The organism is Thermomicrobium sp., from assembly GCF_053493975.1.
Genome location: NZ_JBRBZA010000008.1, coordinates 1 through 114,635, shown reverse-complemented (window position 1 = coordinate 114,635; position 114,635 = coordinate 1). Strand labels below are relative to the sequence as shown.

The window sequence follows — 114,635 nt, the reverse complement described above, 5'->3', positions numbered from 1 at the left end:
GGCTCGTCGAACGACGAGCAACTGGTCAGGTTCATGCTCTCGTGATCGGTGTCTGGAGCCCAGAAGCACCGGCACAACTGGAGCAACTCGCCGATCTACTCGTGCCTGGCGTCGATGCATTCGCTGCTGTGTTGGACGAGGTCGCTCATCGACTCGCTGGTTTTCAGTAGGCATCGAGCGGCCAGGCGGGTCGCATCACCGATCGATAGGAGAAGAAGCCGAGGTCGGGTGTGGTGATGCCCGGAGTGACGGCCTGCAGCACTTTCGCCGGTCGCACGGGCGGGGTGGAGAGTTCGCTCTGGTGACACCAGGCCAGAGCCTCGACTGCGGACTTGAGGATGATGATCCGCTTGGTTTCAACAGCGATGCCGAGAGCACGCGCCAGCCCGAGTTCATCGAAAGGAACCGGCCGAGTCGTCACGATGACATCGAGACGGCTTTCGTAGCGCCCCTCGATCTCGAGCCACGCGGAAGGGCCAGCGTCGAGCAGCTCGCCTCCCGCAAGTGGGGACCAGCGACGATACTGACCGCGACTGATTCGTCGAACGATGCCGCGAACCGGGATCGGATAGCCGTGACGGTGATCGGTTTTTCCACCCAGTTCGAGTTCGATAGGCGTTCCTACTCCGTGGCGGAGAATGATCTCGATCGCTTCAGGATCGACGATGGCCGACAGCAAGGCTTGTCGGGCCCCGAGATCCAGAGCGGCCCACAGCGCGGCGGTTCCCTCGCCGGGAGCCCCGGCCTCGGTTGCATCGCCGGCGTCGAGGATGAGATGGGGACCGGTACTTTCGTTTTGCATGGCTTGATGGAGCGTTTCTTCGATGGTGAGGGTGGGCCACGCGATTTCCTCGCGGCGGTCCCAGACGAAGTCGGCCAACTGTCGAGCAGTTGCTTTGCCGAGTTCTGCGGCTGTATCGGTCACCACCACGACCGTCATGCCGGCTTGCGCGACGTCAGCGTACGGGAAGCCAGGAAAGATGGTGACGGCGAGAATGGATGGATCCTGTTCCACAGCGGCGAGGAGTTGCGGAAGTCTATCGAATGGCGGACAGTCGGTGCGCTGTATCGCTAGTGGAAGGAGCACGGTGCGACGCTCGAGCGTGGCGACTGGTGTGATCTCTCGGCGTATCCAGCGAGCGAGCAATCGGACGAGAAGGGCGAGCCGTTGCGCGCGATCGATGGCCGGCCAGTGATGCGGTCCGAGCACGAGTGGGGTGAGACCAAAGACGGCTTCCGGTAGTTGTGCGACTTGATCAGCCAAAATGCCGACGAAGAGGGAGGGAAAACGCTCGACGAGTCGGCGGAGCAGGAGCAGCTCGCCACTGTGTCCCTCGACGAGGAGTGTACCGGATACTTCGAGGATGAGCCCGTCGAGCGAGTCCTGCTGTGCCAGGACTGTCTCGAGCTCAGCGAGCAACGTCGAGAAGGCCGCGAACCCGATCGGTCCACCTGCTGAGTGAACGGGCATGACGAGCGGGACGAGTTCGATGCCGTCGGACTCGACTCCGGGCAGGATGGAGTTCGCGTCTCCGTCCTGCCTGTGGTTGTCGTGCGGCCAAGGAGAAAGGACCAGAGACGCGTGGTGGCGGGCGAACGTGTTGGATCGGTGCCGTATGGAAACAAAACCGATACGCATGAATCCCTCCGATCGCTGGGGCGGCAAGGGAGGAGCTTCTGCCCGATGGGCTATGATAATCGCGTTGTCGTGGCTTGCCGAACCGGGGGATCGGGTACACCGGAAGGTGAGGAAAGATGCTTGGAAAAGGCGCGAGTGAGTCGCTCGAGTCGCGACCTGTTGCGTGTCCGCGTTGCGCAGCGGATTTGACCGAAGATGATGCCTACCGGCGATATCGTGTTTGCGGACAGTGTGGGCACCATTTCACGCTTTCGGCTGACGAGCGGATCCGGCTGCTCGTCGATCCCGAGAGTTTCGAGGAATTCAACCGGCATCTCGTGTCAGTCGATCCACTGGTCTTTTCCGATCGTTTGCCGTATCGAAAGCGAATTCTCCAAGCGAGGGAAGAAACCGGACTGCGTGAAGCAGTCGTGACTGGTATCGGGCGTATTCGTGGTCACGAAGTCGTGCTCGCTGTCCTGGACTTCCGTTTCTTGGGCGGAAGCATGGGATCGGTCGTGGGTGAAAAGATCACGCTGGCGTTCGAGCGGGCAGCTGAGCGCCATCTGCCGATCGTGACGGTTTCTGCCTCAGGTGGAGCACGGATGCAAGAAGGCATTCTCAGCCTCGTTCAGATGGCGAAGACCACTGCGGCAGCGAAGCGTGCGCACGACTCCAACGTCCCCTACATATCCGTACTGACTCATCCGACGACCGGTGGAATCTATGCCTCCTTTGCCAACCAGGGCGACATCATTCTCGCGGAACCGGGGGCATTGATCGGCTTCGCGGGGCCGCGCGTGGTGAAGGAGACCGCTGGACATGAGCCGCTGCGCTCGCACTCGGCCGAATTCCTGTGGGAGCACGGCTTCGTCGACCAAGTCGTCGATCGCCGACGCTTGCGGGATACGATCGGATTGATTCTCAGGCTCGTGTCCGCTCATGGGACAATCAGTGGCCGATCAGTTTTGCGTCGTAACCATTCGGTCGAGGTGTCGAGGCGACGGGCGTGGGACATCGTCGAGCTGGCGCGTCATCCGGAGCGTCCGACGACGGTCGACTTGATCCGCCGGATCAGCCCACAATTCATCGAACTGCACGGCGACCGCCTCTTCGGCGACGATCCGGCTATCGTGGGTGGGATCGGTGAGATTGCCGGACGTGGTGTCATCATCATCGGACACGAACGCGGACATGGCGATCCGAGGAGGCGGAATGGTCAGGCATTGCCGGAGGGGTATCGCAAAGCGTTGCGGCTGATGGAATTGGCAGCACGTTTGCGCATGCCGGTGATTACCTTGATCGATACGCCGGGAGTCTATCTCGGCGAAGGGGCAGAGGAACGAGGAATCGCGTCGGCGCTGAGCCAATGCATCGCGGCGATGAGCGTCTTACCGGTTCCCACAGTTGCGGTGATCATCGGTGAAGGGGGGAGCGGTGGTGCCCTCGCCCTCGCGGTTGCGGACCGCGTTCTCATGCTGGAAAACGCGATCTACAGCGTCATCTCACCGGAGGGTGCAGCGGCGATTCTCTATCGCGATGCGTCGCGGGCACCGGAGGTGGCTGAATCGCTCAAGATCACCGCACCGGATCTCCTGCGGCTCGACGTGATCGATGGTATCGTGCCTGAACCGGAGGGTGGGGCGCACCGCGATCCAGATTATGCCGCTGTTCTAGTCCTGGACGCCGTCGTCGAGGCGCTCAACGAGATCGTCGACATTCCTCCCGACAAGCTGGTACGTGAGCGGTACCGGAAGTTCCGGCGCATGGGCCAGACCAATACCTACATTCGCGAACTGGTGGCACAAGAGGTGGCTGAGCTGAGCGCGACGATCGGGCGAACGCTGGAAAGCTTGCGCGACCGCTTCCCCTTCAGCAAAGACGAGGAAGCGGTCGAAGCAGCGCCGACAGCTCGCCAAGAATGAGTCCAAGATGTTGGGCTCTTGCTCGAGCTGAGGGCGTACGATCGGCCGTGCGTGATCGTTGACGGCCGATCCTCCTTCGTCTAACCTACAGGTGTCTATCACGCCGTGCCGGCGCCTTCAGATGCATCGAGAAGCGAGATCCTGCGGTGAGCTGCGTCATTGTGCACTTTTCGGCCAAGAAGGTAGGCGATCTGTCGAGGTGGATGGTGACATGATGGCTGCGATCAAATCGATACCCGCGTCGGGCGCGGAAGCTGATCTCGGGGCGCGGCTCCAGCTGATCGAACTGACCAAGGTCTACGGGGACGTCGTTGCGGCTGATCGAGTCACACTCGACATCGCTCCCGGTGAGTTCATCACCTTGCTCGGTCCATCGGGATCCGGGAAGACAACGACGCTCATGATGGTCGCGGGCTTCGTGATTCCTACGTCTGGGCAGATCCTCGTCAACGGTGAGGATATTGCGTTCCGACCGCCCCATAAGCGCAATATCGGTATGGTTTTCCAGAATTATGCGCTCTTCCCCCATATGACTGTCGCGGAGAATATTGCTTTCCCATTGAAGATGCGAAAATGGCCGCGCGATCGCATCGAACAGGCTGTGAAAGAAGCTTTGCAACTGGTGCGTCTTCCCGGCTTCGAGCAGCGTTATCCTCGGCAACTTTCCGGCGGTCAGCAGCAACGTGTCGCTCTCGCTCGGGCTTTGGTCTTTCGTCCACCAGTGCTGCTCATGGATGAGCCTTTGGGGGCGCTGGACAAGAAACTTCGTGAAGAGATGCAACTGGAGATCAAGCATATTCAAGAATCGCTGAATATCACCACGATCTATGTCACCCATGACCAGGAAGAAGCGTTGACGATGTCCGATCGTATCGCCGTCATGCGTGATGGGCGTATCGAGCAGATCGGAACGCCGCGCGAGTTGTACGAGCGGCCGGTCAGCGAGTTCGTGGCCAGCTTCATCGGGGAATCCAACTTTCTTATGGGGCGACTGGAGCGACGTGATGGGCGCGCTTATCTGGTCACGGAAGACGGTTGGAGAGTGGCCATTCCTGATGCAGAGGATCTGCCTGCCGGTGAGCAGGTGACGGTTGCTTTGCGACCAGAGCGGATCGTCCTCGAAGAGCGGCGTGGTGAGAACCACGCCGAGGCGACCATCGAGGAGATCATTTACGTGGGTGAAGCGACCAAATTCCGCGTTCGTCTCCTCGGCGATCGGCTTTTGACCGTGAAGCAACCGAGCAGGTTGGAGACGATGCGCTGGCAGCGCGGGGAACAGGTCCTTCTCAGCTGGCGAGCCGAGGATGCGGTCCTCTTGCGCGGACGACATTGAGGGGAAGCGCTCGATGACTGTTCCGAGTCATGCTGATGCTGTCGTCATCGGTACGGGTGCCTTCGGCCTTTCCGTCACGTTGCAATTGGCTCGAGTGGGGTTACGCAGCGTCGTCGCCTTGGATCGATATCCGATCGCTTCCCAGACGTCGCCGCGCGCTGCTGGTCTCTTCAAGCTCGTGCAAGCGGACGAACTGCGGACGCGCCTAGCCGGTCTGGCTGTCGAGACGGTCATGAACTTCGAACGTGACTTCGGTGTGAAGCTTCCCTATGTCCGGTCGGGAAGTCTCATGGTCGCGCGGACCGAACGCCATGCTCGCGTCATCGAGCGGGAAGCGAGCGATGCCCAACGTTGGGGTGCTGAAGTTCATCTCGTGTCGGCGCGCGAGGCACGAGCGGTGGCACCGTTCCTGCAGGCCGAGCCGATTCTTCGTGCAGCCTATGTGCCGGGCGATATCTACATCGAGGAACCGGCGAGCCTCTTGCACGCCTTTCGTGAGGCTGCCGAGCTTCTCGGTGCACGCATCATCGGAAACGTGCCGGTCATCGGTATCGATGTACGCGATTCGGCGGTTCGAGCTGTGCACACGCCCGAGGGAACGATCCAGACCGACATCGTCATCGATGCAGCTGGAGCGTGGGTACGTGCGGTTGCTCGCCTCGCTGGTGCCGACTTGGCTGTCCAACCGATGCGGCACCAACTGGCTATCACACAGCCGATCAGTGGCACGCGGAGCGAGCAGGCGATCGTGCGGATCTTCGATGCTGCGGTGTATATCCGGCCGTGTCGAGGTGGTCTCATGTGGGGTGGGTTCGAGGCGAACCCGCTCCCGTTCGATCCCACCGCGCGCGGCGACGACTTTCGTATCGAGATGACTCCACTCGATTTCGGAATTCTGCAACAGTGCGCGGAAAGTGTGCGTAACCTGGTTCCGGTACTGCACGATGTGCCTGTCCAGGAGCATCGCGGTGGACTGTTTACGATGACACCGGATGGTCGCTTCATCGTCGGACCGGTTCCAGGGGTCAAAGGGTTGTGGGTGCTGAGCGGCTGCAACGGGAGCGGTTTCTCGTTTTCACCGGCGCTCGGGCGTTTGCTCGCCGAATGGATCGTTCAGGGCCAGCCGTCAGTCGATCTGGCTGCGTTTGCGCCTGAACGACTGGCTGGAGCGATCGACGAAGCCTCACTGCGCGAAGCCGCGATCTTCCAATACACGCACTACTACGAGCCTCTCGAAGAGTGACGGCAACGAGGCGTCGGGGAAGCCCGCGGACGGAGGGACGCGATGACGGCAGCACTCACGGAGGCGAAGCGCACGGCATTCCGCTGGATCGACGACAATGCACCGTGGTTGTCCGCCTTCGATCTGGAAATCTGGCGCTATGCCGAACCGGCGTGGCGTGAATACAAGTCGGCTCGCGCTTATGTGGATCTCCTCCAGCGTCATGGCTTTGCCGTCGAGGTCGGCTCGGGCGGCATGCCGACCGCTTTCGTCGCGAGTTGGGGCGAGGGTCGCCCGATCCTCGGAGCCTATGCTGAATACGACGCGGTACCTGGCAATTCCCAGGAACCAGTTCCGTACCGGAAGCCGCGCGAGGGCGTGCATCCGTGGGCAGCGGGTCACACGGATCCACATTCCATGCTCGGTGTGGCGGCACTCACCGGCGTGTTGGCTGCGCGATACGCGATGGAGCGACATCGGCTCGAGGGAACGCTCCGCTTCTTCGGTGAGCCAGCCGAGAAGGTGTGCGGCTCAAAACCGATCCACGCTGCGAAGGGGTACTATGACGGATTCGATGCCTTCATCGCCTATCACCCGTCGTATTACCCGAAGGGCACCAATACGGTTGCTTGGGAGACGCACTGCGGCTCGTACTGGAGCTGCGTGTTCTCCTTCGAGTGTGTGGAGCCGGAGCGTTGGATCGACCGGAGCTTGTTTCCAGACGTCGGTGGAGCCCACGCAGCAGCGCGGTGCCCGGGAGCCATCGACGCACTCTGCCTGATGTACACGATGACCAAATACACCAAAGAGGCGATGTTTCCGCATACCGGTTCCTGGACGCTGAACGAGTTCATCATGGTCGCGGGGGACGCGACTGCTGACAACCTGCCACCTCGGTTGGCCCAGATCCAATATGCGTGGCGTTCACCGAGCCTGGGAATCCAGGAGCAGATTTACCGTGTCCTCGCCAACAATGCCAGACGTGCGGCTCAGGTGACTGGCTGTCGCGTTTCGGTACGTTGGGTCAGCAAGACACGTGTTGGACTACCGAATTTGACGCTCGCGCAATTGACCTACGACAACTTGGAATTGGTCGGTCCTCCTCGTTACAGTGAGGAAGCGCGTGCGTTCGCACGCGAGATCCAGCGAAATCTCGGCCTCGAGCCGATGGTCGATCCGTTCGTCGACGATGTCGAGCGGGTGATTCCTCCACAAGAGTACGAAGCTCGCCTGCGATCAGCCTTGCCGGAATGGCAGCGAAACTTTACTTCTGATGACTATGTGGAGTACACCTGGCATGCTCCGACGGTGCGCTTGTACACGGCTCGACCGCGTTTGCGCCCGCCGACGCCCGATTACGCGTACCCAGCCTGGGCGGACAACGCGCTGGGTGGACGTCCCGAGATCGTCGATCCAGGGATGTTCGTGGCCGGTAAGGTCATCGCGGCAACACTGCTGGATCTGGTGACATACCCCGAGGTACTGGAACGTGCTTGGAACGAGTTTCGCGAACGCACCGGGGGCGGTGTCGGTGGCAGTCAGTGGTTGGCACCCCTCTTGCCGCGCGATTTCGTACCCCCGATCGACTTGCGCTGGCCAGAGTACATCACGACGGTTCGCGGTGAAGAATGGTGGATTCCCACGCCGAACCAAGCTGCTTTCAGCGAGCTCGAGGACTGATCGTGGCATACTGTGTGCGGGTCGTTGACGCGTGAGGAAGGAGGGTTGCGATGAGTCGAGATTGGGAGCGACTACTCAAGGACCTGGAGCGAGCCAGTCGCGTCCAGCGCCGCCAGTTTCTCCGAGCTCTGCTGGCGTCCGGTGCGACACTGGCGGGGGTGAGCGCACTGGCCGCCTGTCGCCAAGAGGCGACTCCGACAGCGGCTCCCGCTGGTCAGACGCCGGCTGCGGCGCCGACACAAGCGCCAGAGGGTGGTCTCCTCAAGGTCGCTGGATACGACGATCCCAACAAGTGGAAAGGGAAGACACTCGTTTTCGCGGGGTTCGGCGGTGCGATGCAGGACGCCCAGCGCAAGGCGGTGCTGGAGCCGTTCATGCGGCTCACCGGTGCGACCATCGTCGAAGATACGACCGACATCGGGAAATTGAAGGCGATGGTCGACGCCAAGGCGGTCGAGTGGACGGTGGCACAGCAGGGAACCTTCGAAAGCCGGGTGCTCGGCCAGCAAGGGTACTTGGAACCGATCGATTACTCCCTGGTCGATAAAACGAACTTTTTCGAGGATATTGCCGGTGAGTTCGATGTCGGAGTCATTTATTGGGCGCTCATCCTGGCCTATCGAACAGACAAATTCGGTAATAATCCCCCACAAGGTTGGAAGGACTTCTGGGATGTGCAAAACTTCCCCGGTCCGCGTGCCATGGACAAGGTCGATGGACCGGTTGGTAACCTCGAGTTCGCTCTGATGGCCGATGGGGTGCCGAAAGAACAAGTGTATCAGGTCATGCGCACCGCTGAGGGGATCGAGCGAGCCTTCAAGAAGATGGACGAGATCAAGCCACACGTGACGGTCTGGTGGGAAGCGGGTGCGCAACCGGCCCAGTTGCTCACCGACGGTGAGGTCGATATGGCCAATGCCTGGAACGGGCGAATCGACGCTGCGCAGCGGCAGGGGGCACCGATCGCGATCCAGTGGAACCAGGGACTGCTCCGCACTGACTCCTTCATCGTTCCCAAGGGGGTGAAGGAGAAGGAGTTGGCGATGGACTTCATCAACTTCGCGACGCGACCAGAAGTCCAGGCCGAGTTGTCCAAGTACATTCCCTACAGCCCGACGAACGCGAAAGCCTTTGACCTGCTTCCCGAAGACCTCAAGGCTCGCTTGCCGAGTGCGCCCGCACAGAAAGAGAAGATGCTCTTTGCAGACGCTGAATTCTGGCTCCCTAACCTGGATAAGCTCACCGAACGCTTCAACGACTGGCTGACCAAGTGATGCATCGTAGAGGTAGGCTACCGGGGGAGCGCCCGCTCCCCCAGTAGCGTGTCATCGCATCGATGTGTACAGTAATGTCGAGAAAGTTCCAGTCGAGTGGTTCGGGGAGCGTCGACGATGACGACGAGTGATGCGCTAGTCCGCGCAGCGTATCAGGGAAGTGCGCTGAGTCGTCGGTTGGAACTACGCCGCCAACTTGGCTATCTGGCGCTCTTGCTCCCAGCTTTGATCCTGCTTCTCGTGCTCTTCGTGTATCCGATCCTCCGACTTCTCGTCACGAGCGTGTTCGACGGGGGCCAACTGACGCTCGAACATTATCGACGGATCATCGAGGTCGATCTTTATCTTCGAGTCTTGCGAACGACTTTCACGATCGCACTACAGGTGACGCTCCTCTGCCTGGCATTGGGTTACCCTCTGGCATATTTTCTGGCGACACTCCGTGCCAGAACAGCCAGGCTGCTCATGATCCTGGTGCTGATACCGTTTTGGACGAGTATCCTGGTGCGCACCTACGCGTGGATGGTCCTGCTGCAACGCCAGGGTGTCTTCAATCGGTGGCTCTTGGAACTCGGGTTGATCGACGAACCGCTCCGTATGATGTACAACCGCATCGGCGTGCTCGTCGGCATGACGCACGTGCTCTTGCCGTTCATGGTGTTGCCGACCTATGCCGTCATGCGGGGAATCGATCGCAATCTCCTGCGAGCAGCAGCGAATCTGGGAGCCTCGCCGCTCCAGTCGTTCCTGCGTGTGTTCTTTCCCTTGAGTCTGCCCGGGGTCGCAGCTGGAAGTCTGCTCGTCTTCATACTGGCGCTTGGTTTCTTCATTACTCCAGCTTTGATGGGCGGTCGGAATGACATGATGATCGCCCAGCTCATCGAGACGCAAATTCGGACTCAGCTGAACTTCGCATTCGCAGCTGCTCTCGCGACGGTCCTCCTCGTGGTGACGTTGATCATCTTTGCCATCTATAATCGGTTACTCGGACTCGATAAGATGTTCGGGGGTGGCGTCTAATGGCCGAAGCAGCGACTCCACTCGAACGGCTCGAGGTGGCAGTACGGCCGAGGCGAGGCGGGCGCACGATACCGTGGGCGCGTCTCGCCCTTGGGGTATTCAGTGCACTGGTGCTCTTGTATCTCGTCGCCCCGGTGCTCATCGTCATCCCGATGTCGTTCAGCGCGGCCAAGTATCTCTCCTTTCCACCCCCGGGGCTCTCCCTTCAGTGGTACGAGAACTTCTTCGCACGCGCCGACTGGACATCGGCGACCATTCAAAGCATTCGGGTCGCTTTCATGGTCATGGTGCTTTCGACCGTCCTCGGGGTAGCGGCCTCGCTAGCACTCGTTCGTGCGTCGTTTCCGGGTAAGGAGATCGTCAACCTGATCATAGTCTCGCCACTCGTGGTACCGGCTATCATCGTCGCGATCGCGATTTATGGTCTGTATGTGCAATTTCGTTTAGTTCAGACGTTTTGGGGACTCGTCCTGGCGCATACGGTGCTGGCGATTCCCTACGTTATCGTGAACGTGTCCGCGACCTTACGGGGTTTCGATATCCGCTTGGAGCAGGCGGCTCGGAGCCTCGGGGCGAATGGATGGCAAACGTTTCGGCACGTGACCTTGCCGCTGATCAGCCCGGGCATCTTCGCCGGGGCAGTTTTCGCCTTCATCGCTTCGTTCGACGAACTCATCGTTGCTCTCTTCATCGCAGGAGCCCGGGGCCGCACGTTGCCGATGCGCATGTTCGAGGGACTGCGCATGGAGATCGATCCGACGATCGCTGCAGTATCCTCGATGCTGATCACTTTTTCAGTCCTCGTCTTGGCATCGGCGGAATTGGTGCGGCGGCGTAGCCAGGTCGATTAACCCGTGGTCGTGGGGAAGTCGCCTCCAGTACAGGCCAGTACCGTGCGGGTGTCGCAGTCGGCGGCCAAGCGTTGGCTGCGCCGCGGGCTGGTACTGCTCGCTCTCGGTACTGTCTTCTGGATCCTGTGGACGGTGCGAGGAGCACTCGTTCCGTTCTTCATCGGTGCGATTTTTGTGTACATTCTCGCCCCGCTGGTCATGCTCTACGAGCGACTGCTGCCGTTCCACCGGCGCATGCCAGGGCTCGCTCGCACGGTCGCCATCCTCGCGACCTATCTCACGGCCGCCGCTGTGCTCGTCGGTATCGGGCTGCTTTTCGTGCCTCCCCTGATTCGGCAAACAACCGAGTTCGTCCAGGCCACTCCCGGCTATTGGCAGACGATCAATGAGCAAGTCGATGACCTCCTGGCGCAATACGAGGCCAATGTTCCGGCGACGATACGCACGCAAATCGAGTCAGCCCTCGGAAACCTGTGGTCGATGGTGCTGCAGGCGGTGCAGCGTGCTATGCGCCTAACCTTCGGGGCAGTGACCGCGGCGATCGGCTTCTTCTCGGCACTCGTCCTCGTTCCGTTCTGGATGTACTACGTACTGAAAGACAGCGAACGAGCCCTCCAGTGGTTTTATGGGCTCTGGCCAGCAGATTGGCGGCAGGATGTCCGTGCTCTCGTGAGGATCGTCGACCGAACGTTGGCGGCATATATCCGCGGCCAGCTATTCTTGGGGCTCGTCATCGGTGTTGCCGTCGGGGTCACTATGTGGGCAATCGGCATGACACAGCCGATCGTCCTCGGGCTGATCGCTGGCGTCTTGGAACTCGTGCCAATTCTGGGTCCGATCCTTACGTTCGTGGTGATCGCGCTCGTCGCGCTGGCCACTGATCCCGGTAAGCTTCTTTGGGTAGGACTTGCCTTTATCGTTATTCAGCAACTGGAGAACAATCTCCTGGTTCCGCGAGTGCACGGCTATGTGGTTGAAATGAACCCAGCAGTTGTGATGGTTCTGGTCGTCACCGGTGGAGCACTCTGGGGACTGCCGGGAATGGTCATCATGGTCCCGCTCGCGGCTGTCTTGCGGGATGTATTCCGCTACCTGTATCGGCGTTGGAGCGACCTCGATACTGCTGCTCAGCCGGGATCGCCTTCGGGTGACACGTTGCCGGTCGAGACCGATGGTTGAAACCCGGGCACCAGTTCGAGGTACGGCTGTAAGTCTTCGACTAGTCCCAGGGGTTGCGGTTTGGTGCGAAGCTGTGGGAACAGGATGACTTCGCGGATCGTCGGCCGATTCGTGAAGAGCATAACCAGCCGGTCGATGCCGAGCCCGAATCCTCCAGTCGGTGGCATTCCGTACATCAAAGCGTTGATGAAGTCCTCGTCGATCGGCATCGCTTCCTCGTCTCCTTTCGCGCGGTCGCGTGCTTGCTCGAGGAAACGGTACAACTGATCGAGTGGATCGTTCAACTCGGTGTATGCGTTCGCGAGTTCCAACCCGCCAACGAAGAGTTGGAAACGCTCGACGAGGCGGGGATCCTCCGACTTGCGTTTGGCGAGCGGTGACAGAGCCACGGGGTAATCGTAGATGAAAGTCGGTTGGACGAGGCGCGGCCGAACGAAGGTCTTGAGGAGTTCGTCGAGAATGCGAGGCCAGACTGTAGTGGGCTCCACGTCGGCTCCGAGAGCGCGGGCGCGCGCATAGAGTGTCGGCTGGTCCGTGACTTCCAGAAAATCGATTCCGGTGAAACGGAGCAGTGCCTCGCGCAAGCTCATGCGGGCCCACGGTGGTGTCAAGTCGATAACCGTGTCTCCCCACTGGAAAGTCAAGGTGCCGAGGGCCTCGCGTGCTGCGAAAACGATCAATTCCTCGCACATCTGCATGATATCGAGGTAATCGGTATACGCTGCGTAAAACTCGAGCATGGTGAATTCAGGGTTATGCCGAGCATCGATCCCTTCGTTTCGAAAGTCCTTACAGATCTCGTAGACGCGCTCGTAGCCACCGACGAGAAGCCGCTTGAGATAAAGTTCGTCGGAAATACGCAAATAGAAGGTCTGATCGAGAGCATGGTAGTAGGTGGTGAAGGGACGAGCTGCGGCACCGCCATAGATCGGTTGGAGGGTGGGTGTCTCGACTTCGAGAAAGCCGCGTTCGTCCAGGTACTGACGGATCGCTCGAATGACGCGAGCCCGTGTCACGAAGATTTGACGCGTGTCCGGGTTGGTCATGAGGTCGACATAGCGTTGGCGGTAACGCGTTTCGACGTCGGTCAGCCCGTGCCATTTATCTGGTGGAGGATTGAGCGCCTTGCTCAACAGTCGGAGCGCGTGCACCTCGAGAGAAACTTCACCAGTCCGTGTGCGGAAGAGATGGCCTTCGGCTTCGACGAAATCGTTCAGATCGATGTAGCGCTTGAACCATGCCAGTTGGTCATCGCCGACGAACTCGCGGCGCAAGAAAAGTTGAATCGCTCCTGACCCGTCGCGGATATGACTGAAGACGGTCCGTCCCATGTCGCGAATGGAGACGACGCGGCCAGCGAGTGTGACCGGTTCGGGATCAGGCTGGCCACCGAGGTGCGGCTCTCGCTCGGCGAAGAGAGCGTGTGCCTGTGCTGCAGTCAAGTTGCGATGCGAACGAGCCGGATATGGGTCGATGCCCTGTCGACGGAGTTCGCGGAGCTTTTCGAGCCGTGCACGCTGCTGATCGTTGAGCGGCATATCCCCTCTTTCCGGTTATCGTCTCGGCAGACAGCGTTGCCCAGAAGCAATCGAAGTCGCAAGGGGATTTCGGCACGATCACTCGATGCGTTGAATAGTGAAGCGCATCTCTCCTCCCGGAGCACGCACCGTTACAGTGGTGCCGACGCGCTTGCCGAGGAGCGCTGCTCCCACCGGGGACTCGATGGAAATGCGTCCCTGCGCAGCATTCGCCTCTTCGGGGCTGACGATGACCCAGGTTTCGATGCTTCCTTCTTCGTCGATGACGGTCACGCGCGAACCCAAGCGCACTTCGTCCTGGGGGCCAGCCTGAGTGATCGTCTGCGCTCGACGCAGAATATGCTCGATCTCGCGGATGCGTGCCTCTGTGAGGACGAGTTCTTCTTTCGTGTCTTCGTACTCGCTGTTGTCAGAAATGTCGCCCTCATTGCTGAGTTGCTGCAGTCGCTCGAGCAACACGGGTAACTTGTGTTGGCGCAGGTGCTCGAGTTCTTGTTCGAGCGCTGCCTTCCCTTCGGGCGTCAACACGATCGGGCGCTCACGCACCATCTTGGGCACCTCTCTGTTTCACTCTGCTGCGTCCAGTGGATACGGCCGGTGAATCATGACCCCGGAGGCTCATCTGCCGAGCCGATTCGTGGCGGTCTCGTGATACGCGAGCGGTCCTGCCGTATACGCAACACAACAGTGGCAGCGGCTGTGCGCCGCGCCACCGTCGTGACTCCCGTACTCCGCCAGTGGGTGAGAAGGGACTCGAACCCCTGACCTCGCGGATGTGAACCGCGCGCTCTAACCGGCTGAGCTACTCACCCGTTTCACACCGACAGTATAACAAAGGCGGAGACGGTGCCGCAAGCCGCTTCTTAGTCCACGACAGCGATGCAGTCGATTTCCACCAACGCACCGGCCGGCAGGCGCGCAGCTTGCACCGTTGTCCGCGGCGGTGGATTTTCGCCGAAATACTTGGCATAAATCCGGTTGAAGGCAGCGAAGTCTTCCAAGTTCACCAAAAAGCATGTTGTCCGAACGACACGTGAGAGGGAACTCCCAGCAGCTTCCAAGATGGCCTTGAGGTTCTCCAAAACACGCTCCGTCTGCTCTTCGATGCCTCCCTCGACCATGCGGCCACTTGCTGGGTCCAGAGGAATCTGGCCGGCAGTGAAGACGAACTGACCGACACGTACGGCCTGAACATAGGGCCCGATCGGTCGGGGAGCTCCATCGGTGTGAATGACTTCGCGTTCCATACCACTCGCTCCTCTCGTTGGCTCTCGTTTCTTTCTCGCCGACGCTATCATGCGGTGGGCCGTCGCGCAATGGGGAGCGTGGGAGGCAAAGGTCATCTCTGGTACACTCATGCTGGTTCGGTGTCCGGACACTCTCGGCAGGGGGACTCGTGAGTATCGCCGAAGTCGTCCGCGAAGTGGTCACAACCCGTATGGTAGGTGAGCGGCTTCGGCGTGTCGTCGCTGGAGCGAGCACCATCGTCACGGGAATCTTGCTCGTGAGTGTGGCCGTTGTTCTCGCTTATGGCTCGCTCCAGGGCGATCGGATCTATCCAGGCATACGGGTTGCCGGCGTGGATGTCGGTGGTCTCACCGTCGACGAAGCTGCCCAGCGGGTGACGAACGCGTTGGCGACACTGACGAATCAAGAGATCGTGCTGTCTTTCCAGGGAACTGAGTTAGTCCTTCCCATTGGTGAGTTGGAGCCGAAATGGCATCCGCAAGTAGCGGTGGACCAAGCTCATCGCGTGGGGCGTAGTGGCAATTTGTGGCGTGATTCGGCTAGTTGGATCGCAGCGCGACTTGGTCTCCAGGTGATCCCGGTCCCGGTCACCTATCGAGTGGATCGTCTCGAGGCGGCGGTTCGCATCCTGGCTCAACAGGCGGCGCGCCCGCCGCAGGACGCGTTTTTCACTGTCGACGCTGACGGATCGTTGCACGTCGCTCCGGCTCGCGAGGGCATAGGCATCGATCTCGGAGTCGCCCGACAGGCTGTCGAAGAGGCACTCGCTTCGGGAAGAGTCGGAAGAATCGAACTCGCTCCAGTTGCCCTGCCTCCGACTTATACGGAGCGCGATCTCGAGCCATTGAAGCCCCGCGTGCAAGCCTTGGTCGGTAGCCCGATCGTGCTCACCCTCGATGGCGAGTCACGCTGGATGATTTCTCCTCCTGATCTGGCTCGATTGTTGACTCTGACGAGCCATGATGGGGCGCTTCAGGCGTCTTTCGACCGTGCTAAGCTCCAGGAGTACTTGAGCCAGATTGCGGGATTGGTCGTCGCACCGGCTCAAGATTCTCACGTACGCTGGAACGGATCAGCCTTTGAGGTCGTTCCCGCTCGGCCTGGAGCGGTACTCGATGTGGTGGCCACGGTCGACGAGTTTCTGGCTCGAGTCGAGCGTGGGGAGCGTACGATACCCGTTCAGGCACGTCCTGCATCTCCACTCGTCACGGAGGCGATGGCAGATGAGGCGCGTGCGCGAGCGCAAGCGCTCGTTGATCGTGGTTTGACATTGCGATGGCCGAATGGCATGCGAACCGTTCGCGGTGGGGAACTCGCTGCGCTGCTGACGTTCGAACAGCGTCGCCAGGGGGAGATCGTTGTCGGTCTGGACGTCAGTATCGACAGGTCGACGGTATACTCCCTTTTGGAGGCAATCGCACCACAAATCCAGCAGGACGCTCGCGACGCGGAGCTCCGCTATCGAGATGGAAAAGTGGTGGTCGTTACCCCCGAGCGAACCGGTCAACGGCTCGATATCGAGGGATCGCTGATCGCGTTCGAGCGAGCGGTCCGGTCGGGTCGATCGGACGTCGATCTCGTCGTTGCGACTGTCGAGCCTCGTGTCACTTCGGCGATGGCGAGTCAAATCCGAATCCGTGAACGAATCTCGGCAGGGGCAACCTATTACGGCGATTCGGCACCGAATCGTCGACACAATGTAGAGCTGGCAGTGCAGCGGGTCAATGGGGCGCTCGTACCGCCAGGTGAAGTGTTCTCGTTCACCGGAACGGTGGGGGCGATCAACCTCGAGAACGGATACAAGGTCGGTTACGGCATCGTCGCAACCAATGGGCGCGTCCAGACGGTTCCCTCCGTCGGGGGTGGGGTGTGCCAAGTCTCGACCACGGTCTTTCACGCTGCCTTCTGGGGCGGTTTTCCCATCGTCGAGCGAAACTGGCATCTGTATTGGATTCCGCTCTACGGTCAGCCGCCGAGTGGTTTGATCGGGTTGGATGCGACGGTCGATACCGATTATGGCCTCGATTTCAAATTCCGGAACACGACGAGCGACTGGATCGCGGTCGTGGCCTGGGCAGATGGTTCTTGGGTGCATGTCGAAATTTGGGGCACGAAACCGAATTGGCGTGTGGTGGTGGATGACCCTGTCGTGACGAATGTCGTGAAGGCGGATCCTACTCCAGTGACTCGGGAAGACCCGTCGCTGGCTCCTGGGGAGCAAGTCGTCGTCGAGCGTGCACGTGATGGATTCAGCGTGGCGATACGACGGCGTGTCTATGAGGGCGATCGCCTGATCGACGAGGTCACCTTGCGCAGCACCTATCAGCCGTCCCAAAACGTGACCCTGGTCGGTCCGCAACCGTCGCCGAGCCCGACGGAAACCCCGGAAGAAGGAAGTCCGCAACCCACCGAGGCCACGACCCCTGTTCCGGCGGCGACGCCGACGCCGGAACCGTAGCGCGAGGAGTCCGATCATGAACCAGCGTTCAGCACAGACTCTGGGGCTTGTGGTGGGACTCTCGGTCGGGCGATGGATCGGACAACTGACGCGTGACCGCATGATGGTCCTCGAACCTCCTCGCCTCGTCGACTGGGAGCGAGCGAGGGAGATCGCGTTACGCCTCTCCGGTGGAGTGCGCTTGAGTGCACTGGAGCGAGAGGAGGCAACCGATCGTTATCGCAGACTCGTCACGGAGCTCGCGCCGGCCATCGCTGACTTTGTTGGCTCCCCGATTCCCAGCGGAATACATCGCGTCTACGCCTTCGATCGGATCGATTGGATCGATGCGAATCTGGAAGGCTTCGCAGAGGTCCTGCGTCCCTTGGAGTCAGTCATCCACGTACCGGAACGTCCACTCACTCGGGCTGCGGCCGTCCTCTGGGCGCACGCTGGTCGGTCCGCTGCGACAGCGGAAGTAGGGATGGCACTCGGCTTCCTCTCGCGGCGGGTTTTGGGCCAGTATGACATCGCTGTACTCGGTGGGGAGCCGACCGCGGCTGGAAAACTGTACTTCGTCGAGCCGAACATACGCTGGTTGATCAGGAACTGGCGACTTCCCGAGCACGACTTTTATCGTTGGCTGGTCCTGCACGAGGTCACGCATGCCTTTGAGTTCGAAACCAGTCCTTGGTTGCGCGATCATGTCAATTGGCTCTTGCGCGAGTGGGTCGAAGCGCTGCGACATGACGGGAAGCTCTTGCATCGAGTCATCGAGATTCTGCGCACCGCTCGGCGAGGGGACTGGACGGCCGATATGACGTGGATGGAGCTGCTCATGTCTACCGAGCAGCGACGCCTTTTCCGGCAGTTGCAGGCGGTCATGGCTGTCATCGAAGGGTACAGTAATTATGTAATGCGTGAAGTCGGGCGTGAAATTGTCGAATCGTATCCGCTGATCGAGCGTCGTTTCGAGGAGCGTGAGCGTGCTCGCACACCAGCGGAGCGTTTGCTCCTGCGCTTGAGCGGATTGGACATGAAACTCGAGCAATATCGGCGCGGCGAGGCGTTCTGCCGAGCGATCGCCGATCGAATGGGGCACGAGGCCTTCGCTGTTTTGTGGCGAGGTCCAGAGTGGTTGCCGACGTACGAGGAACTCGCTGAACCGCATAGCTGGATCAGGCGCGTGACGAGTGGTCCGTCAGGATGACGCTCGACATCCTCAAGGTCGCTGGTGAGCTTCGGGCAGCGGTCGAGACAGTGATCGAAAAGGAGCGCAGTGGACGACCTGCGCTTCTCGAGCTCTTGCGGGTGTTCGACGACGCGGAGATCACGCGCTGCGTGGCAAGCGCGCGCACCTCCTGGCTTCTGGGCTTGCCGTTGGGACGCTATTTCGAACGGGTCGCTGTTCCCTCGCGGGCGCGTGCGGGATACAGCTGCGTGGCCACTGATGCATCGCTCGTGGTGAGCGATCGTCACGGTCCAGTGCAGTACGTGGTCATCAATGTCGGCTTCTGTGTCCTGGAATACGGTGAGGAGCCAGCGGCTCAACTCGGTTCGGACCCGATCGTCTTGTGGAGAGAGGAAGAACTCTCGATCCCCGATGGGAGTCGCCGAATACCGATAACCGGTAACGTGCTCGCGATGCGTCGGATGATCGCCGAACTCGAAGCGGCGTTGCGTCTGACTCAGCATGTTCACGCGCCGGTTCTCGCTCTCCAGGATGGAACGCTGATCCCTTGGGTATTGGAGGGGCAGACCTCTAGCCTGGTGCAGTGGGGAATCGAGGGGTACGCGCGGACTCTGGAGGAGTTCCGCCGCCGAAGAACACCAGTGGCCGGGGTCATCAGTTATCCTGGTTCGCGTGACATCGTCAACGTCCTGCGGGTAGCAGCTTGCGACTATCCCCGACTCGGCCAGATCGTGAACTGCGATGATTGTCTCCGTCGTGTCGCAAGAGGGGAACGCGAGCAGGCCTGCGCCATCGTCCCCGACGTCACTGACCGCTGGCTCTTCGCGACGCTCGATGACGTTCGCCTGGAGCCGGGGGAGCGATCTACATGCTTTCGGAGCCAATCGTCCATTCTGGATCAGCTGCCTGCGGACGACCGCATCGTGTTCTTTTATCTTCATACCGGAACGGAAGTCGCTCGCGTCGAACTCCCGTATTGGGTCGCTGTGGATCGAGATCTCCTCGATTTCGTCCATGCAGTCGTGTGGGATCAGGGCACTCGGGCACGAGGATACCCTTTGGCACTCCAAGAGGCACACGAGCAGGCAGTCGTGCATCGTGAAGAGCGCCTGCAGCTTTCCGCCTTGATCGAGCAGTTCTTCGCCCGCAATGGTTTCCTGGAGCAGCGTTCGGCGAAGGAACGGAGCAAGCGGGTGCGATATGCATGAACGACGAATCGGCGAAGTTGTCGAGACTTCGACCGTGCAGTTCGTAGTCGAGTGCGATGAGTTGGACCGTCTTCCCGAATTGGGCTCGTTCGTGCGTGTCGCAGGAACGGATGTCGAGGCGATCTACGGCATCGTGGCTTATGCCGAAACGACGGCTGTCGACCCTGGCCGACGCGTCGTTCGACGCGGTTCAGGAGAAATCCAGGATCGGGCTCTGTACGAGGCAAACCCAGAACTTCGGTTCGTTCTCCGTTCGCTGTTCGTTGCGGTCGCGGTCGCTCACGAACGGAGCGGCCGCCTGTTCTTTCTCTTGCCGCCGTGCCCTCCACCGTTGCATTACAGCGTCGAGCTGGTCCCCCCTGAAGAGGTCTGGCGATTGACTGATTCGTGTCGTTACTTTTCCCTCATGCTTGCGGTGCATGGAGAGGTTCCGGCTGAGCAACTCTTGGCGGCCCATTTGAGTTACGTATTCCGTGCCCGTAGTAACGACGAGAGATGGCTCGAAGGCGCAGCGCAAGAGCTCGCACGGCTGCTCAAGCGCGACTACGATCGCCTCCGTCAAGTGTTGGAGGCCGTCGAGCCACTGATCGACTCCCTTCCGCATTAGTGCCGAAAGTGACGTTCCCCAGTGAACACCATGGCGATCCCAGCCCGCTCCGCGGCCTCGACGACTTCGCGATCACGCTTGGAGCCTCCAGGCTGAACGATCGCAGTGATTCCTGCAGCGGCAGCGAGTTCGACACTGTCCGGAAACGGGAAAAATGCATCGCTCGCGAGAACGGCGTGCCGAGCTCGGTCGCCGGCTCGCCACAAAGCGAGCCGGACCGCATCGACACGATTGGGTTGGCCACCGCCGATCCCCACCGTTTGTGCGTGTCGCGCGATGACGACTCCGTTGGAGAGGACGAACGGCACCACAGTCCAAGCGAAGGCAAGGTCGTGCCATTCGGTTTCGGTTGGCTGGCGACTCGTCACGACTTGCCAGGTCTCGGGCAGGCGGAGCGGTCGATCTGCTGACTGGATGAGAACAGCATCCCCCACGCTGCGGAAAACGAGGCCAGGATCGGTCCAGGGGGGAGCGATGATCAAGCGCAACGACTTGCGTCGTGCAAGGAGTGTCTCCACTCCCGGTTGCTTGTCTGGGACGATCAGGAGATCGAAGAAATGTTGGGTAACGGCAAGAGCAGCCTCGGCGTCCAGTGTGCGATTCAGGGCAACGATGCCCCCGAAGGAAGAGACCGGATCAGCCTCAAAAGCGCGCAGGAAGGCTTCATGCGGAGTCGCTGCAACGGCGACACCACAGGGTGCGGCGTGCTTCACAATGACAGCGGCTGGTTGGGTAAAACGCTGAACGAGTTGCCAAGCGGCTACAGCATCGAGCACGTTGTTGTAGGAAAGCGCAGCCTCACCAACGACCTGCCATCGACTCACTTGGGGAGTGGTGTCGAGAATCTGGTAGATAGCGGCGCGTTGGTGAGGATTTTCGCCATAGCGGAGCGTGTGCAGCTTCCTGAGTGGGAGCGGGAGAAGTTCAGGAAACTCTTCCGTGCGCAGATAGCTCGCAATCTGGGCATCGTACGTCGCCAAATGGGCGAAGGCTTTGGCGGCGAGCGCCCGTCGAGTCTCGTGATCGATTCCGGTGATGCCAAACTGGGCGAGCTTGTCGGCAATCGGTTCGTAATCACGCGGATCACAGATCGGGAGGACCCAGGGAAAGTTCTTGGCGGCAGCTCGCAACAGTGCTGGCCCGCCGACGTCGATCAGTTCGAGAGCGACATCCTCGGGTGTCTCCGGTGTGACGTGTCGATCGAAGGGGTACAAGTTGACAGCGACCAGCTGGATCGGGACGATAGCGTGCTCTGCTAATTGTTCCAGGTCAGTAGGGCGATCGTGCCGAGCCAGTATGCCAGCGTGCACGGCGGGGTGAAGCGTTTTCACTCGTCCTTGGAGCAGCTCGGGAAAACCAGTCAGCTCCGAGATCTCGCGCACGGGCATCCCGTGTTCTCGAAGCACACGAGCGGTACCGCCGGTGGCGAACACTTCCCAACCGAGGTCGAGCAAGCGTTGGGCGAATACCGCGACACCTGTTTTGTCCGCGACGGAAAGCAAGGCGCGCATGGTTCCTCCACGTCTCAGGGCAGTCGAGCCCAGCGAACGATGACCTGTTTACCGAAGACCTTTCGGAACAAGCCGCTTCGTGCCTGCGCCTTTTCGATCTCCAGGGTCGGGTAGATTTCGGACTGGACCGAAATGGTTACCGAATCATCGGTGAGATCGACGGTTAGGTCTCTCACGCAACGCTGGTGACTGGCGTCGAGTCCCTCGGCAATGCGGAGAAGCGCGGCGAGTTGCTCCACGAGATGCCGCTCTCGCGGTGGGAGACGTTTGAACTGTGGGTGAGCGAGTGATGGTTCAGCTGCACGATGGTACCGTGCGATGGTTGCGATCATGAGCTGTTGCGCACGATCAAAACCGCGGAGCGGCAGAGCCATGATGCGATCGAACGAATGCCGATGGTGGTCGGTGAGCGAGCGGAACTGTCCACAGTCATGCCACAATGCCGCAGCCGCAAGGAGATCGCGTCCTTCGGGCGGTAGAGCGAGAGGCTCGCGGAGCTGGTCAAAGAGCCGAAGGGCTAGGAACGCAACGTGTTCTGCATGATCTGGGTCGGGGGTTTCGATCGATGCTGCTGCGCGTGCCCGCTCGATGGAAAGGTCCGTGTCCCGCATCGCGAAGCGACTCCTTCGGGCGCAAGTATGCCCTAAGCCGGTCTCACAGGCGATCGATCACGATTTTGACGATCGCGCGGAGGGTTTCGATGACCCCGATCGATCGGACGGCGATAGCGGGGAAGCGCGGGGCGCGCATCGGATTGAGATAGCTGTCCAGAACAGGAAGAGGGAGCGCATTCGCGAGGTCCATTTTGTTGTATTGCAAGACCAGCGGAAAGTCGGTAAAGCGCTTTCCTTGCCGAATCAGGTTCTGTGCCAGTTCGCGCAGACTTTGCAAATTGTCAGCGAGGCGCTCGCGCTGCGCATCAGCAACGAAGACGACGCCGTCGGCTCCGCTCAAGACCGCGAGACGCGTCTGTCTATACAAGTTTTGCCCTGGGACAGTATAGAGTTGGAGACGGAGTCGATAACCGTGCACGGTACCGACGTCGAGCGGAAGAAAGTCAAAGAACAGCGTTCGCTCAGCTTCCGTGTCGATGGAAACGAGCTGACTCTTCACGTGCTCCGGTAACGAGGCATGTACGACCTGAAGATTGGTTGTCTTGCCCGAGAGTCCCGGGCCGTAATAGACGATCTTGGCGTGGATCTCGCGTGCTGCGACGTCGATCAGTGCCATCGCTGGTCGCTATCACGCTGGTTTACCGATCTCGCACGCCAATGGTGCAGCGACCTGGTTGGCATGCTCAGACCGACTCGCTGTCGGTCAGCATCTGTGTACCTAACATCCCACCATGAACGATGACGCGCGATCGCTCGGCTCGCACGACATGACCGATGATCCAACCCTCGCCCAAGGCGTTCCGCAATTCGTCGATGAACGAGGGTGTCCCGATGACAGCGAAGCCGATTCCCATGTTGAACACGCGGAACATTTCAGTTGGAGAGATACTTCCTCGCCGGCGTATTTCCTGAAATAACGGTGGAACTGGCCAGCTGCTGGCATCGATCTCGATCCGGCAGCCGTCAGGGACGATCCGTGCCAAATTCCCTGTTAGACCTCCGCCAGTAATATGGGCCAGACCGTGGAGCCGCGAGTCGCGGAGCCAGGTGCGCAAGAGGGGAACGTAACAGCGATGTGGTTGCAGTAACAGGTCACCGAGCGAACGATCGGACCACGGTGGTACATCTGCCAGAAGCGGCCGATCATGTTGTGGGTCCCCGGTCAACCCGAGCACTGCTCGTACCAGTGAGTAGCCGTTCGTATGGAGCCCGTCGCTGGGAAGCCCGAGGACGAGGTCACCTGGCTCGATGGCACGGCCGTCGATGATTCCTTCGACGGGCACGACGCCGACCATGCAACCAGCGAGATCGTAGGCTCCGGGAGTGTAGATGCCAGGAAGCTGCGCTGTTTCTCCGCCGATGAGCGAGCAACCGAGCGCAGCACACGCCCGTGTCATCCCCCGGACCAGAGCCTCGAGTACCGTCTCATCCAACTGGGCCGTAGCGAAGTAATCCAGGAAAAAGAGTGGTTCGGCACCACACGCCAAAAGATCGTTCGCGCTGTGATGGACGAGGTCGATGCCGATCCCCTCGTGGCGATTGAGGACCGACGCGATGATGACCTTGGTCCCGACACTGTCGATAGTCGCGACGAGCGCGAGGGTGCCGTTCGTTCCGGGGGCCGCGATGATGCCACCGAAGAGTCCGAGCGGTCGGAGCACACCAGGGCTGAAGGTCTCTCGGACGTACTGTGCAATTCGGCGCTTGATCGAATCAGCTCGTGCCAGGTCAACACCGCTGTCCGCGTACGTTCGTGACTCCATGCCGTGCCTCTCGTCAGCTGCCCTGCTCGCTGATCACCTGCTGGAGCAGGGGGGTGAAACGCCGAACAGCCAAGCGAAGACGACCCAGATTGGTCGCACCGGAGGCTAGGAGGACGAGCGCGGTGTCGGAGTCTAGGGGGGCGACGAGTACGAGATGTCGATCGAACTCCACGATGGCTTGGCGCGGCGTACTGGCCAGTTCCTGCCCGAGAGCTTCCAGCATGAGTAGACCACTGACTGCCTGCGCGGCGACCGCTTCACAGTCGATCTCGCTCGTGCCTTGTGCTGCCTCCACCACTAACCCGTCGGTGGTGGCTATGAGCGCTGCGTCCAACCCAAATTCGCGTTGAAGCCGCTGAACGAGTTCACTGGTCGTCACGAGTCTACTCCTCGCCGTTCACTCATTCCCGAACCCGTTTCATTATCGGGCATATTCGCGAGCTGTCACGCGGGAACTTCGTCCCACTTACTCTCATGCGTCGTCGACAGACGGCGACAGAAACGGTTCCAAACGGGGGAGGAGTGCGTTCGGTATGCGGGCTCGAACGAGAATACCCTCTGCCAGATAGCGACGCTCGTTGATGATGCCATGCTCCTCGAGTGTCGCGATGAGGCGCTGCTCACGATACGGTATCAGGAGCTGCACAGCACGCGGCGCGGCGACGTCACGTAATGTACGTGCGATCCGTGCACGCAATGTTTCCAGCCCGTAGCCAGTTGTTGCTGAAACGAAGACAGCGCTGGTAGGAACGTCGAGTTCTCGAGCCAGGCGATCCGGGTCGATCGTAGGCTCCAATCGATCGATCTTGTTCAGCACGGTGATGGTGGGATAGCGATCCGCTCCGAGTTCCCGGAGAACCTGACGAACGGCAGCAGCCTGCTCAGCTGCCTTCGGGTGAGTGATATCCACGACATGGAGAAGAAGGTGAGCTTCTAAAATCTCCTCCAGAGTAGCCCGGAAGGCTGCTACCAATGTTGTGGGCAGTTTGTGAATGAAGCCGACTGTATCAGTGAGCAAGGCGACCTGACCATCCGACAGCCTCAGGCGGCGTGTAGTCGGATCGAGTGTCGCGAACAGTTTATCCGCTGCGAGCACGTCTGCACCGGTCAGCGCATTGAGCAGTGTGGACTTGCCGGCGTTGGTATAACCCACGAGGGCGATGACTGGAAGGTGGTTCTGCCGCCGACGCTGGCGATACCGCGCGCGATGCTCTCGCACCTCTTCGAGTTGGCGTCGTATCCAGGCGATTCGTTCCCGGGCTCGGCGGCGATCGATTTCGAGCTGCGTCTCACCTGGTCCCCGAAGACCGACCCCACCGACTGCTTGACGGGAGAGGTGCGTCCACATACGAGTCAGACGCGGCAAGCGATATTCCAGTTGGGCTAACTCGACCTGAAGGCGTCCTTCCCGTGTTCGTGCATGCCTCGCGAAGATGTCGAGAATGAGAGCCGTGCGATCCAGCACCTTGACCTGCAAGGCATCCTCGAGGTGCCGCAATTGAGCGGGGGAGAGTTCATCGTCGGCGAGTAACAGGGTGTAGCCGAGTCGATCGCGCAATGTCTGAAGCTCGCGCAACTTTCCAGGGCCGACGTAATGCTGCGGATGTGGATGGGGCAGCCGCTGGGTGACGGTTCCCACGACTTCCACGCCGGCAGTCCGCGCGAGTTGAGCGAGTTCTTCGAGGGAGGCATCCGCCTCCCAACCGTCGCGTCGCCACTCGACGCAGACGAGGAGAGCACGCTCCACACGAGGCACCCACGATTGTGCTGACGCGGGTACCGGGTCGGGAAGTTCGACTCGCTCGTGATCTCGTCTCGTCAGGCTGAATCCTCGACTCACAATGTACTGATGGAAACGCCACCGTCGGACAGACGGTGGCGAATCGGCTGGGGAGTAGGGATTCGAACCCCAACTAGCTGATCCAGAGTCAGCCGTCCTACCGTTAGACGACTCCCCAACGCCCATAACCCATTCTAGCCGACACGCCACGATCGTGTCAAGGCTTGCATGGAGCGAGTTGGTGCGTTAGTGTTGGATGGAGGTTCGAGCAGGATGGGAGGTGAGGCCATGCGCGTCGGGTACGATCGGCCACTGTACATCCTGGCCTTCGATCACCGGAGTTCCTTCGAGGAGCTCGCGGCGAAAGCCGGTGTGCCAGAGAACGAGCGGGCAGCCAAGATCAGTGAAGCGAAGCGCGTCATCTTCGAGGGTTTCGTGAGAGCGGTTGAACGTGGGGCTCCACGTGATGCAGCTGGGATTCTCGTCGACGAGCAGTACGGGGCCGACGTCGCGCGAACCGCACGAGAACGCGGCTACATTCTCGCGATGCCGGTCGAAAAGAGCGGTCAGAAGGTGTTCGATTTCGAATATGGCGACCAATTCGGTGAGCACATCCTCGCGTTCGATCCGACCTTCAGTAAAGTTCTAGTCCGCTATAACCCCAATGACTCGTCAGAAACGAAACACATTCAGCTGGAGCGGCTCAAGCGACTCCACGATTGGCTGCGTGAACGCGAACGCCGCTTCTTGCTCGAGTTACTGGTTCCAGCGACGAAAGAACAGCTGGAAGCCGTCGGTGGTGACAGTGAACGATACGATCGCGAAGTGCGACCAGAACTCACGCTGCAGGCGATCGACGAGTTTTATGCGGCGGATATCGTTCCTGACATTTGGAAGATCGAAGGACTCGATCGCCGAGAAGACTGTGAACGAATGGGTGCGAAGGTTCGAAGTGGTGGCCGCGATGCGGTGAGCTGCGTGGTGCTCGGTCGCGGGGCTGATGCCGCGCGCGTCGACCATTGGTTGCGCATGGCAGCGGGGGTTCCCGGATACGTGGGTTTCGCGATCGGTCGCACGCTCTGGTGGGACGGTGTCCAAGGGTACCTGAATGGCACGCTGACGCGCGAGGCTGCTGCAGAAAAGGTCGCAGCGAATTATCTGCGAGCGATCGACCTCTACGTGTCAGCAGCGCGCGCTCCCGTCGCGTGATCATTTCCCTCACGATCGAGAAGGGGCGCGAAGGAAGAGGGGCCGATACGATCGAGAGGTTGAGGCCCCTCTTCTGGTGAGATAGAAAAAGCCGGCTCATCTGAGCCGGTCACCGAAACAGTGCCGAGGGGCGGGATCGAACCGCCGACACCGTGATTTTCAGTCACGTGCTCTACCAACTGAGCTACCTCGGCTCATCGTGCGAGGCGACATTCGTGGGCGATAGAGGACTCGAACCTCTGACTTCCACGGTGTAAACGTGGCGCTCTACCAACTGAGCTAATCGCCCGCGAAATGGTGCCGAGGAAGGGATTTGAACCCCCACGCCCTTTCGGGCACTACCCCCTCAAGGTAGCGCGTCTGCCTATTCCGCCACCTCGGCACGTCCCTGCCGCCTCGGCAGCACCATTGAGTATAGTCAGTGGTGCCTCGCCTTGTCAAGGCTGGCTTCTCGATGCGAGCGTTCGCGGTCGACGGTAACAGCGAATCCAGCATATTTGTTCTCGGTTCTGACCACCATGTCCGACCGTGCACGAAGCCTCTCGGAAAACTCGGATTCGGGAATGTCACGCGGAAGATCGGGCGGCAAAGCGCGCTGCGGTCATGCGCGCCGTCCTTTGCCCGCATGGCGCCACAGGGGCCACTACCGATCGTCCGATTACTCTTGACAGCGTCTCATCCGTTATGCTACTTTGGACGATGTCTAATGAGGTGCGTCGGATGACGAGGCGAATTGGTCATGAGACGGACCACCGTCAGTCCCTTTTGGTCGAGCGGTTGCGGCGCGCTGGGTTACGGGCAACGAGGCCGCGGCTCATCATTCTCGACGTGCTCGAGCGAGCCAGCGGTCACCGATCGATCGATGAACTCATGGACTTACTGCGCGCTCGGGGTGTTCGCTTACCGCGAGCGACGGTTTACAACGTCATTCGTTCGCTCGTCGTAAATGGTCTCGTCATGGTGGCCGACACTGGACCAGGACGTATGCTCGTGGAGCCAGCGCAGAGCTGGCATCACCATTTCGTTTGCCGACAATGCGGTGCCGTACTCGACGTTGCTTGTGTCGTTGGAGCGAAGCCGTGCCTCCAACCCGATCTTCCCGGTGCCGAAGTCGATGAGGCACAGGTGATCTGGCGTGGACGCTGTCCACGTTGTGTGGAGAAGTCACGACTGGAAGGGGGCCAGCATGACCCCGGGGCAGATCGTGGTGCGCGGCCCTCCGGTGACCGCACGAACAGAGGTCACTCAGACCGTTCTGACCGGCCTTGAAGGGGGATGAGGAGGGAGAACTACGTACCTGCGCATCGATCGCTTGCAGATCGAGTTGCCGCAACCAAAGGAAGCTGACGCGAACGCAGCCGCAGCGGTACAGGAGCTTCTCGGTGGGCGATTCGGCGAAATGTCCACGCCGATGAATTATGCCTACCAGTCCTTCAATTTCCGGGGATGCGACAAGCTGCGACCCTACTACGATCTCATCGCGAATATCGCTACCGAAGAGCTGGGGCATATCGAGCTCGTGGCGGCAACGGTGAATTTGATGTTGACCGGGACGACGAAGCCGGGCGATCCGGAATCTGCGCCACTCTCTCCTGCGGTCAATCTTCGGAATACGCATCACTTTATTGGAACTGCGCAGACTGCATTTGTCGGTAACTCGATGGGTGCATTCTGGCACGGTGATTATGTGTTCTCCAGCGGAAATCTCGTCCTCGATCTCTTGCATAATTTCTTCCTCGAATGCGGTGCACGATTACACAAGATTCGTGTGTACGAAATGACGACCAACCCAGTCGCACGCGAAATGATCGGCTACTTGCTCGTCCGAGGCGGGGTGCACGCGACAGCATATGCCAAGGCGCTCGAGACGCTCACTGGCGTGCAAGTGACCAAACTGTTGCCCATCCCGAACATCGAGAACAGTAAGTTTCCGGAAGCTCGCAAGTACGAGGCGATGGGCGTTCATCGACGGCTCTATCGCTTCAGCCCAGAGGACTACCGTGAAATCGCCAAGATCTGGCGTGGCCCCGCTCCAGCGGGCGATGGGGACTTGGAAGTGGTGGACGGACCGCCAGCGGGTGGACCGGTCCCTGATCTCCCTGAGGTGCCGGAGGAGTTCGCACCAGGATTGGCGCCGGAGGAGATCGCGGAAATCGCGAAGAAGCTCGCTGCTAGCTGACGACGCATATTCCTCGCTGCTCACCACGGTCGAAGGGGCCGGTCCAATGACCGGCCCCTTCGACCGTGCCCGCCCCCGAGGATCAAGCGAGCGCGTTCGTCGCCTCGTCTTCCGGATAGACGACCCGGAGATGGAGTTCGCGCAGTTGTCGCTCATCGAGCGGTGACGGTGCTCCGAGCATGAGATCCTGTGCTCGCTGGTTCTTGGGAAACGCGATGACCTCACGCAAGGACGATTCCCCAGCTAAGATCATGATCGTTCGGTCCAGGCCAGGTGCCATGCCTCCGTGCGGTGGCGCGCCGTACTCGAACGCCCGCAGGAGATGCCCGAAGCGTCGCTCGATCTCGTTGTCATCGTAGCCCATGATGTTAAAAATCTTGTTCTGGACTTCGCGCCGATGAATCCGGATGCTTCCGGTACCGAGTTCGAACCCGTCTGCGACGAGGTCATAGGCTTTCGCCCGCACCTTGCTCGGATCACTGTCGAGAAGCGGAAGATCCTCGTCCCGCGGGCTGGTAAACGGATGATGCATCGCTTCCCATCGCTGTTCCTCCTCGTTCCACTCGAACAACGGTGGATCGATCACCCAGCAGAAGGCATGGACACTTTCGTCAATGAGCTTGCGTTCCCGGCCGACGTGCAGACGAAGACGTCCGAGTATCGTGGCAGCGGTGTCTTCAGCATCGGCAACCAAGAGCACGAGATCGCCCGGCCCTGCCTGCAAACGCTGGGCGAGAGCTGCGATCTCGTCTTCGCTCAAGAACTTGGCGATGGGAGAACGTGCGGTGAGATGGCCACTGTCCTGCTGGAGAGCGAGCCAAACGAGTCCCTTGGCTCCGAAGGAGCGAGCGATCTCGGTAAGCTGATCGAGTTGTGAGCGAGTTGCGTCGGAGAAACCAGGAACAGCGAAACCCCGGATGACACCCCCCTGAGCGAGAACGCTTCGAAAGACGCCGAAACTGGTGTCGTGAAAGACCGACGAAACGTCCCGGATTTCCAGACCGAAGCGAAGATCAGGCTTGTCGCTGCCGTACCGTCGCATCGCCTCCTCATAGGTCAGGCGTGGAAACGGTTTCGCTTGCAGGGGTTTGCTGGCGAAGCGCTCGAACATCTCCGTGTACAACCCCTCGATCAATTCGAGGACGTCTTCGACATCGACGAAAGACATTTCGAGATCGATTTGGGTGAACTCAGGTTGTCGGTCGGCTCGCAGATCCTCGTCGCGCATGCAGCGAGCGATCTGGTAATAGCGGTCGAAACCGGCTACCATCAAAAGCTGTTTCAACTGTTGTGGCGATTGCGGTAGTGCGTAGAAGTGGCCGGGAAAGATTCGGCTGGGAACGACGTAGTCCCGAGCTCCTTCTGGCGTACTCTTGATCAGCATCGGCGTCTCGACTTCGACGAAATCCCGCTCTTCCAAGTATTGCCGGATAAAGCGAACTACCTGGTGCCGAAGCAGAAGATTGCGCTGGAGACGGGCGCGCCGCAGGTCGAGATACCGGTACTCGAGCCGGAGCGACTCGTCGACGTCCGTTTCCTCGGCGATGGGGAACGGCGGCGTTTTTGCCGGATTGATGATTTCGATCTGGTCAGCGAGTACTTCGATTTCGCCGGTGGAGAGAGCGGGGTTGACGGTTCCCTCCGGACGGGCGACGACTTGGCCGGTAACTGCCAGGACGTATTCAGCGCGCACATGTTCGGCCACCTCATGAGCAGCACTCGAGTGCGCGGGATTCGCGACGACCTGGGTTATCCCGTAGCGGTCTCGTAAATCGAGGAAAATGAGTCGACCATGGTCGCGCCGACGATGAACCCAGCCCTTGAGTGTGACCGTGCGTCCGATGTGCTGGCGGCGGAGTTCACCACAGGTCGTGTAGCGACGAACTGCGCGCGATTCGGTGGAAAGGATCCTCTCTGCCATCGATCACTCCCTTCATCGTGCACCTCACGCTTCATTCAGGCCTGATGGGCCTCGTTCTCGGTGAGGAGTTCCTCTTCCAGTTCGAAAGTCCAACGACGAAGCACCGACTCCGCATCGATTCCGGCTTCTGAGGCCTGGATCACTGCGTGAACGAGGGAGGCGAGGACTCTCTTCTCCTGCCCCTCTGTAAGCTGACGCACGATTCGCTCACGCAGGTCAGCGTAATAGATCGGTCTGGTACGCGATAATCGCGCGAGGAGCTGCTGCGCGCGGACGAGTGCTGGCATAGTGCGAGGGTAAAGGGGTTTCGTCCGAGCCCGTTCGCCGCGTTCAGCGGCCTTGATCTCCTCCCACCGGGCGAGGACGGCGTTCGCTGATTCTGCACGAGCTTGCCCGAAAACATGCGGGTGACGTCGAACCAGTTTTTCGATCACCGAACTGACAATATCCTCGTAGACGAAGGCTCCTCGCTCCTCGGCGATTTGCGCATGCATGATGACTTGGAGAAGCACGTCACCGAGCTCTTCGCGCAGTGCCTCGTCATCGTCCTCTTCTATGGCGTCGAGCGCCTCGTACGTCTCTTCGAGTAGGTAGCGGCGCAGGCTGTGATGGGTCTGCTCGCGATCCCACGGACATCCCGTCGGAGAGCGCAGACGAGCCACGACCTGCTGCAGCGCTTCGGTCACCCGCGCGTCGAGCACATCGATGGCCGGCAGAAAGATAGTAGTTGCTGCATCGTAGGGGTAGCGATCGAGTTCGTAGAGAGGAAGCCCTTGGACCGCGACGTCGGCGTTTCCGGCGTTCCGTACGACAGTGACTTGGACATCCTCGGGATAAATCCGAGAGAGGACGAGCTTGGCTTGCGACGCAACAAGGCGATCATACACCTGACCGATGAGTGCAGGGCGGAGCGGTGAAAGGGGTAATCGTCCAGCCGCGAAGGGACCCCCCTCGAGGCAACTCACGAGTTCGAGCGCGTCGACGATTTGCAATTGGTCTGCCAAGGGGTCGATACGAAGGATCGGTAGCACGGCATCGATGAAACTGAGGCCCGGAATGATGGCGATCTCGATGCCGTGAAGCGGAGCGTCGCTGAGCAGTTGGCGAACTGTGGCCTCTCCGACGAGGGGATGTCCGGGAACAGCATAGACGAGTGGACCGGCGCGGGCCCGGCTGAGGACGCGACGGGCGATTTCCGCGTAGAGTTCCGAAAAGGAAGTTGCTCTCTCGTAGAGATCGTCACAACTGTCCCACGATCGGCTCTCTGCGAAGAAGCTGACGATGGGATGTTGGCGGGTGCGCAAAAGAACCGGTCCCTCGCCGAGCGCTGCTCGTGCGGCGAGTGTCAAGGCATCCAATGCACCTGGTCCGAGCCCGACTATGGTCAGACGTGCTGGTAGTGCCATCGCGTCACGACCGCTGTGTCTGGCCCGACGAAGCGTTGCCGAGACTGAGGACCGCAAGGAAGGCCTCCTGGGGGATGTCGACGCTCCCGATACGCTTCATGCGGGCCTTCCCCTCTTTCTGCTTCTCCAAGAGTTTCCGCTTGCGGGTCACGTCGCCGCCGTAGCACTTGGCGAGAACGTTTTTGCGGATCGCTCGGATCGTCTCGCGGGCGATCACGCGGCTGCCGATCGCGGCCTGAATAGGCACATCGAAGAGTTGCCGCGGGATCAGCGTCCGCAGTTTTTCGACGAGTTCTCGACCGCGTGCATAAGCCTGGTCGCGGTGACAGATGAGCGACAAGGCATCGACACGTCGCCCGTGGACGAGGATATCGAGCTTCACCAAGTCGCCCGCACGATAACCAAGGAATTGGTAATCCATCGACGCGTATCCTTGCGATCGTGACTTGAGCTGATCGTAGAAGTCGACGATGAGCTCCGCGAGCGGGAGGTCGACGAGCAGGCGAACGCGGTCTACGCCAAAGTACTCCATTTCGACGAGTTCGCCACGTCGGCTCGTCACGAGATCCATCAGACCACCGATGTAGCGCGTTGGGGTGAGAATCGTGAGGCGCGCCCACGGCTCACGAATTTCTTCGATCTCACCGGCTGGCGGCATCTCAGAGGGAGAATCGATGACGACGATACGCCCATCGCGCTTCAGGACCTCGTATTGGACACTGGGTGCAGTGGCCAGGAGTTCGAGCTTGTACTCCCGCTCCAGTCGTTCCTGAATGATCTCCATGTGCAAGAGGCCGAGAAACCCACAGCGAAACCCGAAGCCGAGTGCCTCGGAGGATTCGGGCTCGAAAACGAGTGCCGCATCGTTGAGATGCAACTTCTCGAGAGCGTCTCGCAAAGCCTCGTATTCGTCACTGTTTACTGGATAAAAGCTCGCGAAGACCATCGGTTTGACAGGTCGATAGCCTGGTAGTGGTTCGCTCGCTGGACGCAGCGCGTGCGTGATCGTGTCACCCACCTGGCAGTCGCGCACGACCTTGAGTCCAGTTGCCACATAACCCACTTCGCCGGCAACCAGTTCCTCGACCGGTGTCATGAGGGGCCTGAATTGCCCGAGTTCCAACGCTTCTCCCACGACGCCACTGGCCATCATGAGGATGGGGTCACCTCGACGAAGGGTTCCATCGACGACCCGAACGTAGGCGACCACACCCTTGTAGGGGTCGTAGTGCGAATCGAAAATGAGTGCACGCAGTGCTGCAGTCCGATCACCCTGCGGCGGAGGGATACGCTGTACGATCGCTTCCAAAATGTCCTCGATGCCAGTCCCTTCCTTGGCTGAGGCGAAGATGATTTCTTCAGGGAGCAGCCCGAACTGATCCATCAGATCCTGCGCGACCTGCTCGGGTCGAGCATTGGGGAGATCGATCTTGTTCACGACTCCGATGATGGTGAGCCCCAAATCGAGGGCGAGCATGCCGTGCGCCAGTGTTTGGGCTTCGATGCCTTGTGAGGCATCCACGACGAGGAGGGCTCCCTCGCACGCGGCAAGACTGCGCGAGACTTCGGCAGAAAAGTCGACGTGTCCAGGCGTATCGATCAGGTTCAGGATGTAGGTCTCGCCGTCTCGCGTACGATAGTGCATGCGAACGGCTCGTGCCTTGATGGTGATCCCTTTTTCTCGCTCGAGATCCATCGAATCGAGAATTTGGTCGACCATTTCGCGATCGCTGACCGTTTGCGTGAACTGCAGCAAACGATCCGCCAATGTCGACTTGCCGTGGTCGACGTGCGCGATGATGCTGAAATTGCGAATGCGACCCTGCTCGTTCATCGGTACCCGAACGATGCCTCCGCGGCAATATCACCGATCAAGTATACCGGTCCGAACTCGCCTTGCCGGGCCTCGCCCGTAACGGACGAGTCGGGAGAGGAGGGCGAGAGCATCCGGCTGACGACAAACCAGGAGGAGCGTCATGTAGGAGGCGAGCAGAGCGGTCAGCGTGTAGACGAAGAGGACGAACTGTGTAACGGATCGGCCTTGCGATGGATCGGTGGCGCGGGCCAGCGGTCCAGAAAAGAGCACAGATACGACCGTCAACAGGAGTATTCCCGGTATCGCTCGTCCAAGTTCTCTCAGGGTGGGCGCAAGAGACACGCGCGTCCGCCGCTGGACGAGGACCACGAGAACTACCATCTCGATGGTCGTGGCGATGCTCAGACTCAGAGCGAGTCCCCGATGACCGAGTGGCTGGAGAAGGAGCATGCTCGACACGAAATTACAAGCGACCGCGATACCTCCAGCAACGACCGGTGCAGTACTATCTTTGAAACTATAGGACAAGCGCGTGAGCAGCTCGACGACCGTGAAGGCGATCAGGCCGGGTGCGAACCAACGCAGGGCTTCGGAGACCAGCGTCGTCGACGCCGTTGTAAAGGCACCGAACTGAAACAGCGTTTGGACGATACTCCGATCCAATGCAGCGAAAAAGACGATAGCTGGCGTCACGAGCAAGATTGCGGAGCGGAGCGTTCGGCCGAACAGCTCGCGAAGCTCTTCGAGTTGCCCGTGGGTGCGGTACTGGCTCAGCGTCGGGAGGAGCACAGTGGCGACACTGAGTGCGACGATTCCGTAGGGGAGCAGAAATATCTGGTAGGCATACTGAAGGGCAGCGATCTGCTGCTGACCGATCCGCGAAGCGAAGTTGGTGAGGACGACGATATTCGCTTGCATAGCGACTTGAGCGAGCAACCGCGGTCCGAGCATACGGGCGACCTCGCGTAGACCGGGAGCGTGGCGCTGGATCATCGGTCGATAGCGCCACCCGGTTCGGGCCAGTGCCCACAACTGGAATGCGGCGTATGCTCCTGCTCCGAGCACCACGCCGAGCGACAGTCCAAAAACTCCATGACGTGGGGCAAGAAGGAGTGCTCCGAGGATGATTCCGATGTTGTAGAGCAGCGGCGCGATAGCCGGTTCGGTGAAGCGTGCCTCCGACTCGAGCATCGCTTTCGCGGCTGCGCCGATACCCAAAAGAAGAGGGGAGAGCATCAGGAAACGGGTGAGATCTGCCGCGAGCGCGCGCTCACCGGGTGGTAATCCCGGTGCCACGATGCTTCCGATAACGACGTCCGCTGTCAGGAAGATCCCCAACCACACCAGAAGGAACGAGGCGAGCGAGATCGTCAGCAGGGTGTTAGCAAGTGTCCAAGCTGACCGCACCTGACGCCGAGCGAGGAGTTCGGCGTAAACCGGAATGAAGGCTGACCCGAACGCTCCACTCATCACGACGAGGAAGGCAAGGTCAGGTATGCGGAAAGCGGCGACATACGCTGCATAGTCGGGTGAGGTGCCGAAGCGGGCAGCGATCAACACGTCGCGCACCAGTCCGAGCATGCGGCTCCCGACGAAACACGCAGCGACGATTACAGTTGCGCGTGCAACACGCTGGGTCGTCGTCGTGGCGTCTGCCATTTGCCCCCTCACTCATCGCGGTTATCTTAGCCCCTGCCACGCTCTCCACGCCGGGCGCGACAAACGGAATGGAAGCTAGGGTGGGCACATAACCGAGTCCAGCATGACATGGGGAAACATGGTGCAGTGACTCGGCGCGGGGACAGGGTTCGTGTTAGACTGGTGCATGAGACAAGAGAGTGTTCGAACGAAGCCGTCGATGGCGTTCGAGGGGGTGGATAGCCTTGCCAAATACGAAGTCTGCAGCACGAGCATTGAGGCGATCCGAGCGGCGTCGGCTCCGCAACCGGATGTGGCGATCGATGGCACGAACCTTCATCAAGAAGGCGCGTAAGCTAATGGAAGCCGGAGACCTGGAGGCTGCCGCACGCGTGATCGGAGACGCGATTTCGACTTTGGACCGAGCAGCCGCAAAAGGGGCGATTCACAAGAACAACGCGGCCCGCCGGAAGTCGCGCCTGATGAAGCGTTTCAATGCACTGGTAAAAGCGCGCCTACAGCAGGGACAAGAGCAGTCGGCCTGACGCACCTAACGTACGGAACGGCGTACCACTGGCCGCACTCGCTGTGCTCCTGTCAAGAGGGTCACAGCGAGTGCGGCTTCGCTGTCGATCAATATTCCCCGCTTGACTGAAGCATCGATAGTGCGGAGCGCTGCGAGCATCGCCCCAGCGTTCATGGGTGATCGTGTCGACAGTATGCGGCGGATCTGAACGATCCGTCGGGCGGAGAATCCAGTCGCCGCGGCGACAGCATCCGGCGAAAGTTGCGGCAGTATCTGAGCCGCCAAGAGCGCTTCGAAGTGGTTGGCCAACTGCGCCAGCAAGACATCAGGGGCAGCATTCGTCTCGAGCGCTCGTTCCAATTCTCGCACGATGGCTGTGCCGTCTCCACGATTCAATGCATCGATGAGCGCCCATTCGAGTGGTGCGTCATCGGCAGCGACGAGTTCGCGCACAACGGCAACGCGGATGATTTTTTCCGGGTAAACGGCGGTCGCTAGTTTGGCCAACTCCTGATCGACGCGTGCGAGATCGAGTCCGGCTTGCTGGTCGCTCTCGCTGCCAGCGTGCTCGCGTCGTCTCTGAAAAGCGGTCGGGTCGATGGCAATGAGGAGTTCTTCGGCGGCTGCAGGCTCGATCTCTACCCCGTAGTAGCGGGCGCGCTCTGTTACCCAGTCGATGAGTTTTTCCCCCATCGGCACGCTGCACTCGAGGAAAGTAACAGTATCACCGAGCGTGGCACGCAGTCGATCGAGGACGACTGGCGGCAAGGGTGGCTCGAGCGAGATGATGTGACAACTCGGAGGGAGAGTGGCTACTGCATGGAGGAGGTCAGGATCGAGCTGCTGTTGGCGGATATGATCCGCTACAAGGCACTCGGTGATGACCAAGCGTCGAGCGAGAAAGAAACCGGGAGTCCGAGCAGCCGCCATGATCGTCGAAATAGGCGTGCCGCGGGGAAACCGTACGGTCGCCAATCCTTCTGGATCTTGGGACATCCGTAGCTCAGCGAGTTGTCGCTCGCGCTGGAACTCGCTCTCGCCATGGAGCACAGTCAGCACTTTTGCTCCCCTCTTATCGCTATCAGTGTATCGTCGATGGGCCAAGCAGTGTCGAACGAATGCGTCGGATGAGGAAACGAGTATTCGACTAGGTCGCCATCGTCGCCAGCTTCGTTTCCGTGGGCATTCTTTCTCGCATCAACGAGTTACGGGCAAGAAGCGTGATCCGTCAGCTTCTCGCTTGCTGAGCCACTGGGGCTGTCGACATGATTTGTCTGCCAGTGGTACCGGAACACGGTGAACGCACAAAACAGCGTGTCCTGTCTATGGCTGGACAAGGACTCCACTTCGAAAATCAATGTCGCCTCACGGTGCGCGACCGTGGTACGGGCGATCGATGACGACGTTATCGTTGCGATCGACAGTCCCTACCGAGCTGGTCCGCATAATTTCGTCCTCGCTCATCCGAACGGCTACTGTTCGCTCCTTGGGGAGCTCTTGGAACGGTCACTGCTGCAGATTAGTCAGCGTATCGACCGCGATGACCCGGTCGGATTGGGTGATGCCCTACCCAGACCGACCTGCGGGCAAGCTCATCACCAGCATCTGGAGATTCGGGACGCGACTGTGCGCTCGGCCGACGATCCTGTGCACTCGATCCAGGCTGACTGGTGAGGGCTGACGCTCGGCTTGTCGCTTCCTGGGCAGCCTTTCGCCCTTCGGTACGGTGATCGAACGCTCTGGCGTCCCCCGTGGGATCGACCAGAGATCGACTTCCGAGGGGCAGCGTGCACTACGTGGCAGGAAGTTAGGGCACCGTAAGGAGTTCCTGAAGGGGCTCTCGTTAGGGATGGTGATCATCTCGCTCAACGTGATGCTGGCTCGCCCGCTCTCCGGCGAGCGGTTCGGTCCTTCCAGCATATCGCTCGACCTGGTTGCCACGGTCGTTTCACCGCAGTCGCCGTCGCTCCGAGGGAGAATTCCGAGATCAGAGTCGAGATCATTGCAGGGTGAAGGCACTTCGCCATCGGAAAGCCGGTCGGTCCTTCCCCGAGAACTGGCTCTGCAGTGGGTGAGTATTGTCGCCGTCGCGGAGCGTTGTAGACTGTTCGTGTGGGTAGGACGCGACTAGCTACTGGTTTTCGCTGCGCAGCTGGGAGCCAGGACGTGGCTCGTCAATGTCGTTTCAGGCGAGCGGCGTCGGATTACAGCGTGGTTCGGTATGGCAGTAAAGAACATCATCGCGGTCCGGAATCTCCACAGGCGAAGGACGGAGCTGTACTCGTGGGACGATACCCTGCGGGCAAGTATCGACACAAGGTAGTTTCCGGCACTCCCTGATCCAACCGGACGCCGGGCGGTCTGGCGCGTCGTCGAAGAGCAGACGGAACCGAGTTTCAGCCGTCAGCCGCGTCGCTCGCCTGTTCGTGCTCGAGCGGTCGACTGAGGAAACGCGTACCCTCAGTGGGTGGCGCGTCTCCACATTGGGAAGGGCAAGCGTACGATCACGACGCCTGCTCATCGGTAGCCTACCTGACGGAACTCGTCCGGGAGTATGGAGCGTGACCCCAGCCGAGGGAACGATGGATCTCATCGTTCCTGGTCACTTTTTCAGGAACTGACTAGTGTTTCCTGAGACGCGCACTGCGCTCGTGACATGTGTTCTCTCAGGCAGCCCCGACAACGACCGAGTCTGGCTGGTCGAGGTCGATCAGGGTGTCGTGCGACATGCCCCCTTCGTCTTGCCGTATCGAGCGGTCAGAGGGTGCGTCTGGGGCTTCGAGTTGGGCAAGGAACGCAATCGAGTAATGGGCTACCGCTGGCCGGATCTCGAACTGAGCTTGCAGTATGAAATGGGTGGCATGTGCTCGGAGATGCGTGGGAGATCGAACCGGAAAGTTCCTGGATCACCTGCTGGCGAGAAGAGAATCGTGGCAATGCTCGAACTATGTCGCTCTCATCGATAACTGCGTAAACGCTCGACGAGCCGGTGAGGAAGTATCGGCCGAAGGAGAGCGACATCTCGTGAAGACACTGTACCGGTCAACCACAGCAGCGCGAAGTAGGACGGAAGAACGAGGACCATCGCGGGCGGCAGATACTCCAGAGCGAACCAGACTACCGCCGATGCGCTGAGCACGGCTGGAATGGGGCGCCAGAGAAGGCCCCTCCAATCAATCGGGCCGAGGCTCTCCTCGAGTACTCGACGCAAAGCGAGCAACAGGACGACTTCGGTTAGCACCGTCACGACGGCTGCTGCTCGATAACCGAAGAGGGGAACACCTACGAGATTCCCCAGTAGGTTGAAGATCGTCGCTGCGATGTAAGCTGGAGCGATCGCCCGTTGGCGATCAGCTGCGATCACCGCGTACTGGGCGATACCGTTCAGAAAGTGCAGCGGGGTAAACCAGATCAGGATACGGAGCGTGTCGGCCGCTTCCGGTAAAAAGGCTTGCCCCCCGAGAATCCGAATGAAGAGTGGCGCTCCGATGAGCGTCACGAGGACGATGAGCCAGCCGGTCAGGATCAGGAATTTTGCGCCGAGTTCGAAACTGCGACGACGATCGTCGCCGGATTGGCGAGAGAGGAGGGGAAAGACCGCGAGCACGAAATAAGAGGGTATGAGAGGTACGAGGTTCGGCAATTTGTAGGCGGCATCATAAATGCCGAGACTGTACGACCCCTCGAACACCTGAATAACGAATGTGTCGATTCGGAAGAAGACTGTGATCAGTAAGCCGTTGAGAAGAAGTGGCCAAGCGCTTTTTGCCAAGGAGCGCCATTCGTCGAGAGAGCACACCCACTCGACGCGCATCGCTTGCCGATTCATGGCCAAGTGAAAAGCAGCCGCATTGCAGGTCGCGGCGATGACTGCTGCTGTAGCGATGCCGGGAACACCGAGACCGTAGCCGAGGGCGAGGAGCCCGATGGCGAAGCGAACCAGATTGGTGAAGATGGTCAAGATTGCGGGCAAGTGCATGCGCTCGCAGCCGGTGAAGACGGAGTTGATCGCCTCACTGTAACTGGCTGGGATGATCGACATCACCAGTAAAACGATCGCCGTGAGACTGGCTGGCGAGAGTCCGAGCCAGTCTCGACCAGTCGTGACGACTACTGCCACGAGTGGGAGGAGACAAAGGAGGACTGCCCAACGGAAGAGAGTGGTCGAGCCGACTAGGCGCCCGGCTCGTTGTGGGGCACGCGCGACTTCACGGGCGACCAGTATGCTCAAACCGAAGTCAGTGATCGTCTTCAGGTACAGCCAGGTCACTGTGGCGATCGCGTATTCGCCGTTCCCTTCGACGCCGAGAATGCGCAAGGCGATAGCCGCGAAGATGAGATCGACAGCACGGTTGAAGAGTTGTGCAACCAAGGGAGTCGCCGAGTTGGCGAGAATCCGACGCGCTTGATTGACCGTGAGACCGTGCAGCCTAACGGTTCCCAACGCTGCGAGCCCGAAAAGACCGAGAAGGCTGACTACGAGAAGAGCGAGAGGAAACCAGAGCGGAAGCAGTGGGTCCAGTTGCCATGTGCGGGCGATCATGATCGATTCTCCGACTAACAGGGACGTCGGGCGTGCGCACAGCTCGGATGACTCATGGCCTACGACTCGCGTGTTCGCTGGCAACTGCTCGATACACCGCACTATGTTGCTCAGCACTTTTGTGCCAGGAAAACCGCGAAGCTCGTTGGGACGCGGCCTTCTGCAGACGGCTTGCGAGCGCCCCCTCCGTGAGGAGGCCGATGATCGCTTCGGCTAAAGAGTCCACATCGCCGCTGCGAACGAACAAAGCCGCATCCCCAGCAACCTCACGATGAACCGGAATGTCGGTCGCGATCACCGGCGCGCCGCAGGCGAGGGCCTCGAGAAGCGGCAAATTGAATCCTTCATAGAAGGACGCCGTCACGAACGCAGCGCTAGCACTGTACAGAGCAGCGAGAGTCTGGTCGCTGATGCCGCGCAGGCGAAGCACGCGCCCACGCCCCTGTGCTGCCTCGAGAGCGCGCTCGATCGGTTCGGCTAGCCAGCCAGTCGCGCCGACGATGACTAATTGAAGATCGGGAATTTTCGTCGCAGCGCGCTCGACTGCTTGGAGTAGAACTGGATAACCCTTGCGCGGTTCGACGGTACCGACCGCGATGAGGTAGGGCTCTCGGATACCGAGGGAAGCGATGACTGGGCGAGCGTGTTGTGGTGGGTGTGGAGCAAAGGGAAAAGCAACACCGTGTGGAATGGCATAGACGCGATCTGGAGAAAGTCGATAAAGGCGAAGTAGATCCTGTCGTACGGACTCGCTGACGGCGATGAGCGCGTCCACTGTCCGCAGCATCCGGGGAAAGACCGCTTGCAAGAACGAAACGAGACGGGGGTGGCCGAGCTCAGGCACGAGGAGGAAGCTGACATCGTGAACAGTCGCGACGCGTGCGCAACGCGCTGGGGGAACGAGGAAATCGGTCCCGTGCACGACATCGACTGGCCCGATGAGGGGGTCGATCGGAAATGGGATTCTCACTCGATACCAAAGCCGTGTGAGCCATCGTTCGCTGAAGGGTATTTGTCGATAGTGGATGCGGGGTGACGATGAGTGGGGAAGCGGGGACGACGTACGCCCGTACCAGAGGATGATCTCGAACTGGGCATTCTCGGTCAAGGCTCGTACCAGTTCGCGCGTATAGCGTCCGATACCAGCGAGCTGGTTCAGGCCGGGAGTGAAGTCGATGGCTACTCTCACGGGCGCCATCCGCGACGCAGTCGTTCGGCAAGCCAGGGAATGCCGGCAACGAGAAAAACGCTCCAATAGGCCACGAGTCGGTCGAGGAGTGCGAGTGCGGCCGCTTGCTCGATGCTCAAACCGAGGATCGTCAGAAGACCAACGACACCGATCTCGACAGCACCGATACCGGCTGGAGTGAGTGGGACGGTCGTCAGCAGTGCGGCAACGAGCGCGATCAAGAGTGCCAATGGTAAGGAGACAGCCAAACCGAGAGCACGGGCTTCGGCGAAGACGCGGGCTGCTTCCAAAGTCCAAAGGGGAATGGTGAAGACAAGAACCTTGCCCGCGGTCGAGCGATCGACGACGAGAGCTGCCGCGAGCGATGCGATCGGTCGACGGAAGATTGACGGCAAACGATGGCTGTACCGTTGCGACCATCGCAGGCACAGAAGAGCAACAAGGAACCCTGCCGTCAGGAAGACAGCGATGACCTGTAAAACGAGGAATTCGTCATGCCCAGACCCGTGGAAGACGAAAAATGTCGCGAGGGGAAATAGTACAGCGAGAAAAACGAGGTCGGCAGCCCGCTCGACGAGAGTGGCGCCGAAGGCTAGGGAGAAGGGAACGGCGTAGCGACGTTGAACGAGATAACAGCGATAGAGTTCTCCGAGTTTTGCGGGGACAGCGCAGTTGACGAGCCAACTATAGAGGTAGGGGAGAACGAGCCGCTTCGGGAAAACGGGATGGAGGGTATGGCGGGCGAGGAGAAACTTCCAGCGCCAGGCGCGGAACGGGAAGGAACCGTAGTAGGCGGCGAGCGCCAGCACGACATATCCCGTTTGGGCTCCGAGCAGCAGCCGTACGACACCCGCAAGATCGAAGCCTCCACGCCAAAACGCAACCCCGACAAGTACTCCATACACCCCGATGCCACCGACCACCCGCGCAAGCACCCGCCAGCGCTGACCGAGTGCAAGCGATTGGAGCTGCTCTGTCGCCGATCCTTCGGCAGCCACTGGCCGACCCGACGTCATATCGCCTCTCGCTTCGTTCCCCAACCGGCCTGCGCTCGCCACACGAGAGCCCAGGCGCTGAATAACTGCATACTGAGATGAAGCTCGTGAAGATTCTCGACTAAGTTGTGCACCATGATAGCCGTCGTCACTGCTAACGCTCCTCCGGCTAATGCTCGGTCGAACTCGTTGTGCCGGGTACACCAGACGCGGACAGCGAGCAGGAGCGCAAGAGCGAATACCGCGAGATAAGCGAGCAATCCAGGAATTCCCAACTCGGCGAGTGCATGCAAATAATAGTTATGTGCATGACCGCGAGCTATCCGAAACAACGGGTGCGGAGAATAGTCCGGGAAGCGGACACTAAAGTTCCCTGCCCCGACACCCGTGAAAGGATGGTCCAGGAACATAGCCCATGCCGCCTGCCAATGCGCCATCCTTTCCACGATTGCCCAGTTCGCATCCGTCAGTTGCACATCACGGACGTCGAATGGCCGACCGTAATTGACCAACTGTGTCACTCGTTCGCGGACAGCCACAGGCAACTCGCTCCACCCGCCTATTGCCAACACGCCGACAATAACCGCTCCCACCACGAGAACACTTCGTCGGAGCCTGCGAGGTGCAAGCAACACAAACGTCACCAACCCAGCGCTCGTCCCCAGCCACGCGCCGCGAGAAAAACTCAACACAATACCACTCAGACTTGCCAACGCGCCGGCCACCAGAACCGACGCCAGTACCGTCGCGCCGATGGCCGCTCGCCGTGTCGATCTGGAACGGAGAAACCCTCCCAACCGTACGCGGCGATAGCGTCCCCACAGTCGCTGTGCCAATCGAGCTGACCAGAGAGCCAAGGCAGCCAGCCACAAACCAACCATCTCGAGATATCCCGCGAAGGGGTTAGGCTGTCCGAAGGTGCCGTACGCTCGATACCATCCACCGGAGATCGCGAAACTGGGTGGCGCCAGGCCGAGGGCGCTTTGCAGGGTACCGAATGCCACTTCCCCGAGGGCAGCGATCACCAACCCCACGCCCAGAACGACAACAGATCGTCGCGACTCCACGAGATGAATGATCAGGAGAAAAGCCAGAAGCGCTGCGGTCCACCGGTAGATCGTCGCCACGGCATACAACGTATTTTGGGCAATGCCGAGTGAGAGAACCTGGATCGCAATGAGCGCTGTCGTCGCCACGGCAATCCCCGGGTAAAAGAGCCGTGTTGGCCGACGAAGGACGATAAGTGGTCCGAGCAGTATGGCCAGCAGAATGAAGGCCTGTGTCGTGGTGATAGCTATCCCACCGAAGGAAAACCGAACGACGTCCTGCAGTGGAACGGATAGGATCAGCCCCAGAGGAAGCAAGACTGGCCAGCGCACGACGGCGAGAACGAATACGACGCCACTAGCCAGTACCATTCCGACCGGCCAGGCAATCAACACCAGCACGAGAGCCAGGAGACTACCGAGGAGCGCGACGCTCCACGTGGACAATCTTTCCTCCAACCAGTATGACTGGTCATTCATCGAGAGCAGCAGTTCGAGCGAGTACCTCCTGAAAGTAGTCGATCGTCATCCGTATACCCTCCTCCATAGACACTCGAGGCTCCCAACCAAGAACACTGCGTGCCCGGCTGATATCCGGGCACCGCCGGACTGGATCGTCCGGCCGCGCTGGCCGAAACACGATCGGGACAGCATTTCCAGTCAACTCTCTCACGAGGTAGGCAAGCTCCAGAATCGTTCGTTCATCAGGATTGCCGAGATTGATCACCGTCCCCGCGAGTCCATCGCGTTCCATGAGGAGTCGGAGACCACGCACCATGTCCGAGATGTAGCACAGTGAACGGGTCTGCATCCCGTCACCAAAAATCTCGATTGCCTCACCCGTCAAGGCGTGGACGATGAAGTTGGGCACCACTCGTCCATCGGCCGGATCCATGCGAGGACCATAGGTATTGAAGATACGCGCGATACGAGCATCGACGCCGAAAGAGCGCACGAACTCCATCGTCAACGCTTCACCAAAACGCTTGCCCTCGTCATAGCAGCTGCGCAGTCCGACCGGATTGACATTCCCGAAGTAATCCTCCCGTTGTGGATGGACGAGTGGATCACCGTACACTTCGGAAGTCGACGCGAAGACGAACCGCGCTCCCACACGCCTGGCAAGTTCGAGTAGGTGGTAGGTCCCGACCGAGTTCACGAGCAAAGTCTCGATCGGATACTGCCGGTAACCGACAGGGCTCGCTGGGCTGGCGAGATGAAAGATCGCATCGACCTCGATATCGATGCCTCGAGTGACATCCTGCTCGATGAATCGGAATGACGGGTGCCTCAGAAGGTGGTGAATGTTATGCAAGCGTCCAGTCAGGAGATTGTCGACAGCGATGACTCGGTAGCCGTCCAAGAGGAGCGACTCACAAAGATGAGAACCGATAAAGCCTGCCCCACCCGTCACCAAGATGCGCACGATGGCCTCCTGTCTTCAACCGCCGCGCCGGTCAACGAGGCGCAGCAGATCTAGTATGACAGCCGCGAGCCAAAACGAGGCTGCGAGCTCCGGTGCGAAATATCCGCGATCGAGACTGCCATGTATCCCACCAGCTGCAAGCCCTGCAACCAGCGCCACTGTCCAGGGATCGCGAGAGGACGAACGGGCGCGCCGTATCACCAGCCAAAACGCACTCCCCAGAATCAGAAGACCGGCGATACCTAACCGAAGCCAAAAGTCGAGCACGAGATTGTGCGGATGGCTGGTGAACCGCTCCGACCAGGCTCGCGGCTCCACATAACGCGGTACATATTGGTACAAGTATTGATCGAGTCCCACTCCGGTGAGTGGATAGTCCTGGATCATGGCGAGCGAACTCCGCCAAATGGCGAACCGCAGCGCGTCTCCTCCCGCCCATAGCTCAGCCTGAAGGCGAGCCGGAAAGAGTAACACCAAGACAAACGCGATGAGACACCCTGCCAGCAGAAATGCGCCAGCCATGCGCTGTTTCCCGAGCTGCCAGAGTCCGACCAGTATCCCGACCCAGATTCCCAGGAGCGCACCACGCGAGAAGGTGAGAGCCACCGCTGCAACCAGTGGCACAGCGGCCGCCGTCCAAAACCACCGCGGCGCGAGCGCAGCGATAGCCAAGACGAGGGCGACGACAGCAGGACGCTCTAAGGCGAGCGCCGCTGCATTCGGGTGCGGGTGAAAGCCTGCTAAGCGCCGTACCCCTTCGACAGCAAGCCCGCCTCCAGCAAACCACAATGCGACGCTCACCGCCGCCGTGCCCGCCGCCGACAGCACCCAGAGCGCGATCAACCTCCGCGCATGCTGACTCGAGCGCAAAACGAGCAGGGCGGCACTATACCACAGCACTGGTTCGAGAATCGTCCAGCGCCACTCGCGCAGCGCTTCCCGCTCATGAGCCGGGTCGGCCAACGTTCCCAGTGAGACCGTACCCGCCAGCAGTAACCCGAGCGCGAGTCCGGCGAAGTCCGCTCGGCGAACGCATGAAAGAAACGTCCGGAGTTTAGCCATTCGGTCACGTGCGCCGATCAGCGAAAGAGTCGATCGGAGAAAACTCCCATTGATCCCGAGGAGAAGCGTGGCTTCGAGGTAGGAAAACCGAGCAGGGCCTACCGAGAAGTCATGTGGAAAAATGGCGAGTCCCACCGGCATCAGAAAGAGCACCGCAAGGGGTTGCCAAACAGCGAGAACTTGACAGAGCAAAAGTAGGCCAACTGCAAGAGGAACCGGTAGACTTTGTGACAGCAACAGTCCAGCCAGAACGAGTACAGTACCCGTCAGTATCACTGGATCGTACAGCTCGTCCCGATGACATCGCTCATCACATGAAAGCATTCTTCTCACTCTTCCCTGGTCGGGAGCGAAACCAACCGAGTGCTTCCAGCAGCGTGCTCCACCAAGTGATGAGCAGATGAGCGAGAAACGTGAGACCAACGACGACCGGTGGCAGCCAAGCCCACCATACTCCTGGGCTGTTTTCGATCAGGAGAGCCCGGACCGCCAGTTCGCCACCGTCTTCGTTTGTCACCTCGACGCTATAGATTCCTGGCACGAGGTTATTCACGATCGGGACCGTCTCGAGGCGAGCCGACGATCGCAAGAGCGAGAAGCGTTTGACGGAACGGAGCGAAGCACGACCATCTTCGATCGACACCAAAATCGCTCCGGCATCCGGTCCAGTACGCACCTCGACAGCAGCAGCTGTCCCGGCGAATCGAAAGTGCAGGCGATCCCCCGCTGTCCGGGTGGCAACGAGTCGCCCATCGCCTAACTGCTGCACCACCCAATCCCCTTCGAGTTGCACCCGCGCATCGGGGAGATAGGTCAGGCCAGGCGCGACGACGAATGGAGTTCTCGTAGTGTCAGGCGAAAGCCGCGTCAACCGCGCGAGGACGGTCGCCCACCAGGTCAACACGAGGAGCACCAAAAGCACGCGGAGGGTGGCCCACCAGAAAGGGGCCCACTGGCGCACGATCGTCGTCGGATGCAACTCGATGTTATCCTGCACATGCATCGAGCGCACCGCCTCCCAGCGAAGTGTAACGTGCGCCATAGGACTGACTGAACGAGGGAAGGGCAAACGATGGACGCTCAACTCGGTGTCATCGGTGGAAGCGGTCTCTATCGCATGCCGGAACTCACCGATGTAGAGGAGATAGCTCTCGAGACACCCTTTGGTCGACCGAGCGATACCATCACACTAGGAACACTTCACGGGATGCGCATCGCTTTCATACCGCGACACGGTCGTGCGCATCAGCATAGTCCGAGCACCGTACCAGCCAGAGCCAATTTTTGGGCACTCAAGTCGTTGGGAGTGCAGTGGGTCGTCTCCGTGAGCGCCGTCGGGAGTCTCCGCGAGGGGATCGCGCCGCTCGATTTCGTCGTACCCGATCAAGTCGTCGACCGAACAGTCCGGCGCCCTCGCTCGTTTTTCGATGAGACCGGTCCGGTTGTCCACGTCGCGTTGGATGAGCCGTTTTGCCCGGAACTGCGGTGGGCACTCACCCAAGCCGCGATCGCGGCTGGCGTGCGCGTCCACGACCGAGGAACCTATATTTGCATCGAAGGTCCACAGTTTTCGACCCGCGCCGAATCGAACTTGTACCGTTCATGGGGACTGGACATCATCGGGATGACGGCGATGCCGGAGGTTCGTCTGGCTCGAGAGGCAGAACTCTGTTTCGGGCTGCTCGCTCTCGTGACGGACTACGACGTGTGGCATGCCGAAGAAGAACCGGTGAGCGTTTCGGTCGTGGTGGAACGCTTGCAGCAGAACGTCCAAGCAGCCCAACGTACCCTCAGAGCACTGATCGAGCGCCTGCGAGAACTGCCAGGCCGATGCGGCTGTCGCTCTGCGCTCCAGCATGCGATCGTGACCGATCCAGCTGCGATTTCCCCCGAAGTACGGCAGCGGCTCTCGCTCCTTCTCGGCAAGTACCTGTCAGGTTGATCGATGAAGCGAGGAGACCCGTTATTTCGCTGGCTCGAACTCCAGCTGCTCGTGGTACCGGCGATCGCCGCTCTCGTTGGCCTATTGACGATCTACCTCGCTCGAGTCGGGACCACGCGGTGGACGTGGAGCGATCTGACCGTCAGTCTGGTCTTCATCGCTGTCCTAGGCTTGACGAGTATTTGGCTCAGCATCCTAGGCCTCCGCGGTGATCAGCTGGTGCTTCCGATCGTCGCAATGCTCGCCTGTCTCGGCTTATTGCTCAGCCAACGCCTCAGTCCTACTGTTGGAAGTCGCGGCGTCTGGGCGTCGCTGAGTCAACGCCAACTGGCGTATCTTGTGCTTGCTTTCGCTGTGCTCTGGGTCACGGTTGCCGTGGTCCGTCGGTTCGAGTGGATCAAGCGCTTCAAGTACACCTGGGCACTGGGAGCATCGGCGTTGACGCTGTTTACCATGCTTTTCGGAACTGATCTCGGTTCGGGTGCCCGTCTTTGGCTCGATCTCGGACCGATCACCGTGCAACCTGGAGAAATCGTGAAAGTCTTGCTCGTGTTTTTCCTGGCAAGCTATCTCGACGACTACCGCGAGCTTTTGACCGGTTCGTACCGAATCGGACCACTTTCGCTGCCTCCGATCCCCTATCTCATTCCACTGGTCGCGATGTGGGGAATAGCTGTGCTAGCCGTCGTTTTGCAGAACGACCTCGGTAATGCATTGCTCCTGTACGGTGTTTTTCTCGTCATGCTGTACGCGGCGTCGGGTCGCGGCTATTACGTTGCGGGAGGCCTTCTGGCTTTCACCGGAGCAGTCGTCCTTGCGCTGCGCGTTTTTCCCCGAGTCCAGCAGCGTATCCAAATCTGGTTAAATCCATGGAGCGACCCCACCGGATTGGGCATGCAACCTGTCCAGGCTGACTTAGCGTTTGCGCATGGCCATATCTTCGGGTCCGGCTGGGGATTCGGGTATCCGCAGGCGATACCGGTCGTTGCAACCGACTACGCGTTCGCTGCGATCGGGGAGGAACTCGGGAGTTTGGGGGCGATCGCCCTCGTCGCGCTCTATCTCGTGCTCATCCTTCGTGGCCTCCTCATCGCCCTGCGCATCCGAAACAGCTTCGTTCGCCTTCTGACAGTCGGACTCGTCACGGTGCTCGGTTTGCAGACGATCATCATCCTCGGGGGAAACGTGCGACTGCTACCCTTGACCGGGATCACTCTACCCTTCGTCAGTGCAGGCGGAAGCTCGCTCATCACGAATTTTCTCATCGTCGGACTGCTGCTCCGTGCCAGCGAGCAGGCGCGAGAGTGAACGATGGTCCGGAGAGTCATCCCCGTAGCAGCATTTTTGGCCTCACTCGGCGTTCTCGCCTACGGGATCGTACGGACGAACGATCGAACCGATCCGATCTGGTTCGCTCTGCTTCTCGTAGCTACCAGTTTTTGGGTGATCGCGCTTGTGCCGGAGATTCGTCGGCTGGCTCGACGGCGCGCGCAGCCGATCTTGCATATCGCTTTGGTGCTCACGCTCGGCTTCAGTTTCGTCACCGTGCAGATTCTGCGGGCACAACTTTTCGATCGTGAGCGGATTCTGGCTCGAACGAGCGACCCAACGAGTGGCGTGATCGACGTGCGGCGCTATGCCCTGGAGCGCTCCGTAGCCCGCGGGAAGATCCTCTTGTCCGATGGCTCGGTGATCGCAGAGGATAGGCTAGAGGATGGACGCAGAGTACGCCGTTATCGGACCAGCGCCGCTTATCTGGCCGGGTACTATTCGCCAGGCCTCTACGGTGCTGCCGGTTTGGAAGCGCGTTACGACGCTGACCTGTCTGGGAGGACAGTCTCTTCCTGGCAAGCCTGGCTGGACGGGATCCTCCACCGGAGGCGAAGTGGAAACGATATCGTTCTCACCATCGATCCTCGACTGCAGCAACTCGGGCAGTCGCTGCTTGGCGATCGCACTGGTGGAATCGTCTTGCTCGATGCCGACACTGGGGCGGTCTTGGCACTGGTCACTGCACCGGCATTCGATCCCAATTTGCTCAGCGTTCCGCTCGGTGCCTCAGCAGACGACGTGAGGCGGGCCACGTCCTATCTCGATCGCTTGCGCGAGGACGGACGCGGCCCCCTTTTGCTCCGGCCGATACAAGGCTTGTATGTACCAGGATCGACATTCAAAACGCTTACAGCGGCAGCTGCTCTGCAGTCGGGTGTTGCGACGCCCGACACCGTTTATCGGGATGACGGTGCGCTCGTGATAGACTCGCGGGTGATCATCGAACAGAATCGCCCAGATCCTGCTCGTGTGAGCTATACGTTGCGAGAGGCATACGGCTACTCGCTGAATGTGGTCTATGCTCAGGTCGGTCTGGCTTTGGGAGCCTCTCGGCTGGAGGAGTCCGCGCGCGCAGCGGGGTTCGGTGAACGCATCCCATTCGATCTACCCGTCGCGGTCAGTCGATTGACCGACTCGCCTGATTTCCTCAGCGCACCGGCCGGATTGGCCGAAACAGCGTTCGGGCAGGGACAGTTACTGGTGACTCCGCTCCAGATGGCTCTGGTCGTTGCTGGTGTCGTGAGAGACGGAACGCTTCCGGAACCGTATCTCGTGCAGGAGGTTCGTGACGCAGCTGGACAGGTGATTTGGCATCGCGAGCCACGTATCTGGCGACGCGCCTTCGACCAAAAAACAGCGAAAGCTCTGCACGAACTCATGACCTGGTCGGTCGAACACGGGTACGCTCGAGCAGCACGCATCCCGGAAGTGACGGTCGGGGGCAAGACAGGGACCGCTGAGGTGGGAGGACTCGCACCGCACGCTTGGTTCATCGGCTTTGCCGAGCGGGGTGATGTCCGCGTCGTCGTTGCCGTCGTGGTGGAGCACGGCGGATCGGGAGCACAGGTCGCACTGCCGATCGGTAGAACGCTCTTGGCTGCGGCAGTAGGGATGGAGTGATGCGCACCAAAGGGGTCGGATCTGGTATACTTGTTCGGGTTTAGTGACAGGGTATCGCATGCCGGTCGTCGTGACGCGTCGTGAATTCGAGGAAATGGTCCACGATGCCCTGAGCCGCCTGCCTGAGGAGTTCCGACGGGCATTGGACAACGTCGCTCTGGTGATCGAGCGCGAACCGCGTCGACATCACCGCCGGCTGGCTGGGAGCCGCACCGGTACGCTCTTCGGGCTCTACGAGGGGGTGCCGCTGACGCATCGAACCACAGGATACGGTCTCGTACCGCCAGACGTGATCACGCTTTTCCAGGGACCCATCTGCCGGGCAGCCCGTGATCGACAGGATGTTGCCCGAATCGTACGCGAGACCGTTCTGCATGAACTGGCGCACTACTTTGGAATCGATGACCAACGACTGCTGGAAATCGGGCGGTATTGAAAGGTGAGGAGCGTGGGATCTGCACCATCGCGCTCACTCCGAGAACCCGCACCAGCTGGAGTGATCGATACGATCGGGACGGCGTTCATGATTCTCAACCGCCGTCCTTATCTCGCGCTGATGGTTGTCGGGCTGGATCTCCTTCTCTGGTTGGGACCACGCATCTCAGTGAGCGAAATCGGGCGTGTTGTGAACCAATTGCTCAGCCGCCCCGGACTCGGCGGACAGGCACCCGCACCGGTTCCGGTGCTGAGCGCGGACTTCGACGCTTTAGTCATCCTCGCTAGCTTGATTCCGAGCCTAGTGGCAGCACTCGGTCCAGACAATATCGCGCTCCCGTACCAGCCACTCGTCCTTCAGCCGATGCTCGCCGTGAGTATCGGGATAGTGTTTTCACTCTTCTTGGCGAGTGTCGGCCTCGGCATGAGCTATTGGACAATCCTCGCACATGTGGTGCGCGGCGAGCGTCTGCGACGAGTGCAACTTTTCCGGAGCACGGTCCGCAACACGCTGGTCATGCTCGCCTACTTGGGATTGCTCGCGCTCGCCGCAGTGGGATTGTCGTTCCTCGCGGGTTTCACCTTGTTTGGGGCAACGCTCCTCGGGCTGGGAGACTTCGTTCTCTTTCTGTTCGGGATCGCCACAGTCGTCCTCGCGATCGTGTTCTACATCGGGACCTTTTTCGTCGAAGACGCGATCGTCTTGAGCGGCGCGGGACCATTCCGCGCTCTCATCTATAGTCTCGGCATTTGCCGAATCGCCTTCTGGCCGACCATGCGCTTCATCGCAGCGAGCCTGATCGTCCAACTCGGACTTCCTTTGGCCTTACGAGTCTTCACCCAAAGTGCAGCGGCGGTACCGTTTGCACTAGTGAGTCACAGCTACGTGGCAACAGGGCTGATCTTGGCCAGCTTGCTCTTCTATCGCGAACGGATCGTGCTTCTTCTCCGTCAGGGTACGAACGCGAAGCGAGAAGAGGAATCGCGACAATGACGAACTCAACGACACGCTACGATGCGAGTGCCATTCAGGTTCTGGAGGGACTCGAGGCTGTCCGACGTCGCCCCGGGATGTACATCGGCAGTACGGATGTTCGGGGATTGCATCATCTCATCTACGAGATCGTCGACAACAGCGTCGACGAAGCACTGGCTGGGTATTGCGATCGGATCGAGGTCACCATTCGCCGGGATGGCTCCGTCCGCGTTTGGGACAATGGGCGAGGCATTCCTGTCGATATCCATCCGAAAGTCGGCAAATCGGCGCTGGAAGTCATTATGACGACCCTCCATGCTGGAGGGAAATTCGGTGGCGGTGGTTATAAGGTTTCCGGTGGTCTTCACGGAGTCGGGGCATCGGTGGTCAATGCGCTTTCCGAATGGCTCGAAGTGACCGTGCGACGGGACGGTAACGTGTACCGCCAGCGGTACGAGCGAGGAGTCCCGGTGACGCCCGTCGAGACCATCGGGGAGACGACACCCGACGATCATGGAACCGAAACGGTCTTCCTGCCTGATCGACTTATCTTCCGCTCGCTCGAGTACCAGAGCGACCTGCTCTTGCAACGTTTTCGGGAAGTAGCCTATCTGACGAGCGGATTGACGATTCACTTCGCCGACGAGCGCACCGATCTGGAAATGACCTTCTACTTCGAGGGGGGCATTGTCTCCTTCGTGCGGCATTTGAACCGGACGAAGGAAGTGCTGCAGCCGCAACCGTTCTACGTGAAGCGAGAGCAGAACGGTTGCCTGGTGGAAGTCGCGATCCAATACACGGACGGCTACGCCGAGTCGACACACGCGTTCGCCAACAACATCAACACGATCGACGGTGGGACGCACGTCACGGGATTCAAAGCAGCACTCACCCGGGCGATCAACGAATATGCTCGGCGACACGGTCTTCTCAAAGAAAACGACCCCAACTTGAGTGGCGAGGACGTCCGGGAGGGACTGACCGCGATCATCTCCGTCATGCTTCCCGAACCTCAATTCGAAGGGCAAACGAAGACCAAACTCGGAAATGCCGAGGTGGCCGGTATCGTTCAATCGATCGTCTACGAATCGTTCACGAACTATCTCGAAGAGCATCCTGCCATCGCGCGGCGTATCATCGAAAAGTGCTTGACTGCGGCTCGGGCGCGAGAGGCGGCCCGCAAAGCACGCGAACTGGTGCAGCGCAAGGGGGCGCTCGATACGTTCAGCCTTCCCGGGAAGCTGGCCGACTGCACCGAGCGCGATCCGGCCAAGGCAGAGCTTTATATCGTGGAGGGTGACTCGGCAGGTGGCTCAGCCAAGCAAGGACGCGATCGCCGCTTCCAGGCAGTGCTTCCGCTCCGCGGCAAGATTCTCAATGTCGAGAAGGCGCGACTGGATCGGATGCTGCACAATGAGGAGATCCGTGCCCTCATTACCGCGCTCGGCACAGGCATCGGCGACCAATACGACCGCTCGAAACTGCGTTACCATCGAGTCATTTTGATGACGGATGCCGATGTCGACGGCGCGCACATTCGAACCTTGTTGCTCACTTTCTTTTTCCGCTATCTCGAGGGACTGATCATCGACGGCCATCTCTATATCGCCCAGCCACCGCTCTATCGTCTTCAGAGCGGGAAAGAAGTCCATTACGTTTATTCGGACGAAGAGCGCGATGCCATTCTCAATCGGGGTGACGGGAAGACGTGGGACATACAGCGCTACAAGGGACTCGGGGAAATGAATCCGGAGCAGCTTTGGGAAACGACAATGGACCCAGCTCGGCGTACGCTGCTCCAAGTGACGATCGACGATGCCGTACGGGCAGACGAGACGTTCAACATGCTGATGGGATCAGCTGTCCCACCACGCAAGCGCTTCATCCAAGCGCACGCCCGAGAGGTACGGAACTTGGATATCTGACGAGCGGGGCTGGTGGTCCATGCGAAGTATCGCGCCACCGTGCCCCGCTCCTCGCGGACGAGTTCGATCACCGCCCTGCAACAGCACGCTTGAGCTGGGTGCCAGGGCGGAAGCTGGGGCTTCGCCGGGCGGGGATTTCGATAGGCTCGTTGGTCCGCGGATTGCGACCGCGGCGGCGAGCTCGCTCACTCACTCGGAATGTCCCGAACCCCGCGATACTGACTTCCTCTCCCTTGGCGAGTGCTTCTTGGATAGTCTGGAACACCGCATTGACGATAGGAGCCACTTGACTCTGGCGGGCATTCGTTCGTTCGGCGACGACCTTGATGAGATCGCTCTTGCGCATGGTTCGACCCCCTGATTGACCTTCCCGATCCCCGATCTCCAATCGAGATCACCCTCACTATAGCATGAACGGCGAAATTTGCAAGGGAGTGCGGCTACTCTCCAGTAGTCGCTTTGTACTTGCCATGACGGCGCTGGCGAGCAGCCTCGAACAGAATGATCGATCCAGCCACCCCGGCATTGAGTGACTCGACCCCGCCACGTAAGGGGATCCTGACCTCGTCTGCAGCCAGTCGCGCGAGTTCCCTGCTGACACCGTGTGCCTCGCTCCCGATCACCAGCGCGGAAGCGCGCGTCCAGTCCCGTTCATCGTAGGCACGCGGTGCCTGGGGATGGGCAACTACGATTTCGATTCCTGGAAAATCTCGCTGAATCGCAAGGAGATCGAGCGTTGCGATCGGCAGATGGAAGTGCGCTCCCGCTGCTGCCCGAACCACCTTGGGATTGAAAGGATCCACTGTGCCCGGCGTCAGCAGCACCGCATGAGCCCCAGCTCCGAGTGCCGAGCGCAGCAATGTGCCGAGATTGCCGGGGTCCTGTAGTCGATCGACGATCAGAGCTAACAGCGGTTCCGCTGTCGGTAAGCGGAGGGGAATAGCAGGAATGGGGAAGACGGCGACCACAGCTTGTGGCGTGATCGTCTCGGCGATCTCCTGCAAGACGCGCTCTGTGACGGCGATCATCCGTGTGCCAACTGCCTGGGCACGAGCGACGACTTCTTGCTCGCGTGGATCGAGACGCGTTGGGACATAGAAAAGAAAGGAGGGTCGGAAGCCCGCCTGCACAGCATCAGCAATCGTCTTCGGCCCCTCAACGAGAAAAGCCCGCTCCCTCTCGCGGACTCGTCGCTCGTGAAGGGAGCGGGCGAACTTGACGAGCGGATGATGTCGAGAACTGATGACCGTCGTCACCGAGCGCGACGGGCAACCTCGACCAGCTGACCGAAGGCGGACGGATCGTGCACCGCGAGGTCAGCGAGCATCTTCCGGTCGACTTCCACACCGGCCTGTCTCAGCCCATGGATGAAGTCGCGATAAGGCATACCATGCTGACGCGCAGCCGCATTGATTCGAACGATCCACAGTCGTCGGAAATCGCGCTTGCGCGCACGGCGGTCACGATACTGATAGCGTAGCGCCTTGAGTACTGCTTCGTTTGCGTGTCGATAGAGTTTGCTGCGGCCGAGTTGGTAACCCTTGGCCAGCTCGAGGATTTTCTTGTGTCTTCGATGCTTGGTGACGCCTCGCTTGACGCGAACCATCGCTCTCCCTCACCTCTCACCAGGCGTACGGTAGGAGCGGCTTGACACGGTGCGTATCGGACGGGTGAACCGGCACCATCTTATCGAACGAACGACGAACCCGCGGCGCCTTTTTCAAGCGGTTGTGATTGCGAGCATGCCGCATTCGCATCACTTTGCCTGTCCCGGTAATCTTGAACCGCTTGGCCGCGGCACGCTTCGTCTTCATCTTCGGCATGATGTCACTGTCCCTCCGCTTGTCGTTCTTCGCTGCTCGCTGTCCTGGTTGCCTCGACACGCCCGGGAGCGAGGAACATGACGAGTGTCCGGCCTTCAGCATGAGGCGGTTGCTCCACGACCGCTCTGGGACCGAGCAGATCGATCACGCGCTGCAAGACACGCTCACCCAAGTCCTGGTACACGATCTCCCGCCCGCGGAACAAGACGGTCACTTTGACTTTCGCTCCGTCGGTCAGGAACTGCTGGATTTGGCGAACCTTGGTTTCCAAGTCATGCGTGTCGATCCGGGGACGCAAGCGGATTTCCTTGACTTCGATCGTCTTCTGCCGCTTGCGCGATTCTCGTTCCCGCCGGCTCTCCTCGTAGCGGTATTTGCCGTAATCCATGATCCGGCAGACTGGAGGGCTCGCATTGGGTTGGACTTCTACCAGATCGAGCCCGCGTTCACGAGCCAGGCGCAGGGCCTCCTCGGTGCGGACGATCCCCAAATGGTGCCCGGTCTCGTCGATGAGGCGAACCTCGGGAACGCGAATCCGTTCATTGACCCGAAGTGGCCGTGTTGTACTGATCGTGACCCTCCTCGCTTCGAGGTCGAAATGATCCTCAACCAAACCACGCTCGGCGTGGCAAACCCGATGGTAGCACGAGCAGGTGTGCCCGGTCAACGCTGCGCTACCGGTGCGTAGATCGTCACCATCCCGTCCTGGTAAACGGGTGCCCAACCGATCTGCAGTAGAACCGTCTCGAGCGCTTTGGCGGCGGGCGAAGGGAGGAGCGGGCAATTCGGTCCGAGTCCCGTTCGCTCCAAAGTCCCTACGAAGACGTAAGAAACGTCGTACGTGTCGAGTACAGAAGAGACGGTTTCCACACCTGGTTGCTCAAAGAAGCGGCGGAGCTGTTCTCGACGATTCTGGAGCATTGCCAAGTCTCGAGCACTTCCACGCCGCCACTGGTACTCGTGCCCTTCCCAGCCCAGAATCGTCGAGCGGCCGGTAGCCATGGATACCCGATTGTGCGGTAGTTCGCCGACCATACCGTACGAGCATCCTGGTGCCTCCAAGACGACGGCATCCGGTCGGGTGTTCTCGCGTAACCACGCGATAGTCCGGAACTCCTCGGGATGGGCCTGTCGCAGATAGGCGAGCCCGTCGAGACCGGCCAGCTGGGCAAATCCGTCAGTCCACTTCCAGGCAGACAAGGGCGTATAGGAAGCTGCGGCGAGTAGGGAGAAGCCGACAACGGCGATCGCCATGCTCTTTCCCCAGGATTTCCAGTGCATTAGGGCATGCACGAGAAGCGGTGGTAGAGCGATCGCCTGGAGCACCCAGGCGTCGAAATAGACCTTGAACACGGTATTCATCCGGTCACCGAAGACATCACGCAAGTACAAAAACTCGACAGCGAGAATGGCAGTCCAGCCAGCGGCGACCATCGCCAGCGCGGCCAGGCGTTCGGGTGCCGCGGTTCGCTCTCGCCACAGTGCCCAGGCGAGTCCAGCCAGCGGCAGGCCGAAAACCACGAGAGCCGGAGTGGCGCTGGCCACGCCAGCAACGAGAGCGAAGCCGACCGCACCAGCCAGCACAGCCGGTCGCACTCGCTCGAGGTCGGACCCACGAAAGATCGAAGCGAGGGCTACGAGACCGCAGACGAGCAGGGGACCGTGAGCACGGAGCAATTCACCGAACGAGCTGCGTTCCCACACGACGATTCCGACCGTACGGAGGAACCAACTGGCCACTGGCACCCTCGCGAGGAAGGCCGGCAGTTCCTCAGCTCGTGCGCCGTAGGCCGGGACATAGTTCGCTTGGAAGGGGAAAGCGACGAATGCTGCTGCGCTGAGAACGAGAGCGCCCTGAACGACCGTCATCCGGATCGAGCAACGCGGACGCGCGAGCAGGACCAGTCCAGCAGTCACCGTCGCGAGCGGCACTCCCCACGTATTGGTGATCCACAAGCAACCGAGGACGATGCCCACCAGTATCGGCAATGTCCAGCGCTCTCGACTACCATGCGCTCGAGAGAAGGAACCAGGAGAGTGATCGATCGCATAAGCCAGCGCTTTCGGTGCGGCAGATGCTCGTGAAAGAGCGATGAGGACGATCAGAAAAGAGAGAAACAGGGGGAGGGCGAGGACGTGAGGATGAAGGTCACCTAGAACAAAGGAAAAGGATGGGAATTCGTTGATCGTCGGTCGCGGCGAGCTGTCCCACGGAAAGCCGCTGTCCACGATGACTCGAGAAGCTTGCCAACCGGGTCCAGCCCACCACGATGCAGCGAGTGCGTCACGAGGGTCCTGCAAGAGGAGCCATGCCGTCTGCCAATTCCCGATACCGACGAGGAGCAAGAGTGCGAGTGCTCCGACGAGGACCCGGGCTTTGGATCCGTATTCGGCAGCGAGTAGCCAAGTCGCGACGTACGCAGCGGTCACTGAACCAGCAAAGAGCGAAGCGAGCGCCAGATTGAAGGCGAACTCTGGCTGACATCCCAACGTCTTGGCGATGGCACCAAATTCGACATAACCAAAAACGTAATAGTTGATCGGTCGACCGGCGAACCAGGGGTCAGGGGGCGGGAGATGTGGAGTCGCCCAGGCTGCCGAGAGGAAAGCAAGCTCCATCGGCTTTTCGGTATAGCGGATCGCTGGATTGTAACTACGAAAGAGAGCATAGAGAGCGTATGCGCCTGTATGGACGAGGAGGAGAGGCCACGCTGTTGCGAGTTCCCACAGCGACTGCCACCATTGCCCTCGTGCGATGACCAGCCCCCAACCGACGAGAGCGAGGAGCGAAAAGACGAGGAGCAGTGTCACCCTCGTGAAGGGAATTTCGGAGAACATACCGACCCACCAAAGGGGAAGCACCGCCAATGCTGGTCCGGCAGCGAGAGCGATCCCCTGGGCTGGTCGCCCAGCAAGGTGCAACCAGCGAAGCCATGGAAAGGTCGCCGCCGCAGCCGCGAGCCAGATCGCCTGCCACAGCACGGCCAGCTCGACATCGCGCATGTGGAGTACTCACCTCTCGCTGAGCGGTACAACCTCGTAAATGACCGTGTCGCCGAACCTCACAGCCACGCGAAGCGTCTCACCGATCAAGGCCTCGAATGCCGCGATCCCCTCAGGTGAGGCATAGACTTCGTCCGGGATCGTCGCCCCAGCAAACCCTGGCTGGATTCGCCAGCGCCGTTCGACCTGTCCCACGACCACGTACCTGACTCGATACTGGTACAGCAACCAACGCTTCCGCGCGGGATCAGTGGTCTGGTAGATCTCCCGGATCGCGATCAGTCGCTCGTCGACTGTCGGTCCGAGCGGCGACTCCAACCGGATCGTTCGATCAGTCGGGACAACTCGCGTGCGTTGTTGGCGTTCGTGCCGATCCCAACCCAAAACAGTCGGGAGACCAGTCGCACTCGAAAGGCGAGACCCGTTCCCACGGTACGGGCCGATCGAAGCCTCGAGAATCACCGAATTGTCAGTGACGTTCCGTCGTAACCACTGGATCGCGGCAAGGTCCTCGCTCGTCGAGATCGGCTCTCCGCGACTCGTGAAGTAAAAGCCGTCGCGCATCCAGGCATAGCCATCGAGACTCCCTGGCTGCGGGGTGGACGGCAGGCGTAGCGCCAGTCGTTGTGGCGTGCCGAGGAGGAGGTAGAGACTCGAAAGGCCGATGACACCGACGAGAACGAGCTGGGCGAACGTACGTGCTCGCGTTCGCCGAGTCGGCTGCGCGTGCCACCGATCGATGAAGAGACCCCAGCCACTCAACGCGAGGAGCGGCCAGGCCTCGAACGAGAGCTTGAAGACAGTATTCATCCGCTGCCACGGTGACCCATAGAGATCGTCGACGATGACGACCGTTTCCATCAGGATGACGATGCCTGCCGCCACTACCCACAATCCCGGAAGCGGTGCTCGCCGGTCACGCCAGTGCTGTACGAGCCATGCACTCACGAGGACGGTCGGTACGACGACCAGGGATGCTGCCAACTGTCTGGTGCCGAACAAGCCAACTGCTACACCTAAGAGGGCGACGAACCACAACGTTTCCGGGCGCACCGGGTCGAAACCAGCGAGTGAGCAGCCGAAGGGGACGACCAACAGCACGATCACCAGCAACAACACGATCCATGTGTCGTTGGCGGATAGTTCGACCCTACTCCAGCTACCGCTTCGGAGCAGGAGGCCGGCAGCATAGCCGATCGCTGTTGTACCGACCGCAACCAAACCGAGGCTCCAGAAGGAACGCGCCGGAAGCGACCAGTTCGCGACGACTGCAAGCACCGGTAGCGCGAGCAGTATTCCGAAGTGCACGAGAAACTGCTCAGGAGAGGTGCCGTTGCCCAACAAGCGCACACTCGTGACTGGACTGACGAAACGTTCGTAAAACGGCCAATAGATGAGCCGCGATGCTGCGAGAGCGAGGATGCTCCCACCGATGACCCACACCAGTTGGGCAGGTCGGCGCGGTCCGATTGTGACGAGCGTCATCGCGAACAGTAGGAGGGCTACGAGGGGAAGATCCCAACTGTTGACTACGATGACCGTGCTCCCGATCACCACGCTGACCATCCAACGCAGAGCGCGGTTCCGGATAGGTGCCTCCTGATCGGCGTGAGCAGCTACGATGAGAGCGATGAGGCTCAACCAGAGAGGAAGTGCGATGAGGTGCGGATGGAGATCAGCATACAAAAACGAAAAGTAGGGGAATTCCGTGATCGCCTGGGCGATCGCCCGCGAGCTCTGCCAAAAATCGATCGCCAGCGAACGCCGGGTCACGACCTGGACGAACGGGTCGAAATTGCCAGCGAAGAGGATCCACCACAGGGAGCACACTCCCGGCACCAGACTGCTGACGAGTGCGCGTTTCCACCAAGGGGTACAACGATCGCTGTCCACTAACCAGCGAACCACGGCGAGTCCGAGCGAGACCGCGAGACTCGCCACGAGGCCGGCAACGGTCGCGACTGTCAGCTGAAAAGCACGATCGGGTAAAAGTCCGCTCAACTTCCACAGCAAAGCGCTGACGAAGAATCCGTAATAATAATAGTTCTGTACTCCATCAGCGAGCCACGGATCGTATGGTGGCAACCAGCGACTGCGCGCGACCGCATTCGCGTACGCCAGCTCCATCGGCTTTTCGCCGCCGAAGAACGGGTGCCAAAGGTCCGGATAGAGCCAGCGCAGCACGAGGAAGAAAGCGAAACCGAACCAAAAGCTGCCCTCGACCAGCACAGCGCGCGGGATGACATGTGGCCGAACGACTGCCCCCAACCAGTGCCGCCCCCACCACCAGAGCAACCCCGCCACACCGGCCATGGGCAGAAGTAGCCACGGCAGCTCGAACGGGAGAATCCGCCAGCTGGCTGCCAGCCAGATCGGGTACGCTAGGACGATCAGCCCGAGCGGCCGGGCAAGTGCCAGTCCCGCATCGGGGAGTGGCCCGCCGAGACGCAACGCCAGTGGCAATCCCGCGATCCCGATGGCCAACGTGAGAGCAACCCACCAGACGATCGCTTGCCAATCCCGAGCCAGCCACTCGTTAGCCCAACCCAGATCCCGCGCAACCGCAACGCTCTCGGCTGGCCCGTCCAGGAGTTGTCGGTAGGACTCCGGGCGGTCGCGTTGCGGGTACCAGGGACGTTGTAACGCCCAGGCGAAGCGCAGACGCAGCTCGTCCTCGCTGAGTTGGCGTACTTTCTGATAAATCCGGACGCGCGGATGGTCGTAGACGGTGAAACTCTCGTCCGCTTCCAGGTCGCCCAAGCGCAACGCACCGAGCCGCGATTCCTGCTCGGCTTCGTACACCAGTCGGAAACCGAGCGCTCCCTGATCGAGCAATCGGTAGTACTCGCTCGTCACTGGGTAACGCCACGGCAAACGAGGAATCGATCTGGCCAAGCGATCCGAGGACAGCACGATATAGTCGACCTCGGAAAGTCGTGCGGCGAGGTAACGAAACGCTTCCTCCGGTGGTCGATCATCGTAGAGCGCGAGCGTGACGAACCGATAACGCTGGTCAGGAGAGATACCCGTCACCGAGAGAGGCAGACGATCATCCCAATGCTCGACTCCCAGAACGGAGCCCGGCGGAACGTGAGACACGATCCAGTAGGACGCCTGCACCCTCGTATGCGGATGTCGATAGATCGTGCTGAAGGCACCAGCCCACGCCGCGGTAGCGCCGAGCACGAGCAGTACAGCGAGACTGACACCCGCTCGCTGCCAGCGGGAGGAAGATCGCTCCAGCCACTCGCCCGAGGTACCTGCCACCAAAATGGCCAGTGGAGCGACCAGGGGAAGCGAATACCGGAGATACTTCGTCTCTGCCGTCCAGGCTGTCAGGCCGTACGCGAGGATCCAACTGAGAAGGAGAAGGCGCGTGACCAACGCACGCTGACGTTCGGTGAAACCATGACTGTCGGTCGCTGGCACTCGGAGACGAAGAGAGACGATCGCGGCCACAAGTTTTCGTGCCTCACGAACGATGACGAAGACGCTCAGCGCCGCGAAGGCAGGCCCCAGCCCCCAACGAAAAAGCTGCTCGAGTTGATAGACGATCGGAACAGTGCCGACATACTGCCGCGTATAGGGAACGTCGAAACGCCCCTGTGCGATCTCCCACTCACGCACGATATCGCGCAGCGTCGAGCCAGGATCGAGCAGCGTGTACGGCTCGAGGACTGCGAAGGTGATCACGGTACTGGCCAGCAGAACCGTCCAGGGCGTACGCGTGACCAGGTTCCGCACCAGGTTCGGGAGATCGGGGACCGCATTGCTGAAGCCAACACGGGAGCCGCACCACAAAAGTGCGATGCCGATCGGCACCGCGAGTGGCCACATACTCACTTTGCACGCGAGCGCCGCGGCGTAGAACGCTCCAGCGAGCGCTGCCCAACGACGTGACCCTGTCTCCGCCAGGTTCACTGTGGCCCAGAGCGTCGCCACCCCGAAGGTCGTCGCCCACGGATCGACCACGAAGAAATGTGCCTGCTGAATCGTCACGACACTGAACCCAATAAGAAGGCCGGTGATCGAAGCAGCTGCTCTACCGAAGGCTCGCCAGGCAATGAGCATTGCGAAGAAGAGACCGACAACGTCGATCAGCGCCGTCAGGAAACGTCCGCGGAATGCCAACGCGCGGTACAGGTCCCGTACCGTTCCCGGTTCGATGCCGACGGCATGGAGCAGTTGATCAGTAAGCCAACTAGTCGATTCCAAGAAATAGAGAGGCAAGGCGCCATAGGCGAAGGTCTGCGGGAATCCGTCGGGTCCAGCCGATCGAGGGTTCCAGGGACTTCGCCTCGGATCGAGCAAATCAGTAAGGTGCTCGGGCGTGCGGATGCGGTCGACCGCAACCATCAATTGAAAGCGTTCGTCCGGGTGCAGGAGGTGCCCTTGGTCCCAATCGAGGCCGTGCAGACGGAGCAGCAGTGCACTGCCGAGTATCAGGAGTAGCGAGAAAGCGTTTACCAAACGGCGTGCCGATATGGCTGAACGCTCTCGAACAGCGACCCTTGAGCTCGTCGGTCGATCGTCGCGCACGTCCCCTATCCCCATGACCCCGCAAATGATGCCCGACTCCGGAGAGCCATGGTAGGGTAGAAGAGGATGGAACGGTCGCGCGAGATGCGGGGAGCCCCAGTCGGTGGAGAGCAAACTTCGTCTGGTCTTCTTCGGAACACCGGAATTTGCTGTTCCTGCGCTCCGCACACTCGCAGCACAGTCGGACTTCGCAGTCGTCCTGGTCGTAACCCAGCCGGATCGACCGGCGGGACGGGGTCGGGGACTCCAACCTCCGCCAGTGAAGGTGCACGCGCAGGAGCTGGGGCTTCCGTGTTGGCAGCCAGAAACACTTCGTACGGCCGAAGCGCAGGCGAGACTCGCCGCCGTGGCACCGATGCTCGCCGTTGTGGTCGCCTACGGCAAAATCATCCCAGCATCGATGCTTTCGGTGCCGCGGTATGGCTTCCTCAACGTGCATCCCTCACTGCTTCCGCGCTATCGCGGGGCCAGTCCGATCCAGGCGGCCTTGCTCAATGGTGATGCGATCACGGGCATCTCGTTCATCGTCATGACCGCCGAGTTGGACGCCGGTCCGATCCTTCGCCAATTCGCGATCCCTATCGCGCCCGACGACACGGGAGCCACACTCGGCACTCGACTCGCCGAGATCGCGGCTGAACTCCTCCCCGATACGATCCGGGATTGGCTCGCAGACCGACTCGTACCGGTCCCTCAGGACGAGAGAGAAGCAACGTATACGCCTCCGCTCACGAAGGCTGATGGCCGAGTGGACTGGTCGGAGCCAGCGGAGCGCATCGAGCGGAAGATTCGGGCCTTGCAACCCTGGCCATGTGCGTGGACCACAGTGAGCGGTCGTCGCCTCATTCTCCTGCGGGCACGACTGTTAGAGACGGAGATCGACTTGGCACCGGGTTGTCTTTCAGTCACGTCAACGACGGTGCTCGTTGGCACCGGAACGCGGCCACTCGCGCTGGAAACGGTTCAGCCCGAAGGGAAGCGAGCGATGTCCGCTCTCGACTGGTGGCGCGGTGCACGACTGGCAAGTGGAACCTGCTTCGAGTAGCGTCGACTCCGGATACCCGAATGATGTCGTCACGCTTCGTACCAGGAAATCCAGCGCTCTCTCCGCTGGAGCTCGAGAGACTCACTCGTCTGCAGGCAGAGCTGGCAGGGAAGGTAGTGGAAGTCCCTCTTCCCAAAACACCCCGTTTCATTGCGGGTGCAGACATGCACCTGCGTGGGGAGCGAGCCATCGCAGTCGCTGTCTGCTTCGAGCTACTGACTGAACCACCCAGTGAGGAAGCGACGGACTTCCTTCCGCTCCGCGAGGTCGCGAGAGCGATCGCCGAACAAACGGTGACCTTCCCCTACATTCCAGGGTTTCTCAGCTTCCGAGAGGCGCCCGTGATCACCGAAGCGGTCCTAGCTCTCGAACAGGCACCCGATCTTCTCGTCGTCGATGGCCAAGGACGAGCGCATCCCCGACGTTGCGGTCTGGCGAGCCACGTGGGGGTCATGCTCGACTTGCCAACGATCGGCGCAGCCAAATCCCGGTTGTACGGGGCGTACCGCGAGCCGGGACCGGACCGTGGAGCGTGGACACCATTGATCGCTGAAGGAGAGATCATCGGTGCAGCAGTGCGGACGCGGCCGGGTGCGCGACCACTCATCGTGTCGGTCGGGCACCGTATTACGCTCCAGGAAGCGATCCGCTGGGTGCTCCGACTCAGTCGCTATCGGATTCCAGAACCGACGCGATGGGCACACCGCTATGCGAAGGCGATCGCTGCCTTGATCGACACGGGTCGGTGACGATGGAACAGGAGCTCGCCGAAACAGCGGCTCCCCGCGAGTCCTGATCCGTCCGAGGGACCAATGAGTCCGTCATCGGATCGGCGTTCGCGTCAGGTGGTGAGTCCGCGCGCATCGCGGAGTGACTCCGCTGTGCGACTGTCCGAACGAACTCGGGCAGAGCGAGCCCAAAGAGGGTCCTACGCTGCCGTGGCGGACCGACGGCAGAGGGGCAGCCGGGCTTTCGCTTTTGCGTATAAGGGTTCTTATACGCATATATCTGGCCGCGAACTTCCCAGCCGGAGCAGTGTGTCGCGCCGACTCGTTCCGGTTCGGTGAACCAGCCAACGGCGACCGTCTCGGGAATACTCTGGCATTGCACGGAGATCCGCCTTCTCCTACACTGCGCCGCGGGCATGGGAGCACTTCGGGAGGTACTTGCAGATGAACTCGGTGGAGATTCCCACGACCCCCTCGGTGGCACGCGCGCGCCAGGAGACGGGTGCTGAGGCACTCGTCCGCGCTCTCGAGGCGCATGGCGTGGAAGTCGTCTTCACCATCCCCGGCGTCCACACGCTCGATCTCTACGCCGCTCTCGAACGAAGCCAGATTCGCACGGTTCTCCCGCGGCACGAGCAAGGTGCCGGCTACATGGCCGACGGGTACGCGCGAGCGAGTGGCCGCGTCGGTGTTGCCATCACCGTCACTGGTCCTGGACTGACTAATATCGTCACGCCGATCGCCGAGGCATTCGCCGATAGCTCGCGAGTCCTGGTGATCAGCACGTGTCTCGATCGACCGTACCTTGGCCAATTGGATGGACGACTGCACGAGATGACGGATCAGCTCGCTGTGGTCCGTCCAATCGTGAAGTGGGCACACCGCGTCATGAGTGCCGCAGAAATCAGAACAGCCGTTGCCGAAGCGTTTCGTCAACTCTATGACGGGCGACCGCGCCCGGTCTATTTGGAAGTTCCCCTCGATGTTCTGCGCGAACGCACAGCGATGACCGATCCGCTCGTCATCGCCGTTCCCAGAGCGATGCCTGATGACCATCTGCTCGACCGAGCAGCGCAGCTCTTGGCCGAGGCGAATCGGGTGTTCGTTCTGGCCGGCGGCGGAGCCGTCTCCGAGCGCAGCAGCCAGCTGCTCAGTCGACTCGCCAGTGCCATCGGCGCAGCCGTCACTACGACCGTGACTGGTAAAGGCGCTATCCCCGATGACCACCCGTTGGCCATCGGCGCCTTCGGCTATCGCTGGACGCCGGACAACCCAGTGAGTGAGCTCATGCGAGGGTCGGACGTGACGCTCGCCATCGGGACCGGATTGGGAGCACGGACGACCGGGGAAGGGACGATGTCGCTTCCCGTACCACTGATCCATATCGATATCGATCCTCTGGAGTTCCATCGGCGTTATCCGGCAGCCGTTGCGCTGCGAGCCGATTGCGCCGAAGCGCTCGCTGGGCTCCTCGAGCGCGTCGAAGCAGGTTTCCGCCCACGCTCCCGTTGGGAACCGAGCGAGATCGAGGGCGTGCGTCAGCGATTGCTGAGCGTCACAGATGAAGCGGCGCGGCGCTATCAGCCCTGGCTGATCGCGCTGCGGCGCGCACTTCCGCGCGATGCCTTCACCGCCCACGACATGACGATGGTCTGCTACGAGGCTGTCCGTGCGTTTCCGGTCTTCGTTCCGCGCACCTACGCATTTCCACGGGGGTTCGGCACGCTCGGCTCCGCGCTCCCGATGGCGATCGGTGCAAAATACGCTCGTCCGGATCGTCCGGCAGTCGCGATCTGTGGCGACGGTGGAATCCAGTTCACCGTGCAGGAGCTCGGAACCCTCGCTCACTATCGGCTGCCGGTTATCGTCGTCATTTTCGATGACCGGTCACATACAGCTGTCAAGCGCGCGATGGAGCAGGCTGGGATCCGCCCCCGTGATGTCGATCTCGTAAACCCGGACTTCGTCGAACTGGCACAGTCCTACAGGCTGAACGCCGTCCGTGTGTCGGAACCTGCCGAACTCGAACGAGCAGTCTCCCAAGCTGTTGTCGATACGACTCCTTGGGTGATTCACGTCATGTTGGGGAAAGAGCCATGATCGTGCTTCCCTTTCGATTCGCTCGCTTGTCCGCACTCGGTATTCCGCACGGTGTGACCAAGCGGGACCCCTCTTTGCCCGTTTCCGGATCAGTGAGTGGGAATGCCACTCTCTCGATCGTGCTCGCTAATCGACGCGCCTGGTGGGAACGCCTCGGAGTACCGCTCGAGCAGACCGTCTTTGCCCGCCAAGTGCATGGCACGCAGGTTACTGTCGTCACGGCGTCCGAGCGTGGTCGCGGAGCCCTCGAACCGAGCACGGGAATTCCGGAGAGCGATGCACTCGTAACGACGGAACGGAATCTGCCACTCGCCGTAATCTGTGCTGATTGCGTGCCAGTCTTGTTGTACGCTCCTGACGTCCCCGCTATCGGCGTCGTTCATGCCGGTTGGCGTGGCACCGTGGGCGGGATAACGCGGCAAGCAGTCCGCATCTTGTGCAACGAGTTTTCCGCTCGACCCGAGCGTTTATTGGCCTTTCTCGGACCATCGATCGGCCCGTGCTGCTACGAGGTGGGGGAAGAAGTGATCACAGCCTGGGTCGCTCGTGGGCCATCGGGCAGACATCAGGCTGTGCTCTCGCGAAATGGCCGGGCGATCTTCGATCTTTGGCGGGCCAACGAACTGCTCCTCATCGAAGAAGGAATCGTTCCAGAGCACATCGAACGATCCGCTATTTGCACGCGCTGTCATGCCGAAGAGTGGTTCTCGTATCGCGCGAACGGCGCACGTGCCGGTGCCCAGGCTGCTGTGATCGCGCTCCCTTGATCGACAAGGAATCTGGAGAAGGCCATGGAAGACTACGAGCGACTGCGCGAGAATTTGGCTCGCGTGCGATGCCGTATCGAACGAGCGGCCGAGCGAGCTGGACGGCTTCCACAGAACGTACAGATCGTCGCTGTTACGAAAGGGATCGATCGGGACAAGGTGCAGGCTGCGTACGAACTCGGCCTGCGTTTTTTCGGGGAAAATCGCGTGCAAGAGGCACAGAAAAAATTCGGTGATAATCCGCTTCCCGCTGATGCCGAGCTTCATCTCATCGGCTATCTGCAAACCAACAAGGTTCGGCACGCCGTCAAGCTGTTCGCTCTGATCCATTCCGTCGACCGTGCAGCTCTCATCGAGGAACTGAACGAACGAGCTGTGCGCGTCGGTCGCCGCCTTCCTATCCTGATTCAGGTGAATATCGCTGGTGAGGAACAAAAACACGGTTGTCGACCGGTTGAAGCGGCTGAGCTTCTCTCTTTGGCACTCACGAAACCACAGTTGGAGGTGCGCGGCTTGATGACGATCGCCCCACTCGTTCCAGAAAGCGAACTTGTGCGACCGATCTTCCGCGCTCTGCGGGAACTGCGCGATCACCTCCAAGAACGTTTCCAACACCCTCTTCCTGAGCTTTCCATGGGCATGTCGAACGATTTCGACATCGCTGTCGAGGAAGGGGCGACGCTCGTCCGCATCGGTCGCGCGCTGTTCGGAGGTTGATCCATGGACGTTTTCTGTTTTGGCAGCGGCAGCGAGGGGAACGCTTTTCTCGTCCGTACGCAGCGGACAAGCATCCTCATCGATGCAGGATTGGCTCCGACGACGCTGCGCCGCCTCTTGCGCTCGAGCGGAGTCGGCGATCACGAGCTGACTGCGATCGTCGTGACGCATGAGCACCATGATCACGTTCGGGGGCTCGCCGGATTGCTCCGCTGGCAATCTTGCCCGGTCATTACGACGGCTGGAACGGACGCCGTGCTCCGGTTGGAATTTGAGCGTCGGCTGATGGTCACCTATCAGCATTGGCTGGAAATCGGTGATCTCGCGCTCTGCCCAGTACCGGTGCCGCACGATGCGAGCGAGCCGTTCGGCTTGCGCTTAGCGACATCTCACGCCGAAATTGCTCTGTTCACGGATCTCGGCACGGTGACCGACGAGGTGCTCGCCGCCTTATCGCGCGCGGACCTGATCGTGCTCGAGGCGAATCACGATCGAGATCTCCTTTGGCGCGGACCATACCCGGAATGGCTCAAGCGGCGTATCGCTTCACCGGCTGGGCACCTCAGTAACGACCAGGCAGCGCAGGCGCTCGCCCAGTTGTCGGGTCCACCACGGACCATCTGGCTCGCTCATCTCTCGCAGAAGAACAATGACCCTCGCCTCGCCCTCGGTACGGTCCGCGCGCGACTCGGTTCCCCGTGTCCCCACCAGCTCGACGTACTCCCACGAGGTGGTATGGTCTACCGGTGGAACTTTGCTTCTTCCCAGTACCGGCTGAGCCCAGACAGTGATCAGGGATAATCGAAAAGAGAGCATGGATTGGCTGTGCCTCGCTGGCACTGATCAGAGCGTGGACACCGCCGAGCGAGCCGGACTTTTTTGCTCTATTGACGGGCAGCTTCGGACTCCGTAGAATGGGTACGTACACTGGTCGTCCGATTGCTCGGCGGGAGGAGAACCCGTGGATGCTCAGAGCTTGAATTATCAGCGGGTCATCGATGACGCGCTGAAGATTCTCTATTCGCATCACTATCGGCTGATGTCGCGGCTACTGCCTCGTGTCGTCGAGCAGATCGATCTGCGCGAGAAGGAACTCCTCGAAGAGCTCCGAGCGAGTCCGATCGGGCAGGTGTTGCAACGTCTGGCTGCTATTGCGCAAGGCAGGCTGATCGAGCAACGGGAACGGATTCTGGAAAACATCGAACTGGTCCTCCAACTCCTCTTTTGGGCACCCGGCGCAGAGGACTACTCTGTTCCACGTGCCTTCTGGGAAAGCGACCTCGGGAGACTGCTCTCGCAGGCGAAGTTCCGAGCTTATGAGCCGAGCGAGCTTGTCAGCATCACTCAGGCAGCCCACAGTCTCGGTGTCACACGTCCGACGATCTACCGGTGGATGGACGAGCGCAAGCTGGAGTACGTCCGCGACGAGCACTCCGGCCGAACGTTCATCATCCGCCGAGACGTCGAAGCCTTACGCCAGCAACTCCAGGAATCGGCCTGATCGACCGTGACGACTCGTCGACTCAGCCGAGCGGTTCGAACGATCCGACACCCGCTAAGAGCGGCTCGCCAGGAGCGTTGGGAGTTCGCCGCGTTCTTCGAGCGTCATCAGCCAGATGAGATCCGAGCGCGAGACGATCCCGAGGAGCCGTCCCTCCTCGTCCACAACCGGCACCGGGTTGACTCGGCGCCGATACATGAGTGTTGCGAGCGCTTCGATCGTTTCTTCTGGTCCGATCGTGATGGCCGGGCTCGACATGATTTCGGCAGCTTTGGTAGCCAAGATCTTGCGGAGCTGGGTTTCGTCGCCCGTTCCAGGTATCTTGAAGAAAGCATCGAGAAACGGAACGTAGAGCGGTGCATTGAAGCTCGCCTCGCGCGCGATCAAGTCGAACTCGGTGACAATACCGATAACTCGCCGCTGCTCATCGATGACGGGCACACCCGAGATCGCATTTTCCCACATCAGGCGGGCGATTTCGCCGACTGACGTCTCGGGACTGATGGCAACGACATCACGAGTCATCAAGGAGCGAACCCGAATTTCTTGCACCATCTTCTGCTCGCTCTCCTTTTCGATCGCCTGACCAACTTCATGATCGCGATGGGAATCGCTCTTCCATGCACTCAGTTCCCCTCGATCGCCGAGACGACTCGCTCCGGTGACCATCGGGGATCGTACAGTGCTCGGAGGACTTTCGGCAAAGCAGCGACGACGTCGGAGGCGGTAAGCGAGAGCGTACCGGTCGACACCACGGCGTGCAGCGCAGCTTCGCTAGCGATCACGACAGCAGCGCCCGCCGCCTCGCGTGGTCCCAGCCCCTGCGCAGCGAGCCCAGCGATCACACCAGCGAGCACGTCTCCTGTCCCAGCAGTCGCCAGCGCGGGATGGACCTGAGGGGCGATCAGGAGCGACCTGTCAGGGCATGCGACAGCCGTGTGGCCGTACTTCAACACGACGTGCTGCCCGAAGGTGACCGCCGCCTCGACGGCCTGCGTCCATGGATCTTCCAAAATCTTCGTCACATCGCAACCACACAAGCGAGCGAGTTCACCAGGATGAGGCGTAAGAACGAGTCGTGCCGCGCGAAGTTCTTCCCACCAGTTACCCATTTTGGCGAGCCAGTTGAGGCCATCCGCATCGATCACCGCATAGCCAGCGAATCGTTGCGGTATCTCGTCATCCGCCGGTACACCAAAACCGAGGGCCCCACGCCGCACTCGACCGAGTCCAAAGAGATAGTGGAGCAACTCTTCGGCTGTCTGGTCTTGACCGAGTCCAGGGCCGACCAGCAGAGCACGGTAGCGTGGGAGAGCATCGCGCACGAGATTGGCCCATCGTTGGCCAGCTCCGACATCACCGTCAGGAGCTGGCAGGAACGTCACATCTGGAAGTGCCGCTGCGATCGAGGGCACGAGCGATCGTGGAACGGACAGTGTCACGAGTCCTGCCCCAGTCCGCAACGCTGCACTCGCTGCGAGACGAGGGGCCCCGTAATAGTTCGGGGCACCACCGACGATCAGGAGAGCGCCGACTGCCCATTTATGGGTCTCTGCAGTCCGTTCCGGGAGCCATCCACGAGCATCTTGGAGCGTCACGAGCGCAACACTTCCAGGGCTGACCGGAGGCTTCGGTAGGCCGATGTCGACCAATCGGATCAGCCCTGTGTGACGAAAAGCAGGAAAGCGATACGCACCGATCTTCGGCAGTCCGAGCATAATGGTCAAATCTGCACGAAAGGCCTGCGCGTCAGCAGCACCGGTATCGCTGTCGATGCCGGAAGGAACGTCGACCGCGACCAACACCGTCTTGCGTACACGACGAGCGCGATGCGCAGATTCGAAAATCGTCGCGACCGGCTCGGGGACTTCCGGTCGCCCACCGATCCCGAAAATGGCATCGACGATCACATCGGCCAGCGAGAGTTCACGATCGAGTTCTTCGCTCTGAATCCAGCGGCAGTGTGCCAAGCCGGTCGGCTCGACCGGGATCGCACCAGGTTCATGTCGATTCCAGCTCCAAATTGCGCAGTCCCAACCAGCCAGTGCCAAGAGGCTGGCAGCGACTAATCCGTCTCCACCGTTGTTGCCCGGTCCGACGAGAAACAGTGCTCGCCTTCCCTGCTTTCGAGACACCAGGAGCTCGATCGTCTCCGCCACACCCTGCCCCGCACGCCGCATGAGTTCTGTCAACGAGAGACCCTGGGCGACTGCTTCAGCTTCAGCACGACGAACTTCCTCGACACGACACAACTTCTCCATACTCGACTCTCCTTTCAGTGCTGGGAGTGCTCGTACGGACTGTGCTGGTCGGAAGTGCGAAAAGTGGCGACGACAACCGCGATCGCCAGATCGCGGGCATGAGTCAGGGAAACAGCGATGTGCTCGAGCCCGAGAGAGTGAGCACGCTCCCGGGCAGATCCGTACAAAATGACTAACGGTTTCCCACGGCGGTTCGGCAAAATCTCGATATCGCGCCAGCGCACGCCGCGGACTCCAGTCCCGAGCGCTTTCATCACCGCTTCCTTGGCTGCGAAGCGGGCTGCCAGTTCGGCCACTCGGCCAGCATAGCGGGCGCGCTCTGCTTCCGTATAGACCCGTGCCAGAAAACGGTCCCCGAAACGGGCGAGCGTGCGCTGGATTCGCCAGATCTCGATGGCATCGACCCCAACTTCGACCGGACCTGCCGCGTCAGGATTCCAGATCGGTTCGATGACCACGGCCAACTCCAACGTAAACGAATCCCAGACTTCGGACCTCTGCTGGTTCATAGATATTGCGCCCGTCGACGATGATGGGGGTGCGCATCAGTCCCTTCACCCGGCGGAGATCGGCTTGCTTGAACTCGTTCCACGGCGTCGCGATGAGTAACGCGTCGGCTCCGACCACCGCGGCATAGGGATCCGGTGCATACTGGGCATCGGGTACTTCTCGTGCTGCATTCGCCATCGCTGCAGGATCGTAAGCTGTTACGAGTGCTCCCCGCTGAAGGAGCATGCGTAAGACGTCCAGAGCGGGAGACTCGCGAACATCGTCAGTGTCTTGCTTGAACGCAAGACCCCAAAGCGCGATCGGACGCCCATGGAGATCACCGAGAAGCTCTTGCACCTTTCGGACGAAGCGGCGCCGCTGATCCTCGTTGATTTCCAGGACCGTATGCAAGAGTTGCGGATGGCACCCGACCCGTTCGGCCATCGCTGCCAGTGCGCGGACATCCTTAGGGAAGCAACTACCGCCGAAACCCAGTCCTGCTTCCAAGAAGAGCGGGCCGATCCGTGGATCGTAGCCCATGCCCTGCGCGACGATCTTGATATCAGCCCCGACTTGCTCACAGATCTGGGCGATCTCGTTGATGAAGCTGATGCGGGTGGCCAGAATCGCGTTAGACGCATACTTGATCATCTCGGCACTACGTCGGTCTGTGATCAGAATCGGCGCGTTCAGGACACGATAGAGATCGGCGACTCGCTCAGCTGCCTCGCGATCCTCAGCTCCGAGTACGATACGGCTCGGATGGAAGACGTCGTAAACCGCCGAACCTTCGCGCAGAAATTCCGGATTCGTCACCACGGCAAACGTCGCGCTTGGTGGTTTGAGCTGTTCGATCAGATCCGAGACGAAGTCTCCGGACCCGATCGGCATCGTGCTCTTGTTCACGATGATGGTATGGCCGCTCAGGTGCCGAGCAATCGTCTCGGTGGCTGCTCGCACCGCTCGCATATCGGCATCCCCATCGAGAGTCGAAGGGGTACCAACGCAAATGAAAACGAACTCGGCTCCCGGGATCGCCTCTGCATAATCGGTCGTGAAGCGAAGACGCCCAGCCTCGACATTGCGTCGGATCAACTCCTGCAGTCCTGGTTCATAAATCGGCATCTTCCCCTGGCGAAGCTTGTCGACCTTCTCGACGTCGATGTCGATACCCCACACACTGTTGCCGAGATCGGCAAAAGCCCCCCCATAAACGAGCCCAACATAACCGAGACCGACGATCGCGATCGTCGCCATGCTCTGTCCCCGCTTCCTCAGCGCCGAATACTGAAATCGTCGAAGTGTCCAGTCGGCTCCACCCAGGCGCATTCCACGCGCTCGACCCACGCACCTGGTGGACCTGTCCGAACTTGGTCACGAAGGGTTTCCAAGGCTGCTCGCCGACCTTCCGCCCAGATCTCGACCGATCGCCCGTCCTCACGGTTGCGTACCCAACCTGTCAGACCGAGGCGTTCGGCCATCTCGACGACGAAGAAGCGGAAACCGACTCCTTGAACGCGGCCGAAAACGAGGCAGTGAAGTGCTGCACGATCGTCCATCATCTCACCCTCACCCGTTGACCAGACGATCGCTCGCTGTCAGGGCTGTTCGCGCCTCGTACGAGGACAGAAACCGCTCCATGGATGCCGCGAACGTTCCTTCTGCGATCGCACATCGCATCGTTTCCATCTGGCGCTGCAAGAAACGCACGTTGTGGATCGTGGCGAGCCGGTAGGCCAGTAGTTCGCGCGCGCGGAAGAGATGGTGCAGATAGGCTGCACTGAATCGACGGCAGGTGTAACAGTCACACGTCTCGTCGACTGGTGCAGTCTGAAGACGAAAGCGCGCTCCGGTGATGTCCACGCGGCCGGTCGGCGTGAAGAGTGCACCATGTCGTGCCAAGCGGGTCGGCAGGACACAATCGAAGAGATCGATGCCGCGCGCGACCGCTCGCCAGAGATCATCCGGCGCACCGATGCCCATCAGGTAACGCGGCCGATCGTCGGGCAACTCGCCTGCGGTTGCATCGAGCAGTGCATAGAGAAGATCCTTGGGTTCACCGACACTGAGTCCACCGATCGCCAGACCGTCTACCGGTAGCGAGGCCACGAAGCGCGCACTTTCGACACGGCGGCTCGGATCGAAGCCGCCTTGGATGATGCCGAATAACAACGGTCGCTCCTCCTCCGCGAGCGTCGCTGTCAATTCCTGGAAGCGGTGGAGACTCCATTGCAGCCAACGGTGCGTCCGAACCATCGCCTCCTGATGCCGCTCGTCGGATTCTCCGAAGCCGACGACGTCATCCAAGGGCATCAGCACGTCGGAACCGAACAACATTTGGAGCTCGATGACGCTGTCGGGGGTGAGTTCGCGAAGGGAGCCGTCGATGTGCGATCGAAATCGGACCCCTTTCTCCGTGACGTCTCGGAGCTTTGCCAAACTATAAACCTGAAAACCGCCGGAGTCAGTTAGAATCGGACCGCCCCAGCCCATAAAGGCATGCAAGCCCCCACATGCTGCGATGACCTCCGGTCCTGGGCGTAGGAAGAGATGGTACGTGTTCGCCAATACGATCTCGCTCCCTGTCGCACGCACTTCGTCGGGCGTCAGGGACTTGACTGTCGCTTGCGTTCCAACCGGCATGAACGCGGGGGTCCGTACCGGCCCGCGACGAGTGTGGAGGACACCGAGACGGGCCTTCGTGGCTGTGTCGCGTGCAATGATGCGGAATCTTCCCTTGCCGTTCATGCCTTTTACATCGATCCTTTCGTCGATCCTCTCGATCGAAAAGTGCCGCTCCTGTTATCTCCCGATCCGGTATACCCTCTCGATCGAGAATCGCACAAGGTGGACGAAGAGGAAGAACGAGCACCATGCCAGAGTCACCGCTTCGCCGGTTGCGGCTGATTCCACGCGGTCTGAACGTGCGTCGGTCGGTACTGGAACTCTTCTACGGTCCACTCGCCCCGGCCTATCCGCTTCTGACCCACCTGCTCTTCGGCGACGCATGGCGAGCTTGGCAGCGTGCTGCGTTGCCCTGGCTTGCCGGTGTGCGAGTCGTTGCTGAGCTTGGAAGTGGGCCAGGTGACCTCGCGGCGGACCTGGCTGGGAAAGGCAAGCGCGTCCTGGCGATCGATCGCTCCCGGACGATGACTCGGCTGGCTCGCCGCCGCATCGCACGCTTCGAGCGCGTGTGGATCGTCTGTGCTGACGCCCGGCGACTACCATTGCGTGACGCTTGCCTCGATGCGGTCGTGACCACCTTTCCGACCGAAGTCTTCCTGACCCACGAGTTGACCAGTGAAGTAGCTCGGGTACTCCGTCCAGGAGGCCTGTACGTTGCGGTCGTTGCCGCACAGCCGCGCTCGTGGCCGTGGTGGATGCGTCTTTTCCGTCGATTTTTCGGTCCGGCTGCTGCCCATGTTCCACTCGACTGTGCGCGGCTTCCTTCCCCACCACCCGTCCCGCTCTTCGCCGAGATGCGTTGGGAAACACGGGACGATGCTACTGGTCGCGTCTGCCTGTGGATCGCTCGGCGCGCGAGTTAGCGTGCGGGAACACTCACGTTTCCCACGGTCCAGTCGATGGCAACGGTTTCGACTCGGTGAGCAGCTCGTCGAGGTCGACGAGATCCGCGAGCGGGTCATCCTTCGTCGGCTCTCGCCGTCCGTTACCGACGGTAGCCGATACGGCGGTTGCCTCCGGGTGCTCGAGAGGCGGGACCATCGGAGAAGCGGGCATGGTCGCAGGTGCCGCAACCTGATCGGGCGCAACCGCACTCGCTGCTTCAGAGACCGTGACCGTCGCCTCGTTCAGCGCCGCCCGCGTCTCTTGAAGTGCGGCATGAGTTTCTTGCTGGACGGAGAGAACTGACGTGGCGACTTCCGTCGTGCTCACCTGAACCTCACGGAATGCCTGCTCGAACTCGCTCGTCAGTTCCTTTGTCGCGTTGCGGAATTCTCGAACTGCTCGTCCCACCGTGGCGGCGATTTCCGGTAATTTGCCAGGACCGAAGAGCACGAGAGCTAAGATCATTATGACGAGCAGCTCGCCAGGTCCCATTCCGAAGAAGTCCATAACTCTTCCTCTTCGCCTTTCCGCGTATGGGTTACCGCACCAGTACCGTGCGATCTCGGTAGCCGAGACAACGAACTCCGCACGAAGTATAACAGGCTCGGGGAGGGGGTCCTGACGGTGAGGTTCCCGCCAGCTTCAGTTGTCGCGCTCGATGGGCGTCTCTTGGCATATCGTCGGGGCGGGATCAGTCGCTATATTGCTGAACTCGGTCGTGCTTTGGCACGTGCGGAAAGCGATTCTTCAGAAGTGCGCTTTCGGCTCGTCGTCAATCGAGTTCCGCCGGATCTGCCGTTGCCGTCGCTTCGGGTCATGACACCACCGCATCATCGATTGGAAACCTGGATCCTCGGCTGCGAACTCGCGTTCCGCAGCATTCGTGTTTACCATGCAACCGATTTCGTCCTACCGCGCCTTCCCCCTTGGATACGCGGTGTCACGACCATCCATGACCTTGCTTTTCTCGATGCACCCGGCGATTTGACTCCCTCCTCTTTCCGCTACTACCGGCAGACTCTAGCGCGGCTCCGAGCGGCGGATCGGATCATCGTGCCGTCTGAGGCCACTGCTCGGCGACTCCAGTTGGTGGTACCAGAGACGAGTGAGCGCATCCGCGTCATCTATCACGGGGTCCACCAATGGGGATCGACTGTGACCGATGCCTGGGAACGATCGAGCCAGATCCTGATGCCGCGGCTCGGCCCTCGGATCGAAGGGCGACCGCTCCTTCTCGCCGTGGGGACGATCGAGCCGCGCAAACGGTACGATCTCTTGCTGAAGGCGTTCTCGCTTCTCCGGCAGGCTGACGTGCAACCTGCTCCGTTGCTGGTGATCGTCGGACAAGAAGGTTGGCAATGCACCAGTACCGTCCAGCAATTCCGCGTTGGAGAGCGCGAAAGAGTCCTGTGTTGGTTGTCGGACATCGATGACGAGGACTTGCATGCGCTCTACTCTGTAGCGTCTGCGCTCATCGTGGCAAGCCGAGACGAAGGTTTCTGCTTGCCAGCAGCCGAGGCGATGGCTCACGGCGTACCCGTCGTTGCTTTCGCTGTCGGCGCACTTCCGGAGATCGTGGGTGATGCTGGACTCTTGATTCGAGAAGAAACGGCGGCGAGCCTCGCGGGGGCACTGGTTCGCTTACTGAGCGATACTGATCTCCGGGCAGAGCTGGCGTACCGGGCTCGCCTTCGAGCACAGCGCTTTAGCTGGGAAGAATCGTGTCGACGCACGCTTGCAGTTTATCAGGAGGTGCTCGCTCGTGACTTCTGATGCATGGCTCGTAGTTGGATTGGGTAATCCAGGCCCGCAATACGCCGGAACCCGACACAACGTGGGGTTTTGGGTGATCGATCGCGTGGCGCAACGTACTAACGTCGTCGGTTTTCAGCGACGATTCGAGGGAGAGTTTGCTGCGGTGCACACTGACCGTGGGTTACTTTTGCTGCTCAAGCCACTGACATTCATGAATCGCAGTGGCGTGGCTGTCGCAGCAGCGGTTCGCTGGTACAAACTTTCCTTGGATCGAATGCTCGTGGTTCACGATGACATGGACTTGCCACTCGGTACATTACGGTTCCGGCAGGGAGGAAGCGCTGCCGGCCACCACGGTGTCGAATCGGTGATTCGCGAACTGGGAAGCGATCGTTTCGGACGTCTTCGGATCGGCATTGGGCGACCGACCCGGCGTGAGGAAGGACGCGACTTCGTGCTGAGTCCATTCCATCCCGACGAGCGACCGCTCGCGGAGCGCATCGCAGCTCTCGCAGCCGAAGCGGTCTTGGTGTGGCACCGGGAAGGCATGACGGTCGCGATGAATCGGTTCAACGGACTCCGTCTGTCTCTCGACGAGAGTGCGGTGCCTCGTTGATCGAGCGTCGCAGGGGAGACTTTGGATCTCCTTCGGAGTATGCGTCTCGACCCATCGGTTTAGGTCCATGCGGGTGCGTCGTGCTCGCCCGTCACCGTCGCGCGCGGCTGGGGATGATCACTGGCAGGTATCCCAAGAAAGACGGAATGACGTACGGCAACAAGGTATCATGACCATGAAAAGGGATGGAGGGCATGATGGACGTCGATCGGGGCCAAACGGAACGAGCGTATCTCATGCTGCTTGTCGGTGACGAGCGTCGGACATCCGATGCTGCACTGGGTATTGCGTTGCGTGGTGCTGGGCATGGATTGCGGATCCACATCATCCAGTTCTTGAAAACAGGGCGCGAGCGGGGAGAGGTTGCCGCAGTTTCTTTCTTGACCGGCGTCACGCTCTCCCAGTACGGCATGATCGATGTCCGGACACGCCCTGAAGAGATCCGCGGCCCAGCAATCTCGCCGGAGCGCTTGCAGGCTGCGCTACGAGAGGCCAGGCAGCATGTAGCACTGCGGGTGACGAACATCCTGATTCTCGACGGTCTTTTGACCCTGGTCGATGAGGGAATGGTCGAGGAGAAGACCATTCTCGAGTTAGTCGAGCGGGCCGCACCCTGGACCGATATCGTCCTGACGGGACGAGCGGCGACACCAGCCCTGCAAGAGGCGGCTGATAGCGTCACGCTTATGCAAACGATCAAATCGCGGGATCATGAGCCGCTGCGACGAGGATTGCACTATTGAGCAGGAGGCACCGGTGCGACGACCGATCCGCGTCTTGATCGCGAAACCTGGCCTGGACGGCCACGACCGTGGTGCGAAGGTCCTAGCACGAGCACTGCGCGATGCGGGAATGGAAGTGATCTACACCGGTCTCTTCCAAACGCCTGAAACGATCGCACGAAGCGCCGTCGATGAGGATGTCGACGTTGTCGGCCTGAGCATCCTCTCGGGCGCACACAATCAACTCGTACCGGAAGTAATGCGAGCGCTGCGGTCCGCTGGGAAAGAGGATGTTCTGGTACTTGTCGGCGGAATCATCCCTGAGGAGGACATTCCCTTTCTCAAGGCACAGGGGGTTGCCGAGGTTTTCGGTCCCGGTACGCCGCTTGCAGAAATCATTCGCTTCATCGAAACGCATGTTGGTGAGCCGGTGAGGGGCGCGTGAGTCGAGATGTCCCAGGATTTGAGGAGCTTGCTCGAAGGCGTTCGGAATCGAGATCGTTCCTCCTTGGCGCGTGCACTCTCCCTGTTGGAGCGTCAACCTGATCGGGGGCAGATCCCTCTCCTCGAGCGTAGCGGACACGCGACGGTCATCGCGGTCGCTGGACCGCCGGGAGCGGGCAAGAGTACGCTGTTGGGTCGAGTGGCCGCTGAGATGAGCATGAGGGATATGTCGGTCGCCGTCCTCGCCTTCGATCCGGTCAGCCCGTGTTCCGGAGGCGCCCTCCTCGGCGATCGGATCCGCATGCTCGATGCCGCAGAGCACCCCAACGTCTACGTGCGTTCCGTCGCTGCGCGCGATCCGGCCGGTTCTCCTGTTCTCCCTGCGCTCCTCGCTGTCCTCGATCTTTATGGATTCGACGTCGTCTTTCTCGAGGCGGTCGGTGCCGGGCAGGAGGCTTCGCCGCTCCTCCTCGCCGCGGATCTCGCTCTCCTCGTACTCGTCCCCGGGCTCGGCGATAGCGTGCAGACGTTGAAGGCAGGCGTTCTCGAGATCGCAGACCTTATCGTGATCAACAAATCGGATCGTCCTGGTGCAGCTGAACTCGTTCGCGACCTTTCGGCGTACTACCGGCTCCTCACCGGGACGAGTCACCCTGTTCCACCCATCTTGCAGACGGTCGCGAGCGAAGGCCAGGGAATCACAGCGGTGGTCGAGACGATCGCTGAACTCCGAGATCGCTATGCCGCGAGTGGCATCCTCGAAGATCGGCGGCGCCGTGCTGCCACTCGTCTGTGGCAGCACTCTCTCCGCACGCGCTGTCTGCGCATCATCGACGAAGTGCTGAACGACGGATCCACATCGGTCGACGGCGCTCATGGCGCGAGCACTCGTGAGCGACAGCTTTACCGGAAACTCGCCGAGCGGTTCGCCCTCCTCGCCGCCTCGTCGGATGATTCTCGCTGACTCCGTTGACCAGCACAGCGATTCGCGATCTTGGCTGCAGCTGCTCCGGCCCCGACACCATTGTCGATATTGACGACGACCAAGCCGGGAGCACAAGACTGCAGCATGCTGTACAACGCCGCTTGCCCTTGTCCTCCGATACCGTACCCGACCGGGGTCGGTAGCCCAATCACCGGGACGGACACGAGTCCAGCGACCACACTCGGCAGAACCCCGTCCATGCCAGCGGCGACGATCAGCACATCGGCATCCCATTCGCTGACCAGATCGCGTAGCGCAGGTACCAAACGATGCAAACCAGCGACGCCGACATCGTAGACGATACGAACGAGACAACCCAGTTCCTCCGCCACGAGCTGCGCTTCTTCAGCCGCCGGTCGATCAGCCGCTCCAGCCGTCAAGATGCCCACCCGTCCACCCGTGGGCTGGACAACGCACTCGTCTCGCCTGAGAACGATTGTCCGCTTCGAAGGTGACGTGCGTACCGATACCGAGGCGAACCGGGTGCAGATGGCCTCATACTGGACTGGTTGTACCCGGCTGACGAGCACTCGACCCTCTCGTTCCAGCAAGAGGTCGATGGCAGCGAGAAGTTGCTCCATCGTTTTGCCCTCGGCGAGGACGATTTCCGGCACGCCGGTTCGCCGGGCTCGCACGGGGTCCACCCACACGCCTGGATTCGTCCGACCCGATAGCTCTTCGCCCTCGAGAGCAGCCCGAAGATCCTGAAACGGATCGCTCTTCCATGCTCCCGTCATGCCGCAGACTCCGCACCACTCAAGACGTTCGCGATGAGCGAACCGATGTCCGGTCGTGAAACACCGTTCCGCCGCAGGAGGAGAAAATACTCGATGTTGCCTTCTGCACCGGCGATCGGGGAGCGAATCAGGCCCTCGACAGAGAAGCCCAGCTCCAGAGCTGTCGCTGTGACTCGCTCGAGCACTTCGCGGTGCACAGCGAGGTCACGTACAACGCCCCCTTTCCCTACCTTACCGCGTCCGGCTTCGAACTGCGGCTTCACGAGAGCGATGACCCGACCACCCGGAGCGAGTACTTTCCATGCGGCCGGCAAGACGAGGCGCAGCGAAATGAACGAGACATCGATCGTAACGAGATCGATCGGTTCCGGCAACGTTTCGAGGTAACGAACGTTTGTCCGTTCCATCACCACCACTCGTGGATCATGACGCAATCGGTAATGGAGCTGTCCCCGACCGACATCGATCGCATACACCCGCCGCGCACCGTGCTGTAAAAGCACGTCGGTGAAGCCACCAGTCGATGCGCCGAAATCGGCACACACGAGCCCGTTGACATCGATTCCAAACGAGCGCAGCGCATGCTCCAGCTTCTCCCCACCACGGCTGACATAGCGCGGCGGCTCCAAAATCCTCAGCTCAGCATCCGCTGGCAGCAACTCCCCGGCCTTTTCGACTCGCTGGTCGCCCAGCCACACCCTACCAGCCATGATCAAAGCGCGAGCCTGACTCCGCGTCGCCACCAGTCCGCGGGACACGAGGAGGTCATCGGCTCTGACACGATGCTTGGTCATCATTCGACTCAGGTGAATCGCTCCAGCTGCGCAGCACGACTGTGCTGGAAGTAGCAAACGGCGAGCGCCAGAGCATCGGCTGCATCGTCAGGCTGCGGAAGTACAGGCAACTGCAACAAGAGACGAACCATCTCCTGCATTTCGCGCTTTCCCGCTCGCCCATATCCACCCACCGCCTGCTTGACCTGTGCGGGAGTGTACTCGACAACAGGAAGAGCACGCTGTCCGCACAGGAGCAAGACGATTCCTCGAGCTTGTCCCACAGCCAGCGCGGTCGTCACGTTTCGAGCAAAGAAAAGTTGTTCTAATGCGACGACATCGGGTTGCCAGCGCTCCAACAGTTGAGCGAGTTCGTCATACAGAACGACCAGCCGCCGTTCTATCGGTAAGTGGGCCGGGGTGCTCACCACACCGAAGGCCAGCGCTCGCAGCGGTTCGTCTCCTTCGACCACACCGTAACCCAACAACGCCATTCCGGGATCGACCCCTAGGACACGCACACTCGCCTCACTCGTTTCGTCAGAGCTGCCGTTTCCAGCATTTCGAACACACCAACCGGTACGGATCGTCGAGAATCGCTTGAAAGCATAGCCAAAGTGCAGTATACTCCCGATTGGAACGCACGCATGATCGCCTCGCGCAACTGAACGGAAGGGACAGCGAGTGAAAGGCGGACGAGATTCGCCATGACCGCTCGCCGGGAAACGGCCCACGACGTCTTGATTGCATGACCCGAGAAGAACGTCGATACGGTGCCGACTGGTGAGTGGGGGTTGAAGCATGGATTCCATGGATCTGCATGCCGTGGACGGAACGAGCGATTCCTTCTTCCTCGCTGACGATGTGTTTCCCTCACTGACCGATTTGGACGAGCTTTCCACAGACGAAACTTCGAGGCCGAACGAGAGCGAAGATCTCCTTCCCTCACGACACTCACGCCTCCAGCGACGATTGCGCGATAACCTCGAACGTTTTGACGACGACGGTCTCAGCACCAGCGATACTGTTCGCCTCTATCTCCAAGAGATCGGTGAAACAGCGCTTCTGACCCCCCAAGAGGAAGTCTGGCTCGCTCAACGCATCGAACGCGGCAAGATCGCCAAAGCTCGGCTCGAGCGGGGAGACTACGAGTCGGAAGACGAACGACTCGCCCTCGTCGCAGATAAGGAAGACGGCGAACGTGCCCGCGCTCATTTGATCCAAGCCAATCTGCGGCTGGTGGTCAGCGTCGCCAAGAAATATGTCGGACGTGGTCTCTCTTTTCTCGACCTCATTCAAGAGGGAAATATCGGCCTGATGAAGGCGACCGAGAAGTTCGACTACAAGAGAGGCTACAAGTTTTCCACCTATGCGACGTGGTGGATCAGACAAGCGATCACGCGGGCGATTTCCGATCAGAGTCGGACTATCCGCCTGCCCGTCCATGTCGGCGAGACTATCAACCGAATCAAGAAGATGAGCCACCGCCTCCAACAGATCCTCGAACGCGAACCGACCCAGTTGGAGGTTGCTCGTGCCCTCGATATGCCGGAAGAAAAGATCCGCCAGATCCTCGAAGCGGCACGCCTCCCCGTCTCGCTGGAAGCGCCGATCGGTCAAGACGGTGACGCATTCTTGGGCGACTTCATCGAGGACGAGACACAGCCAGCCCCATTGGAAATCGCTTCCCAACAACTCCTTCGCCAACAACTCGAAGAAGCGTTGAGTCGGCTCACCGAGCGCGAACGCCGCATCATCATCCTGCGATACGGTCTCGAAGACGGACAGTTCCGTACCCTCGAGGAAGTCGGCCGCGAGTTCGGTATCACCCGTGAGCGAATCCGGCAGATCGAAGCGAAGGCTCTGCGCAAGCTTCGCCACCCGAGCTGCAGTCGTTTCTTGCGAGGCTATCTGGACTGATCGTCACGCTTTTCTGCTATCCTCCTTTCTGTCGGTTGCCGACAGAAAGGAGGGTTTTGTGCTGACGATCGAGTTTTGGTCCGATATCCAATGCCCGTGGAGTTACGTCGTTTCACTGCGTCTGCGCCGAGCGCTGCGCGCCTCCCGTCGCCCGTTCCGCGTTCTCTGGCGCTACTGGCCTCTCGAGCTCGTCAACCAACGTGCCAGCCCGCGTTGGCTCCTGGAAGCCGAACGCGCGATTCTCGCCCGCTGCGAGCCGGAGGCGTTCGCCCCGTGGCGACGGGACGATTATCCCTCCACTTTCCTTCCCGCAATGGCCCTAGCCGCCGCTGCACGCCAGCAGGACCCCGATTTCGCCGACACCGTCGATCGAGCCGTGAGAGAAGCGTTCTTCCTCGACCAGTGCAATGTCGCCGTCCTACCCGAACTCATCGACACACTCGACCGAAAGGGAATCGTCACCGATCGACTGCAAGACGCGTTCTGGTCCGGCATAGGTTGGCGCGAACTCTGGAAGGACTGGCAAGAGAGTCACTCCCGCGCGATACAAGGGAGCCCGCATCTCTTCGTGGTCGAGCGAGGGACGAACGTTCATAGCCCAGGATTGCAAGAAGGCACCACGCCGCTCGGACTGCCGTTGCTGCTTCAAGATGATCCGGGTTTTGTCGAAGAGTGGCTCGACCAACTCGGACGATTCGACGGAGACTCACCCGGCGGATACTGACCGAAGATCAATACGACATTGTGTCCGCCGAAACCGAAAGCATTGCTCATGACGTAGCGTAGGCGCCCTTTCCGTGGTGCATTCGGCACATAATCGAGGTCGCAGTCCGGGTCTGGTTCCAAGAGGTGCCAGGTCGGTGGGATGACTTGATGCACCAAAGCGAGTACCGAGATCGCTGCTTCCAGGGCACCAGCTGCACCTAAGAGGTGTCCAGTCAGTGCTTTCGTCGAACTGACAGGTGGAACGGCCTTCTGTCCACCGAAAAATTGCTTCAACGCTGCTGTTTCCGCTGCATCGTTCAGCGGCGTACTCGTCCCGTGTGCATTGATGTAGTCGATGTCTCGGGTCGAAAGCCCGGCATCCTCCAAAGCCTGACGCATGGCTGCCACTGCGCCGCGCCCATCAGTACAGGGCTGCACGATGTGATAGGCATCCGCCGTGGTTCCATAACCAACGACCTCGGCGAGAATCGGAGCACCGCGCCCACGCGCAAGATCTTCAGCTTCGAGCACCAAAATGGCTGCTCCTTCAGCGATCACGAAACCATCGCGCGTACGATCGAACGGGCGGCTCGCGGTCTCGGGCTCGTCGTTGCGACGCGACAACGCCTGCAAGGCAGCGAACCCCGCTACGACGGTTCGTGTCAACGGTGCCTCGCTCCCACCAGCCAAAGCGATATCAGCGCGGCCGCTCCGAATCATGCGAGCAGCCTCACCGATGGCATTGGCACCGCTCGCACACGCTGACAGCGTCGCAAAATTGGGTCCGGTTGCACCGATAGAGATCGCAGTCACCCCTCCGGCCATATCTGCGAGGAACATCGGAATGAGAAACGGGCTGACTTTCCCCGCACCACGTGTCCGCAATGTCTCGACCCCAGCTTCGAACGTCTCTACTCCACCGAGCGCCGATCCGATCAAGACTGCTGTGCGCTCCGCCAGTGCAGGCGTCAAGTCGAGACGAGCAGCAACCAGAGCCTCTCGCGCCGCAGCGACTGCAAACTGCACGAAGCGATCCGTACGCCTGACGTCCTTTGCGGGTAAGTACTGCTCCGGTGCGAACCCTCTGACCTCTCCCGCGATCCGACTAGGCAAATCATCCGCCGGTACCCGAGTGAGTCGCGACGTACCGGAGTGTCCTTCCATGAGCGCCCGCCACACGGTCGTCGGATCGTTTCCGATCGGCGTGATCATCCCGATCCCAGTCACTACGACGCGACGCATCTCAGTTTCCTTTCCCGCGGACTTCGTCCCAATTCAACGACCGCGGCGGACGTCGGTTCTGGAGAGCCGCTACGAGATTCTCTGCCGCCAACTCGGCCATACGCGCACGCGTCGTCTCGCTCGCACTCGCGATGTGCGGCGTGACGATCACATTCGGACACTGCAGAAGCGGATGATCGGCTGGCAATGGTTCGGGATCGGTGACATCCAAACCTGCTCCCCAGAGATGACCCGTTCGAAGAGCTTCTACCAGGGCCTCGGTATCGACGACGGGACCACGCGCCGTATTGATGAGGATCGACCGAGGTTTCATCAATGCGAGTTCTCGCGCGCCGATCAGCTTTCTAGTTTCTGGTGTCAAGGGCACGTGCAGTGTCACGACGTCGCTTTCGCCCAGAAGCTGCTCGAGGGGGACAAACGTCGCCCCGAGATCTCGCTCGACCTCCGATGACTGCCGGGTCTGGTCCGTGTACAACACCCGCATGCCGAATCCGCGGGCTCGACGAGCAACTGCACGGCCGATCCGTCCGAAACCGATGATCCCCAGCGTTGCACCCGAGAGGTCGCGCCCGAGGAAGCCGAGTGGTTCCCACGTCCTCCAGGTACCGGCTCGAACGCTTTCAGCTGCCTCGCAGACGCGCCGTGCGACGGCAAGCATCAGCGCCCACGTAAAATCAGCTGTCGTTTCCGTCAAAACATCCGGGGTAATGCAGACGATGACACCCTTTCTCGTACACGCATCGACGTCGATATTGTCAAAGCCGACCGCCATATTGCTTACCACTTTGACGGTCGGTAAGGCGTCGAGCAGTGCTTCGTCGATGCGTTCCGTCAAAAGCGTCAACAATCCATCGGCACCGCGCGCGAATTCGACCAGTTCCTCTCGACTCGGTGGAAGGTCTCCAGGCCAAATACGATACTCTAGGCCAGCTCGATCGAGAACACGCAGTCCAGCCTCGGGAATCCGCCTCGTTACGACCGCTCGCACGCTCAACCCTCTCTCCTCGTATCCACGATCCCGACTCGACCTGCGCGCATTCTATCGCTCATACCACAAAGCCGGAACTCGTACCCCATCCAGACGCTGCAACACTGACTGTCTGCGAGCAGAGCCCCTGCACGGAAACACGAAACGGCAACAAACGAAGCCACCCCAGTAATGGGGTGGCTTGGTCATCCGGCTCCCCGAGCAGGATTCGAACCTGCAACCTTGCGGTTAACAGCCGCCTGCTCTACCGTTGAGCTATCGGGGACCGTTCTTCGTTTGTCACAAGCGCATTTTGCCACAAGTGCCGACACACCGTCAAGGCAACGTGCCCTCACAGTCGAGCTGATTGCCACGCTACGGTCCCACACGCATCGGCAAAACCTTCTCGTGGTACACTGCCCCCGGCTGAGTGCGCAGCTATTCCGGAAGGACGAGCGACGATGCTGGTCTTGACGCGACGCGACGTGCAAGAACTCGTGCCGATGTCGAGAGCGATAGAACTCGTCAAGCAGGCCTTCCGCGATCTCTCCCTCGGTCGAGCGCAGTCACCGCTCCGGATACCGCTCGAGGTCGGGGAACACAACGGTACCGTCCTCTTTATGCCAGCTTTTGTCCCCTCGACCGGTGGACTCGGCTTGAAGGTCGTCTCGGTTTTTCCGGATAACCCGCGCTTGCATGACAAGCCGACCATTCACGCGGCGGTTCTCACCGTCGACCCGATCACGGGCGAACCGAGCGCATTGCTCGATGGCACCTATCTCACTGCTCTTCGTACCGGAGCCGCCTCCGGAGCCGCTACCGACCTACTGGCGCGCCAAGACGCCGAAACGCTTCTCGTCATCGGTGCCGGCGCACAGGGTCCGACGCAGGCATGGGCGGTCCTGACTGTGCGACCGATTCGAAAAGTCTATGTTTACGATCGCAACCAGGAAGCCGCTGCAACCTTCGGTGACCGTCTTCGCCAGCTCATGCCGGAGTGTCGAGCCGAGGTCATTCCGATCGAAGATCCGCTCACGGTCTTACCCCGCGTCGACGTCATCTGTACCGCCACGACAGCTCGAGAACCGCTCTTTCCTGACGAACTGGTCCCAGCAGGCGTCCATATCAATGCGATCGGTGCCTTTACCCCCGAGATGCAGGAGATCCCACCCGAGACAGTGGCTCGGGCCTACGTGGTGGTCGACGCGCTGAGCGCGGCGCTCGCCGAGGCAGGCGACCTGATCAAGCCACTTCGCGCCGGTCTCATCGACGAAGAGCACATTCGGACCGAACTCGGTCAGATCGTCGCCGGGCAGAGACCAGGCCGGACATCGCCGGAGCAAATCACCCTTTTCAAATCAGTGGGGAACGCCGTTCAGGATTTGGCAGTCGCCGCCGAAGCCGTGGGCCAGGCTGTTGCGAGAGGGCGTGGGCTCACGATCTCATTGTGAGTAACGCGAGAAGCAAGATCGCCGTCATCGACGGCGATCTTGGACTCAGCGAAGGATGAATCAGCGTCCTACGCCGAGTGGTTCTCCTGCCGCGATCGGGCAAACTCCTGCGCGACAGCGTCGCTCGGTGATATGTTCGATGAACTCGTCCCGGAAGCGCTCCAGCATACCGAGCAGCGGCATCGGTGCAACTTGGCCGAGACCGCACAACGAGAGCTCGATGATGTGCTTACTGGCATACTGGATGCTGTCCAAATCCTGTGGTCGGCCGAATCCATGCCGGATGCGATCCAGGATCTCGACCAATGCCGGTGTTCCGAGCCGGCAGGGTGTGCACTTGCCACACGACTCGTTACGACTGAACGCGACGAGATAGCGGGCGAAATCGACCGCGCAGACGGACTCGTCGAAGACGACGAATCCCCCCGACCCGACCATCGCTCCGAGCGGTGTGAGTGCCTCGAAGTCGAGGGGTACGTCCAGCTCGTCCTCGCGCAGAGGCCCCGCTGACACGCCGCCAGTCTGAATTCCCTTGAAGCGATAGCCTTCGCGCAGGCCGCCGAACACATCGAAAACGAGTTCACGCATCGACAGCCCGAACTCGATCTCGGCGACGCCCAGATATTTGACGGGTCCCTGCATGGTGACGAGTTTGGTCCCAGTGCTTTCCTTGGTGCCCAAGGAAGCGTACCAAGAGCCACCATTCCGGATGATCGCTGGAATCGAGGCGAACGTCTCGGTATTGTTCAACACAGTCGGACGACGCCAGAGTCCTTCTTCCACGGAGCGGGGTGGCTTGGTTCGCGGCTGCCCCCGCTGGCCCATGATCGCGTACATCAAGGCTGAACCTTCGCCACAGATGTACGCACCTCCTCCCGTGCGGACCCGCACGTGGCAGGAGAAGCCGCTTCCCAAGATGTCGTCACCGAGCAACCCCAATTCGTACGCTTGCTCGACAGCACGCTGAAAGCGCTGAAGCGCAAGGGCATGTTCGCCGCCGATGTAGTTGTAACCGTAGGGTGTCTCGAGAGCGTAACAGCCGATCAGTAACCCCTCCAGTACGAGATGCGGGTTCGATTCGAGGAGGCGTCGATCCTTGAAGACGTTCGGTTCTCCCTCATGACTGTTCACGACCACAAACTTCGGTCGCGCAGGTGTGCGGCGCCCGCTCTCCCATTTGATACCGGTCGGGAACCCGGCTCCACCCCGGCCACGCAGGTTCGACGCCTTGACTTCGGCGATGACTTCCTCCGGCGTCATCTCGAAGAGTGCCTTGAGGAAAGCACGGTAGCCACCGATCGCAATATAGTCCTCGATCGATTCCGGATCGATGATGCCCGCATGTTCGAGGAGCAGCCTGCGCTGGCGTCGAAGAAACGGATGCTCGGTAATCGGCGGAATACCTTGCCACGCTTCGGCAGCTCGGACTCCAAGCGCCCAGTCTGGCCGCAGATCGCCACGACGGAGCGCGTCCAGGAGTTCAGGGACACGGTCTGTCGTCATCCAGCCGTAGACGATCGGCGGTTGCCCGGGGAGTTTGACTTCGACGAACGGCTCGGCAAAGCACCATCCGGCACAGCCGACCTGCCTCAGCACCGCAGGGATATGTCCCTCGGAGAGGTGCAGCGACAAGTTCCGGTAGGTCTCCAGCGCCCCCTTCGCGATGCTGCACCCGCTTACCCCCACCGAAATCACCCACTGGTCTTCCGACCACAGCCGCTCCCACCGCGCCTGTGCCTGCGCTGCGTACTGCTCGAACGCAGCCCGATCACTCAAGCGTTTCATCGTTTCCCCCTACCGCTCGGCGCGCGCGAAGCTCCTCGAAGAGCTCCCGCAAGCGATTCTCATCGAGCTGTCCGATGTACTCGTGATGATCGAGTTGAGCAACGGGCGCCAAGTCACACGCCCCTAAGCATCCATTGAAAATGTGCACAGTCAAAAGACCGTCGGGAGTCGTTCCATCCTCAGCGAGACGGTATTCGGTCCGCAACGCGTCGACGACCTTTTGTGACCCAGCGATATAGCATGCGGCACCATGACAGAGCCACAGGAAATGCTCACCCGGTGGTTCGGTGCGAAAATCTGCGTAGAAGGTGAGTAGCCCATAGACCCGATTGATCGTCACGCCCAGATGCTCAGCAATGAGTTGCGCGGCCTGCGGCGGTACCCACCCGTACAGATGCTGTGCTTCCTGGCAAGCACCGACGACCAGCTCCTGCGCCTCCTGGTGGTCTCGAGGGCGATACCGTTCCTCGAGGATACGTCGGAGTGGCTGGAGATCGATCTCCCGGCGAGCCGTTTCCCGTTCCTCCATCACCCGATCCTCTCGCTCATCCGGGGCCAGTATACGCAGACGCGCTAGTATCCAGCGAGTCAGGCTATACTCACTCTCGAACTGGAGGAACTCCGCATGTTCTGGTTGGACCGACTCGTCGAAGAGCGTATCCGCGAAGCACAAGAAGCTGGTGCCTTCCGCAGTTTGACTGGTGAGGGACGCCCCCTTCCACCTGACGACGGCGGTCCCAGCGAAGTATGGGCCGCGTATCGGATCCTGAAGAAGAATGGGCTCCTTCCCGATTGGTTACAGCTGCGGAAGGAAATCTACGCAGAGCGTGCACTGGTTCGGCAGGCGTGGGACGAGTACTGGCGAGCGGTGGAAGAATGCGATCGAAACGACCCCGGGCACATCGCCATCCTGCATCGCTTGGCTTGGCGTTACCGGGAACTGGCTCGCGCCATCAACAAGAAGATCGATCTGCACAATCTTCGTTGTCCATCATTGGGGCATGAACTCATACGCTTTCCCGAGGACATGATCGAACGCGAGTGGCATCGTCGCGGGGAATCCCCACCCTGAGGCTGGCTCATCGACTTCGGTCGTGACCGGAGTAACCGAATAACCGTTGGAAATCACCATCGAAGTGTTCGAGAAAAGTCCGGATCTCCTCGACATCACGTTCGGTTACGGGTTCCCTATTCGAACGAGCTGAGGTCGCCGCTAACTCTTCTTCCCCGATGACCGCGGCGATCAAGCTGGTGACGCCACAGGAGTGACAGGTCAGCCGGAACGCCCATGTCGTACGAGAGCGTCCCAGGGCCTGCAGGTCCTCTGGGACGAATCGTTGGCCACAGACTGCGCAGCGTTCGACCAAATTGAGTACGATCGCTCGCACACGTTCCCAGCGCGGATCCATGCCTCTCCTACTTCTTGTCCAGGTCATCGAGATCGAGCGACTCGATGACTTCCCGGAAAACCGACAAGTCTGCCTCGGAGATCGATTCTTCTGATTCGACACGCTCGATTTCCGGCGGCTCGAATTCCGCTTCGCTCTCCGACTCCTCTTCACTCTCCAAACGGACACCCGCGCGATCCATCACCGACTCATCGACGTAAATCGGCACCTTAGCGCGGACCGCCAGAGCGATCGCATCACTCGGTCGACTGTCGATCTCGATACGCCGACCATTGACCGTGAGGACGATCCGGGCATAAAAGATCTCCTGAGCGAGATCCGTGACCGCTACCTCCCGGATCTCCGCCCCGAGTTCAGCGATGATCGTACGCAGGAGGTCATACGGCAGCGGGCGGGCAGGCGTCATGCCCTGGATCGCCATCGCGATCGCCTCGGCCTCGAACGGGCCGATCCAGATCGGGAGGTGCCGATCCCCATGGACCTCCTTCAGGAGCACGACCCGATGTTGTGTCACCAAGCTGACGCGGATGCTATCGACAACCGTCTCGATCATACCCTGCACCTTCCTCTGGCACGCTCACGTTTTCGTACAGGGCCCCTCCCGCCTCGCCCACACGTTGTGCTCCTCGCGTCATCACCATTCTACACTTCTGGGCCGGTCACTCCAAGGCGTAGGCTGGTGTGCCCAAAAGTTTCGCCTCATCCGGCGGCCAGTACGTGAGCCACGCCTTCCCGATGATCGACGACATCGGTACCGCACCGAACACACGCGAGTCACTGCTGTTGTTCCGGTTGTCGCCCATCACGAACACGTGCCCGGGCTCTACCACGTACTCGTGGCTCAGCGCCATTCCTCGCCACATCGTCGGTTCGGTCAGATAGGGCTCGATGAGACGCTTCCCATCGATGTAGACAGCCCCGTCTCGAATTTCGACGTGTTCCCCAGGCAAGGCGATGATCCGCTTGACATACGGCTCGCTTCCTCCGTTCGGGGGTCGAAAAACGACGATATCGCCGCGCTTCGGCTGACCGAATGGGTACCAGACCCAATCCTGGTCGATTTGTACTCCCGGCACAGCTGCCAGCCACCGACCGAGCGGAATTCCCATGTACGCACGCCGGTTGACGATGAGCATCTCCCCGTTGTGCAGCGTCGGCTCCATACTGGAGCCATCCACGCGATAGTTCAGGATGAGTCCTCGGATAGCGACGAACAGAACGAGCGCGATCAGGAGTGTTTCGGCAAGATCCCACGCAAATGATCGCCGACGCGCCGCCTCTTTCGCCTTCCCCACCAGCTCACGCTCACCCTCGAGATCCCTCATCGCACCCGGCTCCGAATCTCATCGGTAACCATCCGGACGCCGATTATATCCAGTGAAGAGCATGCGGACGCACCAGGAGGAACAGCCCCCACTCGGTTAGGGTTCGTTGATCGTCCCACGTGATCGGATCCTGAGGGAATTCGGCCACAGCGGAATGCGTACCGTTTCCCTCGCCCAAGACGAGCGATTGGGTGCCATGAAAGTCATGCAGGCGAGTGATGATCCCACTGTCCGCGAACTCCAACACATTGCTTTCGAGTGAGAAGCGCCGCTTCCCGCCACACTGTGTCATCCAGCCATCCCCGGAGGTCGACGCCTTCTTCGTCGAACCGTCTGTCTGTTGTCTCGTACTCGAGTTCGTAACCGGAGAAGACCTCGAGCACCATCCCGCACGCACCGGCCAACCCGTTATCGAGTCACTCCTCAGAGACTGGGCGCTCCGGTTACACGATCATTTCTCGTTTCCTCGATATTCAGCAACCACAACCGATCGTGTTTCGTCATCTCAAGCCATCGAACATCATGCTCCGACCGGACGATACGCTGTGTCTCATCGATTTCGGCGTCGGTCGACTGTTCTATCGACTCTGCCGCGGTACTGTAGCCAATACACTCGGCTACGCACCTCCCGAACGATACCGCGTGAATCGATGATCCACGCGATGACCTCTCTGCACTGTGAGCTCCGCTCGATCACGGAGCAACAGGAGTAACCCCCACCCATTCGCCCTTCTCGCTCTCCCAGACCTCTGCCCGGTCGGTTCAATCCCAAACTCACCACGGCATGAGAGAAGATCATGCTCGGCGCACCGGCCTACGATCCTAGCCTGTGTCCCTCCAATGCCGGAGCGATAGCCGCAGAGTGGCGCGCTCTGCCGACACAACCCCTCGTCGTCCTTCGGTAACAGCGGGTCGCCAGAGCGATCCCGCGAGTCGAGCACCGACCCAAGAAAGATCGATTCTCTGGTCCTTTTAGACCGGCGACGAAGTGCGTGGATCAGCCGTCCCGGAGAACTCGCTCATCATCGCCAGTTCGTACGATGGAACACTGGACGCACTCAAGCGCGATTCGGGTACCCTCCGTTGGAGTTTTCCAACTTGGAAGAGTTATCGCCATCATGCCGTGTCTGACCCGAGGGCTCATCGTCTTCGGCTCTGACGACGGCGCCGTGTATGCAGTCGGAACTCGCACCGGTCGCCTCGCCCGGCGTTACCGTACCGCTGGCCCACTTCGTGCCCCCTGCCGTCACTGGTGCGCTCGTCGTCATCGGTAGCGATGACAAATGTCTCTATGTCCTTGCCGCTGTTTCTAAAGACGTGATCTAGCGTCGATACCGTCGTCATCCTGCCCGCGCGACACCGGTCGCCCGCACCGACGCCACAGAGGGGGCCTCAGACGACGGCATCGTGGTCAACTCACGCTTGGTGGATGGTCGCCCTTTCTGGCGCTTGCGGGTACTCGGTCCGGTACGAATCGCCCAAATGCTGACGACGAGCGAATCGTCCTCGCTTGGCTCGACGGCACAGTGACGTGCCTGGATAGGATGACACATCCTCTGGAGACGCTGCTTCGAGCAACCCTTTGTGGCATCCCCGATCTGATGGTCGAACTGCTGATACCCGACAGCAATGCTAGACCGATCTATGCCTGCCATTCCGACACTGGTCCCGTGATCGAGAAAGGCGCCGACCCAGCGCGGATCGCGAGCACACTAGTCGTCGCGGATTCCACTGAATGATCGCGAACGGGGCGGGTACGCTCACCCAGCTCGCAGCAGATGGACAGATGAGTGAGGCGATCGACCTCGACGCTCCCTGTGTGGCGACACCACTCGTGCATCGAGGTACCGCATAACTCGGAAGCCTGGATGGTCGGGGCTCAGCCATAGCGCTCGCACCGGATTCGAGGCGGAACGAGGCATGCTCCGCGTGATGGTTCATGTCCTGAATGACGACCCGTTCGTCGCCGAAGTCGATAAACTCTCTGATCCACAGCACCAGTGCGTGTTTCTACGGAAGCCTCGGCGACACGACGGCAAACGCCCGACCACCGCTGAGGGAGTGACCACAGTGCTCTACCCGTGGCATCGCATCACATTCATCGATCTTCTCCACGAGGAGAGCAACCAGCGTCCAAGTCAGCTCCTTACCGTCTTTCGCGACGAGCACTGAGATGCGCTCACGAACGCGGCTCGTCTCCCGAAACCTCGGCAGTCGCTTCGCGCGTTGCTGTCCGGAACTCTCGGATCGTGCGTCCGATGGCACTACCGATCTCCGGTAGCCGACCAGCGCCGAAAACGACGAGCACGATCAGCAGGACGAGCAGGAGTTCCTGCCAGCCGAACGAGGGGAGCAAAAGCGGATACACCGAATGCCTCCAGTCATCTGCGCCAAGCACGCAATGCTGAGTATAGGCGAAAGGACGAGAGGACGCTACCCCGCGATCCGATACCAGCGCGGGAGCTGCCGTAGATGATCTTCGGGTCGAACGAGGGGTGCAGCATCGACACCGCCGATACGATCACTCATCAGGAAGCAATAACGGGGGTAATACAGGACGATCGCTGGCACGTATTCGGCAAAAAGTCTCTGAAACTCGACGTAAAGCGAACGCCGTTCGCCCTGATCGGATACCTGTCTAGCCTTCTCGAGAAGCACATCGACTGTGCGACTCCGGAAACCCGTGATGTTAGCCCCTTCCTCGGCTTGCGAGGAATGCCAAAACTCGAACATGTCCGGATCACCGGTCAAGGACATCCATCCGAACACAGCAGCAGTGTACTCGCGATTCAACAGTTGTCGCTGGAGTGTCGCCGCAGCCACCGGCTGAACCGTGACGCTGATACCGATTTCCGCCAGTTGCTGCGCCACTGCCTGCGCCACAGCCACTCGTTGCGGATCATCGACATTCGTCAGTAGCGTAAAGCGAAAGGTCAACCCTTCCTTGTCTAAGACCCCATCACCGTTACGATCTGCCCACCCTGCCTCTCGAAGGAGGCTCAGTGCTGCCGCACGATCGAATCGGTACTCCTGTGTTTGATAAGCCCATGAAGCTGGGGGAATCGGCCCATTTCCTGGTTCAGCCCAATTGTTGAGTACGTCGCGAACTATCTGGACACGATCGATCGCCAGAGACAACGCCTGACGGACTCGGACGTCGGCGAAAAACTGCGCCTGACCATTTAGAAAGAGCGCTGTATACCCAGCGAGTAATGGAGCGTAGATGCGAGCGCGAGAACCCACCAACAGTGGGTCACCGAGCGCTCCCCAAGGCACCAGATCGACCGCATCCAGATCACCGCGCCGAAAGGCAGCCAGGGCCTCGTCGACCGATTCGAAGAAGTGCAACTCCACCCGCTCGAAGACAGGAGTCGGCCTCCGGTAAGACTCGTGCCGAGCGAGTTCGATCACTCCCCGGTCGCGATCGACCTGAACAACGCGGTACGGTCCACTCCCGATCGGTTGTGACTCAAAGCCGCTCCGTGGTAAGTCGCTCACCACCGTCTCCGCCAGCACATGTTCCGGCAGGATCGGCAGCGAGAGGTAGGTCGGAAATGGGGCATACGGCTCGGGCAGACGAAAACGGATCGATGCAGCATCGACGATCTCGACGGTCACCGTTCGCCAGAAATTCGCTAACGTCTCGTTCCCTGGAAAATCGGGGTCCTGGAGGAGGCGTATCGTGAAGAGGACATCGCGGGCAGTGACCGGTTCACCATCATGCCACTGGGCATCCGGCCGAAGGAAGAAGGTATATTCCAATCCATTCTCACTCACTGTCCAACGCTCCGCCAACGCCGGCTGCGGTACTCCGCTCCCGTCCACCCAGACCAGCCCCTCGAACACGAGCACGCTCACCGCCGCCTCCGCCGTCGACTCGGCGAGCAACGGATTGAGCGTCCCGATCCGGCCGATGATTCCCTCACGAAACGTCCCGCCCTCGACCCGAGCCGGCTCAGCCGAGGGACTCGAGAAGAACGACTCATTCCTGACCGGTGTTATGCTCGAAGCGGTGCGAGGGGGTGCACGAAATTGCCAGAGAGCGATCATGCCGCTGACCAGGACGAGGAGCAGCGAACTCGCCAGCCAGAGCACCCACCAGCGCACTCGGCGTGATCGCAGGAGTGACGTGCGTCCCCGAACGGTCGTCAATCGGGTGACCCTTCGCCAAGTCAGCCTAGAGCAGCCACTGCCCCAAGAGGGAGAGAACGACGAAAATGGCCGCAACACCGATCGTCAGTTGGAACAGCGTCTTCTCCAGGCCTCGCCGCGTGCGATAGATTGCTGACGTATCTCCGCCGAAAGCACCACTGAACCCGGACGCCTTCGATTGCAGCAGAATCACCAGCATCAGCAAGAGCGAAACCAATATGATCGCCAAGTAGAACGCCGTTTCCACGCTCCCTAGCCTCCTACTGCCAGACGATGGGCACGTCCCACACCTGCCTCCACAATGCTACAGAACTCGCGGGCATCCAAACTCGCCCCACCGACGAGCGCTCCATCGATATCGGCGAGCGCCAGAAAGTCAACCACATTGGAAGCCGTGACGCTCCCACCATAGAGGATACGGAGTCCCTCGCTGATCTCTGGCCCGAATCGTTCTCTGAACCATGCACGGATCCAAGAAGCGACGAGTTCGGCATCCACGGGGGTAGCTGGGCGACCCGTCCCGATTGCCCATACCGGCTCGTACGCGATGACCAGTCGCGCTACCTGCTCACGCTCGAGATCATTGCACGCGACTGTTATCTGGCGCTCGACCGTTTCTCTCGTCGCGCCCGACTCCCGCTCTTCGAACGTCTCCCCGACGCACAGGATCGGCCGGAGACCGTTCCGCAGCACGGCACGGAGCTTCGCAGCGACCACCGCATCCGTTTCACCGAACAAACGTCGTCGTTCGCTGTGGCCGACGATCACATAGCGACAAAACGGGGCCACCATCTTGGCAGACACTTCGCCCGTATAGGCGCCCTCGTCGAAAGCACTGCAGGTCTGCGCGCCGAGCAAGATCGAACTTCCGTCGAGATGTCGAGACAGCGGCACGATCCAAGGGAACGGTGGAACGAGGACGACTTCGGCGTACTTAACCATTCCGCAACGTGCCTGGATCGCACTGGCTAACTCCAGTGCCTGCTCATAGGTCGTGTGCATCTTCCAGTTACCAGCGATCAGCGGTCTTCGCATCCTCCACTCTCATGCTTCTTCCATGAGCACCGCAACTCCAGGAAGTTCGCGACCCTCCAAGTACTCGAGTGTCGCCCCTCCACCGGTGGAAAGATGCCCAACGCGCTCGGCTAGACCCAGTTCCTGAAGCGCAGCCGCAGAATCACCCCCACCCACGAGCGTGAACCCAGGACATCCGGCGACGGCTTCGGCGATACCTTTCGTCCCCTCACGGAACTCGGGAACCTCATAGACACCCATCGGCCCATTCCAGACCAAGAGGCGGGCATCAGCGATCACCGCCGAGTACGCCTGCACCGTCTCAGGTCCGATATCGTAAACCGCTTGATCAGCAGGGATCGCAGTAACGGGTACGATCCGGCGCTGGGAGACAGCGCTCATCGTTGGTGCGACGATGACATCGCGCGGAAGCTCGACGCGCACACCGCGCGCGACCGCCAGATCGAGAATGCGCTGCGCCTCCGGAACCTTTTCTTCCTCGACCAGTGAGCGCCCGGTCTCGAGCCCCTGTGCGCGCAAAAAAGTATTCGCCATCCCGCCACCGAGCAGGAGCGCATCAGCACGCGGTAGTAGGTTCTCGATCACACCGATCTTATCGGATACCTTTGCGCCGCCGAGCACGAGGACGAACGGTCGCTCGTCGCTGCGAAGGACGCGCTCCAACGCTTGGACTTCCCGCTCCATGAGAAACCCAGCAGCACTCGGTAATAGACGAGCGACCGCAACGACCGATGCATGCGCGCGATGCGCTGCACCGAAGGCATCGTTCACGTAGCAATCGGCCAAGGCGGCTAAGGCTGCCGCGAACTCGGCATCGTTCTGCTCCTCGCGCGGATCGAAACGGAGGTTTTCGAGCATGCCTACTTCACCTGGTTGCAGGAGTCGGGCCATTTCCTGCGCTTCCGGTCCGACGATGTCACGTACCGAGCGAACCGGTTGCCCGAGTAGCGCGCTCAGCGTCGCCGCCACCGGAGCGAGTCGCAAGTCCTCGCGCACCTGCCCCTTCGGTCGTCCGAGATGGGAGCAAAGAATGATCCTTGCCCGCCGCTCGAGCAACCACTGCAACGTCGGTAAGGTAGCCCGGATGCGAGTATCGTCGACAACGCGTCCCCCTTCGAGCGGAACGTTGTAATCGACTCGAACGAGGATACGGCGCCCCTCGACCTCCAGGTCACGTACCGTTCGCAACCGCCTCGCCATCGCTGGACCCCCGCGTCGCCTCGTCATTCTTCCTGGAAACAACCGATCATCATGTAATAGGCAAGATCGGCGACGCGGCAGGAGTAGCCCCACTCGTTGTCGTACCACGCAACCACTTTCGCTAGCGTTCCATCGAGCACCATGGTGCTCAAGCCATCCACGATCGCTGATCGCGAGTCACCGCGGAAGTCACTCGAGACCAGTGGCTCTTCGGTGTAGCCGAGAATGCCGTTCAGTTCGTTCTCCGCCGCCTCGCGAAAGGCCGCATTGATCTCCTCCACTGTGGCTCGACGCGAAAGCTCCACGACGAAGTCGATGACCGACACGGTCGCGACGGGAACGCGCATCGCAAAGCCGTCGAACTTCCCCTTCAACTCGGGTAACACCAGCGCGACCGCTCGTGCTGCACCGGTCGTAGTTGGCACGATGTTCATCGCTGCCGCACGCGCGCGCCGCAGGTCACGATGCGGCGCATCCAGCAGCTGCTGGTCGTTGGTATAGGCATGCACCGTCGTCATCAGCCCACGCACGATGCCGAAGTGCTCGTGAAGAACTTTGGCGACTGGTGCGAGGCAATTCGTCGTACAGGACGCGTTGGAAACGATGTGATGTCGAGTTGGCTCGTACGCATCCTCATTGACACCCAACACGATCGTGATGTCCTCACCCTTGGCAGGAGCCGTGATGATCACCTTTTGAGCTCCCGCTTCCAGATGCGCTCGAGCCTTTGCTGCATCGGTAAACAGACCCGTCGACTCGATCACGAGTTCGACTTCGAGGTCTCGCCAGGGAATCTTCCCGGGCTCCCGTTCCGCGAAGACACGGATCTCGCGACCATCGACCACGATCGAATCCTCGGTCGCGGTCACTTCGCCATCCCAGCGTCCGTACGTCGAATCCCACGCGAAGAGATGTGCGAGCGTCGAGGGAGTCGTGAGATCATTGACTGCGACCACCTCCAGCTCGTCGTCGTATCCCTCCAGGATCGCCTTGAGCACCTGCCGCCCGATTCGCCCGAACCCGTTGATGCCCACACGAACCGCCACAACCCTACCCTCCCGGTTCGACATCGTCCGACGGTCAGCCTCGCTTCTGTGCGATCGCCTCCACGGGCATTCGACCAGCTTCTCTCCCGACTGCTCCAACCAACTGTCGATATCCTCCGGCAAACTCGTGTCCGTGCTTCGCAGCACGCGCCACCGCGAGCAGCGCAGCCGCGAGCTTCGTTGGATCGTGGCGCCAGGGTTGCTCTGGATTGATCACATCCTCGAGGACGACATGCATCCTTTCAGCGAGCTGGTCCAACCCATCGAGCCGAACAGCGAAGACCCCACTCGCTGCGAGTCGTCGAGTCGGCTCCAGATTCGAGTTCACGAGCAGACAGTCCACGAGTGGACCACCAGCATGCCGTTCGAGCGCCTGCACATGATCGACAACCGAAAATCCATCCGTCTCGCCTCGCTGTGTCGTCACGTTGCACACGAAGACCTTGAGCGCAGACGACAGCCGGATCGATTGCACGATCCCCTCGACGAGCAAATTGGGAATCACTGAGGTGAATAAGCTTCCCGGTCCGAGTACGATCAGATCCGCTGAAAGAATGGCCAGGAGGGCCGGCTCGTAGGCCTGTGGGCGCTCCGGATCGAGGAAAATGCGCTGAATCTTTCCACGCTCTCGCCCGATCGCCGACTCCCCGCGCACGACATGCCCATCCGCGAATTCAGCACAGACAGTGATGTTTTCCAACGTCGATGGCATCACTCGCCCACGTACCGCCAGTACGCGCGACGATTCAGCCACTGCTCGCTCGAAGCTGCCCGTCACGTGAGTCATCGCAGCGATGAAAAGGTTTCCGAAGTTGTGTCCGTCCAAGGGGGAGCCCACTTCGGGAAAGCGAAACTGGAAGAGCTCGCTCATCAACGGCTCTGCATCGGCCAGTGCGACCAAGCAGTTGCGGATGTCACCGGGGGGCGGAATATTGAAGTCTTGCCGTAGCCGACCGGAGCTCCCACCATCGTCCCCCATCGTCACGATCGCCGTAATCGCGACATTATGCGCCTTGAGACCGCGCAGTAACGTCGAGAGTCCCGTTCCTCCGCCGATCGCGACGATGTGGAACTCCGGTTCGTCCGGACCGAAACGATGCGCATGAATGATCTCGGCCAAACCTCGCTTGTCGGCGCGCCGATCGAGAAACGGAGCCAACAGTGAACGCGACAGTTGCCAAAAACCGAGCACGATCAGCACGCTCCCCACCGAGATCATCAGGAGTTCCCGATAGGGATGAGGTATGAATTGCAGAGTCACTGCGCGAACCAGACCGGACACCCGTTGAGGGAAGTCGTAGTTGCGGTAGATCCAGGCGAGGCCCATGGCGAGCCCGAGACTCGTCGTCACGACACCGAGTGCGAGCAACAGGATCCATCGCTTGACGAACATTCCCGGGCGCAACCACGTGCGGAGCTTCATCCGTCCCCCGTTTCCCGTCCCGCAACCCCGGGCCAGTATAGCAGCAGTCTCAGACACCGTGCGGCGAACACCGTCAGGGTGCCCTCAAACGACCCAGTGGTCCATGGGCATTGGGTCCAGCCTGTTGCGCACCTGCGCATGCTTCGCGGACCAACTGGTGAGGCACGGCAAGCTTCCCTTGCATCACCCACGCGCAGTTGGTATACTCTATACGGTAAACGGAGCGCCCCGGACAAGTGGGCAATGCCCACTTTAATTTTTGCCCTGGCTGGCGGCCCACCAGCCGGAATCCGGAGCGCGTGACGAAGGGGGGCGATCACGATGAAGAGCGATCTCTACACCGCAATTGCACAGGTCGCTGCCGAACGCGGAATTCCACGCGAGGCAGTCATGGAGTCCGTCCAGCAAGCACTGCGGACCGTGTACAAGAAGACGACGGGCTCCGACGAGGAAGTCGAAATCGAAATCGACGTCAACACCGGAAAGATCCGCATCTTCGCGCCGAAGCGGGTCGTCGAGAAGGTAAACGATCCGCTCAGCGAGATTTCCATCGAGGAGGCGCGCAAGATCGATCCCCGTGCGATCGTTGGGGATATCGTCCGGATCGAGCGCCAGCCGTCCAACTTCGGCCGGATCGCGGCCCAGACCGCCAAGCAGGTGATTCTGCAGCGGATCCGGGATTTCGAGCGCGACACGATCTACAACGAATTCATCGATCGCGTCGGTGAAGTCCTGACTGGCACGGTGCAGCGCGTCGATCCGCGTGCGGTGATCCTGAGCTTCGGCAAGGCTGAAGCCATTCTACCGGCCCGGGAGCAGATTCCTGGTGAGCGGTATCGCCCAGGGCAGCGGCTCAAGGTGTACCTGGTCGATGTTACCAAGGACGCGAAGGGACCGCAGCTTTTGGTGTCCCGCACGCACCCGAACTTGATCAAGCGACTGCTCGAGCTCGAGGTTCCGGAGGTCGCGAGCGGTGCCGTCGAAGTCATGGCGATCGCCCGTGAACCGGGCCAGCGCTCCAAAGTCGCTGTCGCTGCTCGGCAGGACAAGGTCGATCCGGTCGGCGCCTGCGTCGGTGTCCGCGGCGTGCGGATCCAGAGCATCGTCACCGAGCTTTCTGGTGAGAAGATCGACGTGATCGAGTGGTCGTCGGACATCCGCACGTTCATCGCCAACGCCCTGAGCCCGGCCAAGCCGATTACGGTCATCCTCAACGAGGACGAAAAGGTCGCTCGGGTCGTCGTGCCGCCTGAGCAGATGTCGCAGGCGATCGGAAAGGACGGTCAGAACGCTCGGCTGGCGTACAAGCTGACCGGCTGGCGGATCGATATCAAGGATCCAGAGTCGCTCAAGGGGGAAGAGGCGTTGCTCGTTCGCTCGGCAACGAGCTTGCCCGAACTTCCGCCCGATCTCATGGCACTCGGTCGGCAGCCACGCCTCGTTCGCTCGGACGGCACGTTCAGCATCCGGGAACGCGAGTTCGGTCCGCTGCCCAGCGATCTCGTGCTCAAGAGCGTCGACGTGGAAATCGTCAACGGCGTCGTCAACGTCTATTACGATCGCGAACTTCGTGCACGGTACGATTTCGAAACCGGTCGTGAGCTACCATTGACCGATGACGAAACGGCGAATGTCCGTTGATCCCGTTTCTCGTCGAGGAGGTCGTGACGATGCGCGAGCGTCCCGACCAGCGCAAGCGCCGCGGTCCGCGACTCAAGCATTTGCCTGTCCGCACCTGCATCGCTTGCCGCGCGCGAGACCTCAAGCGAACATTTGTCCGTATCGTGCGGACCCCGGAAGGGACGCTCGCCATCGATCCGACCGGAAAGCGGAGCGGGCGCGGCGCGTATCTGTGCCGACGGTTCAGTTGTTGGGAGCGAGCAGCGACCACCGACGTCCTCGAACGTGCTCTCCGAATACCCGTCCCACAGGAGTTTCGGGACGAACTCCTTCGTTGGGCCGATCTACACGTTCGCCGAGACGACGCGCCCGCACCGGAGACACCACCCGAACAGGAGGATCAGCTATGAGCACCAAAGCGAAAAAGCACGCACCCGCACGAAACGATCGGTCGTCGATGACGGCGCAACGGAGCTCGCCGGCTGTGAGTGTCGCCCGCGGCCCCATCGAGGTGGGAAGCGTCATGACGGTAGGCGAGTTGGCCGAGGCCATCGGCGTCAGTGCCGTCGAGCTCATCAAGGCCTTGATACGCCGAGGCGTGATGGCCAACATTAATCAGCAAATCGATTTCGAGACCGCAGCCAAAGTCGCCGCCGACTTCGGAGTCGAACTCGTCGAGCGCACTCCTGAAGCGGTTCACCAGGAAAAGAGCCTGGCCGAAATCGTTCGAGCCAGTGCGCAGGAGCCCGGCGCCGTCCCACGACCACCTGTGGTGACGATCATGGGTCACGTCGATCACGGGAAGACGAAGCTCCTCGATGCGATCCGGCACACGAACGTGGCAGAGGGTGAAGCCGGCGGCATCACCCAACATATCGGGGCGTACCAAGTCGAGGTTCAGGGCCGGAAAATAACCTTTCTCGATACACCCGGCCACGAAGCCTTCACCGCGATGCGCGCTCGCGGGGCGCAAGTCACCGACATTGCGGTCCTGGTGGTTGCCGCCGACGATGGCGTCATGCCCCAGACCCGCGAGGCCGTTGCTCACGCGCGTGCCGCCAACGTGCCCATCATCGTCGCCATCAACAAGATCGATTTGCCAACGGCCAATCCGGCTCGTGTCAAGCAGCAACTCGCTGAGATCGGTGTCATCGTAGAAGAGTACGGCGGTGACGTGCCGGTGGTCGAGGTCTCTGCGAAGCAGCGCCTCGGGATCGAAGATCTCTTGGAAATGATCCTGTTGGTCGCCGATATGCACGAACTCAAGGCCAACCCGAATCGGCCCGCGATCGGAGTCATCATCGAAGCGAAGGTCGATCAGAGACGGGGACCCGTGGCGACCGTCCTCGTCCAAACGGGAACCCTGAAACTCAACGATGTCGTGGTCGCTGGTGCCACGTGGGGACGGATCCGCGCGATGTTCGACGATCGCGGGCGTAAAGTGCGACGCGCGGACCCATCCATGCCGGTCGAGATCCTGGGTCTGGAGGATGTGCCAGAAGCCGGAGATTACCTGCAAGTCGTCGCCGATGAACGGACCGCAAAGGAGATCGCCACACAGCGCGCACTCAAGCGCCGCGCTGAAGCTGCCGAGGCCCGAGTCGTGAAGCTCGACGAGTTCCACAAAGGGCTGGAAACTGGTCAGACGCGAGAACTCCGCCTCATCCTGAAGGCCGACGTGCAAGGAAGTCTGGAGGCGATCCAGAACGCGTTGGCCAAGCTCAACGACGAACTCGAGGGAGTCGGGATCACGGTCGTTCACGCTGCGACCGGCGCCATCTCCGAGTCGGACGTCATGCTGGCAGCCACGACCGGCGCGATCGTCCTCGGCTTCAACGTTCGACCTGATGTCGCAGCCCGCCGCGCCGCCGAGTCCACGGGTGTCGACATCCGATACTACAACGTGATCTACCATCTCTTGGACGAGGTCCGAGCCGCAGTGACCGGACTTCTTGCACCGGAGACACGCGAGGTCATCGACGGCGTCGCCGAGGTGCGCGAGATTTTCCGCCTGCCCAATCGAGCAGTGGCAGCCGGTCTCTACGTCTTGAACGGGAAAGCACTGCGGAACGCACGAGTTCGCGTGATTCGCGACGGCAAAGTCATTCACGACGGTACCGTCGCATCCTTGCGCCGCTTCAAGGAAGATGTGCGGGAAGTTGCTGCTGGCTACGAGTGCGGCTTGACCATCGAAAACTTCAATGATCTGCGCGTCGGAGACCAAATCGAGTTCTATCACATCGAACGTGTTCCGCGCGGGCAGTGATCGTCTGCCCGCGCGGCTCGCTGCGCGAGGGGAGCCAACGATGCCTAGCTATCGACAAGCTCGACTGGCCGAGTTCTTGCGAGACGAAATCGCTGCCATCATTCAACGCGAGCTGCGAGACCCACGGCTCGGCTTCGTGAGCGTGACCCGCGTCGAGATGAGCCCCGACCTGCGCCATGCGAAGGTGTTCGTCTCCATCTACGGGAGCCATGAGGAGCAGGAAGCTGCCCTGGAAGCCCTACGAGGAGCCGCCAGCTTCATACGCCGCCTCATCGCCCCGCATCTGCATACTCGGCATATTCCCGAACTTCATTTCAAACTCGATCGCTCGCTCGAACACGCCGAGCAGGTCGCCCGCTTGCTGAGGCAGATCGAGCAGGAACGGCAAAAGGATGAGTCTGCAGTCGAAAGCGCGTCGGAGAGTGAGTGAAATACTTCCCATTCGAACGAGCGATGCCCGGACTGCCTGGGAACTCCTTGCTGGTTCGCGCACATTGCTCATTGCTACGCATGCCAATCCGGATGCTGACGCAGTTGCCTCCGTGTTAGCGCTCCGGCTCGTTCTCGCTGAACACGTCCAGTCGGCTTTCTGCCTTACCGGCGACGGATTGGTTCCCCCGAACCTCGAGTTCTTGCCGGGAGCCGAAAACCTTCTCCGTGACCTTGCGAGCGTGACCAATCCGCCTGATTGCATCGCCCTCCTCGATTGCGCCGATCCATCTCGACTTGGTCCCCTCTTTCGCCTACACCCTTCGTGGTTCGACGGACACATTCCGATCGTCAACATCGACCATCACGTGACCAATACTCGGTACGGCTCGGTCGACCTCGTCGATCCCGCCTCAGCAGCGACGACCGAGGTGCTCGCACATTGGCTACAGGAACTCGAACAACCGATCGTTCCTGACGTCGCCACCTGCCTCCTCACAGGACTCTACGGCGACACACTCAGCTTCCAAACCACGAGTACGTCCGCTCGCGTCCTCCAGCTTGCCGCTCGCTTGCTCGAAGCCGGTGCGCGGCAAGAGGACATCGTCACTCATCTCTTTCGGAGCAAACCCCTGTCGACCGTTCGGCTCTGGGGTGCTGCGCTGAGCCGCGTCCGGTATGAGCCGCCGTTGATCTGGACCGAGATCACCCAGCGTATGCTGCAGGAAGCAGGAGCCAGTCCCGTTGAAGGCGAAGGGATCGTGAATTTTCTCGTCGGGACTCATGGTACGTCGGTAGCCCTACTCTTTTACGAACAGAGCGAAGGATGGCGCGTCAGCTTGCGCTCGGCTGATGGTTCGGTGGATGTCGCTCGCCTCTGCCAGCGCTATGGGGGCGGGGGGCATCCACGAGCAGCGGGGTGCCGACTTCCCCCGGGCGAAGCCGCCCGACGTTCGTTCCTCGACGATCTCGCAGCACAGGTGAGCGCATCGCTCAGCATCGAACTTCCGTCAGGGTGAGTGACAATGCACGGCATACTCCTGGTGGACAAGCCACGCGGTTGGACATCCCACGACGTCGTGCAATGGGTCCGTAAGCGCCTGCGTACGCAGACTGTCGGTCACGGCGGCACGCTCGACCCGGCCGCCGAAGGGTTGCTCGTCATCGCGGTCGGTATCGCCACGCGCCTCGTTCAGCATGCAACCGAGGCGGACAAAAGCTATGTCGCACACATCGTCCTCGGTACGAGCACGACGAGCGATGATCTCGAAGGTGAACCGCTGGCAGCCTCACCGCTAACCGTGCACCCGCCCTCTCGCCGAGACGTCGACTCCGTACTCACCGAGTTCCTCGGCGAGTACGACCAACAGCCGCCCATCTATTCCGCACTGAAAGTTGGCGGCGTCGCAGCCTACCGGCGGGCCCGGGCTGGTGAGCCAGTGACCCTTGTACGACGCTTGGTGCGAGTCAACAGCCTACGTCTCGTGCAGTATTCCTATCCGGATCTCGTCGTCTCGATCGACTGTGGGAAGGGATTCTATGTTCGTTCCTTTGCCCGCGACCTCGGTGCCCGTCTCGGCACGGGCGCTTACTTGCACGGTCTCGTCCGTACGCGCGTGGGCCGATTCTCGCTCGCTTCCGCTTGGTCGATCGACGCGTTGAATGATCTGCTTACGCCATCATCCTGGCCATTGATCGCTCGTCACCCTGATGAGTTCGTTGCGGAACTCCCGGTTCTGTTGGTTCCTGAACGGGAACTTCGCGCATGGTATCATGGCGCGCCGGTGCGCTGTTCAGCGAGCAGCTTACCCGGCACCACTGCTCGAGCCTACGCACCAGATGGGAACTGGATCGGACTCGCCCAGTTCGACCCACAAAAGCGGTACTGGCAGCCGGTCCTCGTGCATCGCGAGGGGACTGGACGGAGAGGCAAGACGCCCAATGCGGATCGTTCACTCCTGGAGTGACATCCCGGCCGAGTCGCATGTCGTGACGATCGGCAACTTCGATGGTGTCCACCGTGGTCACCAGTACCTCCTCAGAACCGTTCATGAGCATGCGGTGATGCGCGGGCTACCGAGCCTCGCGATTACCTTTGACCCACTACCTCTCGAAGTTCTCGCACCTGAGCGAGCACCCCAACGCCTCTCTCTCACGGATCAGCGTCTTCGCCTCATCCTCGCCTGCGGCATCGATCGTGTGCTTCTCGTACAGTTCGACCACTCTTTTGCTGCGCTCTCCCCGGAAGAATTCGTCGAGCTTCTCGTGCGGTCGACGCGCTTGACCACGATCGTGGTTGGGGAGGACTTCCATTTCGGCCGTGGTCGAACGGGAGACCCGGCTCTTTTGCGCGAACTCGGCCGAACTCATGGGTTCGACGTCATGGTGCTCCCTCGGCTGAGCGAGCTCAGCGAGACGATTTCGTCGACGAGAATTCGCCAGCTGATCGCTGCCGGTGCGGTGCGCGAGGCCGGGACACTTCTCGGTCGGCCGTACGCACTCACTGGGACGGTCGTCGCTGGCACGGGGAGAGGATCCCAGTTAGGTTTTCCCACGGCAAATATCGCTGTCGCCGATCGGCTCATGCTCCCAGGTGACGGGATCTATGCTGCGATCGCTCATCTCTCGGGTAGCTGGCATCCAGCCCTCGCCTACATCGGCAACCGTCCGACCTTTCCTGGTTCTGGTCACGCTGTCGAAGCCTACTTGATCGACCGCACGTATTCGACCTTGCGTGGCGAGACGATCACGGTGTACTTCATCGAGCGGCTCCGACCAGACCGTGCATTTCCGGATGCAGATGCACTGATCGAACAGATGCGCCAAGACGAACGAAACGGCCGAGCTGTGCTTGAAGCAGCAATGGCTGACTGGCCACCATCGCTCGTGCAAGCGCTCCACACGGCACCGGAAGGAGTCGAGGTGATCGATGATCCCGGTTCATGAGCGAGAAGCGTTCGTCGATCTGGTCCTCTCGCGCGGTACGGTCGATGTCGTTGTCCGCGAGCACTTGCGCGCTCGGCTGCTCGGAGACCAGCCGATTCGCGTCAAGCTCGGAGTCGATCCGACCCGACCGGACATCCACCTCGGTCACTACGTCTGTTTTCGCAAACTACGGCAGTTCCAAGCGTTAGGACATCAAGTCGTCGTCATCATCGGTGACTGGACTGCCCGGATCGGCGATCCCTCCGGGCGCTCGTCCCAGCGGCCGATGCTTACTGCAGAAGAAGTACGAGCCAATGCGGAAACGTACCTCGAGCAATTCTTCAAGGTTGTCGATGTGACGAGGGCCGAGATCGTTTGGCAAAGCACGTGGTTCGGCAATTTCACGCTGGAGGATGTCATTCGCCTCGCCAGCAAGTACACTGTGGCCAAGCTACTCACGCGCGAGGACTTCGCGAAGCGCTATGAGGAGGGGTCACCCATCTCCATCACGGAGCTTCTCTATCCACTCCTGCAAGCCTACGATTCGGTGGCGATCCAGGCCGACGTCGAAATCGGCGGTACCGACCAGCTCTTCAATCTCCTCGTCGGCAGGGATATCATGCGCGAGTACGGATTGGAACCGCAGGACATCCTCACCGTACCGCTCCTGGTCGGTACGGACGGTCACCTGAAGATGAGCAAGAGTTATGGCAACTACATCGCGGTCAATGACCCACCAGAGGAAATGTTCGGCAAGATCATGTCGATTCCCGATCATGTCTTAGGCGATTACTTTCGGCTCCTGACCGATATCCCAGACGAAGAGATCGACCGCATGCTCGTCGAAATGAGCGCGGGACGACTCAATCCACGAGATGCGAAGGAGCATCTCGCGTTCGTCATCGTCAGTGACTTGCACTCGCCCGAAGCGGCTGAGCGGGCACGCGACCACTTCCACCGAGTGCACCGGCTCCGCGAAATCCCCGAGCAGATTCCCGAGGTCACCGTGCCGACCCGCGCACGCGTTCTCGATTATGTCGTGCTCGCGGGGTTCGCCCGCAGTAACAACGAGGCACGGCGACTCGTTCAGCAGGGCGGGGTCCGCTTGGACGGACGGCGACTCGACGATCCGGAGGAAATGCTGGAAATCCGCGATCCAGTCGTGCTCCAAGTTGGCAAACGACGTTTTGCGCGCCTCCTGCCACGAGCGGACAGCGCCTGATTCAGTGCTCGAACATGACGATGCTCCGCGCGACGCTGCCCGCGAGCATCGCTTCGAATCCGTCGTTGATCTCCTCCAGGCGAAGTCGTCGAGAAATCAGTTCGTCCAATCGGAGGCGACCGAGCCGGTACAGCTCCAGGAGTCGGGGGATGTCTCGCGGCAAGTTCGCGCTCCCATAGAGCGTCGCCTTGATCGTCTTCTCCGTCCGCAAAAGATCCAACGGGTCGAGCGGCACAGTCGTTCCCATCGGTGTGAGCCCCACGATGACCGTCGTGCCTCCCTTCCGCGTCGCCGCATAGGCCTGCTGGATCGTGTCCGCACGGCCGATCACCTCGAAGGCATAGTCCGCGCCGCGACCGCCAGTGAGTTCCCGAACCACCTCGACCACGTCCTGTTCCCGTGGATCGATGGTATGAGTGGCCCCCAGTTGACGCGCCCAATCTAACTTTTGCGGAACGACATCAGCGGCAATCACTGGACCCGCACCGACCAGGGCAGCACCTTGTACCACGTTGAGTCCGACACCACCGCAACCGATCACCAGAACGCTCTCCCCTGCCCGCACACCGGCAGCAAAGAGTACCGCCCCGACACCAGTCGTCACGCCACAACCTACCAAAGCTGCGCGATCTAACGGAATGTCCGGTGGAAGGGGCAAAAGACCCTGCTCCGGAACGACCGTGTACTCGGCAAAACAAGAGACCCCGAGAACATGGTGCACATCTGCGCCATTCCGGTGAAAACGCGTCGTGCCATCGAACATCCGTCCGGTTCGCCGGATCGGATTACTGAAATCACAGAGAGCTGGACGCCCATTGAGACAGTAAAAACACTGCCCGCAGAACGCACGGAAGACGAACAACACAGGATCCCCGGGTCGGAAACGTGTCACACCCGGCCCAACTGCCTCCACGACTCCCGCACCCTCATGACCGGGCACCGCCGGGAGTGGCGTCTCCAGATCCCCTTGGATATAGTGCAAATCACTGTGACACACCCCGGCCGCCACGACTCGGACCAACACCTCACCTTCCTTGGGTGCATCGACCTCGAGTTCCCAAATTTGCAGCGGCTTTTTGACCTCCGCCAAAACAGCAGCCCGCGCACGCATCGTTTTCGCTCCTTCCCGCGTTCGAGGCCAGTATCGCCCGATGCGATTCAGGAGTCAATCCACTCCACGGTCCTCGTCGGGCGAGGCAAGTGCGCACTGGTAGACGGAGAACGAAGAGGAGACCAGAGTTTTCGTCCTCGATCAGCAGACGACAATCTCCCACTAATACCCTCGCTGGTGATCGGATCGAGGAAAAAGTGATGAACGGTGATAGTGGCTTCAAGGCTCGTTGTCCGTTCGGCGCGAGGTCACTCGACACGAGACGGTTGGACCACTTCCATCATCGCTGCGCAACGATACCCGGCCGAGGCCGGACGCCGCGGCGATGCACCTGCCGGCAACTCGCCGGCGACAGAATGCATGGACACGACAGATAGAACCGTGAGATGTCACAAGACTGGAGGGAGTAAGGAAACGGTGGTACCGAACTGAGCATCGGTACCACCGCCTTTATCACATATGGTGCACTGTAAGATCAAGAAAACCGCGTCGATTGGAGCGGGAGACGGGATTCGAACCCGCGACAACCGGCTTGGAAGGCGCCCCTTCTCCGCTTCGCGACGCGGAATCTTTTTTCAGGGAGGTGCCCCATGACCAGTGTGTATCGGAGCGGCAAGTATTGGGTGGTCAAGGTCTCTGTGTTGGGCAAGTACCGAGTGTTCAAAGGTCGCACCAGAGAGGAAGCTGTTGCCAAGGCGCACCGTTTCCTCGAGGGCGGGCAACCGTTGCCACCCGCAGCATCCGATTCCCCCAAGGAGCTCACCCTCGAGCAGTGGGTGCAGCGTTACCTCGCTCTCGGCACCTGGCGCCCCTCGACGCGTGCCACGTACCAGCGCTGCCTCGAGGCGTGGCTCGATGCCGGTTGCGCCACAACACCGTTGTCCGCGCTCACTCCACTCGCGTTGCGCGAGATCATCGCTTCGTGGACGGACTCCGTCTCCCCTGCCGTCCTCTCCCAGCGCTACCGTGCTCTCCGCACTTGCCTCGAGGAGGCGTGGCGCATGGGCCTCATCGACGAGAACCCACTCAAACGTGTCCCCGCACCACGCGTACCGCGCCACATGCGCGTCATCTGGTCTTCCGAGCAGGCCTCCCGCTACCTCGACACCTGTCACGCTGCCACGAGTGGCCAGCTCAAGGTGCCCTACGCTGCGCATGCCGATCTCCTCGCCTTCCTCCTCCTCACCGGTCTGCGCATCTCCGAGGCACTCGCGCTCACCCGCGAGAGCGTGCTCGAGGAGCACATCCGAATCGAGAGCGCGCTCACTTGGGTCGGTGGCAAGCCGCATCTCTCGCCACCTAAGTCCGACTCGTCTTCCCGCCTCATCCCACTGCCACCACTCGCCAAGCAAATCCTCCAGCAACGCCTCCAGCAGCACCAACACCATTTCGTCTTCTGTACGCGCACCGGCACACCGCTCCGCCGCGACAACATGACCAAACTCCATCACGCGCTCTGCGTGGCGGCAGGAGTACCCCACTGCCGCATCCACGATCTCCGCCGTGTCCATGCCTCGCTCCTGCTCACGGCAGGCGCACCCGTCCCACTCGTCCAGCGCCTCCTCGGTCATAGCACCTCGCGCCTCACCCTCGAGGTGTACAGCTACGTGCAGAGTCTCACGCTCCAGCATCCATTCGGCA

Annotated in this window: 106 protein-coding genes and 6 tRNA genes (1 of these 112 running past the window's edge); 51 read left to right on the top strand and 61 right to left on the bottom strand. The window is 60.5% G+C overall.

What is annotated here, in order from left to right; all coding sequences use genetic code 11:
• Nucleotides 1-170: the 3' end of a trehalose-phosphatase gene (gene otsB, locus ACWIVK_RS01840; RefSeq protein ID WP_448574821.1), read on the top strand. Its footprint begins 622 nt before the window's first position; only the last 170 of its 792 coding nucleotides appear in the window; the start codon falls outside the window, past its left edge; it ends in the stop codon at nt 168-170.
• On the opposite strand, the gene ACWIVK_RS01835 is transcribed toward otsB, so the two are convergent.
• Nucleotides 164-1,639 (bottom strand): M81 family metallopeptidase, encoded by a 1,476-nt coding sequence (locus tag ACWIVK_RS01835; RefSeq protein WP_448574820.1) that lies wholly within the window; start codon nt 1,637-1,639, stop codon nt 164-166. The two genes, otsB and ACWIVK_RS01835, sit on opposite strands and share 7 nt — an antisense overlap.
• Before the next feature lie 116 nt (nt 1,640-1,755).
• Here ACWIVK_RS01835 and accA point away from each other — a divergent pair, with 116 nt between their 5' ends.
• The 8 genes from accA to ACWIVK_RS01795 all read left to right on the top strand — a co-directional run bounded on the left by accA (nt 1,756) and on the right by ACWIVK_RS01795 (nt 12,102).
• Nucleotides 1,756-3,543, top strand: coding sequence for an acetyl-CoA carboxylase carboxyl transferase subunit alpha (gene accA, locus ACWIVK_RS01830; RefSeq protein ID WP_448574819.1), 1,788 nt, complete (start codon nt 1,756-1,758; stop codon nt 3,541-3,543).
• A 211-nt stretch (nt 3,544-3,754) separates the two neighbouring features.
• Entirely contained in the window at nt 3,755-4,876 is a 1,122-nt protein-coding gene (locus ACWIVK_RS01825) for an ABC transporter ATP-binding protein (RefSeq protein ID WP_448574818.1), read from the top strand.
• 13 nt (nt 4,877-4,889) lie between these two features.
• Nucleotides 4,890-6,119: an NAD(P)/FAD-dependent oxidoreductase gene (locus tag ACWIVK_RS01820; RefSeq protein WP_448574817.1), complete on the top strand. Its 1,230-nt coding sequence runs from the start codon at nt 4,890-4,892 to the stop codon at nt 6,117-6,119.
• A gap of 42 nt (nt 6,120-6,161) precedes the next feature.
• Nucleotides 6,162-7,778: an amidohydrolase gene (locus ACWIVK_RS01815; protein ID WP_448574816.1), complete on the top strand. Its 1,617-nt coding sequence runs from the start codon at nt 6,162-6,164 to the stop codon at nt 7,776-7,778.
• A gap of 50 nt (nt 7,779-7,828) precedes the next feature.
• Nucleotides 7,829-9,052 carry an extracellular solute-binding protein gene (locus ACWIVK_RS01810; RefSeq protein ID WP_448574815.1) on the top strand — a complete coding sequence of 408 codons (1,224 nt, stop codon included), beginning with the start codon at nt 7,829-7,831 and terminating at the stop codon, nt 9,050-9,052.
• A 117-nt stretch (nt 9,053-9,169) separates the two neighbouring features.
• Complete coding sequence (locus ACWIVK_RS01805; RefSeq protein ID WP_448574814.1) at nt 9,170-10,072, top strand: ABC transporter permease; 903 nt, start codon at nt 9,170-9,172, stop codon at nt 10,070-10,072.
• A complete protein-coding gene (locus ACWIVK_RS01800) occupies nt 10,072-10,923 on the top strand; it encodes an ABC transporter permease (RefSeq protein ID WP_448574813.1) in 852 nt (283 codons plus the stop codon). The genes ACWIVK_RS01805 and ACWIVK_RS01800 overlap by 1 nt, the downstream gene beginning before the upstream one ends.
• Before the next feature lie 42 nt (nt 10,924-10,965).
• Nucleotides 10,966-12,102 carry an AI-2E family transporter gene (locus tag ACWIVK_RS01795; RefSeq protein WP_448574812.1) on the top strand — a complete coding sequence of 379 codons (1,137 nt, stop codon included), beginning with the start codon at nt 10,966-10,968 and terminating at the stop codon, nt 12,100-12,102.
• Here ACWIVK_RS01795 and lysS read toward each other — a convergent pair.
• The 4 genes from lysS to ACWIVK_RS01775 form a co-directional block, all read right to left on the bottom strand.
• A complete protein-coding gene (gene lysS / locus ACWIVK_RS01790; protein ID WP_448574811.1) occupies nt 12,051-13,640 on the bottom strand; it encodes a lysine--tRNA ligase in 1,590 nt (529 codons plus the stop codon). The genes ACWIVK_RS01795 and lysS overlap by 52 nt on opposite strands.
• Nucleotides 13,641-13,718: 78 nt before the next feature.
• Nucleotides 13,719-14,186: a transcription elongation factor GreA gene (greA, locus tag ACWIVK_RS01785; RefSeq protein WP_448574835.1), complete on the bottom strand. Its 468-nt coding sequence runs from the start codon at nt 14,184-14,186 to the stop codon at nt 13,719-13,721.
• A gap of 192 nt (nt 14,187-14,378) precedes the next feature.
• Nucleotides 14,379-14,452 (bottom strand) — tRNA-Val (locus ACWIVK_RS01780).
• 51 nt (nt 14,453-14,503) lie between these two features.
• Nucleotides 14,504-14,887 (bottom strand): RidA family protein, encoded by a 384-nt coding sequence (locus tag ACWIVK_RS01775; protein ID WP_448574810.1) that lies wholly within the window; start codon nt 14,885-14,887, stop codon nt 14,504-14,506.
• Between the two features lie 149 nt (nt 14,888-15,036).
• Here ACWIVK_RS01775 and ACWIVK_RS01770 point away from each other — a divergent pair, with 149 nt between their 5' ends.
• Genes ACWIVK_RS01770 through ACWIVK_RS01755 form a run of 4 tightly spaced genes read left to right on the top strand, consistent with a single transcriptional unit; the run spans nt 15,037 to nt 20,332 of the window.
• On the top strand, nt 15,037-17,346 hold the full coding sequence (locus ACWIVK_RS01770) for a VanW family protein (RefSeq protein ID WP_448574809.1): 2,310 nt from the start codon (nt 15,037-15,039) through the stop codon (nt 17,344-17,346).
• A gap of 16 nt (nt 17,347-17,362) precedes the next feature.
• A complete protein-coding gene (locus ACWIVK_RS01765) occupies nt 17,363-18,535 on the top strand; it encodes a zinc-dependent metalloprotease (protein WP_448574808.1) in 1,173 nt (390 codons plus the stop codon).
• The gene (locus tag ACWIVK_RS01760; RefSeq protein WP_448574807.1) at nt 18,532-19,725 is read left to right on the top strand and encodes a DNA double-strand break repair nuclease NurA; all 1,194 of its coding nucleotides are present in this window, start codon (nt 18,532-18,534) and stop codon (nt 19,723-19,725) included. Before ACWIVK_RS01765 ends, ACWIVK_RS01760 begins: the two co-directional genes overlap by 4 nt.
• Before the next feature lie 34 nt (nt 19,726-19,759).
• Complete coding sequence (locus ACWIVK_RS01755; RefSeq protein ID WP_448574806.1) at nt 19,760-20,332, top strand: hypothetical protein; 573 nt, start codon at nt 19,760-19,762, stop codon at nt 20,330-20,332.
• On the opposite strand, the gene purH is transcribed toward ACWIVK_RS01755, so the two are convergent.
• The 7 genes from purH to ACWIVK_RS01720 all read right to left on the bottom strand — a co-directional run bounded on the left by purH (nt 20,329) and on the right by ACWIVK_RS01720 (nt 26,178).
• Nucleotides 20,329-21,843 carry a bifunctional phosphoribosylaminoimidazolecarboxamide formyltransferase/IMP cyclohydrolase gene (gene purH / locus ACWIVK_RS01750; RefSeq protein ID WP_448574805.1) on the bottom strand — a complete coding sequence of 505 codons (1,515 nt, stop codon included), beginning with the start codon at nt 21,841-21,843 and terminating at the stop codon, nt 20,329-20,331. The two genes, ACWIVK_RS01755 and purH, sit on opposite strands and share 4 nt — an antisense overlap.
• A 14-nt stretch (nt 21,844-21,857) precedes the next feature.
• On the bottom strand, nt 21,858-22,454 hold the full coding sequence (locus tag ACWIVK_RS01745) for an HD domain-containing protein (protein ID WP_448574804.1): 597 nt from the start codon (nt 22,452-22,454) through the stop codon (nt 21,858-21,860).
• 43 nt (nt 22,455-22,497) lie between these two features.
• On the bottom strand, nt 22,498-23,073 hold the full coding sequence (locus tag ACWIVK_RS01740) for a GTP-binding protein (RefSeq protein ID WP_448574803.1): 576 nt from the start codon (nt 23,071-23,073) through the stop codon (nt 22,498-22,500).
• Nucleotides 23,074-23,140: 67 nt separating this feature from the next.
• Nucleotides 23,141-24,220 (bottom strand): phosphoribosylformylglycinamidine cyclo-ligase, encoded by a 1,080-nt coding sequence (gene purM / locus ACWIVK_RS01735; RefSeq protein WP_448574802.1) that lies wholly within the window; start codon nt 24,218-24,220, stop codon nt 23,141-23,143.
• A 13-nt stretch (nt 24,221-24,233) separates the two neighbouring features.
• Nucleotides 24,234-24,599: a roadblock/LC7 domain-containing protein gene (locus ACWIVK_RS01730; RefSeq protein WP_448574801.1), complete on the bottom strand. Its 366-nt coding sequence runs from the start codon at nt 24,597-24,599 to the stop codon at nt 24,234-24,236.
• Between the two features lie 93 nt (nt 24,600-24,692).
• On the bottom strand, nt 24,693-25,967 hold the full coding sequence (gene hflX, locus ACWIVK_RS01725) for a GTPase HflX (protein ID WP_448574800.1): 1,275 nt from the start codon (nt 25,965-25,967) through the stop codon (nt 24,693-24,695).
• Nucleotides 25,968-26,107: 140 nt separating this feature from the next.
• A tRNA-Gln gene (locus ACWIVK_RS01720) sits at nt 26,108-26,178 on the bottom strand.
• A 110-nt stretch (nt 26,179-26,288) separates the two neighbouring features.
• Between ACWIVK_RS01720 and ACWIVK_RS01715 the strand changes: the two genes are divergently transcribed.
• Nucleotides 26,289-27,209: a 2-deoxy-5-keto-D-gluconate 6-phosphate aldolase domain-containing protein gene (locus ACWIVK_RS01715; RefSeq protein WP_448574799.1), complete on the top strand. Its 921-nt coding sequence runs from the start codon at nt 26,289-26,291 to the stop codon at nt 27,207-27,209.
• A 121-nt stretch (nt 27,210-27,330) separates the two neighbouring features.
• Here ACWIVK_RS01715 and ACWIVK_RS01710 read toward each other — a convergent pair.
• The 3 genes from ACWIVK_RS01710 to ACWIVK_RS01700 form a co-directional block, all read right to left on the bottom strand.
• A tRNA-Phe gene (locus tag ACWIVK_RS01710) sits at nt 27,331-27,403 on the bottom strand.
• Nucleotides 27,404-27,425: 22 nt separating this feature from the next.
• Nucleotides 27,426-27,498: transfer RNA gene (locus ACWIVK_RS01705), tRNA-Val, on the bottom strand.
• A 6-nt stretch (nt 27,499-27,504) separates the two neighbouring features.
• Nucleotides 27,505-27,591, bottom strand: a tRNA-Leu gene (locus ACWIVK_RS01700).
• A gap of 338 nt (nt 27,592-27,929) precedes the next feature.
• Here ACWIVK_RS01700 and ACWIVK_RS01695 point away from each other — a divergent pair.
• Nucleotides 27,930-28,478 carry a Fur family transcriptional regulator gene (locus ACWIVK_RS01695; RefSeq protein ID WP_448574798.1) on the top strand — a complete coding sequence of 183 codons (549 nt, stop codon included), beginning with the start codon at nt 27,930-27,932 and terminating at the stop codon, nt 28,476-28,478.
• 28 nt (nt 28,479-28,506) lie between these two features.
• Nucleotides 28,507-29,388 carry a manganese catalase family protein gene (locus ACWIVK_RS01690; protein ID WP_448574834.1) on the top strand — a complete coding sequence of 294 codons (882 nt, stop codon included), beginning with the start codon at nt 28,507-28,509 and terminating at the stop codon, nt 29,386-29,388.
• Between the two features lie 82 nt (nt 29,389-29,470).
• On the opposite strand, the gene aspS is transcribed toward ACWIVK_RS01690, so the two are convergent.
• From aspS to murJ, 4 genes are read right to left on the bottom strand one after another with little or no spacing between them, the layout of a single operon-like run.
• Nucleotides 29,471-31,309, bottom strand: coding sequence for an aspartate--tRNA ligase (gene aspS, locus ACWIVK_RS01685; protein WP_448574797.1), 1,839 nt, complete (start codon nt 31,307-31,309; stop codon nt 29,471-29,473).
• 35 nt (nt 31,310-31,344) lie between these two features.
• The gene (locus ACWIVK_RS01680) at nt 31,345-32,715 is read right to left on the bottom strand and encodes a MazG family protein (RefSeq protein WP_448574796.1); all 1,371 of its coding nucleotides are present in this window, start codon (nt 32,713-32,715) and stop codon (nt 31,345-31,347) included.
• A 4-nt stretch (nt 32,716-32,719) separates the two neighbouring features.
• Complete coding sequence (lepA, locus tag ACWIVK_RS01675) at nt 32,720-34,549, bottom strand: translation elongation factor 4 (RefSeq protein ID WP_448574795.1); 1,830 nt, start codon at nt 34,547-34,549, stop codon at nt 32,720-32,722.
• Nucleotides 34,550-34,579: 30 nt separating this feature from the next.
• Nucleotides 34,580-36,190 (bottom strand): murein biosynthesis integral membrane protein MurJ, encoded by a 1,611-nt coding sequence (gene murJ, locus ACWIVK_RS01670; RefSeq protein ID WP_448574794.1) that lies wholly within the window; start codon nt 36,188-36,190, stop codon nt 34,580-34,582.
• A 224-nt stretch (nt 36,191-36,414) separates the two neighbouring features.
• On the opposite strand from murJ, the gene rpsT reads away from it, so the two are divergent.
• A complete protein-coding gene (gene rpsT / locus ACWIVK_RS01665; protein WP_448574793.1) occupies nt 36,415-36,714 on the top strand; it encodes a 30S ribosomal protein S20 in 300 nt (99 codons plus the stop codon).
• A 5-nt stretch (nt 36,715-36,719) separates the two neighbouring features.
• On the opposite strand, the gene holA is transcribed toward rpsT, so the two are convergent.
• Nucleotides 36,720-37,754: a DNA polymerase III subunit delta gene (gene holA / locus ACWIVK_RS01660; RefSeq protein WP_448574792.1), complete on the bottom strand. Its 1,035-nt coding sequence runs from the start codon at nt 37,752-37,754 to the stop codon at nt 36,720-36,722.
• A gap of 321 nt (nt 37,755-38,075) precedes the next feature.
• Between holA and ACWIVK_RS01655 the strand changes: the two genes are divergently transcribed.
• Nucleotides 38,076-38,369 carry a hypothetical protein gene (locus ACWIVK_RS01655; RefSeq protein WP_448574791.1) on the top strand — a complete coding sequence of 98 codons (294 nt, stop codon included), beginning with the start codon at nt 38,076-38,078 and terminating at the stop codon, nt 38,367-38,369.
• Nucleotides 38,370-39,651: 1,282 nt separating this feature from the next.
• Here ACWIVK_RS01655 and ACWIVK_RS01650 read toward each other — a convergent pair.
• Genes ACWIVK_RS01650 through ACWIVK_RS01620 form a run of 7 tightly spaced genes read right to left on the bottom strand, consistent with a single transcriptional unit; the run spans nt 39,652 to nt 47,959 of the window.
• A complete protein-coding gene (locus ACWIVK_RS01650) occupies nt 39,652-41,238 on the bottom strand; it encodes a flippase (RefSeq protein WP_448574790.1) in 1,587 nt (528 codons plus the stop codon).
• 52 nt (nt 41,239-41,290) lie between these two features.
• Nucleotides 41,291-42,436: a glycosyltransferase family 4 protein gene (locus ACWIVK_RS01645; RefSeq protein ID WP_448574789.1), complete on the bottom strand. Its 1,146-nt coding sequence runs from the start codon at nt 42,434-42,436 to the stop codon at nt 41,291-41,293.
• On the bottom strand, nt 42,424-43,443 hold the full coding sequence (locus ACWIVK_RS01640; RefSeq protein ID WP_448574788.1) for a lysylphosphatidylglycerol synthase transmembrane domain-containing protein: 1,020 nt from the start codon (nt 43,441-43,443) through the stop codon (nt 42,424-42,426). Before ACWIVK_RS01640 ends, ACWIVK_RS01645 begins: the two co-directional genes overlap by 13 nt.
• Complete coding sequence (locus ACWIVK_RS01635) at nt 43,440-44,915, bottom strand: O-antigen ligase family protein (protein ID WP_448574787.1); 1,476 nt, start codon at nt 44,913-44,915, stop codon at nt 43,440-43,442. The genes ACWIVK_RS01640 and ACWIVK_RS01635 overlap by 4 nt, the downstream gene beginning before the upstream one ends.
• Nucleotides 44,916-44,940: 25 nt before the next feature.
• A complete protein-coding gene (locus ACWIVK_RS01630; protein ID WP_448574786.1) occupies nt 44,941-45,894 on the bottom strand; it encodes a UDP-glucuronic acid decarboxylase family protein in 954 nt (317 codons plus the stop codon).
• A gap of 15 nt (nt 45,895-45,909) precedes the next feature.
• On the bottom strand, nt 45,910-47,232 hold the full coding sequence (locus tag ACWIVK_RS01625; RefSeq protein WP_448574785.1) for an O-antigen ligase family protein: 1,323 nt from the start codon (nt 47,230-47,232) through the stop codon (nt 45,910-45,912).
• A 34-nt stretch (nt 47,233-47,266) separates the two neighbouring features.
• Nucleotides 47,267-47,959 carry a hypothetical protein gene (locus tag ACWIVK_RS01620; protein WP_448574784.1) on the bottom strand — a complete coding sequence of 231 codons (693 nt, stop codon included), beginning with the start codon at nt 47,957-47,959 and terminating at the stop codon, nt 47,267-47,269.
• 69 nt (nt 47,960-48,028) lie between these two features.
• Between ACWIVK_RS01620 and mtnP the strand changes: the two genes are divergently transcribed.
• Genes mtnP through gyrB form a run of 6 tightly spaced genes read left to right on the top strand, consistent with a single transcriptional unit; the run spans nt 48,029 to nt 55,186 of the window.
• Nucleotides 48,029-48,898: an S-methyl-5'-thioadenosine phosphorylase gene (gene mtnP / locus ACWIVK_RS01615; RefSeq protein ID WP_448574783.1), complete on the top strand. Its 870-nt coding sequence runs from the start codon at nt 48,029-48,031 to the stop codon at nt 48,896-48,898.
• A gap of 3 nt (nt 48,899-48,901) precedes the next feature.
• Complete coding sequence (locus tag ACWIVK_RS01610; RefSeq protein ID WP_448574782.1) at nt 48,902-50,206, top strand: FtsW/RodA/SpoVE family cell cycle protein; 1,305 nt, start codon at nt 48,902-48,904, stop codon at nt 50,204-50,206.
• 3 nt (nt 50,207-50,209) lie between these two features.
• Nucleotides 50,210-51,850: a penicillin-binding transpeptidase domain-containing protein gene (locus ACWIVK_RS01605; protein WP_448574781.1), complete on the top strand. Its 1,641-nt coding sequence runs from the start codon at nt 50,210-50,212 to the stop codon at nt 51,848-51,850.
• A 58-nt stretch (nt 51,851-51,908) separates the two neighbouring features.
• Nucleotides 51,909-52,286, top strand: coding sequence for a metallopeptidase family protein (locus tag ACWIVK_RS01600; protein WP_448574780.1), 378 nt, complete (start codon nt 51,909-51,911; stop codon nt 52,284-52,286).
• A 12-nt stretch (nt 52,287-52,298) separates the two neighbouring features.
• Nucleotides 52,299-53,279 carry a hypothetical protein gene (locus tag ACWIVK_RS01595; protein WP_448574779.1) on the top strand — a complete coding sequence of 327 codons (981 nt, stop codon included), beginning with the start codon at nt 52,299-52,301 and terminating at the stop codon, nt 53,277-53,279.
• Entirely contained in the window at nt 53,276-55,186 is a 1,911-nt protein-coding gene (gene gyrB, locus ACWIVK_RS01590) for a DNA topoisomerase (ATP-hydrolyzing) subunit B (protein ID WP_448574778.1), read from the top strand. Before ACWIVK_RS01595 ends, gyrB begins: the two co-directional genes overlap by 4 nt.
• A gap of 67 nt (nt 55,187-55,253) precedes the next feature.
• Here the strand turns inward: gyrB and ACWIVK_RS01585 are convergent, their stop codons facing one another.
• The 7 genes from ACWIVK_RS01585 to ACWIVK_RS01555 all read right to left on the bottom strand — a co-directional run bounded on the left by ACWIVK_RS01585 (nt 55,254) and on the right by ACWIVK_RS01555 (nt 64,482).
• Nucleotides 55,254-55,532 (bottom strand): HU family DNA-binding protein, encoded by a 279-nt coding sequence (locus ACWIVK_RS01585; protein WP_448574777.1) that lies wholly within the window; start codon nt 55,530-55,532, stop codon nt 55,254-55,256.
• A 94-nt stretch (nt 55,533-55,626) separates the two neighbouring features.
• Nucleotides 55,627-56,442 (bottom strand): TrmH family RNA methyltransferase, encoded by an 816-nt coding sequence (locus ACWIVK_RS01580; protein ID WP_448574776.1) that lies wholly within the window; start codon nt 56,440-56,442, stop codon nt 55,627-55,629.
• Nucleotides 56,439-56,792, bottom strand: coding sequence for a 50S ribosomal protein L20 (gene rplT / locus ACWIVK_RS01575; protein WP_448574775.1), 354 nt, complete (start codon nt 56,790-56,792; stop codon nt 56,439-56,441). The genes ACWIVK_RS01580 and rplT overlap by 4 nt, the downstream gene beginning before the upstream one ends.
• Before the next feature lie 16 nt (nt 56,793-56,808).
• Nucleotides 56,809-57,009 (bottom strand): 50S ribosomal protein L35, encoded by a 201-nt coding sequence (gene rpmI, locus ACWIVK_RS01570; protein ID WP_448574774.1) that lies wholly within the window; start codon nt 57,007-57,009, stop codon nt 56,809-56,811.
• Between the two features lie 4 nt (nt 57,010-57,013).
• Nucleotides 57,014-57,622 carry a translation initiation factor IF-3 gene (gene infC, locus ACWIVK_RS01565; protein ID WP_448574773.1) on the bottom strand — a complete coding sequence of 203 codons (609 nt, stop codon included), beginning with the start codon at nt 57,620-57,622 and terminating at the stop codon, nt 57,014-57,016.
• 50 nt (nt 57,623-57,672) lie between these two features.
• Nucleotides 57,673-60,012, bottom strand: coding sequence for a DUF2298 domain-containing protein (locus ACWIVK_RS01560; protein ID WP_448574772.1), 2,340 nt, complete (start codon nt 60,010-60,012; stop codon nt 57,673-57,675).
• A 9-nt stretch (nt 60,013-60,021) separates the two neighbouring features.
• Nucleotides 60,022-64,482, bottom strand: a complete 4,461-nt coding sequence (locus ACWIVK_RS01555; RefSeq protein WP_448574771.1) for a DUF2298 domain-containing protein — start codon at nt 64,480-64,482, stop codon at nt 60,022-60,024.
• A 172-nt stretch (nt 64,483-64,654) separates the two neighbouring features.
• Here ACWIVK_RS01555 and fmt point away from each other — a divergent pair, with 172 nt between their 5' ends.
• From fmt to ACWIVK_RS01520, 7 genes are all read left to right on the top strand, one after another.
• Nucleotides 64,655-65,596, top strand: coding sequence for a methionyl-tRNA formyltransferase (gene fmt, locus ACWIVK_RS01550; RefSeq protein ID WP_448574770.1), 942 nt, complete (start codon nt 64,655-64,657; stop codon nt 65,594-65,596).
• A gap of 20 nt (nt 65,597-65,616) precedes the next feature.
• Complete coding sequence (locus ACWIVK_RS01545) at nt 65,617-66,345, top strand: endonuclease V (protein WP_448574769.1); 729 nt, start codon at nt 65,617-65,619, stop codon at nt 66,343-66,345.
• Between the two features lie 423 nt (nt 66,346-66,768).
• Nucleotides 66,769-68,424 carry a thiamine pyrophosphate-binding protein gene (locus ACWIVK_RS01540; RefSeq protein ID WP_448574768.1) on the top strand — a complete coding sequence of 552 codons (1,656 nt, stop codon included), beginning with the start codon at nt 66,769-66,771 and terminating at the stop codon, nt 68,422-68,424.
• On the top strand, nt 68,421-69,191 hold the full coding sequence (gene pgeF, locus ACWIVK_RS01535) for a peptidoglycan editing factor PgeF (RefSeq protein ID WP_448574767.1): 771 nt from the start codon (nt 68,421-68,423) through the stop codon (nt 69,189-69,191). Before ACWIVK_RS01540 ends, pgeF begins: the two co-directional genes overlap by 4 nt.
• Before the next feature lie 24 nt (nt 69,192-69,215).
• Nucleotides 69,216-69,908 (top strand): YggS family pyridoxal phosphate-dependent enzyme, encoded by a 693-nt coding sequence (locus ACWIVK_RS01530; protein ID WP_448574766.1) that lies wholly within the window; start codon nt 69,216-69,218, stop codon nt 69,906-69,908.
• Between the two features lie 3 nt (nt 69,909-69,911).
• Complete coding sequence (locus ACWIVK_RS01525; protein ID WP_448574765.1) at nt 69,912-70,709, top strand: MBL fold metallo-hydrolase; 798 nt, start codon at nt 69,912-69,914, stop codon at nt 70,707-70,709.
• Between the two features lie 160 nt (nt 70,710-70,869).
• On the top strand, nt 70,870-71,409 hold the full coding sequence (locus ACWIVK_RS01520; RefSeq protein WP_448574764.1) for a helix-turn-helix domain-containing protein: 540 nt from the start codon (nt 70,870-70,872) through the stop codon (nt 71,407-71,409).
• 54 nt (nt 71,410-71,463) lie between these two features.
• On the opposite strand, the gene ACWIVK_RS01515 is transcribed toward ACWIVK_RS01520, so the two are convergent.
• The 6 genes from ACWIVK_RS01515 to tgt all read right to left on the bottom strand — a co-directional run bounded on the left by ACWIVK_RS01515 (nt 71,464) and on the right by tgt (nt 76,907).
• Nucleotides 71,464-71,964 carry a CBS domain-containing protein gene (locus ACWIVK_RS01515; protein ID WP_448574763.1) on the bottom strand — a complete coding sequence of 167 codons (501 nt, stop codon included), beginning with the start codon at nt 71,962-71,964 and terminating at the stop codon, nt 71,464-71,466.
• A 71-nt stretch (nt 71,965-72,035) separates the two neighbouring features.
• Complete coding sequence (locus tag ACWIVK_RS01510) at nt 72,036-73,670, bottom strand: NAD(P)H-hydrate dehydratase (RefSeq protein WP_448574762.1); 1,635 nt, start codon at nt 73,668-73,670, stop codon at nt 72,036-72,038.
• A gap of 14 nt (nt 73,671-73,684) precedes the next feature.
• Nucleotides 73,685-74,128 (bottom strand): holo-ACP synthase, encoded by a 444-nt coding sequence (gene acpS, locus ACWIVK_RS01505; RefSeq protein WP_448574761.1) that lies wholly within the window; start codon nt 74,126-74,128, stop codon nt 73,685-73,687.
• Nucleotides 74,100-75,416 (bottom strand): UDP-glucose dehydrogenase family protein, encoded by a 1,317-nt coding sequence (locus ACWIVK_RS01500; RefSeq protein WP_448574760.1) that lies wholly within the window; start codon nt 75,414-75,416, stop codon nt 74,100-74,102. Before ACWIVK_RS01500 ends, acpS begins: the two co-directional genes overlap by 29 nt.
• A 17-nt stretch (nt 75,417-75,433) precedes the next feature.
• Nucleotides 75,434-75,721: an acylphosphatase gene (locus tag ACWIVK_RS01495; protein ID WP_448574759.1), complete on the bottom strand. Its 288-nt coding sequence runs from the start codon at nt 75,719-75,721 to the stop codon at nt 75,434-75,436.
• A 7-nt stretch (nt 75,722-75,728) separates the two neighbouring features.
• A complete protein-coding gene (gene tgt / locus ACWIVK_RS01490; RefSeq protein ID WP_448574758.1) occupies nt 75,729-76,907 on the bottom strand; it encodes a tRNA guanosine(34) transglycosylase Tgt in 1,179 nt (392 codons plus the stop codon).
• A gap of 125 nt (nt 76,908-77,032) precedes the next feature.
• Here tgt and ACWIVK_RS01485 point away from each other — a divergent pair, with 125 nt between their 5' ends.
• Entirely contained in the window at nt 77,033-77,707 is a 675-nt protein-coding gene (locus ACWIVK_RS01485; protein WP_448574757.1) for a class I SAM-dependent methyltransferase, read from the top strand.
• Nucleotides 77,708-77,720: 13 nt separating this feature from the next.
• Here ACWIVK_RS01485 and tatA (ACWIVK_RS01480) read toward each other — a convergent pair whose 3' ends face one another.
• Nucleotides 77,721-78,236, bottom strand: a complete 516-nt coding sequence (tatA, locus tag ACWIVK_RS01480; RefSeq protein ID WP_448574756.1) for a twin-arginine translocase TatA/TatE family subunit — start codon at nt 78,234-78,236, stop codon at nt 77,721-77,723.
• Nucleotides 78,237-78,353: 117 nt separating this feature from the next.
• On the opposite strand from tatA (ACWIVK_RS01480), the gene ACWIVK_RS01475 reads away from it, so the two are divergent.
• The 5 genes from ACWIVK_RS01475 to ACWIVK_RS01455 all read left to right on the top strand — a co-directional run bounded on the left by ACWIVK_RS01475 (nt 78,354) and on the right by ACWIVK_RS01455 (nt 82,230).
• A complete protein-coding gene (locus ACWIVK_RS01475) occupies nt 78,354-79,502 on the top strand; it encodes a glycosyltransferase family 4 protein (protein ID WP_448574755.1) in 1,149 nt (382 codons plus the stop codon).
• A complete protein-coding gene (gene pth / locus ACWIVK_RS01470; RefSeq protein ID WP_448574754.1) occupies nt 79,492-80,100 on the top strand; it encodes an aminoacyl-tRNA hydrolase in 609 nt (202 codons plus the stop codon). Before ACWIVK_RS01475 ends, pth begins: the two co-directional genes overlap by 11 nt.
• 197 nt (nt 80,101-80,297) lie before the next feature.
• On the top strand, nt 80,298-80,843 hold the full coding sequence (locus tag ACWIVK_RS01465) for a cob(I)yrinic acid a,c-diamide adenosyltransferase (protein WP_448574753.1): 546 nt from the start codon (nt 80,298-80,300) through the stop codon (nt 80,841-80,843).
• Nucleotides 80,812-81,267 carry a cobalamin B12-binding domain-containing protein gene (locus tag ACWIVK_RS01460; protein ID WP_448574752.1) on the top strand — a complete coding sequence of 152 codons (456 nt, stop codon included), beginning with the start codon at nt 80,812-80,814 and terminating at the stop codon, nt 81,265-81,267. The genes ACWIVK_RS01465 and ACWIVK_RS01460 overlap by 32 nt, the downstream gene beginning before the upstream one ends.
• A gap of 6 nt (nt 81,268-81,273) precedes the next feature.
• Nucleotides 81,274-82,230 carry a methylmalonyl Co-A mutase-associated GTPase MeaB gene (locus ACWIVK_RS01455; RefSeq protein WP_448574751.1) on the top strand — a complete coding sequence of 319 codons (957 nt, stop codon included), beginning with the start codon at nt 81,274-81,276 and terminating at the stop codon, nt 82,228-82,230.
• Here the strand turns inward: ACWIVK_RS01455 and larB are convergent.
• From larB to ruvC, 3 genes are read right to left on the bottom strand one after another with little or no spacing between them, the layout of a single operon-like run.
• Nucleotides 82,170-82,988, bottom strand: coding sequence for a nickel pincer cofactor biosynthesis protein LarB (gene larB, locus ACWIVK_RS01450; protein ID WP_448574750.1), 819 nt, complete (start codon nt 82,986-82,988; stop codon nt 82,170-82,172). The genes ACWIVK_RS01455 and larB overlap by 61 nt on opposite strands.
• Nucleotides 82,985-83,782, bottom strand: a complete 798-nt coding sequence (locus tag ACWIVK_RS01445; protein WP_448574749.1) for a TlyA family RNA methyltransferase — start codon at nt 83,780-83,782, stop codon at nt 82,985-82,987. Before ACWIVK_RS01445 ends, larB begins: the two co-directional genes overlap by 4 nt.
• 8 nt (nt 83,783-83,790) lie before the next feature.
• A complete protein-coding gene (gene ruvC / locus ACWIVK_RS01440) occupies nt 83,791-84,282 on the bottom strand; it encodes a crossover junction endodeoxyribonuclease RuvC (RefSeq protein WP_448574748.1) in 492 nt (163 codons plus the stop codon).
• A gap of 289 nt (nt 84,283-84,571) precedes the next feature.
• On the opposite strand from ruvC, the gene rpoD reads away from it, so the two are divergent.
• Together rpoD and ACWIVK_RS01430 are read left to right on the top strand one after the other, a co-directional pair.
• On the top strand, nt 84,572-85,681 hold the full coding sequence (gene rpoD, locus ACWIVK_RS01435) for an RNA polymerase sigma factor RpoD (RefSeq protein ID WP_448574833.1): 1,110 nt from the start codon (nt 84,572-84,574) through the stop codon (nt 85,679-85,681).
• 58 nt (nt 85,682-85,739) lie between these two features.
• The gene (locus ACWIVK_RS01430; protein WP_448574747.1) at nt 85,740-86,405 is read left to right on the top strand and encodes a DsbA family oxidoreductase; all 666 of its coding nucleotides are present in this window, start codon (nt 85,740-85,742) and stop codon (nt 86,403-86,405) included.
• Here ACWIVK_RS01430 and fabF read toward each other — a convergent pair.
• The 3 genes from fabF to ACWIVK_RS01415 form a co-directional block, all read right to left on the bottom strand.
• Complete coding sequence (gene fabF / locus ACWIVK_RS01425) at nt 86,327-87,628, bottom strand: beta-ketoacyl-ACP synthase II (RefSeq protein WP_448574746.1); 1,302 nt, start codon at nt 87,626-87,628, stop codon at nt 86,327-86,329. The two genes, ACWIVK_RS01430 and fabF, sit on opposite strands and share 79 nt — an antisense overlap.
• 1 nt (nt 87,629) lies before the next feature.
• Complete coding sequence (locus tag ACWIVK_RS01420; RefSeq protein ID WP_448574832.1) at nt 87,630-88,616, bottom strand: 2-hydroxyacid dehydrogenase; 987 nt, start codon at nt 88,614-88,616, stop codon at nt 87,630-87,632.
• 193 nt (nt 88,617-88,809) lie between these two features.
• Nucleotides 88,810-88,881, bottom strand: a tRNA-Asn gene (locus ACWIVK_RS01415).
• Between the two features lie 175 nt (nt 88,882-89,056).
• Here ACWIVK_RS01415 and ACWIVK_RS01410 point away from each other — a divergent pair.
• Complete coding sequence (locus ACWIVK_RS01410) at nt 89,057-90,046, top strand: ornithine cyclodeaminase family protein (RefSeq protein ID WP_448574745.1); 990 nt, start codon at nt 89,057-89,059, stop codon at nt 90,044-90,046.
• A 60-nt stretch (nt 90,047-90,106) separates the two neighbouring features.
• Here the strand turns inward: ACWIVK_RS01410 and ACWIVK_RS01405 are convergent, their stop codons facing one another.
• Together ACWIVK_RS01405 and ACWIVK_RS01400 are read right to left on the bottom strand one after the other, a co-directional pair.
• Nucleotides 90,107-91,831, bottom strand: coding sequence for a complex I 51 kDa subunit family protein (locus ACWIVK_RS01405; RefSeq protein ID WP_448574744.1), 1,725 nt, complete (start codon nt 91,829-91,831; stop codon nt 90,107-90,109).
• Nucleotides 91,815-92,360, bottom strand: a complete 546-nt coding sequence (locus ACWIVK_RS01400; protein ID WP_448574743.1) for an NADH-quinone oxidoreductase subunit NuoE family protein — start codon at nt 92,358-92,360, stop codon at nt 91,815-91,817. The genes ACWIVK_RS01405 and ACWIVK_RS01400 overlap by 17 nt, the downstream gene beginning before the upstream one ends.
• Before the next feature lie 96 nt (nt 92,361-92,456).
• On the opposite strand from ACWIVK_RS01400, the gene ACWIVK_RS01395 reads away from it, so the two are divergent.
• A complete protein-coding gene (locus ACWIVK_RS01395; RefSeq protein WP_448574742.1) occupies nt 92,457-92,903 on the top strand; it encodes a DnaJ family domain-containing protein in 447 nt (148 codons plus the stop codon).
• 7 nt (nt 92,904-92,910) lie between these two features.
• On the opposite strand, the gene ACWIVK_RS01390 is transcribed toward ACWIVK_RS01395, so the two are convergent.
• The 4 genes from ACWIVK_RS01390 to ACWIVK_RS01375 all read right to left on the bottom strand — a co-directional run bounded on the left by ACWIVK_RS01390 (nt 92,911) and on the right by ACWIVK_RS01375 (nt 94,857).
• Nucleotides 92,911-93,240: a hypothetical protein gene (locus ACWIVK_RS01390; RefSeq protein WP_448574741.1), complete on the bottom strand. Its 330-nt coding sequence runs from the start codon at nt 93,238-93,240 to the stop codon at nt 92,911-92,913.
• A 7-nt stretch (nt 93,241-93,247) separates the two neighbouring features.
• Nucleotides 93,248-93,793, bottom strand: coding sequence for a bifunctional nuclease family protein (locus tag ACWIVK_RS01385; RefSeq protein WP_448574740.1), 546 nt, complete (start codon nt 93,791-93,793; stop codon nt 93,248-93,250).
• 106 nt (nt 93,794-93,899) lie between these two features.
• Nucleotides 93,900-94,565: a signal peptidase I gene (lepB, locus tag ACWIVK_RS01380; RefSeq protein ID WP_448574739.1), complete on the bottom strand. Its 666-nt coding sequence runs from the start codon at nt 94,563-94,565 to the stop codon at nt 93,900-93,902.
• Between the two features lie 43 nt (nt 94,566-94,608).
• A complete protein-coding gene (locus ACWIVK_RS01375) occupies nt 94,609-94,857 on the bottom strand; it encodes a hypothetical protein (protein ID WP_448574738.1) in 249 nt (82 codons plus the stop codon).
• Between the two features lie 881 nt (nt 94,858-95,738).
• On the opposite strand from ACWIVK_RS01375, the gene ACWIVK_RS01370 reads away from it, so the two are divergent.
• Nucleotides 95,739-95,891, top strand: a complete 153-nt coding sequence (locus ACWIVK_RS01370; RefSeq protein WP_448574737.1) for a hypothetical protein — start codon at nt 95,739-95,741, stop codon at nt 95,889-95,891.
• An 853-nt stretch (nt 95,892-96,744) separates the two neighbouring features.
• Here the strand turns inward: ACWIVK_RS01370 and tatA (ACWIVK_RS01365) are convergent.
• From tatA (ACWIVK_RS01365) to ACWIVK_RS01335, 7 genes are all read right to left on the bottom strand, one after another.
• The gene (gene tatA, locus ACWIVK_RS01365; RefSeq protein ID WP_012642169.1) at nt 96,745-96,933 is read right to left on the bottom strand and encodes a twin-arginine translocase TatA/TatE family subunit; all 189 of its coding nucleotides are present in this window, start codon (nt 96,931-96,933) and stop codon (nt 96,745-96,747) included.
• A gap of 65 nt (nt 96,934-96,998) precedes the next feature.
• Nucleotides 96,999-98,717, bottom strand: coding sequence for a peptide ABC transporter substrate-binding protein (locus ACWIVK_RS01360; RefSeq protein ID WP_448574736.1), 1,719 nt, complete (start codon nt 98,715-98,717; stop codon nt 96,999-97,001).
• Between the two features lie 25 nt (nt 98,718-98,742).
• Nucleotides 98,743-98,964: a preprotein translocase subunit SecG gene (gene secG, locus ACWIVK_RS01355; protein ID WP_448574735.1), complete on the bottom strand. Its 222-nt coding sequence runs from the start codon at nt 98,962-98,964 to the stop codon at nt 98,743-98,745.
• A 5-nt stretch (nt 98,965-98,969) separates the two neighbouring features.
• Nucleotides 98,970-99,752: a triose-phosphate isomerase gene (gene tpiA, locus ACWIVK_RS01350; protein WP_448574734.1), complete on the bottom strand. Its 783-nt coding sequence runs from the start codon at nt 99,750-99,752 to the stop codon at nt 98,970-98,972.
• A 9-nt stretch (nt 99,753-99,761) separates the two neighbouring features.
• A complete protein-coding gene (locus ACWIVK_RS01345) occupies nt 99,762-100,952 on the bottom strand; it encodes a phosphoglycerate kinase (protein WP_448574733.1) in 1,191 nt (396 codons plus the stop codon).
• Between the two features lie 23 nt (nt 100,953-100,975).
• On the bottom strand, nt 100,976-101,998 hold the full coding sequence (gene gap, locus ACWIVK_RS01340) for a type I glyceraldehyde-3-phosphate dehydrogenase (protein WP_448574732.1): 1,023 nt from the start codon (nt 101,996-101,998) through the stop codon (nt 100,976-100,978).
• A 34-nt stretch (nt 101,999-102,032) separates the two neighbouring features.
• Entirely contained in the window at nt 102,033-103,421 is a 1,389-nt protein-coding gene (locus ACWIVK_RS01335; protein ID WP_448574731.1) for a gluconeogenesis factor YvcK family protein, read from the bottom strand.
• Between the two features lie 321 nt (nt 103,422-103,742).
• Between ACWIVK_RS01335 and nusA the strand changes: the two genes are divergently transcribed.
• From nusA to tyrS, 8 genes are read left to right on the top strand one after another with little or no spacing between them, the layout of a single operon-like run.
• On the top strand, nt 103,743-105,062 hold the full coding sequence (nusA, locus tag ACWIVK_RS01330) for a transcription termination factor NusA (protein WP_448574730.1): 1,320 nt from the start codon (nt 103,743-103,745) through the stop codon (nt 105,060-105,062).
• Nucleotides 105,063-105,091: 29 nt separating this feature from the next.
• Nucleotides 105,092-105,451 (top strand): RNase P modulator RnpM, encoded by a 360-nt coding sequence (gene rnpM, locus ACWIVK_RS01325; RefSeq protein ID WP_448574729.1) that lies wholly within the window; start codon nt 105,092-105,094, stop codon nt 105,449-105,451.
• A 47-nt stretch (nt 105,452-105,498) separates the two neighbouring features.
• Complete coding sequence (gene infB / locus ACWIVK_RS01320; RefSeq protein WP_448574728.1) at nt 105,499-107,307, top strand: translation initiation factor IF-2; 1,809 nt, start codon at nt 105,499-105,501, stop codon at nt 107,305-107,307.
• A 40-nt stretch (nt 107,308-107,347) separates the two neighbouring features.
• On the top strand, nt 107,348-107,737 hold the full coding sequence (gene rbfA / locus ACWIVK_RS01315) for a 30S ribosome-binding factor RbfA (RefSeq protein ID WP_448574727.1): 390 nt from the start codon (nt 107,348-107,350) through the stop codon (nt 107,735-107,737).
• Entirely contained in the window at nt 107,730-108,755 is a 1,026-nt protein-coding gene (locus ACWIVK_RS01310) for a DHH family phosphoesterase (RefSeq protein WP_448574726.1), read from the top strand. Before rbfA ends, ACWIVK_RS01310 begins: the two co-directional genes overlap by 8 nt.
• Nucleotides 108,756-108,761: 6 nt before the next feature.
• Nucleotides 108,762-109,703, top strand: a complete 942-nt coding sequence (truB, locus tag ACWIVK_RS01305; RefSeq protein WP_448574725.1) for a tRNA pseudouridine(55) synthase TruB — start codon at nt 108,762-108,764, stop codon at nt 109,701-109,703.
• On the top strand, nt 109,678-110,682 hold the full coding sequence (locus tag ACWIVK_RS01300; RefSeq protein ID WP_448574724.1) for a bifunctional riboflavin kinase/FAD synthetase: 1,005 nt from the start codon (nt 109,678-109,680) through the stop codon (nt 110,680-110,682). Before truB ends, ACWIVK_RS01300 begins: the two co-directional genes overlap by 26 nt.
• The gene (gene tyrS / locus ACWIVK_RS01295) at nt 110,666-111,883 is read left to right on the top strand and encodes a tyrosine--tRNA ligase (protein ID WP_448574723.1); all 1,218 of its coding nucleotides are present in this window, start codon (nt 110,666-110,668) and stop codon (nt 111,881-111,883) included. The genes ACWIVK_RS01300 and tyrS overlap by 17 nt, the downstream gene beginning before the upstream one ends.
• A gap of 1 nt (nt 111,884) precedes the next feature.
• Here tyrS and ACWIVK_RS01290 read toward each other — a convergent pair whose 3' ends face one another.
• Nucleotides 111,885-112,994 (bottom strand): zinc-binding dehydrogenase, encoded by a 1,110-nt coding sequence (locus ACWIVK_RS01290; RefSeq protein ID WP_448574722.1) that lies wholly within the window; start codon nt 112,992-112,994, stop codon nt 111,885-111,887.
• A 590-nt stretch (nt 112,995-113,584) separates the two neighbouring features.
• Here ACWIVK_RS01290 and ACWIVK_RS01285 point away from each other — a divergent pair.
• The coding region (locus ACWIVK_RS01285) for a site-specific integrase (protein ID WP_448574721.1) at nt 113,585-114,635 on the top strand (1,051 nt) is incomplete at its 3' end.

Excerpts from the sequence above, each read along its gene's own strand:
- ACWIVK_RS01835 (WP_448574820.1), bottom strand. The coding sequence starts at position 1,639 with ATGCGTATCGGTTTTGTTTCCATACGGCACCGATCCAACACGTTCGCC.
- accA (WP_448574819.1), top strand. The coding sequence starts at position 1,756 with ATGCTTGGAAAAGGCGCGAGTGAGTCGCTCGAGTCGCGACCTGTTGCG.
- ACWIVK_RS01825 (WP_448574818.1), top strand. The coding sequence starts at position 3,755 with ATGATGGCTGCGATCAAATCGATACCCGCGTCGGGCGCGGAAGCTGAT.
- ACWIVK_RS01820 (WP_448574817.1), top strand. The coding sequence starts at position 4,890 with ATGACTGTTCCGAGTCATGCTGATGCTGTCGTCATCGGTACGGGTGCC.
- ACWIVK_RS01815 (WP_448574816.1), top strand. The coding sequence starts at position 6,162 with ATGACGGCAGCACTCACGGAGGCGAAGCGCACGGCATTCCGCTGGATC.
- ACWIVK_RS01810 (WP_448574815.1), top strand. The coding sequence starts at position 7,829 with ATGAGTCGAGATTGGGAGCGACTACTCAAGGACCTGGAGCGAGCCAGT.
- ACWIVK_RS01805 (WP_448574814.1), top strand. The coding sequence starts at position 9,170 with ATGACGACGAGTGATGCGCTAGTCCGCGCAGCGTATCAGGGAAGTGCG.
- ACWIVK_RS01800 (WP_448574813.1), top strand. The coding sequence starts at position 10,072 with ATGGCCGAAGCAGCGACTCCACTCGAACGGCTCGAGGTGGCAGTACGG.
- lysS (WP_448574811.1), bottom strand. The coding sequence starts at position 13,640 with ATGCCGCTCAACGATCAGCAGCGTGCACGGCTCGAAAAGCTCCGCGAA.
- ACWIVK_RS01775 (WP_448574810.1), bottom strand. The coding sequence starts at position 14,887 with ATGGAACGCGAAGTCATTCACACCGATGGAGCTCCCCGACCGATCGGG.
- ACWIVK_RS01765 (WP_448574808.1), top strand. The coding sequence starts at position 17,363 with ATGAACCAGCGTTCAGCACAGACTCTGGGGCTTGTGGTGGGACTCTCG.
- ACWIVK_RS01760 (WP_448574807.1), top strand. The coding sequence starts at position 18,532 with ATGACGCTCGACATCCTCAAGGTCGCTGGTGAGCTTCGGGCAGCGGTC.
- purH (WP_448574805.1), bottom strand. The coding sequence starts at position 21,843 with ATGCGCGCCTTGCTTTCCGTCGCGGACAAAACAGGTGTCGCGGTATTC.
- ACWIVK_RS01745 (WP_448574804.1), bottom strand. The coding sequence starts at position 22,454 with ATGCGGGACACGGACCTTTCCATCGAGCGGGCACGCGCAGCAGCATCG.
- ACWIVK_RS01740 (WP_448574803.1), bottom strand. The coding sequence starts at position 23,073 with ATGGCACTGATCGACGTCGCAGCACGCGAGATCCACGCCAAGATCGTC.
- purM (WP_448574802.1), bottom strand. The coding sequence starts at position 24,220 with ATGGAGTCACGAACGTACGCGGACAGCGGTGTTGACCTGGCACGAGCT.
- ACWIVK_RS01715 (WP_448574799.1), top strand. The coding sequence starts at position 26,289 with ATGCGCGTCGGGTACGATCGGCCACTGTACATCCTGGCCTTCGATCAC.
- ACWIVK_RS01695 (WP_448574798.1), top strand. The coding sequence starts at position 27,930 with ATGACGAGGCGAATTGGTCATGAGACGGACCACCGTCAGTCCCTTTTG.
- aspS (WP_448574797.1), bottom strand. The coding sequence starts at position 31,309 with ATGGCAGAGAGGATCCTTTCCACCGAATCGCGCGCAGTTCGTCGCTAC.
- ACWIVK_RS01680 (WP_448574796.1), bottom strand. The coding sequence starts at position 32,715 with ATGGCACTACCAGCACGTCTGACCATAGTCGGGCTCGGACCAGGTGCA.
- lepA (WP_448574795.1), bottom strand. The coding sequence starts at position 34,549 with ATGAACGAGCAGGGTCGCATTCGCAATTTCAGCATCATCGCGCACGTC.
- murJ (WP_448574794.1), bottom strand. The coding sequence starts at position 36,190 with ATGGCAGACGCCACGACGACGACCCAGCGTGTTGCACGCGCAACTGTA.
- ACWIVK_RS01650 (WP_448574790.1), bottom strand. The coding sequence starts at position 41,238 with ATGATCGCCCGCACATGGCAACTGGACCCACTGCTTCCGCTCTGGTTT.
- ACWIVK_RS01645 (WP_448574789.1), bottom strand. The coding sequence starts at position 42,436 with ATGGCGCCCGTGAGAGTAGCCATCGACTTCACTCCCGGCCTGAACCAG.
- ACWIVK_RS01640 (WP_448574788.1), bottom strand. The coding sequence starts at position 43,443 with ATGACGTCGGGTCGGCCAGTGGCTGCCGAAGGATCGGCGACAGAGCAG.
- ACWIVK_RS01620 (WP_448574784.1), bottom strand. The coding sequence starts at position 47,959 with ATGCATGTGCAGGATAACATCGAGTTGCATCCGACGACGATCGTGCGC.
- mtnP (WP_448574783.1), top strand. The coding sequence starts at position 48,029 with ATGGACGCTCAACTCGGTGTCATCGGTGGAAGCGGTCTCTATCGCATG.
- ACWIVK_RS01610 (WP_448574782.1), top strand. The coding sequence starts at position 48,902 with ATGAAGCGAGGAGACCCGTTATTTCGCTGGCTCGAACTCCAGCTGCTC.
- ACWIVK_RS01605 (WP_448574781.1), top strand. The coding sequence starts at position 50,210 with ATGGTCCGGAGAGTCATCCCCGTAGCAGCATTTTTGGCCTCACTCGGC.
- ACWIVK_RS01600 (WP_448574780.1), top strand. The coding sequence starts at position 51,909 with ATGCCGGTCGTCGTGACGCGTCGTGAATTCGAGGAAATGGTCCACGAT.
- gyrB (WP_448574778.1), top strand. The coding sequence starts at position 53,276 with ATGACGAACTCAACGACACGCTACGATGCGAGTGCCATTCAGGTTCTG.
- ACWIVK_RS01585 (WP_448574777.1), bottom strand. The coding sequence starts at position 55,532 with ATGCGCAAGAGCGATCTCATCAAGGTCGTCGCCGAACGAACGAATGCC.
- rplT (WP_448574775.1), bottom strand. The coding sequence starts at position 56,792 with ATGGTTCGCGTCAAGCGAGGCGTCACCAAGCATCGAAGACACAAGAAA.
- rpmI (WP_448574774.1), bottom strand. The coding sequence starts at position 57,009 with ATGCCGAAGATGAAGACGAAGCGTGCCGCGGCCAAGCGGTTCAAGATT.
- ACWIVK_RS01560 (WP_448574772.1), bottom strand. The coding sequence starts at position 60,012 with ATGCGCGATGTCGAGCTGGCCGTGCTGTGGCAGGCGATCTGGCTCGCG.
- ACWIVK_RS01545 (WP_448574769.1), top strand. The coding sequence starts at position 65,617 with ATGATGTCGTCACGCTTCGTACCAGGAAATCCAGCGCTCTCTCCGCTG.
- ACWIVK_RS01540 (WP_448574768.1), top strand. The coding sequence starts at position 66,769 with ATGAACTCGGTGGAGATTCCCACGACCCCCTCGGTGGCACGCGCGCGC.
- pgeF (WP_448574767.1), top strand. The coding sequence starts at position 68,421 with ATGATCGTGCTTCCCTTTCGATTCGCTCGCTTGTCCGCACTCGGTATT.
- ACWIVK_RS01530 (WP_448574766.1), top strand. The coding sequence starts at position 69,216 with ATGGAAGACTACGAGCGACTGCGCGAGAATTTGGCTCGCGTGCGATGC.
- ACWIVK_RS01525 (WP_448574765.1), top strand. The coding sequence starts at position 69,912 with ATGGACGTTTTCTGTTTTGGCAGCGGCAGCGAGGGGAACGCTTTTCTC.
- ACWIVK_RS01515 (WP_448574763.1), bottom strand. The coding sequence starts at position 71,964 with ATGGTGCAAGAAATTCGGGTTCGCTCCTTGATGACTCGTGATGTCGTT.
- ACWIVK_RS01510 (WP_448574762.1), bottom strand. The coding sequence starts at position 73,670 with ATGGAGAAGTTGTGTCGTGTCGAGGAAGTTCGTCGTGCTGAAGCTGAA.
- ACWIVK_RS01500 (WP_448574760.1), bottom strand. The coding sequence starts at position 75,416 with ATGGCGACGATCGCGATCGTCGGTCTCGGTTATGTTGGGCTCGTTTAT.
- ACWIVK_RS01495 (WP_448574759.1), bottom strand. The coding sequence starts at position 75,721 with ATGATGGACGATCGTGCAGCACTTCACTGCCTCGTTTTCGGCCGCGTT.
- tgt (WP_448574758.1), bottom strand. The coding sequence starts at position 76,907 with ATGAACGGCAAGGGAAGATTCCGCATCATTGCACGCGACACAGCCACG.
- ACWIVK_RS01485 (WP_448574757.1), top strand. The coding sequence starts at position 77,033 with ATGCCAGAGTCACCGCTTCGCCGGTTGCGGCTGATTCCACGCGGTCTG.
- tatA (WP_448574756.1), bottom strand. The coding sequence starts at position 78,236 with ATGGACTTCTTCGGAATGGGACCTGGCGAGCTGCTCGTCATAATGATC.
- ACWIVK_RS01465 (WP_448574753.1), top strand. The coding sequence starts at position 80,298 with ATGGACGTCGATCGGGGCCAAACGGAACGAGCGTATCTCATGCTGCTT.
- ACWIVK_RS01460 (WP_448574752.1), top strand. The coding sequence starts at position 80,812 with ATGAGCCGCTGCGACGAGGATTGCACTATTGAGCAGGAGGCACCGGTG.
- ACWIVK_RS01455 (WP_448574751.1), top strand. The coding sequence starts at position 81,274 with ATGTCCCAGGATTTGAGGAGCTTGCTCGAAGGCGTTCGGAATCGAGAT.
- larB (WP_448574750.1), bottom strand. The coding sequence starts at position 82,988 with ATGACGGGAGCATGGAAGAGCGATCCGTTTCAGGATCTTCGGGCTGCT.
- ACWIVK_RS01445 (WP_448574749.1), bottom strand. The coding sequence starts at position 83,782 with ATGACCAAGCATCGTGTCAGAGCCGATGACCTCCTCGTGTCCCGCGGA.
- rpoD (WP_448574833.1), top strand. The coding sequence starts at position 84,572 with ATGGATCTGCATGCCGTGGACGGAACGAGCGATTCCTTCTTCCTCGCT.
- fabF (WP_448574746.1), bottom strand. The coding sequence starts at position 87,628 with ATGCGTCGCGTCGTAGTGACTGGGATCGGGATGATCACGCCGATCGGA.
- ACWIVK_RS01410 (WP_448574745.1), top strand. The coding sequence starts at position 89,057 with ATGCTGGTCTTGACGCGACGCGACGTGCAAGAACTCGTGCCGATGTCG.
- ACWIVK_RS01405 (WP_448574744.1), bottom strand. The coding sequence starts at position 91,831 with ATGAAACGCTTGAGTGATCGGGCTGCGTTCGAGCAGTACGCAGCGCAG.
- ACWIVK_RS01400 (WP_448574743.1), bottom strand. The coding sequence starts at position 92,360 with ATGGAGGAACGGGAAACGGCTCGCCGGGAGATCGATCTCCAGCCACTC.
- ACWIVK_RS01395 (WP_448574742.1), top strand. The coding sequence starts at position 92,457 with ATGTTCTGGTTGGACCGACTCGTCGAAGAGCGTATCCGCGAAGCACAA.
- ACWIVK_RS01390 (WP_448574741.1), bottom strand. The coding sequence starts at position 93,240 with ATGGATCCGCGCTGGGAACGTGTGCGAGCGATCGTACTCAATTTGGTC.
- ACWIVK_RS01385 (WP_448574740.1), bottom strand. The coding sequence starts at position 93,793 with ATGATCGAGACGGTTGTCGATAGCATCCGCGTCAGCTTGGTGACACAA.
- lepB (WP_448574739.1), bottom strand. The coding sequence starts at position 94,565 with ATGAGGGATCTCGAGGGTGAGCGTGAGCTGGTGGGGAAGGCGAAAGAG.
- ACWIVK_RS01375 (WP_448574738.1), bottom strand. The coding sequence starts at position 94,857 with ATGACACAGTGTGGCGGGAAGCGGCGCTTCTCACTCGAAAGCAATGTG.
- ACWIVK_RS01370 (WP_448574737.1), top strand. The coding sequence starts at position 95,739 with ATGCAGTCGGAACTCGCACCGGTCGCCTCGCCCGGCGTTACCGTACCG.
- tpiA (WP_448574734.1), bottom strand. The coding sequence starts at position 99,752 with ATGCGAAGACCGCTGATCGCTGGTAACTGGAAGATGCACACGACCTAT.
- ACWIVK_RS01345 (WP_448574733.1), bottom strand. The coding sequence starts at position 100,952 with ATGGCGAGGCGGTTGCGAACGGTACGTGACCTGGAGGTCGAGGGGCGC.
- ACWIVK_RS01335 (WP_448574731.1), bottom strand. The coding sequence starts at position 103,421 with ATGAAGCTCCGCACGTGGTTGCGCCCGGGAATGTTCGTCAAGCGATGG.
- nusA (WP_448574730.1), top strand. The coding sequence starts at position 103,743 with ATGAAGAGCGATCTCTACACCGCAATTGCACAGGTCGCTGCCGAACGC.
- rnpM (WP_448574729.1), top strand. The coding sequence starts at position 105,092 with ATGCGCGAGCGTCCCGACCAGCGCAAGCGCCGCGGTCCGCGACTCAAG.
- infB (WP_448574728.1), top strand. The coding sequence starts at position 105,499 with ATGACGGCGCAACGGAGCTCGCCGGCTGTGAGTGTCGCCCGCGGCCCC.
- rbfA (WP_448574727.1), top strand. The coding sequence starts at position 107,348 with ATGCCTAGCTATCGACAAGCTCGACTGGCCGAGTTCTTGCGAGACGAA.
- truB (WP_448574725.1), top strand. The coding sequence starts at position 108,762 with ATGCACGGCATACTCCTGGTGGACAAGCCACGCGGTTGGACATCCCAC.
- ACWIVK_RS01300 (WP_448574724.1), top strand. The coding sequence starts at position 109,678 with ATGCGGATCGTTCACTCCTGGAGTGACATCCCGGCCGAGTCGCATGTC.
- tyrS (WP_448574723.1), top strand. The coding sequence starts at position 110,666 with ATGATCCCGGTTCATGAGCGAGAAGCGTTCGTCGATCTGGTCCTCTCG.
- ACWIVK_RS01290 (WP_448574722.1), bottom strand. The coding sequence starts at position 112,994 with ATGCGTGCGCGGGCTGCTGTTTTGGCGGAGGTCAAAAAGCCGCTGCAA.